The sequence below is a fragment of the Streptococcus sp. 29892 genome (assembly GCF_032594935.1).
GTDB lineage: Bacteria > Bacillota > Bacilli > Lactobacillales > Streptococcaceae > Streptococcus > Streptococcus hyiners.
Map to the genome: position 1 here is coordinate 90,001 of NZ_CP118734.1, position 115,343 is coordinate 205,343.

The 115,343-nt window shown below is 43.0% G+C and carries 111 protein-coding genes, 5 tRNA genes and 1 riboswitch (2 of these 117 only partly in view); of the genes, 92 read left to right on the top strand and 24 right to left on the bottom strand.

Annotated elements, in window-relative coordinates; genetic code table 11:
• From PW220_RS00600 to PW220_RS00650, 11 genes are all read left to right on the top strand, one after another.
• Positions 1 to 21: transfer RNA gene (locus PW220_RS00600), tRNA-Tyr, on the top strand; it begins 60 nt to the left of the window's first position.
• 7 nt (positions 22 to 28) lie between these two features.
• Positions 29 to 99 (top strand) — tRNA-Trp (locus tag PW220_RS00605).
• 7 nt (positions 100 to 106) lie between these two features.
• A tRNA-His gene (locus PW220_RS00610) sits at positions 107 to 179 on the top strand.
• An 11-nt stretch (positions 180 to 190) separates the two neighbouring features.
• Positions 191 to 262, top strand: a tRNA-Gln gene (locus PW220_RS00615).
• A gap of 11 nt (positions 263 to 273) precedes the next feature.
• A tRNA-Leu gene (locus PW220_RS00620) sits at positions 274 to 357 on the top strand.
• Positions 358 to 707: 350 nt separating this feature from the next.
• Positions 708 to 1,151 (top strand): zinc-dependent MarR family transcriptional regulator, encoded by a 444-nt coding sequence (locus PW220_RS00625; protein ID WP_172090733.1) that lies wholly within the window; start codon positions 708 to 710, stop codon positions 1,149 to 1,151.
• A complete protein-coding gene (locus PW220_RS00630; RefSeq protein ID WP_105125257.1) occupies positions 1,152 to 1,856 on the top strand; it encodes a metal ABC transporter ATP-binding protein in 705 nt (234 codons plus the stop codon).
• Entirely contained in the window at positions 1,849 to 2,661 is an 813-nt protein-coding gene (locus PW220_RS00635; protein WP_248055931.1) for a metal ABC transporter permease, read from the top strand. The genes PW220_RS00630 and PW220_RS00635 overlap by 8 nt, the downstream gene beginning before the upstream one ends.
• Before the next feature lie 8 nt (positions 2,662 to 2,669).
• Entirely contained in the window at positions 2,670 to 4,184 is a 1,515-nt protein-coding gene (locus PW220_RS00640; RefSeq protein ID WP_248055932.1) for a zinc ABC transporter substrate-binding protein AdcA, read from the top strand.
• Between the two features lie 105 nt (positions 4,185 to 4,289).
• Positions 4,290 to 4,736, top strand: a complete 447-nt coding sequence (locus PW220_RS00645; RefSeq protein WP_248044521.1) for a CopY/TcrY family copper transport repressor — start codon at positions 4,290 to 4,292, stop codon at positions 4,734 to 4,736.
• Positions 4,733 to 4,942 (top strand): heavy-metal-associated domain-containing protein, encoded by a 210-nt coding sequence (locus PW220_RS00650; RefSeq protein ID WP_172049584.1) that lies wholly within the window; start codon positions 4,733 to 4,735, stop codon positions 4,940 to 4,942. The genes PW220_RS00645 and PW220_RS00650 overlap by 4 nt, the downstream gene beginning before the upstream one ends.
• 32 nt (positions 4,943 to 4,974) lie before the next feature.
• Here PW220_RS00650 and PW220_RS00655 read toward each other — a convergent pair whose 3' ends face one another.
• Both PW220_RS00655 and tyrS read right to left on the bottom strand, forming a co-directional pair.
• The gene (locus tag PW220_RS00655) at positions 4,975 to 5,352 is read right to left on the bottom strand and encodes an HIT family protein (RefSeq protein ID WP_248055933.1); all 378 of its coding nucleotides are present in this window, start codon (positions 5,350 to 5,352) and stop codon (positions 4,975 to 4,977) included.
• 57 nt (positions 5,353 to 5,409) lie between these two features.
• The gene (gene tyrS, locus PW220_RS00660; RefSeq protein ID WP_248055934.1) at positions 5,410 to 6,666 is read right to left on the bottom strand and encodes a tyrosine--tRNA ligase; all 1,257 of its coding nucleotides are present in this window, start codon (positions 6,664 to 6,666) and stop codon (positions 5,410 to 5,412) included.
• A gap of 123 nt (positions 6,667 to 6,789) precedes the next feature.
• Between tyrS and pbp1b the strand changes: the two genes are divergently transcribed.
• The 4 genes from pbp1b (at position 6,790) to PW220_RS00680 (ending at position 17,592) form a co-directional block, all read left to right on the top strand.
• Positions 6,790 to 9,201, top strand: coding sequence for a penicillin-binding protein PBP1B (gene pbp1b / locus PW220_RS00665; RefSeq protein ID WP_248055935.1), 2,412 nt, complete (start codon positions 6,790 to 6,792; stop codon positions 9,199 to 9,201).
• 464 nt (positions 9,202 to 9,665) lie between these two features.
• Positions 9,666 to 13,238 carry a DNA-directed RNA polymerase subunit beta gene (rpoB, locus tag PW220_RS00670; RefSeq protein WP_248055936.1) on the top strand — a complete coding sequence of 1,191 codons (3,573 nt, stop codon included), beginning with the start codon at positions 9,666 to 9,668 and terminating at the stop codon, positions 13,236 to 13,238.
• 176 nt (positions 13,239 to 13,414) lie between these two features.
• Complete coding sequence (gene rpoC, locus PW220_RS00675; protein ID WP_248055937.1) at positions 13,415 to 17,062, top strand: DNA-directed RNA polymerase subunit beta'; 3,648 nt, start codon at positions 13,415 to 13,417, stop codon at positions 17,060 to 17,062.
• Between the two features lie 152 nt (positions 17,063 to 17,214).
• Positions 17,215 to 17,592 carry a DUF1033 family protein gene (locus PW220_RS00680; RefSeq protein ID WP_172049590.1) on the top strand — a complete coding sequence of 126 codons (378 nt, stop codon included), beginning with the start codon at positions 17,215 to 17,217 and terminating at the stop codon, positions 17,590 to 17,592.
• Positions 17,593 to 17,612: 20 nt separating this feature from the next.
• Here the strand turns inward: PW220_RS00680 and PW220_RS00685 are convergent, their stop codons facing one another.
• Entirely contained in the window at positions 17,613 to 18,563 is a 951-nt protein-coding gene (locus PW220_RS00685) for a S66 family peptidase (protein WP_248049579.1), read from the bottom strand.
• Between the two features lie 84 nt (positions 18,564 to 18,647).
• On the opposite strand from PW220_RS00685, the gene comGA reads away from it, so the two are divergent.
• The 21 genes from comGA (at position 18,648) to PW220_RS00790 (ending at position 41,603) form a co-directional block, all read left to right on the top strand.
• Positions 18,648 to 19,607 (top strand): competence type IV pilus ATPase ComGA, encoded by a 960-nt coding sequence (gene comGA / locus PW220_RS00690; protein WP_248055938.1) that lies wholly within the window; start codon positions 18,648 to 18,650, stop codon positions 19,605 to 19,607.
• Positions 19,510 to 20,547, top strand: coding sequence for a competence type IV pilus assembly protein ComGB (comGB, locus tag PW220_RS00695; protein ID WP_316716460.1), 1,038 nt, complete (start codon positions 19,510 to 19,512; stop codon positions 20,545 to 20,547). The genes comGA and comGB overlap by 98 nt, the downstream gene beginning before the upstream one ends.
• 1 nt (position 20,548) lies before the next feature.
• Complete coding sequence (gene comGC / locus PW220_RS00700) at positions 20,549 to 20,830, top strand: competence type IV pilus major pilin ComGC (RefSeq protein WP_105096850.1); 282 nt, start codon at positions 20,549 to 20,551, stop codon at positions 20,828 to 20,830.
• Positions 20,811 to 21,218, top strand: coding sequence for a competence type IV pilus minor pilin ComGD (gene comGD, locus PW220_RS00705; protein WP_248055939.1), 408 nt, complete (start codon positions 20,811 to 20,813; stop codon positions 21,216 to 21,218). The genes comGC and comGD overlap by 20 nt, the downstream gene beginning before the upstream one ends.
• Positions 21,190 to 21,483: a competence type IV pilus minor pilin ComGE gene (comGE, locus tag PW220_RS00710; RefSeq protein WP_105117571.1), complete on the top strand. Its 294-nt coding sequence runs from the start codon at positions 21,190 to 21,192 to the stop codon at positions 21,481 to 21,483. Before comGD ends, comGE begins: the two co-directional genes overlap by 29 nt.
• On the top strand, positions 21,470 to 21,904 hold the full coding sequence (gene comGF / locus PW220_RS00715) for a competence type IV pilus minor pilin ComGF (RefSeq protein ID WP_105117572.1): 435 nt from the start codon (positions 21,470 to 21,472) through the stop codon (positions 21,902 to 21,904). Before comGE ends, comGF begins: the two co-directional genes overlap by 14 nt.
• Complete coding sequence (gene comGG / locus PW220_RS00720; RefSeq protein WP_248055940.1) at positions 21,882 to 22,397, top strand: competence type IV pilus minor pilin ComGG; 516 nt, start codon at positions 21,882 to 21,884, stop codon at positions 22,395 to 22,397. Before comGF ends, comGG begins: the two co-directional genes overlap by 23 nt.
• 238 nt (positions 22,398 to 22,635) lie before the next feature.
• Positions 22,636 to 24,711 carry an autolysin AtlA gene (gene atlA / locus PW220_RS00725; RefSeq protein ID WP_248055941.1) on the top strand — a complete coding sequence of 692 codons (2,076 nt, stop codon included), beginning with the start codon at positions 22,636 to 22,638 and terminating at the stop codon, positions 24,709 to 24,711.
• 253 nt (positions 24,712 to 24,964) lie between these two features.
• Positions 24,965 to 25,768 carry an ABC transporter permease gene (locus tag PW220_RS00730; RefSeq protein ID WP_105117575.1) on the top strand — a complete coding sequence of 268 codons (804 nt, stop codon included), beginning with the start codon at positions 24,965 to 24,967 and terminating at the stop codon, positions 25,766 to 25,768.
• On the top strand, positions 25,768 to 27,006 hold the full coding sequence (locus PW220_RS00735; protein ID WP_248055942.1) for an ABC transporter ATP-binding protein: 1,239 nt from the start codon (positions 25,768 to 25,770) through the stop codon (positions 27,004 to 27,006). The genes PW220_RS00730 and PW220_RS00735 overlap by 1 nt, the downstream gene beginning before the upstream one ends.
• Before the next feature lie 11 nt (positions 27,007 to 27,017).
• Complete coding sequence (locus tag PW220_RS00740; RefSeq protein WP_248055943.1) at positions 27,018 to 28,427, top strand: glycosyltransferase; 1,410 nt, start codon at positions 27,018 to 27,020, stop codon at positions 28,425 to 28,427.
• Positions 28,424 to 30,166 carry a rhamnan synthesis F family protein gene (locus PW220_RS00745; protein ID WP_248055944.1) on the top strand — a complete coding sequence of 581 codons (1,743 nt, stop codon included), beginning with the start codon at positions 28,424 to 28,426 and terminating at the stop codon, positions 30,164 to 30,166. The genes PW220_RS00740 and PW220_RS00745 overlap by 4 nt, the downstream gene beginning before the upstream one ends.
• A 51-nt stretch (positions 30,167 to 30,217) precedes the next feature.
• The gene (locus PW220_RS00750; protein ID WP_248055945.1) at positions 30,218 to 31,987 is read left to right on the top strand and encodes a glycosyltransferase family protein; all 1,770 of its coding nucleotides are present in this window, start codon (positions 30,218 to 30,220) and stop codon (positions 31,985 to 31,987) included.
• Positions 31,988 to 32,437: 450 nt separating this feature from the next.
• Positions 32,438 to 33,721, top strand: a complete 1,284-nt coding sequence (locus tag PW220_RS00755) for an LTA synthase family protein (protein WP_248055946.1) — start codon at positions 32,438 to 32,440, stop codon at positions 33,719 to 33,721.
• A gap of 72 nt (positions 33,722 to 33,793) precedes the next feature.
• Positions 33,794 to 35,098, top strand: a complete 1,305-nt coding sequence (locus PW220_RS00760) for a hypothetical protein (RefSeq protein ID WP_248055947.1) — start codon at positions 33,794 to 33,796, stop codon at positions 35,096 to 35,098.
• A gap of 179 nt (positions 35,099 to 35,277) precedes the next feature.
• Complete coding sequence (locus tag PW220_RS00765; protein WP_248055948.1) at positions 35,278 to 35,520, top strand: Rpn/YhgA-type helix-turn-helix domain-containing protein; 243 nt, start codon at positions 35,278 to 35,280, stop codon at positions 35,518 to 35,520.
• Between the two features lie 427 nt (positions 35,521 to 35,947).
• Positions 35,948 to 37,171, top strand: a complete 1,224-nt coding sequence (locus PW220_RS00770; protein WP_248055949.1) for a hypothetical protein — start codon at positions 35,948 to 35,950, stop codon at positions 37,169 to 37,171.
• Positions 37,172 to 37,293: 122 nt separating this feature from the next.
• Positions 37,294 to 38,247: a class I SAM-dependent methyltransferase gene (locus PW220_RS00775; RefSeq protein ID WP_248055950.1), complete on the top strand. Its 954-nt coding sequence runs from the start codon at positions 37,294 to 37,296 to the stop codon at positions 38,245 to 38,247.
• 49 nt (positions 38,248 to 38,296) lie between these two features.
• Positions 38,297 to 39,484: an acetate kinase gene (locus PW220_RS00780; protein WP_024388903.1), complete on the top strand. Its 1,188-nt coding sequence runs from the start codon at positions 38,297 to 38,299 to the stop codon at positions 39,482 to 39,484.
• A gap of 123 nt (positions 39,485 to 39,607) precedes the next feature.
• Positions 39,608 to 39,697, top strand: a riboswitch (THF riboswitch).
• A 44-nt stretch (positions 39,698 to 39,741) separates the two neighbouring features.
• Complete coding sequence (locus tag PW220_RS00785; protein WP_248055951.1) at positions 39,742 to 40,293, top strand: folate family ECF transporter S component; 552 nt, start codon at positions 39,742 to 39,744, stop codon at positions 40,291 to 40,293.
• 53 nt (positions 40,294 to 40,346) lie between these two features.
• Positions 40,347 to 41,603: a bifunctional folylpolyglutamate synthase/dihydrofolate synthase gene (locus PW220_RS00790; RefSeq protein ID WP_248055952.1), complete on the top strand. Its 1,257-nt coding sequence runs from the start codon at positions 40,347 to 40,349 to the stop codon at positions 41,601 to 41,603.
• 44 nt (positions 41,604 to 41,647) lie between these two features.
• Here the strand turns inward: PW220_RS00790 and pepA are convergent, their stop codons facing one another.
• Positions 41,648 to 42,709, bottom strand: coding sequence for a glutamyl aminopeptidase (gene pepA / locus PW220_RS00795; protein ID WP_248055953.1), 1,062 nt, complete (start codon positions 42,707 to 42,709; stop codon positions 41,648 to 41,650).
• A 449-nt stretch (positions 42,710 to 43,158) separates the two neighbouring features.
• On the opposite strand from pepA, the gene PW220_RS00800 reads away from it, so the two are divergent.
• The 5 genes from PW220_RS00800 (at position 43,159) to PW220_RS00820 (ending at position 45,960) form a co-directional block, all read left to right on the top strand.
• Complete coding sequence (locus PW220_RS00800; protein WP_002940015.1) at positions 43,159 to 43,443, top strand: DUF4651 domain-containing protein; 285 nt, start codon at positions 43,159 to 43,161, stop codon at positions 43,441 to 43,443.
• A complete protein-coding gene (locus PW220_RS00805) occupies positions 43,440 to 43,760 on the top strand; it encodes a thioredoxin family protein (protein WP_248055954.1) in 321 nt (106 codons plus the stop codon). Before PW220_RS00800 ends, PW220_RS00805 begins: the two co-directional genes overlap by 4 nt.
• Positions 43,761 to 44,125: 365 nt before the next feature.
• The gene (locus PW220_RS00810) at positions 44,126 to 45,082 is read left to right on the top strand and encodes a DUF1002 domain-containing protein (protein WP_248055955.1); all 957 of its coding nucleotides are present in this window, start codon (positions 44,126 to 44,128) and stop codon (positions 45,080 to 45,082) included.
• An 18-nt stretch (positions 45,083 to 45,100) separates the two neighbouring features.
• The gene (gene ytpR, locus PW220_RS00815; protein ID WP_248055956.1) at positions 45,101 to 45,724 is read left to right on the top strand and encodes a YtpR family tRNA-binding protein; all 624 of its coding nucleotides are present in this window, start codon (positions 45,101 to 45,103) and stop codon (positions 45,722 to 45,724) included.
• Positions 45,725 to 45,828: 104 nt separating this feature from the next.
• The gene (locus PW220_RS00820) at positions 45,829 to 45,960 is read left to right on the top strand and encodes a hypothetical protein (RefSeq protein WP_316716439.1); all 132 of its coding nucleotides are present in this window, start codon (positions 45,829 to 45,831) and stop codon (positions 45,958 to 45,960) included.
• Here PW220_RS00820 and PW220_RS00825 read toward each other — a convergent pair.
• Entirely contained in the window at positions 45,954 to 46,208 is a 255-nt protein-coding gene (locus PW220_RS00825; RefSeq protein ID WP_248055957.1) for a DUF2785 domain-containing protein, read from the bottom strand. The genes PW220_RS00820 and PW220_RS00825 overlap by 7 nt on opposite strands.
• Before the next feature lie 27 nt (positions 46,209 to 46,235).
• On the bottom strand, positions 46,236 to 46,472 hold the full coding sequence (locus PW220_RS00830) for a hypothetical protein (protein ID WP_248055958.1): 237 nt from the start codon (positions 46,470 to 46,472) through the stop codon (positions 46,236 to 46,238).
• Between the two features lie 54 nt (positions 46,473 to 46,526).
• Here PW220_RS00830 and PW220_RS00835 point away from each other — a divergent pair, with 54 nt between their 5' ends.
• The gene (locus PW220_RS00835) at positions 46,527 to 46,922 is read left to right on the top strand and encodes a single-stranded DNA-binding protein (protein WP_044678997.1); all 396 of its coding nucleotides are present in this window, start codon (positions 46,527 to 46,529) and stop codon (positions 46,920 to 46,922) included.
• 119 nt (positions 46,923 to 47,041) lie between these two features.
• Here the strand turns inward: PW220_RS00835 and PW220_RS00840 are convergent, their stop codons facing one another.
• Complete coding sequence (locus PW220_RS00840) at positions 47,042 to 47,287, bottom strand: hypothetical protein (protein WP_248044479.1); 246 nt, start codon at positions 47,285 to 47,287, stop codon at positions 47,042 to 47,044.
• A 195-nt stretch (positions 47,288 to 47,482) separates the two neighbouring features.
• Between PW220_RS00840 and groES the strand changes: the two genes are divergently transcribed.
• The 6 genes from groES to fusA all read left to right on the top strand — a co-directional run bounded on the left by groES (position 47,483) and on the right by fusA (position 53,437).
• Entirely contained in the window at positions 47,483 to 47,764 is a 282-nt protein-coding gene (groES, locus tag PW220_RS00845; RefSeq protein WP_105110716.1) for a co-chaperone GroES, read from the top strand.
• Positions 47,765 to 47,772: 8 nt separating this feature from the next.
• On the top strand, positions 47,773 to 48,123 hold the full coding sequence (locus PW220_RS00850; protein WP_205033281.1) for a hypothetical protein: 351 nt from the start codon (positions 47,773 to 47,775) through the stop codon (positions 48,121 to 48,123).
• A 40-nt stretch (positions 48,124 to 48,163) separates the two neighbouring features.
• The gene (gene groL, locus PW220_RS00855) at positions 48,164 to 49,786 is read left to right on the top strand and encodes a chaperonin GroEL (RefSeq protein WP_044772870.1); all 1,623 of its coding nucleotides are present in this window, start codon (positions 48,164 to 48,166) and stop codon (positions 49,784 to 49,786) included.
• Between the two features lie 230 nt (positions 49,787 to 50,016).
• The gene (gene rpsL / locus PW220_RS00860; protein ID WP_002940030.1) at positions 50,017 to 50,430 is read left to right on the top strand and encodes a 30S ribosomal protein S12; all 414 of its coding nucleotides are present in this window, start codon (positions 50,017 to 50,019) and stop codon (positions 50,428 to 50,430) included.
• A 16-nt stretch (positions 50,431 to 50,446) separates the two neighbouring features.
• Positions 50,447 to 50,917 (top strand): 30S ribosomal protein S7, encoded by a 471-nt coding sequence (gene rpsG, locus PW220_RS00865; RefSeq protein WP_002940031.1) that lies wholly within the window; start codon positions 50,447 to 50,449, stop codon positions 50,915 to 50,917.
• A gap of 438 nt (positions 50,918 to 51,355) precedes the next feature.
• Positions 51,356 to 53,437, top strand: coding sequence for an elongation factor G (gene fusA, locus PW220_RS00870; RefSeq protein ID WP_029998358.1), 2,082 nt, complete (start codon positions 51,356 to 51,358; stop codon positions 53,435 to 53,437).
• Positions 53,438 to 53,666: 229 nt separating this feature from the next.
• Here fusA and PW220_RS00875 read toward each other — a convergent pair whose 3' ends face one another.
• Positions 53,667 to 54,830, bottom strand: a complete 1,164-nt coding sequence (locus PW220_RS00875) for a glycerophosphodiester phosphodiesterase family protein (RefSeq protein ID WP_248055959.1) — start codon at positions 54,828 to 54,830, stop codon at positions 53,667 to 53,669.
• A 271-nt stretch (positions 54,831 to 55,101) separates the two neighbouring features.
• Between PW220_RS00875 and gap the strand changes: the two genes are divergently transcribed.
• From gap to PW220_RS00930, 11 genes are all read left to right on the top strand, one after another.
• Positions 55,102 to 56,112 carry a type I glyceraldehyde-3-phosphate dehydrogenase gene (gene gap, locus PW220_RS00880; protein ID WP_029176999.1) on the top strand — a complete coding sequence of 337 codons (1,011 nt, stop codon included), beginning with the start codon at positions 55,102 to 55,104 and terminating at the stop codon, positions 56,110 to 56,112.
• A 153-nt stretch (positions 56,113 to 56,265) separates the two neighbouring features.
• Positions 56,266 to 57,387 carry a hypothetical protein gene (locus PW220_RS00885; protein WP_172050864.1) on the top strand — a complete coding sequence of 374 codons (1,122 nt, stop codon included), beginning with the start codon at positions 56,266 to 56,268 and terminating at the stop codon, positions 57,385 to 57,387.
• A 7-nt stretch (positions 57,388 to 57,394) separates the two neighbouring features.
• Complete coding sequence (locus PW220_RS00890) at positions 57,395 to 57,988, top strand: hypothetical protein (RefSeq protein ID WP_248055960.1); 594 nt, start codon at positions 57,395 to 57,397, stop codon at positions 57,986 to 57,988.
• Positions 57,985 to 58,335, top strand: a complete 351-nt coding sequence (locus PW220_RS00895) for a hypothetical protein (protein WP_248055961.1) — start codon at positions 57,985 to 57,987, stop codon at positions 58,333 to 58,335. The genes PW220_RS00890 and PW220_RS00895 overlap by 4 nt, the downstream gene beginning before the upstream one ends.
• A 46-nt stretch (positions 58,336 to 58,381) precedes the next feature.
• Positions 58,382 to 59,068 (top strand): hypothetical protein, encoded by a 687-nt coding sequence (locus tag PW220_RS00900; RefSeq protein WP_248055962.1) that lies wholly within the window; start codon positions 58,382 to 58,384, stop codon positions 59,066 to 59,068.
• An 11-nt stretch (positions 59,069 to 59,079) separates the two neighbouring features.
• Positions 59,080 to 59,217, top strand: a complete 138-nt coding sequence (locus PW220_RS00905; protein ID WP_248044470.1) for a hypothetical protein — start codon at positions 59,080 to 59,082, stop codon at positions 59,215 to 59,217.
• Between the two features lie 177 nt (positions 59,218 to 59,394).
• Positions 59,395 to 60,594 carry a phosphoglycerate kinase gene (locus tag PW220_RS00910; protein ID WP_208562449.1) on the top strand — a complete coding sequence of 400 codons (1,200 nt, stop codon included), beginning with the start codon at positions 59,395 to 59,397 and terminating at the stop codon, positions 60,592 to 60,594.
• 300 nt (positions 60,595 to 60,894) lie between these two features.
• A complete protein-coding gene (locus tag PW220_RS00915; protein ID WP_248032802.1) occupies positions 60,895 to 61,416 on the top strand; it encodes an FUSC family protein in 522 nt (173 codons plus the stop codon).
• A 69-nt stretch (positions 61,417 to 61,485) separates the two neighbouring features.
• Entirely contained in the window at positions 61,486 to 61,857 is a 372-nt protein-coding gene (locus PW220_RS00920) for a MerR family transcriptional regulator (RefSeq protein WP_105117596.1), read from the top strand.
• Between the two features lie 27 nt (positions 61,858 to 61,884).
• On the top strand, positions 61,885 to 63,231 hold the full coding sequence (gene glnA, locus PW220_RS00925) for a type I glutamate--ammonia ligase (protein WP_105116800.1): 1,347 nt from the start codon (positions 61,885 to 61,887) through the stop codon (positions 63,229 to 63,231).
• Between the two features lie 132 nt (positions 63,232 to 63,363).
• Positions 63,364 to 63,756 (top strand): GNAT family N-acetyltransferase, encoded by a 393-nt coding sequence (locus tag PW220_RS00930; protein ID WP_248055963.1) that lies wholly within the window; start codon positions 63,364 to 63,366, stop codon positions 63,754 to 63,756.
• 56 nt (positions 63,757 to 63,812) lie between these two features.
• On the opposite strand, the gene rnjA is transcribed toward PW220_RS00930, so the two are convergent.
• The gene (gene rnjA, locus PW220_RS00935; protein WP_248055964.1) at positions 63,813 to 65,492 is read right to left on the bottom strand and encodes a ribonuclease J1; all 1,680 of its coding nucleotides are present in this window, start codon (positions 65,490 to 65,492) and stop codon (positions 63,813 to 63,815) included.
• 3 nt (positions 65,493 to 65,495) lie between these two features.
• Positions 65,496 to 65,726 carry a DNA-dependent RNA polymerase subunit epsilon gene (locus tag PW220_RS00940; protein WP_248055965.1) on the bottom strand — a complete coding sequence of 77 codons (231 nt, stop codon included), beginning with the start codon at positions 65,724 to 65,726 and terminating at the stop codon, positions 65,496 to 65,498.
• Positions 65,727 to 66,024: 298 nt separating this feature from the next.
• On the opposite strand from PW220_RS00940, the gene PW220_RS00945 reads away from it, so the two are divergent.
• The 10 genes from PW220_RS00945 (at position 66,025) to PW220_RS00990 (ending at position 73,676) form a co-directional block, all read left to right on the top strand.
• Positions 66,025 to 66,915 carry an Rgg/GadR/MutR family transcriptional regulator gene (locus tag PW220_RS00945; protein ID WP_248055966.1) on the top strand — a complete coding sequence of 297 codons (891 nt, stop codon included), beginning with the start codon at positions 66,025 to 66,027 and terminating at the stop codon, positions 66,913 to 66,915.
• A 246-nt stretch (positions 66,916 to 67,161) separates the two neighbouring features.
• Complete coding sequence (locus PW220_RS00950; RefSeq protein WP_248055967.1) at positions 67,162 to 67,563, top strand: DUF6287 domain-containing protein; 402 nt, start codon at positions 67,162 to 67,164, stop codon at positions 67,561 to 67,563.
• Positions 67,564 to 67,790: 227 nt separating this feature from the next.
• A complete protein-coding gene (locus PW220_RS00955; protein ID WP_398582923.1) occupies positions 67,791 to 68,963 on the top strand; it encodes an IS110 family RNA-guided transposase in 1,173 nt (390 codons plus the stop codon).
• An 88-nt stretch (positions 68,964 to 69,051) separates the two neighbouring features.
• Complete coding sequence (locus PW220_RS00960; protein ID WP_248055244.1) at positions 69,052 to 69,294, top strand: DUF6287 domain-containing protein; 243 nt, start codon at positions 69,052 to 69,054, stop codon at positions 69,292 to 69,294.
• Positions 69,295 to 69,395: 101 nt separating this feature from the next.
• Positions 69,396 to 70,079: a tRNA (adenosine(37)-N6)-threonylcarbamoyltransferase complex dimerization subunit type 1 TsaB gene (gene tsaB, locus PW220_RS00965; protein WP_105117601.1), complete on the top strand. Its 684-nt coding sequence runs from the start codon at positions 69,396 to 69,398 to the stop codon at positions 70,077 to 70,079.
• Positions 70,076 to 70,516, top strand: a complete 441-nt coding sequence (gene rimI / locus PW220_RS00970; protein WP_248055246.1) for a ribosomal protein S18-alanine N-acetyltransferase — start codon at positions 70,076 to 70,078, stop codon at positions 70,514 to 70,516. Before tsaB ends, rimI begins: the two co-directional genes overlap by 4 nt.
• Positions 70,506 to 71,513: a tRNA (adenosine(37)-N6)-threonylcarbamoyltransferase complex transferase subunit TsaD gene (gene tsaD / locus PW220_RS00975; protein ID WP_105116804.1), complete on the top strand. Its 1,008-nt coding sequence runs from the start codon at positions 70,506 to 70,508 to the stop codon at positions 71,511 to 71,513. Before rimI ends, tsaD begins: the two co-directional genes overlap by 11 nt.
• A 119-nt stretch (positions 71,514 to 71,632) precedes the next feature.
• Positions 71,633 to 72,334 carry an AzlC family ABC transporter permease gene (locus PW220_RS00980; protein ID WP_248055248.1) on the top strand — a complete coding sequence of 234 codons (702 nt, stop codon included), beginning with the start codon at positions 71,633 to 71,635 and terminating at the stop codon, positions 72,332 to 72,334.
• Positions 72,321 to 72,644: an AzlD domain-containing protein gene (locus PW220_RS00985; RefSeq protein WP_248055250.1), complete on the top strand. Its 324-nt coding sequence runs from the start codon at positions 72,321 to 72,323 to the stop codon at positions 72,642 to 72,644. The genes PW220_RS00980 and PW220_RS00985 overlap by 14 nt, the downstream gene beginning before the upstream one ends.
• A gap of 9 nt (positions 72,645 to 72,653) precedes the next feature.
• Entirely contained in the window at positions 72,654 to 73,676 is a 1,023-nt protein-coding gene (locus tag PW220_RS00990; protein ID WP_248055252.1) for a YeiH family protein, read from the top strand.
• A 138-nt stretch (positions 73,677 to 73,814) separates the two neighbouring features.
• Here PW220_RS00990 and PW220_RS00995 read toward each other — a convergent pair whose 3' ends face one another.
• From PW220_RS00995 to PW220_RS01005, 3 genes are all read right to left on the bottom strand, one after another.
• Positions 73,815 to 75,440 (bottom strand): hypothetical protein, encoded by a 1,626-nt coding sequence (locus PW220_RS00995; RefSeq protein ID WP_105117607.1) that lies wholly within the window; start codon positions 75,438 to 75,440, stop codon positions 73,815 to 73,817.
• 9 nt (positions 75,441 to 75,449) lie between these two features.
• A complete protein-coding gene (locus tag PW220_RS01000; RefSeq protein WP_105117608.1) occupies positions 75,450 to 76,148 on the bottom strand; it encodes an ABC transporter ATP-binding protein in 699 nt (232 codons plus the stop codon).
• A gap of 93 nt (positions 76,149 to 76,241) precedes the next feature.
• Complete coding sequence (locus PW220_RS01005; RefSeq protein WP_105117609.1) at positions 76,242 to 77,414, bottom strand: aminoacetone oxidase; 1,173 nt, start codon at positions 77,412 to 77,414, stop codon at positions 76,242 to 76,244.
• A gap of 162 nt (positions 77,415 to 77,576) precedes the next feature.
• Between PW220_RS01005 and PW220_RS01010 the strand changes: the two genes are divergently transcribed.
• Entirely contained in the window at positions 77,577 to 78,071 is a 495-nt protein-coding gene (locus PW220_RS01010) for a DUF536 domain-containing protein (RefSeq protein WP_105117610.1), read from the top strand.
• A gap of 20 nt (positions 78,072 to 78,091) precedes the next feature.
• Here PW220_RS01010 and PW220_RS01015 read toward each other — a convergent pair whose 3' ends face one another.
• Complete coding sequence (locus PW220_RS01015) at positions 78,092 to 78,640, bottom strand: GNAT family N-acetyltransferase (RefSeq protein ID WP_105117611.1); 549 nt, start codon at positions 78,638 to 78,640, stop codon at positions 78,092 to 78,094.
• Positions 78,641 to 78,719: 79 nt separating this feature from the next.
• Here PW220_RS01015 and PW220_RS01020 point away from each other — a divergent pair, with 79 nt between their 5' ends.
• Positions 78,720 to 80,480: a glycerophosphoryl diester phosphodiesterase membrane domain-containing protein gene (locus PW220_RS01020; RefSeq protein ID WP_248055254.1), complete on the top strand. Its 1,761-nt coding sequence runs from the start codon at positions 78,720 to 78,722 to the stop codon at positions 80,478 to 80,480.
• 43 nt (positions 80,481 to 80,523) lie between these two features.
• Here the strand turns inward: PW220_RS01020 and PW220_RS01025 are convergent, their stop codons facing one another.
• Positions 80,524 to 80,823 carry a YbaB/EbfC family nucleoid-associated protein gene (locus PW220_RS01025; RefSeq protein ID WP_248055256.1) on the bottom strand — a complete coding sequence of 100 codons (300 nt, stop codon included), beginning with the start codon at positions 80,821 to 80,823 and terminating at the stop codon, positions 80,524 to 80,526.
• A gap of 304 nt (positions 80,824 to 81,127) precedes the next feature.
• On the opposite strand from PW220_RS01025, the gene PW220_RS01030 reads away from it, so the two are divergent.
• From PW220_RS01030 to PW220_RS01040, 3 genes are all read left to right on the top strand, one after another.
• The gene (locus tag PW220_RS01030) at positions 81,128 to 81,700 is read left to right on the top strand and encodes a hypothetical protein (RefSeq protein WP_248055257.1); all 573 of its coding nucleotides are present in this window, start codon (positions 81,128 to 81,130) and stop codon (positions 81,698 to 81,700) included.
• 117 nt (positions 81,701 to 81,817) lie between these two features.
• Positions 81,818 to 82,012 (top strand): hypothetical protein, encoded by a 195-nt coding sequence (locus tag PW220_RS01035; RefSeq protein ID WP_172050506.1) that lies wholly within the window; start codon positions 81,818 to 81,820, stop codon positions 82,010 to 82,012.
• A gap of 124 nt (positions 82,013 to 82,136) precedes the next feature.
• Positions 82,137 to 83,306: an SIS domain-containing protein gene (locus PW220_RS01040; RefSeq protein WP_105117622.1), complete on the top strand. Its 1,170-nt coding sequence runs from the start codon at positions 82,137 to 82,139 to the stop codon at positions 83,304 to 83,306.
• A 41-nt stretch (positions 83,307 to 83,347) separates the two neighbouring features.
• Here PW220_RS01040 and PW220_RS01045 read toward each other — a convergent pair whose 3' ends face one another.
• A complete protein-coding gene (locus PW220_RS01045; protein ID WP_248055258.1) occupies positions 83,348 to 85,618 on the bottom strand; it encodes a Xaa-Pro dipeptidyl-peptidase in 2,271 nt (756 codons plus the stop codon).
• A 177-nt stretch (positions 85,619 to 85,795) separates the two neighbouring features.
• On the opposite strand from PW220_RS01045, the gene PW220_RS01050 reads away from it, so the two are divergent.
• The 3 genes from PW220_RS01050 to PW220_RS01060 all read left to right on the top strand — a co-directional run bounded on the left by PW220_RS01050 (position 85,796) and on the right by PW220_RS01060 (position 88,400).
• Positions 85,796 to 86,530, top strand: coding sequence for a CppA family protein (locus tag PW220_RS01050; protein ID WP_248055260.1), 735 nt, complete (start codon positions 85,796 to 85,798; stop codon positions 86,528 to 86,530).
• Entirely contained in the window at positions 86,527 to 87,465 is a 939-nt protein-coding gene (locus PW220_RS01055; protein WP_248055262.1) for a serine hydrolase domain-containing protein, read from the top strand. Before PW220_RS01050 ends, PW220_RS01055 begins: the two co-directional genes overlap by 4 nt.
• Positions 87,466 to 87,599: 134 nt before the next feature.
• Entirely contained in the window at positions 87,600 to 88,400 is an 801-nt protein-coding gene (locus PW220_RS01060; RefSeq protein WP_248055265.1) for a COG3942 and LysM peptidoglycan-binding domain-containing protein, read from the top strand.
• 190 nt (positions 88,401 to 88,590) lie between these two features.
• Here PW220_RS01060 and pflB read toward each other — a convergent pair whose 3' ends face one another.
• Entirely contained in the window at positions 88,591 to 90,936 is a 2,346-nt protein-coding gene (gene pflB / locus PW220_RS01065) for a formate C-acetyltransferase (protein WP_248049639.1), read from the bottom strand.
• 249 nt (positions 90,937 to 91,185) lie between these two features.
• On the opposite strand from pflB, the gene dinB reads away from it, so the two are divergent.
• From dinB to PW220_RS01085, 4 genes are all read left to right on the top strand, one after another.
• A complete protein-coding gene (gene dinB, locus PW220_RS01070) occupies positions 91,186 to 92,280 on the top strand; it encodes a DNA polymerase IV (RefSeq protein WP_248055273.1) in 1,095 nt (364 codons plus the stop codon).
• Positions 92,264 to 92,683 (top strand): Rrf2 family transcriptional regulator, encoded by a 420-nt coding sequence (locus PW220_RS01075; RefSeq protein WP_105124479.1) that lies wholly within the window; start codon positions 92,264 to 92,266, stop codon positions 92,681 to 92,683. The genes dinB and PW220_RS01075 overlap by 17 nt, the downstream gene beginning before the upstream one ends.
• Before the next feature lie 124 nt (positions 92,684 to 92,807).
• Complete coding sequence (locus PW220_RS01080; RefSeq protein ID WP_248055274.1) at positions 92,808 to 93,437, top strand: NAD(P)-dependent oxidoreductase; 630 nt, start codon at positions 92,808 to 92,810, stop codon at positions 93,435 to 93,437.
• 94 nt (positions 93,438 to 93,531) lie between these two features.
• The gene (locus PW220_RS01085; RefSeq protein WP_248055276.1) at positions 93,532 to 94,452 is read left to right on the top strand and encodes a 1-phosphofructokinase family hexose kinase; all 921 of its coding nucleotides are present in this window, start codon (positions 93,532 to 93,534) and stop codon (positions 94,450 to 94,452) included.
• A gap of 135 nt (positions 94,453 to 94,587) precedes the next feature.
• On the opposite strand, the gene PW220_RS01090 is transcribed toward PW220_RS01085, so the two are convergent.
• The 4 genes from PW220_RS01090 to rnhC form a co-directional block, all read right to left on the bottom strand.
• The gene (locus PW220_RS01090; protein ID WP_248055277.1) at positions 94,588 to 95,301 is read right to left on the bottom strand and encodes a hypothetical protein; all 714 of its coding nucleotides are present in this window, start codon (positions 95,299 to 95,301) and stop codon (positions 94,588 to 94,590) included.
• 105 nt (positions 95,302 to 95,406) lie between these two features.
• Positions 95,407 to 97,899, bottom strand: coding sequence for an SF1B family DNA helicase RecD2 (recD2, locus tag PW220_RS01095; protein WP_248055284.1), 2,493 nt, complete (start codon positions 97,897 to 97,899; stop codon positions 95,407 to 95,409).
• Positions 97,900 to 98,263: 364 nt separating this feature from the next.
• Positions 98,264 to 98,878, bottom strand: a complete 615-nt coding sequence (gene lepB / locus PW220_RS01100) for a signal peptidase I (RefSeq protein ID WP_248055285.1) — start codon at positions 98,876 to 98,878, stop codon at positions 98,264 to 98,266.
• Positions 98,879 to 98,887: 9 nt separating this feature from the next.
• Positions 98,888 to 99,778, bottom strand: a complete 891-nt coding sequence (gene rnhC / locus PW220_RS01105) for a ribonuclease HIII (protein WP_248055287.1) — start codon at positions 99,776 to 99,778, stop codon at positions 98,888 to 98,890.
• An 84-nt stretch (positions 99,779 to 99,862) separates the two neighbouring features.
• Here rnhC and PW220_RS01110 point away from each other — a divergent pair, with 84 nt between their 5' ends.
• From PW220_RS01110 to PW220_RS01150, 9 genes are all read left to right on the top strand, one after another.
• Positions 99,863 to 100,846, top strand: a complete 984-nt coding sequence (locus tag PW220_RS01110; protein WP_248055288.1) for a Gfo/Idh/MocA family protein — start codon at positions 99,863 to 99,865, stop codon at positions 100,844 to 100,846.
• A gap of 250 nt (positions 100,847 to 101,096) precedes the next feature.
• Positions 101,097 to 102,341, top strand: coding sequence for a LysM peptidoglycan-binding domain-containing protein (locus PW220_RS01115; RefSeq protein ID WP_459565359.1), 1,245 nt, complete (start codon positions 101,097 to 101,099; stop codon positions 102,339 to 102,341).
• Positions 102,342 to 102,690: 349 nt separating this feature from the next.
• On the top strand, positions 102,691 to 103,761 hold the full coding sequence (locus PW220_RS01120; protein WP_248055291.1) for a hypothetical protein: 1,071 nt from the start codon (positions 102,691 to 102,693) through the stop codon (positions 103,759 to 103,761).
• A gap of 2 nt (positions 103,762 to 103,763) precedes the next feature.
• Entirely contained in the window at positions 103,764 to 104,816 is a 1,053-nt protein-coding gene (locus PW220_RS01125) for an APC family permease (protein WP_248055293.1), read from the top strand.
• On the top strand, positions 104,806 to 105,630 hold the full coding sequence (locus PW220_RS01130; protein ID WP_248055294.1) for a hypothetical protein: 825 nt from the start codon (positions 104,806 to 104,808) through the stop codon (positions 105,628 to 105,630). The genes PW220_RS01125 and PW220_RS01130 overlap by 11 nt, the downstream gene beginning before the upstream one ends.
• The gene (locus tag PW220_RS01135; RefSeq protein ID WP_248055296.1) at positions 105,630 to 106,310 is read left to right on the top strand and encodes a hypothetical protein; all 681 of its coding nucleotides are present in this window, start codon (positions 105,630 to 105,632) and stop codon (positions 106,308 to 106,310) included. Before PW220_RS01130 ends, PW220_RS01135 begins: the two co-directional genes overlap by 1 nt.
• A gap of 14 nt (positions 106,311 to 106,324) precedes the next feature.
• Positions 106,325 to 107,035, top strand: a complete 711-nt coding sequence (locus PW220_RS01140) for a hypothetical protein (RefSeq protein WP_248055302.1) — start codon at positions 106,325 to 106,327, stop codon at positions 107,033 to 107,035.
• A 48-nt stretch (positions 107,036 to 107,083) separates the two neighbouring features.
• Positions 107,084 to 108,049: a helix-turn-helix transcriptional regulator gene (locus PW220_RS01145; protein ID WP_105117649.1), complete on the top strand. Its 966-nt coding sequence runs from the start codon at positions 107,084 to 107,086 to the stop codon at positions 108,047 to 108,049.
• A 74-nt stretch (positions 108,050 to 108,123) separates the two neighbouring features.
• Positions 108,124 to 109,737, top strand: coding sequence for a WG repeat-containing protein (locus PW220_RS01150; protein ID WP_248055303.1), 1,614 nt, complete (start codon positions 108,124 to 108,126; stop codon positions 109,735 to 109,737).
• Positions 109,738 to 109,988: 251 nt separating this feature from the next.
• Here PW220_RS01150 and PW220_RS01155 read toward each other — a convergent pair whose 3' ends face one another.
• The 3 genes from PW220_RS01155 to treP all read right to left on the bottom strand — a co-directional run bounded on the left by PW220_RS01155 (position 109,989) and on the right by treP (position 114,062).
• Positions 109,989 to 110,366, bottom strand: coding sequence for an iron chaperone (locus PW220_RS01155; protein WP_248055305.1), 378 nt, complete (start codon positions 110,364 to 110,366; stop codon positions 109,989 to 109,991).
• 49 nt (positions 110,367 to 110,415) lie between these two features.
• Complete coding sequence (treC, locus tag PW220_RS01160) at positions 110,416 to 112,041, bottom strand: alpha,alpha-phosphotrehalase (protein ID WP_248055312.1); 1,626 nt, start codon at positions 112,039 to 112,041, stop codon at positions 110,416 to 110,418.
• 80 nt (positions 112,042 to 112,121) lie between these two features.
• A complete protein-coding gene (treP, locus tag PW220_RS01165) occupies positions 112,122 to 114,062 on the bottom strand; it encodes a PTS system trehalose-specific EIIBC component (RefSeq protein ID WP_248055315.1) in 1,941 nt (646 codons plus the stop codon).
• Positions 114,063 to 114,470: 408 nt separating this feature from the next.
• Here treP and treR point away from each other — a divergent pair, with 408 nt between their 5' ends.
• Both treR and PW220_RS01175 read left to right on the top strand, forming a co-directional pair.
• Positions 114,471 to 115,184: a trehalose operon repressor gene (gene treR, locus PW220_RS01170; protein ID WP_248055318.1), complete on the top strand. Its 714-nt coding sequence runs from the start codon at positions 114,471 to 114,473 to the stop codon at positions 115,182 to 115,184.
• 55 nt (positions 115,185 to 115,239) lie between these two features.
• Positions 115,240 to 115,343: the 5' end (the start) of a hypothetical protein gene (locus tag PW220_RS01175; protein WP_105117655.1), read on the top strand. The gene runs 208 nt beyond the window's last position; 104 of the gene's 312 nt are visible here — the first part of the coding sequence; the start codon lies at positions 115,240 to 115,242; its stop codon lies off the right edge, out of view.

The window sequence follows — 115,343 nt, forward strand, 5'->3', positions numbered from 1 at the left end:
GTTCGAATCCCTCTCTCTCCATACCTTTACGGGCATAGTTTAAAGGTAGAACTAAGGTCTCCAAAACCTTCAGTGTGGGTTCAATTCCTACTGCCCGTGTTTTATGGCGGGTGTGGTGAAGTGGTTAACACATCAGATTGTGGCTCTGACATTCGGGGGTTCGATTCCCCTCACTCGCCTATTTTAATATTGGGGTATCGCCAAGCGGTAAGGCAAGGGACTTTGACTCCCTCATGCGTTGGTTCGAATCCAGCTACCCCAGTTAAACTATATGCCGGCGTGGCGGAATTGGCAGACGCGCTGGACTCAAAATCCAGTGTCCGCAAGGACGTGCCGGTTCGACCCCGGCCGCCGGTATAGTTGAAAAAGACAAGGTTTCTTAGCCTTGTCTTTTGTTTTGTGCTTTTAATTTTCTTTTTTTAAGGGGCTCTTTGTCAACTGTAGTGAGGAGATGTATGCCCACATTTATAGGTTGTTTTATCTGCCATTAGTTTGATCTGAAAAATTATAGAGTGAAGGGTTTAGTTAGTCAGTAGTAGGGGCTAGAGATATCTATTGTAGGGCTGTTATAAATTATGAGGTGATATATATAGGATTGCATTTGTTATATGTAGTTGAAATTTTGTAAATAATTTTCAAATTTTCCTTGTCTTTTCTTTTTTTCTATGATATACTTAACAAGTTAATTAAAGAGTTAAGGGAATTGTATGAGTCATCTTGCATCACAGATTGAAAAATGTTTACATGAAATTGTTTTAAGCTCTGAGAACCAATTAGAGATTTTAGTTGGTACTTGTCAGAGTTCAGTCAAATTAACAAATACGCAAGAGCATATTTTGATGTTGATTGAAAAGGCTGCCTATACCAATACGGAAATTGCTAAGGAACTGAATGTTAGTCAGGCTGCAATTACCAAAGCAACAAAAGCTTTGGTGACGCAGGGACTTTTGGTTGCTGTAAGGGATACAAAGGATGCCCGTGTTGTGCGTTTTAGTTTGACGGAAGCTGCTAAGCCAATCGCGGCTGAACATGCCCATCATCACGCTCATACTTTGGAGGCTTATGAGCACTTGTTGTCGCGTTACAGTGAGAGTGAACAAGAAGTCATTAGTCGCTTTATGAATGATTTAGTGGAGAAAATTAGAAGATAGATGAGATATATAAGTGTGGAGGATTTATCCTTCTATTATGATAAGGAACCTGTATTGGAACATATCCATTACCACTTGGATAGTGGGGAGTTTGTTACTCTAACCGGTGAAAATGGGGCTGCAAAGACAACCTTGATAAAAGCTACTTTGGGTATATTAAAGCCTAGATTTGGGAAAGTGGCCTTTGCAGAGAAAAGTATAAAAGGGAAGAAGTTGCGCATGGCCTATTTGCCCCAGCAGATTGCGAGTTTTAATGCTGGTTTTCCGAGCACGGTTTATGAATTTGTAAAATCAGGTCGCTATCCACGTCAGGGTTGGTTTCGTCGGCTCACTGGACATGATGAGGAACATATTCGGATTAGTTTGGAAGCAGTAGGTATGTGGGAACACAGGGATAAGAAATTGGGGTCTTTGAGCGGGGGACAGAAACAACGTGCTGTCATTGCCCGAATGTTTGCTTCGGATCCGGATATTTTTATCTTGGATGAACCGACAACGGGAATGGATGCTGGAACCAAGGATGCTTTTTACCAACTCATGCACCACTCGGCTAAAAAGCATGGGAAGGCTGTTTTGATGATTACCCATGATCCTGATGAGTTAAGTCAGTATGCGGATCGCAATATTCATCTGGTGCGAGATCAGCAATCTCCTTGGCGTTGTTTTAACGTCCACGAAGCGGATGAGGAGGTATCCAATGCTTGATTTATCTGTTTTCAACTATGATTTCATGCAAAGGGCCTTTCTAGCCATCATAGCCATGAGCTTGTTTTCACCTGTTCTGGGAGTTTTTCTCATCTTGAGAAGGCAGAGTCTGATGTCGGATACTCTCAGTCACGTTTCTTTAGCTGGTGTGGCTTTTGGTCTGGTCTTGGGGATTTCACCGACACTTTCAACGGTCCTGATTGTCATTGTGGCAGCGGTATTTCTGGAATACCTGCGGACTATTTATAAAAACTTTATGGAAATCGGGACGGCTATTCTCATGTCGACTGGTTTGGCTATTTCGCTGATTGTTATGAATAAGTCAGGCGGGAAGTCGGGATTGAGCCTGGAACAATATTTATTCGGTTCGATTGTGACCATTAGTCAAGAGCAGGTATTTGCCTTATTTGCTATTGCTCTGATTGTTATTGTATTGACCTTGCTGTTTCTACGGCCGATGTATATTTTGACCTTTGATGAAGATACAGCTTTTGTGGATGGCTTACCTGTGCGGGCTATGTCCATTGCTTTTAATGTGGTGACTGGTGTCGCCATTGCTCTGATGATCCCTGCAGCGGGTGCCTTGTTGGTGTCGACCATTATGGTTTTACCGGCCTCCATTGCCCTTCGCTTAGGAAAGAGTTTTAAGGCAGTTATCTTGATTGGTATGCTGGTTGGTTTCTTGGGAATGGTTACGGGCTTGTTGACATCTTACTATGCAGAAACGCCTGCTAGTGCAAGTATTACCTTGATTTTTATCAGTATTTTCTTACTGGTGAATGTGATGCAAAAATTAAAAAAATAGGAGTGTATATGAAAAAAATTGGTTTGTTATTCTTGTCTGCTTCAGCCTTATTGTTAGCTGCTTGTGGCAATAGCACAGCTTCTCAGGAAGATGGCAAGTTGGATATCGTCACGACGTTTTATCCTGTTTACGAATTCACGAAACAGGTAACAGGAGATGAAGCTAATGTAGAGTTGTTGATTAAAGCAGGGACAGAGGTTCATGGTTATGAGCCTTCAGCTAAAGATATTGCCCGTATCCAAGAGGCAGATGCATTCATTTATGAAAATGAAAACATGGAAACTTGGGTCCATGATATTGAAGATTCGGTGGATACAGAGAAAGTAGATGTTATCAGTGCAACGGAGGGAATGTTGCTCTTGCCTGGTGGAGAAGAGGGGCACGAGGAGCATGATCATAGTGAGGAAGGACATAGCCATGCTTATGATCCGCATGTATGGTTGTCCCCAGAACGTGCCATCACACTTGTAGAGAATATCCGTGATAGTTTGATTGCAAATTACCCAGATAAGAAGGCTGTTTTTGAGAAAAATGCTGCTGCCTATATTGAAAAGTTAGAGGCTCTACATTCTCAATACACTGAAACCTTGTCAGTGGCTAAGCAAAAATACTTTGTAACTCAACACACTGCCTTTGCATACTTGGCTTTGGATTATGGCTTGAAACAAGTTTCTATTACAGGTGTTGCTGCGGATGAAGATCCAACTCCGACTCGTTTGGCTGAATTGACTGAATATATCAAGCAATATGGCATTAAGTATATCTATTTTGAAGAAAATGCCTCAAAATCTGTAGCTGAAACACTTGCCAAAGAAACGGGTGTTCAGCTAGATGTTCTCAATCCGCTTGAAAGTTTGACGGATGAGGCGATGAAAAATGGAGAAGATTATATCTCTGTGATGGAGGACAATTTGACTGCGCTTGAGAAGACGACTTCCCAAGCAGGTGTTGAAATCTTACCAGAAGAGGGAGAGGTAACAACCAAAACAGTCTACAATGGTTACTTTGAAGACAGTGCTGTTAAAGATCGCACTCTGTCAGATTATGCTGGCGAATGGCAGTCTGTGTATCCTTACTTGCTAGATGGTACGCTGGACCAAGTTTGGGACTACAAGGCTAAGCTCAAAGGTGGTATGACAGCTGAAGAATACAAGACTTATTACGATACTGGCTACAAGACAGATGTCAATCAGATCAACATCACAGATAACACTATGGAATTTGTAGTGGGTGATAAGAAGCAAAAATTCACTTATAAATATGTAGGTTATAAGATTTTAACTTATAAGAAAGGTAATCGTGGTGTTCGTTTCTTATTTGAAGCGACAGATGCCAATGCCGGAAACTACAAGTATGTGCAGTTTAGCGATCATAATATTGCTCCTGTGAAGACAGGCCACTTCCATATCTTCTTCGGTGGTGAGAGCCAAGAAAAACTCTTTGAAGAAATGGAAAACTGGCCAACTTACTATCCTGTTGGTATGACTGGTTTTGAAATTGCTCAAGAGATGTTAGCTCACTAATACCAGAAGAGAAGGGCCGAGTAAATTGCTTGGCTCTTTTTCTTGACATTTTTTGACTACAAATGTAAACTAATTTTAGAAATACGATTGGTTGGAGGTGAGTTTGTGGAGCAGACGATTTCAGCTGCGGAGTGGCAGGTCATGCGGGTCTTGTGGGCTCGGCCTGGTGCAACTTCGCAGGAAATTATTCAGGCTTTGCAGGAGGGTTTTGACTGGCAGGCAACGACCATTAAGACCCTTTTGGGACGGCTACGGAAGAAAGACTATCTGAGAATGACTAAGAAAACCAGCAAGTACCACTATTATCCTCTCATCAGTGAGGAGGAGCATTTGCAGGGGCAGGTGGAGCTCTTACTGGCTACCATATGTTCCACCAAACAGGGACAGCTGGTCGAAAGCTTGCTAGACACAGGGACATTTTCCAAAAAAAGCCTAGAAAATCTAGCTAGCAAAATCTCGCAGCTTCAAAAGACTGCACCTGAGCGCATCGCCTGTCAATGCTTGGCAGGTCAATGTACCTGTGGACACCATACAAAAGGAGAAAACACATGAAGCAAACCTTGAAATTGAAAAACTTATCCTGTCAGAACTGTGTCAAACACGTGACCAATCACCTCTTGGATTTGGACGGGGTGGAAGAAGTGAAAATTCAGCTGGATCAGCAGTTGGCGGAAGTGGAAACTTCGGTGGCCTATGATTTAGAGCGATACCAAGAGATGCTGGATGATACCATCTATGAAGTAGAAGAGTTGGTGTAAATAAAATAAAAAGCAGCTGTCGGGCTGCTTTTTTATATTGCTTTGAGGAGTTTGTTCAGGTCCAGCTGGGCTTGCGTAAGCCTAATCTGGTCCCAGAAGCCATCTGATTGAAAGCGTGGGATGAGATGAACATGGAAATGGGTACCAGCATCAAACAAGCGATCGTTGCAGGCTGTGGTCACACCGTCAATTGCCAATGTTTGACAGAGTTTTTCAGTCAAAAAGACTTCCACGTCCGATAGTTCATAGCGAACAGCAGAAGGGATTTGGCTGAGCGTGTCATAGTGGTTTTTGCTGATAATCAGTAGATGTCCAGTTTGAATAGGGTCAATATCCCAGACCACCTTAAAATGTTCTGTCTGGTAGAGAATGTCATTTTCGTTGAGTTGGTGGCAAAAAATACAGGTCATAGCTGTTCTCCTATTGATAGAACAAAAGGAAATCACGGTTGATTTCCTTGAAAAATCTTAATAAGTCAACACAGAATATTTCTTCTTACCACGACGGATAACGGTCAACTCGCCGTCGATTTTGTCGCTGTCAGAAAGAGTGTAGTCCAAGTCTTGCACACGCTCACCGTTGACATAAATGGCACCATTTGCTACGTCTTCACGAGCTTGGCGTTTTGAATTGACAATACCAGAGGTAACTAGCAGTTCCACGATGTTAAGGTTGTCTTCAGCCTGTACAGCGTAGTTTGAAACGTTGCTGAGGCCCTGCTTGAGCTCTTTTGCGGACAGGTTTTTGATGTTGCCTGCGAACAATTGCTCGGTGATGTTAAGGGCTTGGTTATAGGCTTCTTCACCGTGGACCAATGTCACGACTTCCTTAGCCAAAATCTTCTGAGCTAAGCGTTCATGACGGGCAGCGTCAAATTGTTTCTCGATTTCAGCAATCTCATCCAATGACAAGAAAGTAAAGATTTTCAAGAAACGAACGGCATCATCGTCCATGACATTGAGCCAGAATTGGTACATTTCATATGGAGAAGTCTTGTCGGCATCCAACCAAACGGCGTTGCCTTCAGACTTACCAAATTTCTTACCTGTTGAGTCAGTGATGAGGGGAACAGTCATCACGTGGCCAGACTTGTCAGCCTTGCGGCGAAGCAATTCAGTACCTGCTGTCATGTTGCCCCACTGGTCAGAACCACCGATTTGTAGGGTCACATTGTGCTTGTCATTAAGCTCGTAGAAGTCATAACCCTGCATGATTTGGTAGGCAAACTCGGTGTAGGAAATCCCTGTTTCAATCCGTTTTTTTACAGAGTCCTTGCTCATCATGTAGTTGACTGTGTAGTATTTACCAACATCACGGAGGAAGTCGATAAAGCTGATGCCTGAGAACCAGTCGTAGTTGTTGACCATTTCAGCCTTATTGTCGCCGTTTTCAAAATCCAAGAAGCGAGAGAGCTGACCTTGGATTTTTGTTACCCAGCCGTCCACGGTGTCTTTGGTTTGCAAGCTGCGCTCCGCATCCTTGAAGGAAGGATCGCCAATCAGACCAGTCGCACCACCAACTAGGGCGTAAGGCTTGTGACCAGCCAACTGCAAACGACGGCTGGTCAAGATGGCAACCAAGTGGCCCAAGTGCAAGCTGTCAGCTGTTGGGTCGTAGCCTGTGTAGTAAGATATTTGTCCTTCTGTCAGTGCTTTTACCAAGGCTTCTTCGTCTGTCGTTTGAAAGACCAAGCCACGTGCTTTTAGTTCTTCAAAAATGTTCATGCGTTTCTCCTTAAATAGAATGTGATAAAAACCACATCTAACCAATAAAAATTCTCCCTTATTATACCATGAAATTGTGGAAAATAAACAAAATTTGGTATAATGGTAAGATAAGGAGTTACTATGACGACTAAATCAGATAAGCAAAAACATAAAGATAAATCAAATGCTCTAGGGCTCGGAGATACGCTTGGCGTTTTCCTTCGCACCTTGAAATTGTTGCTCAATTCCATTGCTGTCTTGTTGTTCCTATTTGTTCTTTTTGGTGCAGGTATAGGAGTTGGTTTTGTTGCGAGTTTGTTTGACAAGGTTGAGGTGCCTAAGACCGAGGAACTGCTGACACAGGTTTCAGAAGTAAGTCGGATTTCCAAAGTAGTCTATTCTGACGGCAGCCTAGTAGCAGAGGTTAATTCGGACTTGCTTCGTGTACCAGTTGGGGCTGGTGATGTATCGGACTACCTCAAGCAAGCAGTTATTGCAACAGAGGATGAAACTTTTGAAAGTCATAACGGAGTTGTGCCAAAAGCTGTTTTGCGTGCGGCACTAGGTTCAGTTGGCTTTGGGTCATCCAGTGGTGGCTCTACTTTGACCCAGCAGCTTATTAAACAGCAGTTGGTCGGAGATGCACCGACTTTTACTCGAAAGGCGAATGAAATTATTTCAGCTTTAGCCCTGGAACGCAATATGACCAAGGAAGAAATTTTAACCATTTATTTGAATGTTTCGCCGTTTGGTCGAAACAATCAAGGTCGAAATATTGCGGGAGCAGAAGCTGCCGCTCAAGGAATTTTTGGCAAACCTGCCAGTGAGTTGACAGTTCCACAGGCAGCCTTTATTGCAGGTCTACCGCAAAGTCCAATTGTCTATTCTCCATATGCTTCCGATGGTACTCGTAAGTCGGATGAGGATATGGTTTACGGTATCGAACGTTATCAAGATGTTCTTTTCAATATGTATCGTGCTTCGTTCTTGACCAAGGAAGAATATGAAACCTATAAGGCTTACGATATTAAGCAGGACTTCATTGCTCCAGCGCCTGTGACAGCTGATACTAAAGATTATCTCTATTATGAGGTGATGGAAGAGGCTCAGCAAGTCATGTTTGACTACTTGGTGAAACGTGATAAGGTTTCTGATAATGACTTGAAGAACGATGCAACAAGGAGTTCCTATGAGGAGTTGGCTAAGCAGGAGCTTAGTCAAGGTGGCTATACCATTAAGAGTACAGTTGATAAGGGTATTTATGATACCATGCAGTCAGTTGTTGCCAATTACGGTTCAGTATTGGATAATGGAAATGTGTACGTTGAAACAGGTAGTGTGCTGATTGACAATTCCACAGGAGCTATTCTAGGTTTCGTTGGTGGTCGGGATTATGCGACTAACCAAAACAACCATGCCTTTGATACCCTGCGTTCGCCTGCTTCGACCATTAAACCTTTATTGGCTTATGGGATCGCTATTGACCAAGGTTTAATCGGTTCAGCAAGTATTTTGTCAGATTATCCAACCAATTTCTCAAGTGGCCAACCAATCATGTATGGAACCAGTCGAGGTTCGGGCATGATGAACTTGCAGACGGCAATTGATAGATCTGTAAACATTTCGGCATTCTGGACTTATAAGATGATTCAAAATGCAGGAGTTGATGCCAAAGCCTACATGGAGAAGATGAACTATCATATTCCTATGTATGATATTGAAAGTGTGCCACTCGGTGGTGGCGTTGAAATTTCGGTTTTGACCAATACCAATGCCTATCAGACCTTAGCTAATGGTGGTGTCTATCACAAACACTATATTGTTGAGAATATTACGGCTGCGGATGGAACGGTTGTTTACCAGCATGAGGCAGCTCCTGTTCAAGTCTATTCCAAGGCCACCGCAAGCATCATGAACCAACTCTTGCGCCAAGTAGTGAATTCGGGCTATACAACGACCTTCAAGAATCGGTTGAGTGGCTTAAATCCTCAGGCAGCAGCTTCGGACTTTGTCGGTAAAACGGGAACAAGTAACGAGGTAAATGACGTCTGGCTCATGTTATCAACTCCAAAAGTAACTCTGGGGACTTGGGCTGGAAATGATGATAACTCAGAAATGTATGTTTGGACAGGCTATCACAACAATTCGCAATATGTCGCTCATATGGTTAATGCGCTCTATAATGTGAATGCAGATATGTTTGCAGGTCGCTTTGAGTTGGATGGTAGCGTGATTGCTTCGAATGTTGTTGCCTCTACAGGTCAACGTGCAGGAGCAACGCAAGTAAACGGACGTCAGGTCATGATTGGTGGTGCGACGACTACTAGTTATTGGGCTAAAAATGGCGCTCCTGTTACGAGCTACAACTTTATGGTCGGTGGTACAGATAGCGATCGGGCACAGGCTTGGAATAGTATTTTTGGTTCGCAAACATCTTCTTCAAATACGAGTCAAGGTACTAGTTCTAGCCGTTCTAGTAGTTCTAGTTCATCATCGGTAAATACGGAAACATCGACTGAAACCTCTACAAGTAGTCAAGATAATAATGATTAACCTTGCTTTTTATTATAAAATGTGATATAATTCTGTAAATAATTTGTCGTGTGTCTTGATTGAAATCTTGTCCAATCAAGACTTGCAGCAGTTAAATCAAACTTTTAAAAGGAAGATTTAGCTGCTCTTTTTGTGTCTATGAGGTCTCTTTTTAAGAAATGTTACTTACTCTTAAAGATTCTAAATATTCAGAAAAAGGATGAATAATGGTCATTTGCTGACTGTATATAATTGAACTCGCCTACAACTCTGTGAAAAAAGATAAACAGCTCCTAGGAGGCTTGCCTCCGTCGTCGTGTTTCCTATTTTTCTTTGAGTTGTTTACGGCTTAGTATCTTTAATTGAACTCGACCTAAAACCTGTGTGAAAAAGATAGAGCTCCTTGTGTCTGGTGACACGGCGTCACTCTCCTATTTTCACTTTGGTTTTCACGGTCTCGTATCTTATTACAAAGGAGAAAACTTTTGGCAGGACATGAAGTTCAGTACGGTAAACACCGTACCCGTCGTAGTTTTTCAAGAATCAAGGAAGTTCTTGATTTACCAAATTTGATTGAAATCCAAACGGATTCATTTAAAGATTTTCTTGACTATGGTTTGAAAGAAGTCTTTGAAGATGTACTTCCGGTTTCGAACTTTACAGAAACCATGGAATTGGAATTTGTGGGTTATGAGTTGAAGCAACCCAAATACACTTTGGAAGAGGCGCGTGCACACGATGCAAACTACTCAGCTCCAATTTATGTAACCTTCCGTCTGGTGAATAAAGAAACTGGCGAGATTAAGACTCAAGAAGTATTCTTCGGTGAGTTTCCAATCATGACTGAAATGGGTACCTTTATCATCAACGGTGCAGAGCGTATCATCGTTTCTCAGTTGGTTCGTTCACCAGGTGTTTATTTCAACGATAAAGTTGATAAGAACGGTAAGGTTGGTTATGGTTCAACGGTAATCCCTAACCGTGGTGCTTGGTTGGAATTGGAAACGGACTCAAAAGATATTGCCTATACTCGTATCGACCGTACGCGTAAAATTCCATTTACAACGCTTGTACGTGCGCTTGGTTTCTCAGGCGATGATGAAATCTTTGATATCTTTGGTGATAGTGAGTTGGTTCGCAACACCATTGAAAAAGATGTTCACAAAAATACGGCAGATTCTCGTACAGATGAAGCTCTCAAGGAAATCTATGAGCGTCTTCGTCCAGGTGAACCAAAGACAGCTGAAAGCTCTCGTAGCCTTTTGACTGCTCGTTTCTTTGACCCACGTCGATATGATTTGGCACCAGTTGGTCGTTACAAGATCAATAAGAAACTCAACCTCCGTACTCGTTTGCTCAACCAAACACTTGCTGAGCATGTCATTAACGGTGAAACAGGCGAAATCGTTTTGGAAGCGGGTACTGTCTTGAGCCGTGATGTGCTTGAAAAAGTAGAAGCACAATTTGATGAACTCAACTTGGTAGAGTATATTCCAAATGATAATGCTGTTCTTCTTGAGCCAGTTCTCTTGCAGAAGTTTAAGATTGTTGCACCAAAAGATCCAGACCGTGTTGTAACAGTTATTGGTAATGCTAATCCGGCGGAAAATGTGCGTATTGTTACACCAGCAGATATCTTGGCTGAGATGAGCTACTTCCTCAACTTGGCGGAGGGTCTTGGTCGCGTAGACGATATCGACCACTTGGGTAACCGTCGTATTCGTGCCGTTGGTGAATTGCTTGCTAACCAAGTCCGTATCGGTTTGACCCGTATGGAGCGTAACTTACGTGAGCGTATGTCTGTTCAAGACAATGAAGTATTGACGCCACAACAAATCATCAATATCCGTCCTGTTACAGCCGCAATCAAAGAATTCTTTGGTTCATCCCAGTTGTCACAGTTCATGGACCAACACAACCCACTTTCTGAGTTGTCGCACAAACGCCGTTTGTCAGCCTTGGGACCTGGTGGTTTGACCCGTGACCGTGCAGGCTATGAAGTTCGAGACGTTCACTACACTCACTATGGTCGTATGTGTCCGATTGAAACGCCTGAAGGACCTAACATCGGTTTGATCAACAACTTGTCTTCTTATGGTCACCTCAACAAGTATGGTTTCATCCAAACACCATACCGCAAGATTGACCGTGCAACTGGTACAGTAACGAACGAAATCGTTTGGTTGACTGCCGATGAAGAAGATGCTTATATCGTGGCTCAATCGACTTCACCACTCGATGAAAACAACCGTTTTGTTGATAAAATCGTTATGGGACGTCACCAAGGTAATAACCAAGAGTTCCCAGCAGATTCAGCAGACTTCATGGACGTTTCTCCTAAGCAGGTAGTTGCCGTTGCGACAGCATGTATTCCTTTCTTGGAAAACGATGACTCCAACCGTGCCCTCATGGGTGCCAACATGCAACGTCAGGCTGTTCCATTGATTGATCCAAAAGCACCTTACGTTGGTACAGGTATGGAATACCAGGCTGCCCATGACTCAGGTGCGGCAGTTATTGCCCAACATGATGGTAAGGTTGTTTACGCAGATGCGGACAAGGTAGAAGTACGTCGTGAAGATGGTTCCTTGGATGTTTACAGCATTCAGAAATTCCGTCGTTCAAACTCAGGTACTGCCTACAACCAACGTACCCTTGTGAAATTGGGTGATGTCGTTGAAAAAGGTGACTTCATCGCAGATGGTCCTTCTATGGAACGTGGGGAAATGGCTCTTGGTCAAAACCCTATCGTTGCCTACATGACTTGGGAAGGTTACAACTTCGAGGATGCGGTTATCATGTCTGAACGCCTAGTGAAAGACGATGTTTATACATCTGTTCACTTGGAAGAATATGAATCAGAAACACGTGATACCAAGTTAGGCCCTGAAGAAATCACACGCGAAATTCCAAACGTTGGTGAAGATGCCCTTCGCAACTTGGACGAAATGGGGATTATCCGTATTGGTGCCGAAGTTAAAGAGGGCGACATTCTTGTTGGTAAAGTCACACCAAAAGGTGAAAAAGATCTTTCTGCTGAAGAGCGCCTCTTGCACGCCATCTTCGGTGACAAGTCACGTGAAGTTCGTGATACCTCTCTTCGTGTACCACACGGTGCCGATGGTGTCGTTCGTGATGTGAAAATCTTTACTCGTGCCAACGGTGATGAATTGCAATCAGGTGTTAACATGTTAGTTCGTGTTTACATCGCTCAAAAACGTAAGATTAAGGTCGGAGATAAGATGGCCGGTCGTCACGGTAACAAGGGTGTCGTTTCACGTATTGTACCTGTTGAGGATATGCCGTATCTTCCAGACGGAACACCAGTTGACATCATGTTGAACCCACTCGGGGTGCCATCACGTATGAACATCGGTCAGGTTATGGAACTTCACTTGGGTATGGCTGCACGTAACCTGGGCATCCATATCGCAACACCAGTTTTCGATGGTGCAAGTTCAGAAGACCTCTGGTCAACTGTTAAAGAAGCAGGTATGGACTCAGATGCCAAGACCATTCTTTACGATGGCCGTACCGGTGAGCCATTTGATAACCGTGTATCTGTCGGTGTCATGTACATGATCAAGCTTCACCACATGGTTGATGATAAACTTCATGCCCGCTCAGTCGGACCATACTCACTCGTTACCCAACAGCCACTCGGAGGTAAGGCTCAGTTTGGTGGTCAGCGTTTCGGTGAGATGGAGGTTTGGGCCCTTGAAGCCTACGGTGCTTCAAACGTCCTTCAAGAAATCTTGACTTACAAGTCAGATGATGTGACAGGCCGTCTGAAAGCCTATGAAGCCATCACCAAAGGTAAACCAATTCCAAAACCAGGTGTTCCAGAATCATTCCGCGTTCTTGTCAAAGAATTGCAATCACTTGGTTTGGATATGCGTGTCCTTGATGAAGATAACAATGAAGTAGAATTGCGTGACCTTGATGAAGGTGAAGATGATGACATCATCCACGTAGATGATCTTGAAAAAGCACGTGCAAAAGCAGCAGCTGACGCAGCGGCAGCCTTTGCAGCGGAAGAAGCGGAAGACAAAGAGTAATTCAAATGGATGGAACAAGTGGTCCAAATCTCAGAACGGAAAGGGATGAGGACCAACGGTCTTCCTCTATTTGCTTGATGAAAGAATAGCTTATCAGCTACTTATTCTGCTGTTTATTGTTCAAGAATTTGAGGTTTGGGAATCCAGCCTCTCACAAGAAAAGAAAGGGATTATTAGTGGTTGACGTAAATCGATTTAAAAGTATGCAAATCACGTTAGCTTCACCAAGTAAGGTTCGTTCATGGTCTTACGGTGAGGTTAAAAAACCTGAAACAATCAATTATCGTACACTCAAACCAGAACGTGATGGACTTTTTGACGAAGTCATCTTTGGTCCAACAAAAGACTGGGAGTGTTCATGTGGTAAATACAAGCGTATCCGTTATAAAGGGATCACTTGTGACCGCTGTGGTGTGGAAGTAACTCGTGCAAAAGTCCGTCGTGAGCGTATGGGACACATTGAGTTGAAAGCACCAATTTCACACATTTGGTATTTCAAAGGTATTCCAAGCCGCATGGGCTTGACCTTGGATATGAGCCCTCGTGCGCTTGAAGAAGTTATTTACTTCGCAGCCTACGTGGTCATTGATCCAAAAGATACAGACCTTGTGCACAAGTCAATCATGACTGAGCGCGAATACCGCGAGCGTTTGCGTGAACATGGATATGGCTCATTTGTTGCTAAAATGGGTGCAGAAGCCATTCAAGACCTCTTGAAGCAAGTTGATCTTCCAAAAGAAATCGCAGCTTTGAAAGAAGAATTGAAAACTGCTACAGGACAAAAACGGATCAAGGCTGTACGTCGTTTGGATGTACTCGATGCCTTCTATAAATCTGGAAATAAACCTGAGTGGATGATTCTTAACATCCTTCCAGTTATTCCACCAGATTTGCGCCCGATGGTTCAGTTGGACGGTGGCCGTTTTGCTGCATCTGACTTGAACGAACTCTACCGCCGCGTTATCAACCGGAACAACCGTTTGGCACGCCTCTTGGAACTGAACGCTCCAGGTATCATCGTACAAAACGAAAAACGGATGCTTCAAGAAGCTGTGGATGCTTTGATTGACAACGGTCGTCGTGGTCGTCCAATTACAGGACCAGGTAGCCGTCCACTTAAATCACTCAGCCACATGCTTAAAGGTAAGCAAGGACGTTTCCGTCAAAACTTGCTTGGTAAGCGTGTTGACTTCTCAGGACGTTCCGTTATCGCCGTTGGTCCAACGCTTAAAATGTACCAATGTGGTGTGCCACGTGAAATGGCGATTGAGCTCTTCAAACCGTTTGTGATGCGTGAAATCGTTGCCCGTGAGATTGCAGGTAACGTGAAAGCAGCTAAACGCTTGATTGAACGTGGAGATGATCGCATTTGGGACATCTTGGAAGAAGTGATTAAAGAACACCCAGTTCTTTTGAACCGCGCACCTACCCTTCACCGTTTGGGTATCCAGGCCTTTGAGCCAGTTCTGATTGACGGTAAAGCCCTTCGTTTGCACCCGCTTGTCTGTGAAGCCTACAACGCCGACTTTGACGGTGACCAGATGGCCATTCACGTTCCATTGTCAGAAGAAGCGCAAGCAGAAGCACGTATCCTTATGCTCGCGGCAGAACACATCCTTAACCCTAAAGATGGTAAACCAGTCGTAACACCATCTCAGGATATGGTTTTGGGTAACTACTACTTGACCATGGAAGATGCAGGTCGTGAAGGCGAAGGTATGGTCTTCAAGGATGCGGATGAGGCTGTTATGGCTTACCGCAATGGCTATGTTCACTTGCATACCCGTGTTGGTATCGCAACGGATAGCTTGCACAAGCCATGGAAAGACAACCAAAAGCACAAGATTATGATGACAACTGTCGGAAAAATCTTGTTTAACGCGATTATGCCTGAAGGACTTCCTTACTTGCAAGAGCCAAACAACGCTAACTTGACAGAAGGAACTCCTGATAAATACTTCTTGGAACCAGGATCAGATATCAAGGCTGCTATTGCAGAATTGCCAATCAACCCACCATTCAAGAAGAAAAATCTTGGTAACATCATCGCTGAAATCTTCAAGCGTTTCCGTACAACTGAAACATCAGCCCTTCTTGACCGTTTGAAAGACTTGGGTTACTATCACTCAACACTTGCTGGTTTGACAGTGGGTATTGCCGATATTCCAGTCATCGACAACAAGGCTGAAATCATTGAAGAATCTCACGAACGTGTCGAACAAATCAAGAAACAATTCCGTCGTGGTATGATTACAGACGATGAGCGTTATGCAGCTGTTACAGATGAGTGGCGTTCAGCTAAGGAAAAATTGGAAAAACGCCTGGTTGAAAAACAAGATCCTAAGAACCCAATCGTTATGATGATGGACTCTGGTGCCCGTGGTAACATCTCCAACTTCTCCCAGTTGGCCGGTATGCGTGGTCTGATGTCAGCTCCGAACGGACGTATCATGGAATTGCCGATCTTGTCTAACTTCCGTGAAGGTCTTTCGGTATTGGAAATGTTCTTCTCAACTCACGGTGCCCGTAAGGGTATGACGGATACGGCTTTGAAGACAGCCGACTCAGGTTATCTGACTCGTCGTTTGGTTGACGTTGCCCAAGACGTTATTATCCGTGAAGACGACTGTGGAACAGACCGTGGTCTTGACATCCGTTCTATCACAGATGGCAAGGAAATGATCGAGCCACTTGAAGAGCGTTTGCAAGGTCGTTACACTAAGAAAACTGTTAAACACCCTGAAACTGGTGCAGTCATCATTGGTCCAAATCAATTGATTACCGAAGACATTGCTCGTGAAATTGTCAATGCCGGTGTTGAACAAGTCACTATCCGTAGCGTATTTACATGTAACACCCGTCACGGTGTCTGCCGTCATTGTTACGGTATCAACTTGGCAACAGGTGATGCAGTTGAAGTGGGTGAAGCAGTTGGTACAATTGCAGCTCAATCAATCGGTGAGCCTGGTACACAGCTTACAATGCGTACCTTCCACACGGGTGGTGTAGCCTCAAACAGCGATATCACGCAGGGTCTTCCTCGTGTCCAAGAGATCTTTGAAGCCCGCAATCCGAAAGGGGAAGCGGTTATCACTGAGATCAAAGGTGAAGTTACAGCCATCGAAGAAGATGCTTCTACTCGTACCAAGAAAGTCTTTGTTAAAGGTAAAACTGGCGAAGGCGAATATGTGGTTCCATTTACAGCCCGTATGAAGGTTGAAGTTGGTGACCAAGTTGCGCGTGGAGCAGCTCTTACCGAAGGTTCTATCCAACCCAAACGCTTGCTGGAAGTCCGTGATGTCTTGGCGGTTGAAACTTACCTTCTTTCTGAGGTTCAAAAAGTTTACCGTAGCCAGGGTGTAGAAATCGGCGACAAGCACATTGAGGTAATGGTTCGTCAGATGCTTCGTAAAGTTCGTGTCATGGATCCAGGTGACACAGATCTTCTCATGGGTACCCTCATGGATATTACCGACTTTACAGATGCCAATGCGGAAGTGGTTATTGCAGGTGGTATTCCGGCAACAGCTCGTCCAGTTCTTATGGGTATCACAAAAGCGTCTCTTGAAACCAACTCATTCTTGTCTGCCGCATCCTTCCAGGAAACAACTCGTGTCCTTACAGATGCTGCTATCCGTGGTAAACGTGATAACCTTCTTGGTCTTAAAGAGAACGTTATTATTGGTAAGATTATCCCAGCAGGTACAGGTATGGCCCGCTACCGTAATCTTGAGCCACAGGCTATTAATGAAGTTGAAATCATTGAAGACACAGTGGCTGAAGAGCTTGCTGCAGAAGCAAATCTTGAAACTGTAAGTGAATAATATTTTATGCACATCTCTAGATTTCTAGAGATGTGTTTTTTGCTATTTGGAAATAAAGCGCATACATAATTTGATCAGTAATTAACAAGCAGAATACTTTCTATACGATTTTATATTCGATATAATGAGTGTGAAAAAGGAAGTGTGTGCTTATGTATCAGGTAATAAAATTATATGGAGATTATGAACCCTGGTGGTTCTTGGATGGTTGGGAAGAAGACATTGTCAGTAAGGATGTCTTTAGTCGTTATGAGGATGCCTATACTGCCTTTCAAAAAGAATGGGTACGTTTGTCAGAAAAATTCCCTAAGAAGCAGAGTAAAAATGGAACCCTGGTGGCTTTTTGGGATGAATCAGACCAGCATTGGTGTGAGGAATGTGATGAGTATTTACAGCGTTATCATTCGCTCATGCTAGTAGAAGCTAAGGAAAATTTACCTGCTGGTTTTGTCAAGTCGCAGACACCCCCTCGTTTGCGTACTTGTAGGCTGAAACAAGACAAATGTATGAACCATGAAGAAAAGGATTGACATTGGAATGTCAATCCTTTTTAGCTGAATCTGATAGAAAATGCTTTGGTGTCGAGCTCCACTTGACCTCCGATTGTGATAGTAAAAAGAGGTTGGGTATGGGCAAAGTCCAAATCGTAGAGAACAGGGATGGTTTTGAGAATCGGGTGCTTGTCCAAAATGGCCAGCAAAATCTCCTCCGTCATCTTGGTTTCCTTAGGAAAACGACCGAAGACAACCGCCTGCGGATTAGGATAGGCTTGTAGCAGGGCAGTCAAGTGACGAGCAATAATCAGATAATCGTCGTCTTCCGCCTCCTCCAAAAAGAGCACATACTTGTCAGGTTTGGGTGCGAACTCGGTTCCAGTCAGCAGATTGAGGGTTGAGATGTTTCCGCCGATGGCAATGCCAGAGGCCTGTCCTGGATTGTAAACTTTCCATTCTGTTGGGTAAAAGGTGCGAGGGGCGTCTGATAGGTACCAAGCGTCGCTAGACCATTCTGTACTGGGACTTAATTTATATGTGTTCTGAGTTACTGCATTTAGCCAAGATTGTGTTTGATAGTCTTGGCCTTGCACCATTTTAAAACTAGAATAGGCTGGCCCCATATAGGTTTGTATGCCTGTCTTGGCGTAGATAGCATTGAGCAGGGCAGTCGTATCTGAATAGCCACAGAAAATCTTCGGATGGCGCGCAATTAGGTCAAAATCCAGATAGGGCAAGAGTTCGTTAGAGTTGAAACCGCCAATGGTTGTCAGAATGGCATCGACCGACTCATCCCCAAAAGCGGCTTCCAAGTCCGCAACACGACTAGCAATCGGAGCCGAATCGAACATATCGTTTTCAAAATAATGTTCTGAGAAAGAGAGTTTGAAGCCCAGGTCTTCCAATTTTTCCTTGGCGGCAAGATTGGCTTCAAAACCACCAATTCTTTCAATAGACGAAGAGGGACTGACTACACGTATGTGGTCGCCTTTTTTTAATTTTTTCATAGGAACCTCCAAGTTTTTTATTATTTTAACAAAAAAGTATGGAAAATCAAGTTTCCTTGCGAATAGATAGGGTGAGGAGGTTTTATGATTCAAGAAAAAGCAAGAAAGTTGATTGAAGAGGCGGTGGCGGATAGGGTCAGTGATATTTATCTGGTTCCTCGTGGTCAGGACTACCAAGTCTACCATCGCATCATGGACGAACGGGAGTTTGTGCACGACTTGGCTGAGGAGGAAGTAACAGCCATCATCAGCCATTTCAAGTTCTTAGCAGGTTTAAATGTCGGTGAAAAACGCCGTAGCCAGCAGGGTTCCTGTGACTATGATTATGGGAACGGCGAGATTTCACTTCGCTTATCAACTGTCGGAGATTATCGTGGCAAGGAAAGTCTGGTTATCCGCCTGCTCTATGACAATGACAAGGAACTCAAGTTCTGGTTTGAGGCGGCTGAGCGGCTTGCAGAAGAAATCAAGGGACGAGGGCTCTACCTTTTTTCGGGTCCAGTCGGCTCTGGTAAGACCACACTTATGTACCATCTTGCCAGGCTGAAATTCCCAGACAAGCAGATTTTGACTATCGAGGATCCTGTCGAAATCAAGCAGGAGGACATGCTGCAACTCCAGCTCAATGAAGCCATCGGAGCCACCTACGACAATCTGATCAAACTGTCCCTCCGTCATCGACCAGACTTGCTCATCATCGGTGAAATTCGGGATGCGGAAACCGCTCGAGCAGTCATTCGAGCCAGCCTGACGGGAGCTACCGTTTTCTCAACAGTCCATGCAAGGTCTATTTCAGGTGTCTACGCCCGTATGTTGGAATTGGGTGTCAGCTCTGAGGAGTTAAACAATGCCCTTCAAGGTATTGCCTATCAACGTTTAATAGGGGGAGGAGGTGTGGTAGATTTTGCAAAGGGAAATTACCAAAACCATTCCGCAGACCAGTGGAATGCGCAAATTGATCGCCTTTTTGCAGCAGGACATATCAGTCTTCGGCAGGCAGAAACAGAAAAAATTACCCTTGGTTCGCCAGCGTACGGTCATTGAACTGTTTAATAATCTCTTTGCCAGTGGTTTTCATCTGGGGGAGATTGTTGATTTCCTCAAACGCAGTCAGCTGCTGGCAGATCCCTATACCCAGGTCTTGTCGGATGGTCTTCTTGCAGGCAAACCCTTTTCAAGTTTGCTGGCGGATTTGCATTTTTCAGATGCGGTGGTCACACAGGTGGCTTTGGCAGAAGTTCATGGCAATACCAGTCTGAGTTTGAGCCATATCCAGTCCTATCTGGAAAATGTCAGCAAGGTTCGTAAAAAGCTGATTGAAGTAGCGACCTATCCAGTTATCTTGCTTGGTTTTCTGCTTTTGATTATGCTTGGCTTGAAAAACTATCTTCTGCCCCAGTTGGAGGAAGGCAACGTAGCGACCGTGCTAATTAACCATCTGCCGACTATCTTTTTATCCCTTTGTGGACTTAGTTTGGTAGCGGTCTTAGCTGGTCTTGTTTGGTTTCGCAAAACCGATAAAATCAAAGTCTTTTCCCGTTTAGTAGCTCTGCCATTTTTCGGAAAACTCATCCAAACCTACCTGACGGCCTATTACGCCAGGGAGTGGGGGAGTTTGATTGGGCAAGGCTTGGACCTGCCGCAGATTGTGGGCCTGATGCAGGAGCAACAATCGCAGCTCTTTCGGGAGATTGGCCAGGACCTGGAGCAGTCGCTTTCCAATGGTCAGAGCTTTCACGAACACATCAAGACCTACGCCTTTTTTAAGCGGGAGTTGAGTTTGATTGTCGAGTACGGTCAGGTCAAGTCCAAATTAGGGAGCGAGTTGACAGTCTATGCAGCTGAGTGTTGGGAGGAATTTTTCTCTCGGGTCAATAGAGCCATGCATCTAATCCAACCGCTGGTCTTTCTCTTTGTGGCCTTAATGGTCGTTCTCATCTACGCAGCCATGTTGCTGCCGATTTATCAAAATATGGAGTTATAAAATGAAAAAATTAATGAAATTGAAAAATAAAGCCTTCACATTGGTGGAAATGTTAGTAGTACTTCTCATTGTTAGTGTGCTTCTGCTCCTATTTGTGCCTAATTTGAGTAAGCAAAAAGAAGCGATTAAGGAGTCAGGAGGTGCAGCGGTTGTTAAGGTTGTAGAAAGCCAGATGGAGCTCTATGAATTAGAGCATGATAAGGAAGCAACGGTGGCAGACTTGCAGGCAGCTGGCTACATCACTGAAAAACAAGCAGAAGAGTATGCTAAGGCGAAAAAATAAGGCCTTCACTCTTCTAGAAAGCTTGCTGACCTTATTTGTCGTTAGTTTTTTAGCCGTTTCTTTGTCGGGAACGGTGCAAACAGCCTTTCAGTCAGTTCAAGAAGAGATTTTCCTCTGGGAATTTGAAGCCATCTATAAAGACAGCCAGAAATTGGCAGCTAGTTCTCACCAGTCAATTAGCTTGACTATCGGCGAACAAGAAGTGACAAATGGTCATCAGGCTGTAGAGGTGCCCAGAAACGTAAAAGTATTGGAAGAGAAGACCATCCAATTTGAAGAAAATGGAGGAAATTCCTCACTGTCTAACATTCGTTTTCGGCTTAGTCAAAAAATAGTCAAGTATCAATTATATATAGGGAGTGGTCGCTATAAGAAAACAGAAGAATAAGGCTTATATCTTGCTAGAAAGTTTAGTTGCCCTTGCGACCCTAGTGACTATTTGTAGCTTGATTTTGACTGCGGTAGATACAGGTCGCAGGCGACAGGCTTGGGAATTGGAACAACAGGAAGTTCTCAATCTAGCACAGATGGCTGTTCAGACCGAGCAAGATAGCCTAGCCTTAAACGGTGTTACAGTTCAGGTTCAACGAACAGTGGATAAGATGATTGTTTTCCACGAGGGAAAGGAGGTTTTATCGGTTGTTAAAAAGTAAAATTCCTGCCTTTACTCTCCTGGAATGCTTGGTAGCCTTAGTCATCCTTTCAGGTAGCCTTTTGGTCTTTGAAGGCTTGTCAAAACTGCTGGTCCAAGAAGCGCATTACCAAAGGCATACCATACAGAAGGAATGGCAGGTCTTTTCTAGCCAGTTGCGGTCGGAGTGGGACCAGGCGGACTTGGTCAAGGTTGAAAATGGCAAGGTCTATGTAGACAAGGCTGGTCAGGCTTTGGCCTTTGGTAAGTCACGGTCGGATGATTTTCGGAAAACAAATGACAGGGGACAGGGCTACCAGCCCATGCTCTATCAGGTGGACAGCGCAGCCATTTCCCAAGAAAACCAGCTGGTGCGCATCGACTTTAGCTTTAAAAACGGGGAGGAGCGGACCTTTATCTATGCTTTTAAAGAAAAAGGTTAGGGCTGGCATCCTGCTCTATGCCCTCTTGATGCTGGCAGTCTTTAGTCTCTTGCTTCAGTTTTATATCCACCGCCAAGAAGCCGAAAGTCGCTTAGTTCAGGTTGCGAGGCAAGAAACGACGGCCTACATCATGGCTCAGATGGTCTTGGACCAAGTCGAAGAGGACTTGCAAGAGCGTCAAGCGGTTGCTAAGGAGGAAGCTAGCCAAACAGATGAAAGGAAGGAAGATGACATAGTCGTTAGCGAGACTGTTGAGAAGAAGGAAGTAAAGGAGGCTCAATCAACTAAAGAAAGTCAAGAAACGATAGAAAAACCAGCTCAAACGAGTGTTAAGAAAAAGGAGGAAGGTAAACTGATAGAAGATAGGGGAACTATGTTATTTCAACAGGGTCAGGCTAGTTATCATGTTCAAAATCAACAAGTGTCAGTGTTGGTAGTATTAAGGGACGGAAGAGAGTATCGCTATCAATTTGGAATGAAAAGCCGAGATTGATTGAATAAAAAGTCTATTGCACCTTGCTTTCTCGCAAAAAGAGATAAAGGATATCTGTAGTCAATCCATACTGTTAGTGTGTGATGCAAGGTATTTTACAACCGCACTTTATCGGTAGTCTTCTATTACCGTTAAAAGTGTGGTTTGTTTTTAGTAAGTTGATTTCAGCGAAAAAGTATTTGAAAACACCTAAGGAAATATGTTATAATGACTTTGAATTCATAATAGGAGATGACGAATGAGAAGCAAATATATAAAAAGTTTAGGACTCGGAGCTACTTGTTTACTAACGATGACTTTACCTGTTGCAGCAAACACTACTGAAACAAGTCAAAGTTCGGCTGTGTCGGAAACACAAGTTTCTACTACAGAGGCGACAAGTTCAGAAGTCTCAACGGTTGCAGAATCGAGTACAAATTCCTCAACTCAGGCTCAGACTGAGACCAGCACAGTTGCAACAGAAGAACCGAGAATTTCATTCCGATCAGTACCGGATACTGAAGAGGGTACTGCTAGTGAAGAAAGTTCAACAACAAGCAGTTCAACCTCAATAACTGCAACTCAGCCAGAGGCTACAACAGTTACACAAGCAACCGTTGAGCAGGCTTTGTATCGTCTCTATCAGCCGGACTTGCGTGTCCACCTGTATACGAAGGATGCAAATGAATATGCTGTTCTAGCAGGTCGTGGTTGGAGACAAGAAGGTGAGGCATGGAGATTTGTTTCAAATCAGGGAGAGCCGGTTTACCGTCTCTATCAACCGGATTTGCGTGTCCATCTGTATACGAAGGATGCCAACGAATATGCTGTCCTAGCAGGTCGTGGTTGGCGACAAGAGGGAGAAGCCTTCCGTTCTCACGGCAATATTCCGGTTTACCGTCTCTATCAACCGGATTTACGTGTCCATCTGTATACGAAGGATGCTAACGAATATGCTGTTCTAGCAGGTCGTGGTTGGCGACAGGAAGGGATTGCCTTCTACGGACTAGGAAGTGCAGGAAGTTCAAGTGCTCCAAACACACCTGCAGCTCCACAAGTTGAAAAGAAACCAACAGGAACTGTAAGTGTTCAGAATAAGAATTCTCAAAACGGGAATTTTGATATCATTGTATCAAACGTTGATAGTCCTTTAGGTGTTAGCAGTGTTCTTGTACCAGTATGGTCAGATGAAAAAGGACAAGATGACTTGGTTTGGTACGAAGCTGCAAGACAGGCAGATGGAAGCTATAAAGTATCTGTCCAATCCAAAAACCATGGCTATAGCACTGGAGTCTATCAGGTTCATTTGTATCTTGTACAAACGGATGGGACAAAAATTGGTGTTTCTCCTTCTACCACAACTACAGTAGAAATAAAGGATACCGTTCCAAAAGCTACGGTTAGAATTGAGAATATTGACAGAACCTATGGTTTCTTTGATGTTCGTATCACAGATTTATATGTTCCTAAAGGTATTGAATCCATCCAGGCATCTGTCTGGGCAGATGTTAGTGGTCAAAATGATGTCCAGCATTATGAAGCGACAAAGCAATCTGATGGAAGTTATCTTGTACCCGTTCGAATCAGTAATCATAACTATGAACAAGGAAATTACAGCATCTCCTTATCCATAACTAGTCAGGGGCAAAAGCATAATGTTGCCCAAGCTAATGCCTCGATTAGTTATACGAAATCAGAGATTCCTAGATTTATCGATGTAAGTAGCCATAATGGAACCTTGTCGGTAGCTGACTACAAAACCTTGGCTGCCAATGGTATTTCAGGTGTTGTCGTTAAACTATCAGAGGCTGTAAGTTATTTAAATCCTTATGCAGAAGGGCAGGTGAAAAATGCCTTAGCTGCAGGTCTCAAGGTTTCTGTTTATCACTATTCGCACTTCACGAGCAAGGAAGAGGCTAAAGCAGAGGCGCAATATTTTGTAGCTGCAGCCAAGAAACTCGGGCTTCCAACAAGTACTCTAATGGTTAATGATATTGAAGAGCATGCCACTCGTAAGAATATCAATGAAAATATGAAGGCTTGGGAAGAAGAGATGCGTCACTTAGGCTATTCAAATCTCATTCACTATACTGGAGCTAGTTGGCTTGATGATAATTCTCTAGGAGTAGTTGGCCCGATTCAAACCAGTCAATTTGGAATGAGTAATTTCTGGGTAGCGCAATATCCATACTCTACTATGACCCCTGCACAAGCAATGTCTATGTCTCTACACGCACGGACAGCAGCATGGCAGTATACATCTAAGGCGGAATTGTTGCCAGGACGTTCCTTCTTTGATGTGAATTTAGATTATACAAATCGATTTACTAAGTAGGAATGATTCCTGATTATATAGCTCCACGGTTTCTGTGATGGATGTTTTCATTATCGGAACTAGTGGAGCTTTTATTGTGTCTATGCATTGCGCTCCCTTACTAGCGACAGTGTTATATTGCAAGCAGCGTTAATTAAGTGTATAATGTAGTGAGTTCGCTTTAGAAAAAACTTGTTCTATAGTGGGAATTGAGATGTATTTTTCTCAGAGGAATAGGATTTTATAGAACTGTTATAATCGAAAGGAAAAAGGTATGGATTTATTTTCCACAAAAAATCGAATTCTTTTAAAAGAATTGATTAAAACAGACTTTAAATTACGCTATCAAGGGTCGGTAATTGGCTATCTTTGGTCAATTCTAAAGCCCTTGATGTTGTTTGCTATTATGTACGTTGTTTTCATTCACTTTCTAAGATTAGGTAGTGACGTTCCGCATTTTCCGGTTGCCTTATTGTTAGGGAATGTTATCTGGTCCTTCTTTTCAGAGGCCACCAATATGGGAATGGTTTCCATTGTTACACGTGGAGACTTATTGAGGAAGTTAAACTTTTCTAAGGAGATTATAGTGCTCTCTTCAGTATTTGGTGCGGCAATCAATTTCTCCATCAATTTATTAGTTGTGTTGATTTTTTCTCTATTTAATGGTGTACAGTTCACATGGACGGTTGTGATGGCTCTCCCTCTATTTGTTGAGCTCTTTTTGTTGGCGACAGGGATTGCTTTGATACTCTCTACCCTCTTTGTTCGTTTTCGTGACTTAGCACAAATTTGGGAAGTGGTGATGCAGGCAGGGATGTATGCAACCCCAATTATCTACTCCCTATCGTTTGTGATGGACCAGAGCGTATTGGCAGCTAAGTTGATGATGCTAAATCCGATGGCTCAAATTATTCAAGATATGCGCTATTTTGTTATCGACAAAGCCAATTTGCCTGTTTGGCAGGTTATTAACAATAAGGTGATTGTGCTGATACCATATCTCATCCCTCTAATCGTCTTTGCAATTGGGGTGACTGTGTTTGGAAAATATTCTAAGAAATTTGCGGAGATTCTCTAATGACAGAAAAAAATATTGCAGTAAAGGTTGATCATGTCAGTAAGTTTTTTAAATTGCCGACAGAAGCTAGTCAGAGTCTGCGTACAACCATGGTCAATCGTTTTAAAGGAATCAAGGGTTACAAAGAGCAGCATGTATTGAAGGATATTTCTTTTGAGGTTGAAAAAGGTGACTTCTTTGGTATTTTGGGGCGAAATGGATCAGGTAAATCAACGCTTTTAAAAATTATTTCACAGATTTATGTTCCAGAACACGGGACAGTGACCGTAAATGGGAAATTGGTTTCTTTTATTGAACTTGGAGTTGGTTTCAATCCTGAATTAACAGGGCGTGAGAATGTGTACCTAAATGGCGCTCTTCTTGGTTTTTCACGTGAAGAAATTGATGCCATGTATGATGATATCGTTGATTTTGCAGAATTACGTGAATTCATGAACCAAAAACTTAAAAACTATTCTAGCGGGATGCAGGTTCGTCTAGCGTTTTCTGTAGCCATCAAGGCCCAAGGAGATGTTCTCATATTGGATGAAGTGTTGGCGGTGGGCGATGAAGCCTTCCAAAGAAAATGTAACGATTATTTCCAAGAACGGAAGAAAAGCGGAAAGACAACCATTCTGGTTACCCATGATATGGGTGCAGTTAAGAAATATTGCAACAAGGCCGTCTTGATTGAACATGGCTTGGTAAAGGCTATTGGAAACCCAGAAAATGTGGCCAATCAATATAGTTTTGACAATACTGTAACAGTTCAACAAGAACATTTAGAGGAAGAAAAAGGCGTAGATTCTGAATCCGCAGAAGCAAAAGAAGTGCAATTGGTTGAGAATTTTAAGTTGGATTTATTAAGTCCAAACCAGATTTCCCCTAAAGATACCATTCATTTTAGAATGGAATATACTGTTTTACAAGATATTGAGACCTATATGGCACTCTCTCTGACAGACATTGACCGCAACATTTGGATTTATAATGATAATTCAATGAACCAACTACAATCAGGGAAAGGCAAAAAAGTAGTAAACTACTCTTGTTCATTGCCTAATGTTAATGATTTGAAACTAAAGTTGGAAGTCACGGTGCGTGATAAAGACGGTAAGATGCTGGCTTTTTCAGATGCGACGCAGACACCGATTATCATGGTGAATCGAACAGATATTGCACCAGATGATATTTCAGCTTTAGATTCAGCAAGTGGTCTCATTCAACGAAATGGTAACTGGACTTTTGAAAATAACTAGATAGAGGATGAATGATGGGACAACCAATAGTATCAATCATTTGCACGGTTTATAATAAGGCTCCGTGGTTAGAGAGGGTTATCGAAGGCTTTCTAGCACAAGAAACAAGCTTTGAAGTTGAAATTATTCTTGTTGATGACTGTTCGACGGATTCGTCCAGAGATATCATTAGATCGTATCAAAACCAATATCCAGAAAAGATTCAAGCGATTTTCCATGAAGAGAACCAGGGAATCTCACGGACATGGGTGTCCGCCTGTCTAAAAGCAAAGGGTAAATACATTGCTCGTTGTGATGGGGATGATTTTTGGTTAGATCCATACAAGCTTCAGAAACAGGTGACCCTACTAGAAGAACACCCAGAAGCCAAGTGGTCCAATACAGATTTTGATATCTATGATGAAAATGGACAGCTGGTGTCCAGAGCAGGTTTTGCTAGTGGAAGTATTCCCTTAGCGGATACCTATGCTAAAATGTTAGCGACTCGTGGGTTTACCATGGCTTCGACTTGGCTTGTAGAGAGAGAATTGATGCTAGAGGTTAATCAGGAACTAGATTTGACCACTGCTGACGATACCTTTAATTTACAGCTCGATTTATTTCAACGAACACAATTGTTGTTCTTGCCAGAAGTTACAGTTGCCTATACGATTAACCAAGGCTCTGACTCGCGACCGGTAGACTTTTCTAAAATAGAGAATCGTTTCCATACCTTGTTGGAGACTCAGAAATTCTATCTAGATAAATATCCATCTAGTCATTATCGAGAAATGCTTGATATTCTTTTAGAACGAAATAACAACTACGAAGTTGTCTTGACAAAAAAAGAACGTGGTCTTGCGCAAGTTGGTATTCAAGAAGTCACTATCTATTTCGACACGGATGGATCTGGATTTTGTCAAGAAAATATCTTACGCTATCCTTTGTTGAAGCAGGATGAGATTCGATTTAGCTTGCCTGATAACTGCCAACGAGTGCGTATTGACCTATCAGAACAACCAAGTTTTTACCGAAATATTTCATTGGTGAGTCAAAAGGAGCGAACAACCCTTCTACCAGCTTACACCAATGGCGTATTGGTTGGAGACATGGTGTTGTTTACACAACAAGATCCGCAATTGATCTATGAAACCTCGTTTTTATATGGTTCAGAATTTACACTAAATTATACTATCTGTGAATTGGATGATCTGCAGTCCCCAGACTATGTTGCTAAGATTTTGGGAGAGCAGCTAGTTGAATTCCGGAAGAAAGCCATAGAGGGAGAGCGATTAGAGCGGCAGCTTCGTGAAAGTGAAGCCCTTATTAGCCGACAACAAAAAGAGATTGAAAATCTTACTATCTCATACCATGCAGTTGTTGGCTCACGACGTTGGATTATTCCAACAAAGATTATCAATTTTTTTAGGAGAAAAAAATGAAGCGTTTGCTTTTGTATGTCCATTTTAATAAATATGGACAGCTTAGTTCCCATGTCCAATATCAATTAGAAGCCATGCGTTCGCTCTTCTCAAAGGTTGTATTTATTAGTAATAGTCCGCTTTCAGAAGAGGACGAAACTGTTCTCAGACAGTCTTTTTTGGTAGATGAAGTTATTCGCCGAGAGAATATTGGCTTTGATTTTGCTGCTTGGCGTGATGGGATGACAAGTATAGGCTTCGAGGAGCTAAAGCACTACGATTCACTGACCCTAATGAATGACACCTGTTTTGGGCCGCTGTGGGATATGTCAGAGCTTTATCAACGGTATGAGGAAGATGAAACGATTGATTTTTGGGGGATGACCAATTTCCGAGAAACCAAACAGTTTCGTGAGCATATTCAGAGCTACTACTTAACCTTTTCAAATAAGGTAGTTCAATCAACAGCCTTTCAAGAATTTTGGAAAAGTGTGCAAAACTTTACAAATGTTCAGGATGTTATTGACCATTATGAAACACAAGTTACGACAAACCTACTTGAAGCAGGTTTTCGTTATCAGACGGTCTTTAATACAGTAGAAGAAGATACTGCAGGAATGCTGCATCCAGATTTTTCTTACTACAATCCGACAGCTATTTTGAAGCATCGGGTACCCTTTATTAAGGTTAAAACCATTGATGGGAACCAACATATAACGCCTTATATTTTAAAAGAGATTGCCGAAAAATCAGATTATCCAGTTGATTTAATCGTGTCACATATGTCCAAAATCAACTACCCTGATTTTAAGTACCTTTTGGCACAAAAATACCTAAAACCAGGTCAAGAGCCTTATTCTAACGACGGAAGAGTAGCTATTCATTTACATGTATTTTATGTAGACCTCTTGCAGGAATTTTTAACAGCTTTCGACTCCTTTAATTTTAGTTACGACTTGTTCATAACCACAGATCAAGAGAATAAGGTAGCTGAGATAGAGGCGATACTATCTGAAAATGGAAGGCAGGCTCAGATTTTTGTAACGGGAAATATTGGTCGCGATGTACTACCTATGTTGAAACTGAAGGAGCAATTGCAGACCTATACCTATGTTGGACATTTCCATACCAAAAAATCCAAAGAAGCAGACTTCTGGGCGGGAGAGTCTTGGCGGAAAGAGTTGATAGCTATGTTGGTAGAACCAGCAAATGATATTCTAGCCAATCTGGAACAACAGTCTGATTTAGGGCTAGTGATTGCAGATATCCCAACCTTTTTCCGTTTTAATAAAATAGTCGATGCCTATAATGAGAATAGGATCGCTCCAGCCATGAATGAGTTGTGGCAGAAAATGGGGATGCAGAAACAGATAGATTTTAATGCTCTTCATACTTTTGTGATGTCCTATGGAACCTATGTGTGGTTTAAATACGATGCCTTACAGTCACTCTTTGATTTAAACCTAACCGATGCAGATGTGCCAGCAGAGCCCTTGCCACAAAATTCTATTCTCCATGCCATCGAACGCTTATTGGTTTATATTGCCTGGGATAAAAACTATGATTTCCGTATTGTTAAAAATCCCATCGAATTAACAGCCTTTATTGATAATAAATTGCTTAATGAGCGGGCGGATGCTCTGCCTCACACCTATGTAAACTTTGATCACATTGGTGGGATTAGAGGCGCCTTAAAATATATTATCATTGGTCCATTACGAGCTATTAAGTATATTATTCGACGTCTGATGACCAAATGATAGAGGAAATCAGTTTGATGAGCAGGATAGTTAAGTGTAAAAAGGTAAGATATGATGAATCGAAACGAATCAAGGCGGGAAAAACTGAATATTTTCTATCAGCACCCTTACGTCACACTGTTTGTTTATGCATTACTGATGACGCTCATTTCCTATATTTCCATCAATACAAACAGTCAAATCTATGATTATCCATTCCATATGGCCAGGATAGTAGGATTGGCGCAATCTATTGCTAATGGAGACCTGTTGCCAAACCTAAACTTTCTGTTTACACATGGTTCTGGTTATGCAGTTCCAATGTTCTATGGTAACGGTATTCTTTACATTCCTGCCCTAGTCTATCTAGTAACGAGAGTAGGGACGGTTGCCTTTGCAAGCTATGCCTTCATCATTATGTGGGCTACAGCAACAACATCCTATTTTTGTCTTTATAAGATGACTCAAAATAAAGCCAAGTCTTTGTTATTTGGTATGACGATGGCTATAGCCTTCCCATATTTTGGTTTTGGCATGAGTGCAATACCTCCTTTGATTGTTCCGCTAATCTATTGTATCTACAAGGTGATCTTTCAGGATAAACTCAATCCTATCCCCCTAGGAATCATTATTGCTCTGATGGTCCAGACTCACATCATCTCAACTCTAGTATTAGCCATCTCTTCGTTCATACTGGTCTTGCTTTCGGTAAACAAATTGACCTTGAAAAAAATCATTTCATTTGTTTTTTCGATTGTGATAGCGGTAGGATTGTCCATTGGTTTTGTGTTACAATTTATAGAACAAAGGCTATCGCAAACCTTCTTTGTGTCTTGGGGATTACGTGATTACCCATTTAAGTCAAAAACCATCTTAGATGCAGGGAATCTTTTTGAGGAGATTACGAACTACTATTTTCCATTAGCTCTGGTCTTTCTAATAATCGGGGGGGGGGTAGTCTATAAATCCTTACCCAAGATTGGTCGTCAGTTGCTGGTGACTTCGACAATCCTATTGGTTGCTACTTCAAATATTTTACCTTGGTACTCGGTATTTCGTTATACCTTTTTAACAGTCTTCCAGTATTCGAATAGACTATCTTACTTCATACCAGCTTTTGTGATTACTGCTCTATTTCTAGCAGAGAAAAAACGATTATACAAAGTAATAGCAGTAGTACAGATAGGCTTTTATCTAGTGACAAATCCCTTGAGCTTTTTACCTAACTTTGCCAACTTCAAAGAAGAATACAATCTAACAGCGACAAATGCTGCTGTGATGAAAGAGCAAAATGAAATGGCAGACAAGGCCTTTCAAAATCCCTTATTGACCACTTATTGGGCCTCAGGGAGCGAATACTTTAATTTAGATATTAACCATAAGCGTGTTCAGAATGGTACAATCAATCAGTTTATCTATGACACAAATCAGGTTACGGTAGAAAACGTACGTCAAGGCTATAACCTTCTTATGTTTGATGTTCAGTTGAATCAAGAAGGAAAAAGTGTAGAGTTGACCTTGCCGAGAATTTGGTATAAGGGCTATGTTGCGGAGTATTCTGCGGGTGCAAAGGGAACACAACCCCAAATAGCTTATGCCCCTTTAACTAGCGAAGAGCTCCAACAATACAAGAAAAAATATAAGCCAAATGTCACCCAGAAAGCATTAAATGACGGTCGTGCAACGATAAGTGTGACGCACAGCGGAACAGTTTCTGTCTTTTATAAAAGGACATTTGCTCAGATAGTTGGATTTACGCTTCAAAGTGCAGCCTGGTTGCTATTGTTCTACCTATACTTGCACTTGACATTAACAAGGTTTGTACGAGAAAATAGTGTTTGAATGATAAAGTGAAAAATGGCAAATGACTATAAACTGTGATGAGGAAGGAATAAATAATGTTAAAACATATCAATAGTGAAATACCTGATAGGAGAAAAAATTGAGATGATCGCTACTTACAAACGGCTAATGAAAGAGTATGCTCTCTATGTCTTATTGAGTAAGTACCTTTTTGCTGTTCTTCTGTCCATAATGAGTTTTAAAAACCACACAGATTGGGCCTATATTCTTGTTACTATTTTTGAAGTTGTTAGCATTGCAACATTCAGTAATCTATTGATAAAAGAAAAAAAGCTTGCAGCCTACATTGTGAACTGCCTACTTTTAATGATTGTCAATGTGCAGAATATTGTCCTGTTTTTTGGTGGAAGTTTCACCACTTTGGTAATGGTGACAAACCTTGAATCCTTAGAATCTTTGTCGGGGCATTTTGCTTCCATAGTGTTCGGAATGATTTGTATACTGATCTTCACATTTTTACCAATCACCTATGTGAAAACAAGAAAAATCAATTGGTCAACAGTCTTATCTAGCTCTCTTCTGCTAGAGTTGATTATCACCTTAATGAGTGGAAACATTTATTCTCCGATTTTTGGAGTATACCAACTAGCAGCTGATTCCTACGAATACCAGCAGGACCTGGCAAAAATTGCCAATGCTCCTAATGTTACGGATTTTTTCTATAAAGGGATTGTGCAGAATGCTCGTCCTAAACCAACCAATTTATCGGCAACTCCTAATGTGGTTCTGATTTTTGTGGAAGGCTTGTCACAAAATATTGTAGAAGATGAACGTAGCATTATGCCGAATCTGAAGAAATTGCAGGATTCATCACTCACTTTTGAAAATTATTACAATCATACCTTTGCTACCTACCGAGGTTTGATTGGTCAATTGTATTCAGGTTATCAACTAGATAATTATGAATCGAATACCTTAACTTCCTTGCAGGGAGTATTGGGAGAAAAGGGGTATCAGACAACCTTTATCAATACTGAGCCGAATAATACTCAGTTTACATCTTATCTAGAATCGTTCAACTTTGATAGTATTGTGAATGAGAACGACCTGGCGAAAGGCCCTAATGGAAGTTTAACAGACCAGGCGGCATTAGAGCTTCTATACGATACGATAGAAGGACAGGTTTCTCAGAAGACACCTTTCTTAACAGCTATCTATACTTACGGTACCCACATGACCTTTAATTCGCCGGATAAGAAATTTGACTCTGGAACAAACATATTATTAAATCGCTTCTATAACTTTGATTACTATTTTAATCAATTTTTAGAAAAATTTAAAAGCAACCCAGTCTTTGATAATACGATTTTGGTCTTTACAACAGACCATGCCACCTTTGCAGATAAGGATTTCATAGCAGCCTATCCGTCTTATAATCGTGAAAACCAAGATGTTGATAGAGTTCCGTTTATAGTCTATCATAAAGGAATCGTGGCAGAGAAAAAGGATGTTGAAGGCAGAAATTCCTTGGATCTGGTACCGACTCTACTAGATTATATGGATATTTCGGTTCCTAACTACTTCTTGGGAGAGTCATTGTTCTACTATAAAGAAAATAATAACTCATATGATACTGTTTTCTTTGACAATACCTATCTATTGAGTACGGATATGGGCAATATTCAGCCCTTGTCTGAAACTAATGAAGGTACGATCAAGGCCCTGCTTCAGAAATACTTTGCAGCCAAACAGCAAAAGCCACAAATTCCATAATCATTGTATGAAGGGGTATTGACAATTGCCCTTTTATATATTAAAATGGCGAAAAAAGCAAGGAGTTATCATATGAAAAAGACCCTGTCCGTCGGAGTGGTTACCGCTCTGTCAGCCCTATCTTTGTTTGCAGGCCAATCTGTTCAAGCAGATCAAACCATTTATCGTTTGTACAACAGGCAGAATGGAGAACACCTATATACAACCGATAAAAATGAAAAAGATGTCTTGTATACCCAGCATGGTTGGGGCTATGAAGGCGAAGCATGGTATGCTCCAGATCCAGGCCAAGGTAGTCCTGTCTATCGCCTTTATAATGCTGGCTTGCAAAACCACTTATATACAACTGATACTAACGAAGTCAAGGTATTGACCAGCAAACATGGTTGGACACTTGATAACAATGGACAGCCGGTATTCTATTCTGGTGGAATTGCGAAAATTTACCGTGTCTATAATCAAGCCTTGCGAGGGCTACATCATTGGACCACTGATGAAAATGAATACACGGTACTACCAAGACATGGTTGGCAACAAGAAGGGGTTAAGTTATATGGAAATCGTGTAGGTGTCCCAATACAAACCCAGTATTACAATCAACCTGCGCAACCGACCAATCCGACTCCATCAACTGGTTCGACCCCAGTAATACCTCCTAAACAAGAAACTAGCCAGTTATCTTCATCTGTTCCATCTGGAGCTGCCACGATCGCAAATACAGAATCAAACCATACCATTGAAGCGGACGTGACCTTGACAGGCTCAGGTACTGGCTACCATGCAAAACTTGTTATGGCCGCACCAGATGCAGCAGTTAGTTTTGGTTTGCAATTTGATACTGCGGCAGTTGCACCATACACAGGTAAAACAGCCTTCTTGATTGAAAATATTGGAAGCAATAATGTAGGTGGACAGTCCTACCATAGAGCAAACTATCTTGCAAATCTCAACACTACCTACCGTTTGATGTTAACCTTGCAGAAAGATGGCAGCTATGTTGGATATGTAAATGGGACGGAGGTTGTCCGTGGTCAGAATGCAGTCTTGGCCAATCGTTCTGACATATACCTTCGAGTTGAAGGAGCAGCACGTAAGACAGGCGATGCTGTAACAGCAAGTTTCAGTTCGATTAAATTGAAGCAAAATGGAACGTACAATGCTTCTAGAAGTTGGGCAGGAACTCCGCAGTTTAATATTTCAAATGGTATAACAACTACTTTAGATGGTGCACAGGTCGGTAATAGCCCTAGCGAAGCTCGTACAATTAGCAATACGGTTGTCTTTACAGGAACACTAACAGGCTTACCTCAACATGCCGATTGGGATACTGCTGGCTATTATGACAAGGTGTCAGGTCTTATCCAGTTTATCAATTAGCAGTCTTTATTAGAGATAGTCAATTGGATCTTGCCTTAAAAGTATCACATATTCCAAAGTCTCATTGATAGGCTTTGGAATTTTTTGCCAATAGAGAATTTAGTCAACAACAGACAGATGTCATCAGCAAGGCCGAGCATTTGCTGGATAGAAATACATGGACAGAGTAGGAAAAGAAGATGATTGATCAACTGGCCTATAGTGCCGCTAATCATTTTGGGGAACTGGAAACTTCTTTCTTACTAGGTAGAAGTCGTGGTAGGGAAGAAGGTCTGCAACAAGGTCTACAACAAGGTTTGTTAGATGGTCAACTCAAGATTGCTCAGCAGATGTTGGCCGAGGGCTTCGCTGTTGATATGATAGTGAGATTGACAGGACTCAGTCAGGAAGAATTGGATGGTTTGAAAGCAGGGATAGAGTAGATGGAGGTGCCGCCTGTATTTCATAGAGTTGATGAGTTTGCAGGCGTGAAGAAAGCCTTCTACATGGTTATTGACAGAGAGGGGCGAAAATGATAGGTCAACGGACCTAAAGTCCTCCACTATTTCGAAGAGTTGGAACCTTTCAATATACTTGCTGGAGACAAGATGGTAAGAAAGTAGTCCTTAAGACGATCTAGGGTTACTTGGTCAGGGCATGCACCTGTTCTTTAGCCCTTCTCTGGTAATCCTACTAGCCGATGGGGATGGATTGGCTGAAGATACAAGTTTACACCTATGGTATTCGAGTCGGTTCAAAAATTTTTAAAAAAAATCTTAAAAAAATACTTGACAAAATGTGCAAGGGTTAGTATAATGATGGTAACGTTCCATGTAGAACGAATATAAATATTTATAGGAGTTTTTTATCATGAAAAAAACACACATCACACTTGCAACGGTTGCAGCTTTGGCAGCAGCTATCGCAGTTGCTCCAGTAGCGAAGGCAGATGTCCCATCTAAGTTGAATGAAGCACGCGGTATTGTCGTATCTAACGAAAGTGCTGCTGCTAAATTGAATGCAGACTTGGCTAAAGCAGTTTATTATGCTCAAAATGGTACACAAAAACGTGCTGCTGCTTTGATCATTTACGATTCAACTAAAGTAGAATTAGCGAATGCAAAAGCGAAAGCAGCTGCTCAAATTACTGCTATTGATGCTGAATATGAAGCAGCTATCAAACCATTTGTTGATGCAGTTAAATTGGAAGAGAAAGCTGTAGCTGATCAATTAGCAATGATTGCGGATGCTGAGAAAACTATTCCAGAATTTGAAAAGAAAATCAATGAATTAAATGTAGTTGCTGGTGTTACTGGCGAATCTAAATCTGCAGAAATTGCTGCATATGAAGCAAATCTTTCAACTCTTAAAGCTGAACTTGCTGACCTTAAAGAAGGTTTGCCATTCAAACAACAAGATCTTAAAGATAAACAAGATCAATTGAATGCTAAAAAAGAATATGAAGCTGCTGTGGCTGCTCAGAAGAAAGAACTTGTTGCTCGTGAGTTGAAAAACTATGAAGATGCAGTTGTTGCAGCTGAATTGGAAGTTAAAGAGTGGACAGAAGCTGTAGCTATTCTTGAAAAAGAAATTGAAACTATCAAGTTAAACCTTGTTAAAGAAGGATTAACAGAAGATCAATTGCGTGCAATTATTGCACAAGCACAAGCAGAAGTTAAAGCTGAGAAAACTGTTTCTTCAACAGCAGTGTACCGTCTCTACAACGAAGGTCTTAAAGTACACCTTTACACAACTGACTTCAACGAGTACAATGTTCTTAATGAACGTGGTTGGAGACAAGAAGGTGTTGCTTTCAACTCAGCAACAGAAGGTACTCCAGTATACCGTCTTTACAATGAAGGTCTTAAAGTACACCTTTACACAACTGACGCAAATGAGTACGCAGTACTTGCAACTCGTGGTTGGAGACAAGAAGGTGTTGCCTTCAACTCAGTTAAAGAAGGTAAACCAGTATACCGTCTTTACAACGAAGGTCTTAAGAAACACCTTTACACAACTGACGCAAACGAGTACGCAGTACTTGCAACTCGTGGTTGGAAACAAGAAGGCGTTGCTTTCAACTCAGCTAACTAATTTGGCTAAATTAGAGAAGGTTCATATGAACCTTCTCTTTTTTGTGTTGAATTTAGGATAGTATGCTAATAGAACTTTCTCTTTTTTGTGCAAAGTCTGTGAAATTTTGATAAGATAGGAGTATGAATTTTGAGAAGATTGAACAGGCTTACGACCTGCTATTAGAAAACGTACAGACCATCCAAAACCAGTTAGGCACCAATATCTATGATGCCATGATTGAGCAAAACGCAGCCTATCTAGCTGGTCAGCACGACACGGATTTGATTGTCCGCAACAATCAAACCTTACACGACTTGCACTTGACCAAGGAAGAATGGCGTCGTGCCTTCCAATTCCTGCTTATCAAGGCCAACCAGACCGAGCCAATGCAGTACAATCACCAGTTTACGCCAGACTCTATCGGCTTTATCCTGTCATTTCTAGTGGATCAGTTGCTGGCTACTCAAAAGGTAACAGTCTTGGAGATTGGCTCGGGGACAGGGAACCTGGCGCAGACCATCCTTAATGCCAGCCAGAAAGACTTGGATTACTTGGGGATTGAAGTAGATGATCTCTTGATTGATTTATCAGCTAGCATGGCAGATGTTATGCAGGCAGAGATTTCTTTTGCCCAGGGCGATGCGGTACGTCCGCAGATTTTGAAGGAAAGCCAAGTCATTCTTGCGGATTTACCAATCGGGTACTATCCAGATGACCAGATTGCCAGTCGCTATCAGGTAGCGAGCCAGACAGAGCATACCTACGCCCACCATCTACTCATGGAACAGTCCCTCAAGTATCTTGAAAAAGATGGGTTTGCGATTATGCTGGCTCCAAATGATCTTTTAACCAGTCCACAGAGCGATTTGTTGAAAGGTTGGTTGCAAGCAGAGGCTAATATCGTTGCCATGATTGCCCTGCCACCAAGTCTTTTTGGCAAAGCAGCCATGGCCAAGTCAATTTTTGTCTTGCAGAAGAAAGCCGCTAGACCGCTAGTACCATTTGTCTATCCCTTGCAGAGTTTGCAAGAACCAGAAGCTATTCAGAAGTTCATGGTCAATTTCAAAAATTGGAAGCAAGAGAATGCAATTTAGGTGAAAATCTGTTATACTAATAAGGAAAACGCTTTTAAAGGGGAATATTATGTCAAAAACAATTGCAATTAACGCTGGTAGCTCAAGTTTAAAATGGCAACTCTACCAAATGCCAGAAGAAACTGTCTTGGCAAAGGGTATTGTTGAGCGTATCGGTTTGAAAGATTCAATTGTCACAGTAAAATTTGGGGATCAAAAAGCTGAACAAGTCTTGGATATTGCGGACCATGTGCAAGCAGTAAAAATCTTGTTGGAAGACTTGCTCAAGCACAATATTATCGCAGATTTCTCAGAAATTACAGGTGTTGGTCACCGTGTGGTAGCTGGTGGTGAAATCTTCAAGGATTCTGTTGTGATTACAGATGAAGTCTTGAAACAGATTGAAGACCTTTCTAGCCTTGCACCGCTCCACAACCCAGCCAATGCTGCAGGAATTAAGGCATTCAAGGATATCTTGCCAGAAGTAACAAGTGTGGCTGTTTTTGATACGGCCTTCCATTCAACAATGCCAGAGGTGGCTTACCGCTACCCAATCCCAAACAAGTACTATGAAGAGCACCAAGTTCGTAAGTACGGAGCGCATGGAACATCTCATTTTTATGTTTCACGCGAGGCAGCAAAAATGTTGAATAAGCCAATCGAGGAAGTGAAAGTTATCACTGCCCACATCGGAAATGGTATTTCGATTTCTGCTATTGATGGTGGTAAATCAGTGGATACTTCAATGGGATTCACACCGCTTGCAGGTCCTATGATGGGCACTCGTTCTGGTGACATTGACCCAGCCATCATCCCTTACTTGATTGAAAATGTAGCTGACTTGAAAGATGCTGCAGATGTAGTCAACGTTTTGAATAAGCAGTCTGGTATTCTTGGTATTGCGGAAGTATCGAGCGATATGCGTGAGGTCGAAGCTGGATTTGAGGCGGGCGAAGCAAAATGTACTCTTGCCTTCAATATGCTTGTCAATCGTCTGCAAAAATTCATCGGTCAATACTTTGCAGTCTTGAACGGTGCTGATGCCCTTGTCTTTACAGCAGGTATTGGTGAGAACTCTACGCTTGTTCGTGAAGCGGTTGTTAACGGTTTGACTTGGTTCGGTATGGAATTGGATCCAGAGAAGAATGTTCGTGGTGCTGAAGGAGATATTTCAACTCCAGAATCTCGCGTTAAAGTCTTGGTTGTTCCAACGGATGAAGAATTGGTTATTGCTCGCGACGTAGAGCGATTGAAATAAGAAAATGTAGAGAGGTCGGTACTAGTTACTGGCCTTTTTTATAGATTTTTAGTTTTCATCAGTGCTAAAAGTTATTGGCTACTCGCTGGTGAGTGTGGTATAATGGACGAGCAAAGAAATTTGCACAGAGTAGGTGGTTTGCGTTAAGTGTATGTGGATGGGATGTTGCCACATAACGAAGCGTCAGCGCGGTAAACCATTGCATCCGCTGTCGAATACATACGACAGCTCCATTTTTTGAAAAAAGGAGCGTTTTTATGGAAAAGAAAATTCCAAAACTAACGGTGCAGCTGTTGGCTGCTGTTGCAGTGACTCTTGCCTTGGTCATGATTGTGGAGAACTATTTTTCTGTTCGTCTTTCTGATACCTTGCAGGTCCAGTTTACCTTTATCCCTAATACTATTTTAGGTGCGATTGCTGGTCCTGTTTGGGCAGCTGTCTTTGCGGCTATTTCAGACCCAGTCTTTGTCTTGTTCAGTGGACAGACCATGCTATTCAGCTTTATCTTGATTGAGGCGGTATCGGCATTTATCTATGGCTGGTTCTTCTATCGAAAACCGCTAGACACCAAGAACAAGGCTGATTGGCTCTATGTTGCAGGGGTTGTTGTCTTGATTCAGGTTGTGATTTCCTTCATCATGACACCGATTGCCCTCCATTTCCATTTTGGAACACCTTGGATTGCCTTGTATAGCAGTCGTTTTATAAAAGCTATTTTTGAAATCCCATTACGCATTGTCGTGACTATGCTTGTCTTACCAAGTTTACAAAAAATACCTGAATTGGCTAGGTTAATGGGCCTTAAATAAGAAACTATCTAGCAACAGGTCATCCCCCTGTTGCTTTTTATAGAGAGGGAAACATGAATTATCAAGAAATTAGGCAGTGGTTGTCTAGTCGCCCGGCCTCTGATTTAGAAAACGGTGTTGCACGTGTCAGCTGGCTCTTGGAACGCTTGGACAATCCCCAACTTCAAGTGCCGACCATTCACTTTGTGGGAACAAATGGTAAGGGATCGACCCTCAATGCCCTGAAGTCCATCTTGCAGGCTTCGGGTTACACGGTTGGTCGCTTTACCTCGCCGTCTATCATTGATTTTCGAGAGCAGATTGTCTTTGAGCAGGAGATGATTTCGGAGGAAGATTTTGCGAGGATTGTGACAGACTTGCAACCCTTGATTGAGGACTTGGACCAGACAGCTGGACTGGATGCCATCTCGGAGTTTGAGATTGTAGTAGTGGCTATGTTCGTCTACTTTGCCTACTACCAGCGTCCCGACATTCTTTTGGTGGAGGCGGGCATGGGCGGTTTGCAGGATGCGACCAATGTCCTTAATCCTCTAGCGGTAGTTTGTCCTTCCATCGGCTTGGACCATCAGGCTTTTTTGGGAGAGACTCATGCTGCCATAGCCCGTCACAAGGTTGCTGTCTTGCGTGAGCGGGTTCCCCTCGTTTATGCGACCGACCAACCAGAAGTGTTGGTAGTATTTGAGGAGCAGGCCCGTCAGCTTCAGAGTCTGACCTATGCGGTGGGGCGGGAGATTATTTTGGAAAATAGCAGAGCAGGTTTTGCGGTTTCAAGCCCCTTCGGTCATATTGAGGATTTAAGGCTACAGATGCAGGGGCGTCACCAGGAGGTCAACGCAGCCTTGGCAGTGACCACAGCTCAGCTCATCAGCCTTCATTTTCCAAAGATTACCAATGAAACCATTAGCCAGGGCTTGTTCCAAGCCATCTGGCCGGGCCGCTTAGAATTGATACAACCAGGGCTCATGATTGACGGAGCCCACAATAATGAAAGTATCGCCGTCCTGACCCAGCTCCTAGAGGAAAAATATGCGGACAGAGATATTGAAATCCTCTTTGCAGCTATCAATACTAAGCCAGTGGACCAGATGTTGTCCCAGCTTAGCAAATTCGGACCTGTTAGCGTGACAACCTTTGACGATTTCCGTGCGGTGCAGCTAGAAGATTATCCGTCAGGTTATGAGCGAGTTCAGAACTATCAGGAGTGGTTGGAGCGGGCGGACTTGGACAATCCCAAAAAACTTTACCTGATTACAGGCTCACTTTACTTTATTACCTATGTGAGGAAGTACATTTTAGAAGAGTTTATATAGAAAAAAGGCTTTGCCGGGCATTCTACCTAGCAAAGTCTTTTGTTTTAATAGTTTTTAATCAAATCAACCGTTGAGCGGTCTAGCTTTTTAACGATAGCTTGCAAGAAGGCTTGGGCCTCTAAGAAGTCATCCATGCTGTAGAGAGTTTGATGTGAATGGATGTAGCGAGCGCAGACACCGATAGTTGTTGATGGAACACCATGATTTTTCAAGTGGGCTGCACCAGCATCTGTTCCACCTTTACCACAGTAGTATTGGAATTTGACACCAGCCTCCTCAGCAGTCGTCAAGAGGAAGTCTTTCATGTTTTTCAACAAGATATGACCTGGATCGTAGAAACGAAGCAGAGTACCGTCACCAATTTTTCCTTGGTCGCCATAAATATCTCCAGCTGGCGAGCAATCAACAGCAAGGAAAATATCTGGATCGAACTTGGTTGTCGAAGCATGAGCTCCACGTAGGCCAACTTCTTCTTGCACATTTGCCCCAGCAATCAACTGATTTGGCAAAGCTTGACCGGATAGGTTTTCCAGTAATTCAGTCACCATAAGGACACCGAAGCGGTTGTCCCAAGCCTTAGAAATAACATTTTTTCCGTTGGCAGTAAGGATAGTTTCATTTTGGGGAACGAGGACATCCCCCGGACGAACACCGAAAGCCCAGGCTTCGTCATAATTGGCAAAACCAGCATCGAAAATAATATCAGCAATGGCAGGCATGCCAGGAGCGTTAGCTCCCCGTGAAAGGTGAGGTGGTACTGAGCCTGAGATGGCTGGAATGGTACGACCGTCCTGCAACTGAAGAGTGAAGGCTTGGCTAGAAACAACCAGAGGATTCCAGCCACCTAGCTCAACAACACGGAAAGTACCGTCTGGCTTGATTTGGCTAATCATAAAGCCGACTTCATCCATATGAGCGGCTACTAGGATACGAGGTGCGTTTTCAACAGCCGTATCCTTGATGCCAAAAATTCCACCTAGTCCATCTGTTTCAATGCGGTCCACATGCGGCGTGATTTTTTGGCGGATATGGTTGCGGACTTGTCCTTCAAATCCAGGTAAGCTTTGCAATTCTGTAACTTCTTTGATTTTTTCAAAAAGAGTCATTCTTCGTCCTCCATGACATGATTACTACTATTTTATCACGAAGAGCTAGACTTGTCTTGAAAATATAGAAAAATATGGGATAGTATTGACAAGAATGTTTGAAAATTGCTAGGATAGAAACGCCCCTCAAAATAGAGAGGAGGTGATTGCTAAGTGTGGGAAGCATTTATCACAGTTTTTCTTGTACCTTTGTTCGTCAGTTTTCTAACAGTTTTGTTTGAAAGATGGCTCAACAATCGTGACAAGTAGGCCCCAGGGGCAAAAGAAAACCCTCAACGCTGGGAACGTTGGGGGTATTTTGATTGCCAAGTGTTGACAAACATTTATCACTGTAAGACCATTCTATCTATTTTTTAGTCTTTTGTCAAGCAGTGAGAGTTTTTCTCAGCTGTCACAAGTCCAATGGCATTTTTGGGAAAAATCCAGAGAAATATGATAAAATAGTCAACATGAAAAAGAAAAAGACAGCCTTGCTAGCAGGCTTATTGGGGGCAGGTGTGCTCACCGCTAGTGCTCAATTTTACCGTAAAATCCAAGAAGACCGTAAAAAAGCACAGGCATTGCAGGAGGTGCGTGACTTTTTCGCTGATTTAGGAGAGATTGCCACGGTCTATGTGGATGAAACAGCCTCAACTCGTGATCAGCTTATTGGCGGGGTTGTGATGGAGGCAGGACAGGTGTTTTTATTTGAAAATACCCAAGGTTCTATTCAGTACAGGGAGGAAGAAAGATGATTTTTCCAACAAATCTTGAAGAAGTGGCTGCCTTGATTGAAGATGGCAAGCCAACTGTTTTTCTATTTGTGACGACTTGGTGTGGAGATTGCCACTATATCAAACCGCATTTGCCAGCTATCGAAGAGGCTTTTCCGGATTTCTGTTTTGTGCAACTGGATCGAGATGACTTTATGCCTTTGGCACAGGAATGGGCTATTTTAGGCATTCCAAGTCTGGTTGTTTTGGAAAATGGGAAGGAAATCGGTCGTTTTGTCGATAAGAATCGCAAGACCAAGGAAGAAATCATGAACTTCTTATCTGGACTGGGTAGGTAAATCGATGCTGGGCTCAAGTCCAGCGCCACTTCTCAGGGTTTGTGTCAACATCTCAGCGCAGTGGTTGATTGGCTTTAACAGTCTGGGGGACTGTTAAAGGTTGGAGATGGGATTTGCAGAGCAAATCTCAGCAATTCGTGTTTTACACTCCAAATCGGACCATTACGACTGTTGCGAACAAAGTTCACTCTATTTCCAACCTCAAAAGGTTCACTGAACCTTTTGAGCTATGCGGGGGTGGGAGTGAAACAGTCTGGGGATAGACTGTTTCAGCTCAACAACTGGAAATAAGGACTTGTTGACGAACTCTTCTATGGATGGTCGAGTTCTTTCCCACTCCCATTTCCCAAAAGAAAGGAAAAAACATGAAGAAATCATTAGGAAAAATCCTGCTAGCACCTGTGGTGCTGGGCTTGAGTTTGAGTTTGGCACCGCTGGCTCAAGCGGAAATCCAGACGGATGTCATCAATGAAAAATGGGGCAAGCCAACACTGGTCTACGGTGGCGGTTTGTCAGATGCGCAGGCGACAGAGGTTAACAATCTATTTGGTATTTCGGATGTCAATAATGTTAGTCGTCAGGTTGTTGTTGGCACGGATATGGACCAATATTTAGGTACATCTGGAGCGGATACAGCCTCCCTCTATTCATCTGTCTTGGTGCAAAAGCAGGACGCTGGCAAAGGGGTTTTAGTGGATATTAAGACGCCACAGAACATCACCTTGATTACCGAAACCCAGTATGCCAATGCGGCTATTACAGCTGGTGCGACAGATGTCTTGATTGACGTTGCGGCACCCATTCAGGTGACGGGAGAGTCCGCTCTGACAGGTGTTTACAAGGCTCTTGCGGCCAATGGTGAAACAGTTGATACCGCTCGAACTGAAGTAGCTCAACAGGAGCTAGAGACAGTCAATGAAGTGGCAACGGCTCACACAGGTGACACTAATTTTGATAGTTCGGCCTTGGATAAGGCAGTAGCAGAAATCAAGACAGCTCTTGCGGATTACAAGCAATCCAATGGTCAGGTGGCTTCTGAGGCTGACATCAACACCATCATCAATGATGTTTTGGCCCAAAACGGTTTGGAAAATGTCATCACAGCAGATGAAATTTCTAAGCTAGTCACATTTGCCAAAGCTTATCAGGAAACCTCTGCTATTGATTCGGCAGAAGTTGCTGCTCAACTCAACCAGTTCAAGCAAGAGGCGGAGCAACAAATTTCAGAAGCCTATAAGAATTTACAAGATTCAGGGATTTTAGAAAAAATCGGTGCCTTCTTTGAAAATCTTTGGAAAGGCTTGACCGGTCTATTTGCATAAAGGAGAAATGAAAAAGAAATGATTTTTACATATAATAAGGAACACGTCGGCGATGTTCTTATGGTGATTGTTGCGGAGGACAAGGGACAGGCTGTCCAGTTTGAACGCAAGGGCAAGGTAGCACGTGTCTTCTTAGCAGAAACGGGTCAAACAGTCGCTTGGAATATCTTTGAAGCATCAAGTTTGGTTGAGCTTGCTGGAAATGGTCAAGTTTTCTTGACAGATGAGCAAGTTGCGACCTTGAATGCTGAATTGGCTAAGGAAGGTTTTACTGAAAGCTTGGTTAACGACAATGCTCCAAAGTTCGTAGTCGGTCAGATTGTGGAACTGGTTCCGCATCCAGATAGCGACCACCTCAATATCTGTCAGGTCAATGTTGGTGACAAAACAGTGCAAATCGTAGCTGGTGCCCCAAATGCTGCCCAAGGCCTGAAAACCATTGTGGCTCTTCCGGGGGCAATGATGCCGAGCGGTAGCCTGATTTTCCCAGGGAAATTGCGCGGTGAAGATAGCTTTGGTATGATGTGTAGCCCACGTGAATTGGCATTACCAAACGCACCACAAGTCCGTGGTATTATCGAATTGGACGACTCCGCAGAAGTCGGAGAGGCCTTTGATCCAGCTAAACATTGGAAGGGATAGAAAAAAGAAGAATTGGTCAATTTTGGCCAATTCTTTTATGCTGGTTCAATTTTTCCTTCAATAGCCTGTTCGATTTCTTCGGTCGATGCTTGATGTGACCTAAGTTGGAAGTAAAGACTAGACAGAAAATGTTGGAGATTGAGCCACCGGAAGTAGTCTACTGGTTCTTGATTTGGAAAGTCCAGCTTGCTAATCCATTCCGTCAGCTCTTGGCTGGTTACTTTTTCATTCAGTAGTAAATATACAGGAATTTGTGCCAGACTTCTTTGCTTTTTTCAGCGGGAAATTGATCATGACAGCTTGCGGCCAGAAGAAAATCTGCTCCGTGGGCAACGGTATGGATCCAACCGAGTTTTTCATCGTAGCCAGACCAGTCATTTTCAATCGCCAAATAATCCAAGGCCTGCTGGAAGAGTAGGTCACGGTCGTTAGTGCTTAAAAATGCATGATAAATAGACTCTGGCTCATTATCGACAGACAGCAACAGACAGTAAAGTAAGCAAGTAAAACTTCACTTTAGTGTGGAACTTTCTAGGGAAAGAGGACTGGTTTCTTGAGAGAATTGTAGCAGCGACTGTGCTTGCTCCCTTGTGACCAAGCCCTCCAAAAAGATGTGGCAAAAACTAGCATAGACCAGTTCGTCGCGTATAGCAGGAACAGGATGACCGATGTTTTCCAGCAACCAAGCCAGTTCGGCATTGGTATATGGTTGGGAGGTCTGTATCTTTTCCATCAAAAATTCTTTCATAATTTTCGCTCCTTTTCAAATCCTTCTACGAATAAATAAGTAGGAGGATATAATATGTATAATAAAACAATTTTAATCGGTCGCTTGACGGCCCAACCTGAACTCACTCAAACACCAACTGGTAAAAATTTGACTCGTGTTACTGTTGCAGTTAATCGACGATTTAAGACAGAAAATGGCGAACGTGAAGCAGATTTTCTTAATGTCATTTTCTGGGGCAAACTGGCGGAGACACTTGTTTCTTATGGCAGCAAGGGCAGTCTGATTTCTATTGACGGTGAGTTGCGAACGCGAAAATACGAAAAAGACGGCAGCAACCACTATGTGACGGAAATCTTGGGCAATACCTTCCAGTTGCTTGAAAGTCGCGCCCAACGTGCCATGCGTGAAAATAACACAGGCGATGACCTAGCTGACTTGGTCTTGGAAGAGGAGGAATTACCGTTTTAAAGCAATATCGGTCCTAAGACCGATGGAGAACGAGAAAAAGTAGGCTATACTATAGTCAATCCTAAATATTTTTCATATCTCCTTAAAAAACGCTGACGAAAGTTGGCGTTTTTTGCTACTTATTTTCTATATTTCCACCATTCTATCAGCATGATAATTAGAGAAAGTAGGAGAACTCCGTAGAAGAAAAAGATGATGTAATGAGGGTGGCTAAAGAAAAATATCCAGATTGCCCAGAGTAGATAGGCGAACATTATTTTGCCCCAAAAACCTAATTTACGCTTTAAAAACCATTCGGCGAAACTTTCGTGAACGGAAAAACGGCTTTCTAGGTAATCTGTTTTTAGCTCTCTAAAAAATTTCATGAATACCCCCTAACTTGTTAAAAATAGTATAGCATAGTTTCACTATAATTAACAGGCTTCGTTTCCTCAGTCCTGCGACGGATTTTAGGAAAAATAAAATAGAATTTTCTTGACTATTTTTGACCAAGTGATACAATAAGAATTGTGAATTAGCACTCGAGATGTCGGAGTGCTAAAAATGAAGGAGGCATTGATATGTTGAAACCATTAGGCGATCGCATCGTTGTAAAAATCGAAGAAAAAGAACAGACAGTAGGGGGCTTTGTCCTTGCAGGAACTAGCCAAGCAGCGACCAAAGAGGCGCAGGTCTTAGCGGTTGGTCAAGGAATTCGCACCTTGAACGGAGAATTGATTGCACCGTCTGTGGCAGTCGGTGACAAGGTCTTGGTCGAGGCCCACGCTGGTCTGGAAGTCAAAGATGGTGAAGAAAAAGTGACTATTGTCCGTGAGGCGGATATTGTAGCAGTGGTTGAGTAAGATAGACTATGAAAGAACAGCTAAGTGAGATTCTTCAGAATTTTTTGCAAGCTAGCACGTCCGGAAGCTGTATAACTGCCTGGGAACAAGGAAACCAGCAGCAAATTTGGTTTCAATTGACGTCAGACAATATGCTAAACTTAGCTCTTCCAATTAAGAAACCTTGGTTTCAATCCTTGGAAACAGTCTTGCCGCCCTTTTTAGATGGTATGACAATTTTGGATTATCGCTCAAAACGATATATTACTTTAGATGTAACAGAACAATCACTAGAGCAAATTTGTGATTATCTTGTGGTCTACTTTGAACACTTTTTTGGGGATAATCTGATATTTTTATGGAAATTGGAAGAAATATAGCACTTTATAATATTTAATTGATACAAAGGATGGAAATAAAATGGCAAAAGAAATTAAATTTGCAGCAGATGCACGCGAGAGCATGGTCCGTGGTGTTGATATTTTGGCTGATACAGTCAAAGTAACCTTGGGTCCAAAAGGTCGCAATGTTGTCTTGGAAAAGGCTTATGGCTCACCACTCATTACAAATGATGGTGTAACCATTGCCAAAGAAATCGAATTGGAAGATCACTTTGAAAATATGGGTGCTAAGTTGGTATCCGAAGTGGCATCAAAAACCAATGACATTGCTGGTGACGGTACAACAACTGCCACTGTTTTGACCCAGGCTATCGTACGTGAAGGATTGAAAAACGTAACTGCAGGTGCCAATCCAATCGGTATCCGTCGTGGGATTGAAGCAGCAGTTGCAACAGCGGTTGAGGCCTTGAAAGCACAAGCAAGTCCTGTATCCAATAAAGCTGAAATTGCTCAAGTAGCAGCCGTGTCTTCACGTTCTGAAAAAGTTGGTGAGTACATTTCAGAAGCTATGGAGCGCGTGGGAACAGACGGTGTTATCACTATTGAAGAATCTCGCGGTATGGAAACTGAGTTGGATGTGGTAGAAGGTATGCAATTCGACCGTGGTTATCTGTCACAATACATGGTAACAGATAATGAAAAAATGGTGGCAGAACTTGAAAATCCATTCATCTTGATTACAGATAAGAAAATTTCTCATATCCAAGACATTTTGCCACTCTTGGAAAGCATTCTTCAGACCAACCGTCCGCTTTTGATTATTGCTGACGATGTGGATGGTGAAGCACTTCCTACCCTTGTTCTCAACAAGATTCGTGGTACATTCAACGTTGTTGCAGTCAAAGCTCCAGGCTTTGGTGACCGTCGTAAAGCTATGTTGGAAGACATTGCTATCTTGACAGGCGGTACAGTCATTACAGAAGACCTTGGTTTGGACTTGAAAGATGCAACCATTGAAGCACTTGGTCAGGCTGCAAAAGTTGTGGTCGACAAAGATGGCACAACCATTGTTGAAGGTGCTGGAAATCCTGAAGCCATTGCTAACCGTGTTGCTGTTATCAAGTCACAAATTGAGGGAACAACTTCAGAATTTGACCGTGAAAAATTGCAAGAGCGTTTGGCTAAATTGTCTGGCGGTGTCGCAGTCATCAAAGTTGGTGCCGCTACTGAGACTGAGTTGAAAGAAATGAAACTCCGTATCGAAGATGCCCTTAATGCAACACGTGCCGCAGTTGAAGAAGGAATCGTTGCTGGTGGTGGTACAGCTCTTGTCAATGTGATTGATAGCGTAGCCAAGCTTGAATTGACCGGTGATGATGAAACAGGACGCAATATTGTCCTGCGCGCCTTGGAAGAACCAGTGCGCCAGATTGCCTATAACGCAGGCTATGAAGGTTCAGTTATCATTGATAAATTGAAGAATTCTGAGCTTGGAACAGGCTTTAATGCTGCGACAGGTGAATGGGTGAATATGATTGAGGCAGGAATTATTGACCCTGTTAAAGTTACTCGTTCTGCTCTTCAAAATGCGGCTTCCGTAGCCAGCTTGATTTTGACGACAGAAGCAGTCGTTGCCAACAAGCCAGAACCAGCCGCTCCAGCTATGCCACAAGGTATGGATGGAATGGGTATGGGCTACTAAGAAATAGCAAATTGACACAGCTACTTGGCTGTGTTTTTTCTTGAAAATTTCAAACATATCTATTTGACAATAGTTTTGAGATGTGGTACTATATTAGACGGTACTTTTTACTTTTGGTCTCTCAAGAGTGTACAGGGACGTGCTGACAAATGTTGCAAAAGTACACACAGATAGGGGTTGTCACCAATGCCCTATCACCAAAAATAAAAAATATATACAGGAGAATGTAGATGCCTACAATTAACCAGTTGGTACGTAAACCACGTAAGTCTAAAGTAGAAAAATCTAAATCACCAGCTTTGAACGTTGGTTACAACAGCCGTAAAAAAGTTCAAACTAACGTTTCATCACCACAAAAACGCGGTGTTGCAACTCGTGTCGGAACAATGACACCTAAAAAACCTAACTCAGCCCTTCGTAAATTCGCTCGTGTACGTTTGAGCAACCTTATCGAAGTTACTGCTTACATCCCAGGTATCGGCCACAACTTGCAAGAGCACAGCGTTGTTCTTCTTCGTGGTGGACGTGTAAAAGACCTTCCAGGGGTACGTTACCATATCGTTCGTGGTGCGCTTGATACTGCAGGTGTTAACGATCGTAAGCAAGGCCGTTCTAAATACGGTACTAAACGTCCAAAAGGCTAAGAAAGGGGAAATATAAATGAGTCGTAAAAATCAAGCGCCTAAGCGCGAAGTATTGCCAGATCCATTGTATAACTCAAAATTGGTAACTCGTTTGATCAACCGTGTTATGTTGGACGGTAAACGTGGTACTGCTGCATCAATCGTTTACGGTGCCTTTGATCAAATCAAAGAAGCAACTGGTAACGATGCACTTGAAGTATTTGAAACAGCAATGGAAAACATCATGCCTGTACTTGAAGTACGTGCACGTCGTGTCGGTGGTTCTAACTACCAAGTTCCAGTTGAAGTTCGTCCAGAGCGTCGTACAACACTTGGTCTTCGTTGGTTGGTAACAATCGCTCGTAACCGTGGTGAGCACACTATGATCGATCGCCTTGCGAAAGAAATCATGGATGCAGCAAACAACACAGGTGCAGCTGTTAAGAAACGTGAAGACACCCATAAAATGGCAGAAGCAAACCGCGCATTCGCACACTTCCGCTGGTAAGAATAAGATACGAGGGCGTCAAGCAACTCCTAGACAAAATAGGGAAGCGAAGCAGATTGCTGTGCAATCAATGAGGTTCATCTTTTTGTCAGTGAGTTGTAGCCCGAGTTCAATTAGGATGTGAGGACGTTAAGAAAATTCAAGGAAAAATAGGAAATCAGACGATGGACCTTAAGGTCCAAGGAAGATTTATCTTTTTTCCAGAATTTTTAGTCCGAACTCAACTAATTAGGATGTGAGGAAGTCAAGTTAGTTCTACATAAATCAATTATGATTATGGTACAAACTTCTCGTTCAATCATCACAAATCGGATTGAGGCTTGCCTCATCCACTTCACACCATTAGTAAGAAATCAAGCGGGTGGGACTTGCCCACTCGCTTTTCTTAAAATATGGTATAATAAAGTATAAAACTAAAATTATAGGAGAACAAACCTCATGGCACGCGAATTTTCATTAGAAAAAACTCGTAATATCGGTATCATGGCGCACGTTGACGCGGGTAAAACAACGACAACTGAGCGTATTCTTTACTACACTGGTAAAATCCACAAAATCGGTGAAACTCACGAAGGTGCATCACAAATGGACTGGATGGAGCAAGAGCAAGAGCGTGGTATCACAATCACATCTGCTGCGACAACAGCTCAATGGAACAACCACCGTGTAAACATCATCGACACACCAGGACACGTGGACTTCACAATCGAAGTACAACGTTCACTTCGCGTTCTTGATGGTGCGGTTACCGTTCTTGACTCACAATCAGGTGTTGAGCCACAAACTGAAACAGTATGGCGTCAAGCAACTGAATACGGTGTTCCACGTATCGTATTTGCCAACAAAATGGACAAAATCGGTGCTGACTTCCTTTACTCAGTAAGCACACTTCATGAGCGTCTTCAAGCAAATGCTCACCCAATTCAATTGCCAATCGGTTCTGAAGATGAGTTCCGTGGTATCATCGACTTGATCAAGATGAAAGCTGAAATCTATACTAACGACCTTGGTACAGATATTCTTGAAGAAGATATTCCGGCTGAATACCTTGAGCAAGCTCAAGAATACCGTGAAAAATTGGTTGAAGCAGTTGCGGAAACTGATGAAGAATTGATGATGAAATACCTTGAAGGTGAAGAAATCACAAACGACGAATTGAAAGCTGCTATCCGTAAAGCAACAATCAACGTTGAATTCTTCCCAGTATTGTGTGGTTCAGCCTTCAAAAACAAAGGTGTTCAATTGATGCTTGATGCGGTTATTGACTACCTTCCAAGCCCAGTTGACATCCCTGCTATCAAAGGTATCAATCCAGATACAGATGCTGAAGAAGAGCGTCATGCTTCTGACGAAGAGCCATTTGCAGCTCTTGCCTTCAAGATCATGACTGACCCATTCGTAGGTCGTTTGACATTCTTCCGTGTCTACTCAGGTGTACTTAACAGTGGTTCATACGTAATGAACACTTCTAAAGGTAAACGTGAGCGTATCGGACGTATCCTTCAAATGCACGCAAACAGCCGTCAAGAAATTGAAACTGTTTACGCTGGTGATATCGCCGCTGCGGTTGGTTTGAAAGATACTACAACTGGTGACTCATTGACAGATGAAAAAGCAAAAGTAATCCTTGAGTCAATCCACGTTCCAGAACCAGTTATCCAATTGATGGTTGAGCCTAAGTCTAAAGCTGACCAAGACAAGATGGGTATCGCCCTTTCTAAATTGGCTGAAGAAGATCCAACATTCCGCGTTGAAACAAACGTTGAAACTGGTGAAACAGTTATCTCAGGTATGGGTGAGTTGCACTTGGATGTCCTTGTTGACCGTATGCGTCGTGAATTCAAGGTTGAAGCGAACGTAGGTGCTCCTCAAGTATCATACCGTGAAACATTCCGTGCTTCTACTCAAGCTCGTGGTTTCTTCAAACGCCAGTCTGGTGGTAAAGGTCAATTCGGTGACGTTTGGATCGAATTCACACCAAACGAAGAAGGTAAAGGTTTCGAGTTCGAGAACGCTATCGTCGGTGGTGTGGTTCCACGTGAATTCATCCCAGCGGTTGAAAAAGGTCTCGTAGAATCTATGGCCAACGGTGTTCTTGCTGGTTACCCAATCGTTGACGTTAAAGCGAAGCTTTACGATGGTTCATACCACGATGTCGACTCATCTGAAACAGCCTTCAAAGTGGCAGCATCTCTTGCCCTTAAAGAAGCAGCTAAATCAGCTCAACCAACTATCCTTGAGCCAATGATGCTTGTAACCATCACTGCACCAGAAGATAACCTTGGTGACGTTATGGGTCACGTTACTGCACGTCGTGGTCGCGTTGACGGTATGGAAGCTCGTGGTAACACACAAATCGTTCGTGCTTATGTACCACTTGCTGAAATGTTCGGTTACGCAACTGTTCTTCGTTCAGCAACACAAGGTCGCGGTACTTTCATGATGGTATTTGACCACTACGAAGATGTACCAAAATCTGTACAAGATGAAATCATCAAGAAAAACGGCGGCAACGCTTAATTGATTGCCCAAGCCTGCTCGAAAGAGTGGGCTTTTTTCATACCTTCTCTCTCTTTCGTCAAGAACAAAATGAAAACCACCAGTTAAACTGGTGGCTGCCAAGGTGTTGCAGTTCACTAAAAATCACCTCCAACAGTCTAGGGCTGAACTGTGGCAAGTGGAAGTCGGACAAACCAAGTGGAAAGTAAATAATCAAGTTGACTTTTTACCATCTCTACTAGATATAAAATCATTGTTCTTGGATGGGGAATATTTTAAAATATTGTAATTGTTCTTGATACAGTTTTGTGTATTTATTGGCTTGTGATAGACCAGATAAAACTGTTTGTGTACGAGTTGGGTAGTCGGTGATGATGCCATCTACTTCTATGGAGTCTGCTTGTTGCACTCCCTCAGGAGCATTGACAGTCCATACGTAGAAAGCTTTTCCCGATTTGCGAATATAATTAAGTAAATCATCAGTGAGTTGATCCAAGGGAACACTATAGCCAGTCAGGTTAGGTAATTCAATTTCCGGAGGTGCGCTCATCAATAAGTAGGTTTCAAATTTTGGAGCATACTTTAGAATAGCGTTTATGAAATGAGGGTCAGCAGACTGAAGCTGATGCCCCTCCTCTTCAAAGCTTGCTTGGTATTTCTTCATAAAATTGTCTACCATTTGGGAACTATCTTGTGCAGAAGTTTTAAAATCAATTAAGAGTTTCTGATTTTGTGCCCTAGCTTCAGTTAGAATTTGGTCAAAACTTGCAATTTTGGCAGAGTAGCCAGCTGCATCTGTTATGATGGTTTCTGTTAAGTTTGCCAAAGTAAGATCATGGGGACGATAGTCTACACCAGCCCAATTGATTAAACTTGCATCGTGAAAAGCAATAAACTCTAGGTCAGCTGTTTCCCAAAGGTCGATTTCGATGTAGTCTGGCTGGCTCTGACTTGCTAACTGCAGTGCTTCAACGGTATTTTCAATAGCGTGGTGGTCGTTTAAAGCGCGATGAGAAATAATAAGTGGCGCTTTTGGGGTATGAAAGGAGGCTTCATATCGGGCTAATAAGAAGACTGGTACAACTGGAAGGAAGATGAAAAGGAGTGAAGAGGGCTTCCACCAAGTAAATTTTTCGTTAAAGAGTATTTTCCACCAGAACCACAAGGTAAGTGTGAGCGCAAGGACTAAACTACTGTAAAGAAAAGCGAAAAATAGGCTATAGTTCATTTGCACATGACTGGGAAAAATATTTGAGATGACTGGCTGGATAGATATGCTGATTGTATTTAATACATACCATAATCCTAAACTTAATAAAGGAGTGAGAATGCTGAGGATGGATTTTTGAAATTTAGACCGATGTTTTCTTTTGGATAAGTGTTTCTGGCGGATTTTTGAGTATTTTGTCGGCATAGGAGTAATAACTTTCTAAAACATTACTTATGATTGTATCAAATTTTATAGGTTTTATCCAATTGCATCAGTAAGTTTTCAGAAATTCCATGCAGTTCCGACAATATTAACAATGAAACTATATGAAATTCTTGCTTTTTTATTGAATAAGTTATATAATAAAAACGTTGAAAAGATGCTTGTAGGCTTACAAGTTAATATTTTCACAAAAGGATTAAAAGGCTTGCCTTTTAAAATAAAGAACTCGATTTTCATAAGGAGGAAATCATTCATGGTAGTTAAAGTTGGTATTAACGGTTTCGGACGTATCGGTCGTCTTGCTTTCCGTCGTATCCAAAACGTAGAAGGTGTTGAAGTTACTCGTATCAACGACCTTACAGACCCAGTAATGCTTGCACACTTGTTGAAATACGACACAACTCAAGGTCGTTTCGACGGTACTGTTGAAGTTAAAGACGGTGGTTTCGAAGTTAACGGTAAATTCGTTAAAGTTTCTGCTGAGCGTGAGCCAGGAAAAATTGACTGGGCTGCTGACGGCGTAGAAATCGTTCTTGAAGCAACTGGTTTCTTCACTTCAAAAACTGCTGCTGAGCAACACATCCACGAAAATGGTGCTAAGAAAGTTGTTATCACTGCTCCTGGTGGTAACGATGTTAAGACTATCGTTTTCAACACTAACCACGATATCCTTGATGGTACTGAAACAGTTATCTCAGGTGCTTCATGTACTACAAACTGTTTGGCACCAATGGCTAAAGCTCTTCACGATGCATTTGGCGTTCAAAAAGGTTTGATGACTACAATCCACGGTTACACTGGTGACCAAATGGTTCTTGACGGACCACACCGTGGTGGTGACCTTCGTCGTGCTCGTGCTGCTGCTGCGAACATCGTTCCTAACTCAACTGGTGCTGCTAAAGCTATCGGCTTGGTAATCCCAGAGTTGAACGGTAAACTTGACGGTGCTGCACAACGTGTTCCAGTTCCAACAGGTTCTGTAACTGAATTGGTTGCAACTCTTAACAAGAAAGTTACTGCTGAAGAAGTAAACGCTGCTATGAAAGCTGCTGCTACTGAATCATACGGCTATACTGAAGACCAAATCGTTTCTTCAGATATCGTAGGTATCTCATTCGGTTCATTGTTCGATGCAACTCAAACTAAAGTTCTTGACGTTGATGGTGAGCAATTGGTTAAAGTTGTTTCATGGTACGACAACGAAATGTCTTATACTGCACAACTTGTTCGTACTCTTGAGTACTTCGCAAAAATCGCTAAATAATCCTTAGTGAAAATCAAAGAGGCTTCGGCCTCTTTTTTCGTACAAATAGAACATATATAACTATGTTTTGCGCGAAAAAAGCTTGTTATACTATGCATAACAAGTATTGACTTACCAGTCAATACTTAACCTAAGAGTAACATGGAGAAAGTTATGAAAAAATTTCTAAACCTACACCCTAAGTTCATTCGCTTTGTTTTCTTACTTGTTGCGGTGCTGACTTGCCTATCATTTGCTTATTCACGATATGAAGATTATCGGTTAACTCCACGTATCAGTGAGGAAGTGAAAAATGCTCCCTTAAAGATTGATACTAGTTCAATTATGTTGGAAGACAATAAGCCCTATCGTTTACCTGAAAATATCGGTGACCTGGTTGGTGTTTATAAAGGGAACGATGACGGGAAGGAAATTCAAGTCAGGGTAAATCCAGATGGAACCTATGAAAAAATTAGTAGGGGTAATAAAACTACAGAGACCTATTTAGATTCGAATGGAGTAATTCGTTTTTCGGAAGGAGAAACGGTTCAATTAGAGATAGGTTATCTGGTAAAAGAGCACGCTTATATTCATTTTTATCTCTATTCTAATGACATTCTTGATGCTGGGACCTTTCTGGGCTTAAAGCTACTCTCAGATGGTTTATATATGGATAGTAGTGGAAACATTGACATCCTAAAGTCTATGTTCCAAAAAATTCGGAGAGAAACGATTTTCCAAAACAATGAAGTTATCCCGCAAGATGTGCTTATGATTGATGAATCGAATGCAACATTTCGGCGTGATTTTTTACTGTTTGATGAGGAAAAATTAGTTAATTATTCACGGTACCACGGAGGTAGCAATAAAGGAGGTTGGAGAGAAAGTTATATTCCAAAATATGAACTTATCAAATCAACAGAAGTTTATGATATTTGGGCTCAACCGATTGAGAAATGGGCAATCGAGGAAGTCTTGATAGAGGAAGTTACCTTATCCGACTTTTTACAAATGTATGGTTCGAGTATTCGGAAAACAGCTAAGGGGCTGTGGCAGATTGCTAATAATAAAGTTACTGATCCGACAGATACAGAGTTGGAGACTTATATCAAAGAAAACGGTCGAGCTTTAACGGATGAGGAATTGGCTCATATAAAGAAAAAGTACGGAGTGGAGTTTGATGTTTCGTTCGGTATTGAGAATAAGGGATATTTTACGACCATAAATGTTTTCGGCTGGTCTGAAGATACTGGTTTTGACGAATTTGGGCTCCTGAAGGAGAATGGGAGGTTTTAGGAAACATATGTTATCAATAGCATCAGATATTGTCACGATTATTGGAGGTCTGACAATCGTAGGAAGTCTTTATCAGTATCTAAAAGCAAAAAGTTTTGAGAAAGAAGTATCTTTTCTGGAAATCCTCGACAGTTTTAATTCTTCTATAGAAGTGATGGAAGAACAACTAGAGGTTCTTGAGGGATGGAATGATTATCCTCTGTCTGAGGATGGTCAAGCGGTATTTGATGAACAATTAAATCAATTACGGAGGCAGGAAAGTCGTTCTCAAAAGAATATGCTCTATTTGGATCTGCTAAAGATACTTATTGCTTATTCAGGTTCAATGCCTTTGCATGATATTTTTGAAAACAATCCATATATTGTTGGAGAATTGGTAAAGTTGCTTGTTCAAAAATCGGAGGCTCTCCTATCTGACTATCATACAGAACAGATAGTCAGATTTCGTAAGTATTGTCTGCAACTATCGGACGACTACCTTTCCATTCATAGAGGCGGTCTGGAGGAAGAGGATGTTATGAGATATAAGGAATTACACTTAGACATCCTCAATGATGTAAAAAGTTCTTTAGAAAAGTATGTAAAGGAGAAAGCATTATGAAAAAGTATTTATCGGCTATAGTATTGGTTTTAGGAACACTTTTCTTAGTTGCTTGTAGCAAGGCAGAGGAGGTCGTGGTTGAAACCATTAACAATGTTGATGGGCGTTATCTAGCTGATGCTTATGGTTTCGAGCTTGACATTGAAATCGATGGCGAAACCATTACAGGTGAGGCTAGTATAGGTATTGTGGATAGTGACATTACTGGCAGTGTAGATTTGCAGGGGCAAGAGATAGATATCGATCTTTCAGATAGCAAATCGATTTCAGGAACCTATGAAAAATTAGAAAATGGAGATTTAGAGGTCGATTTTTCAGGGAAGATGATTGTATTTGAAAAGCAGTAGTAGGAAAATAGATGTGTCGATGAGGAAAAATATACATGCAGTTATCATGGGTTTGCTAATCGTGGCTCTATTATGGTTTGTCTACCAAATTTTCGCTATACAGAAGAAAACGGAACAATACAAAGCCGATGTTGCTACTTTTGTTGGTGCTGTTGAAAACAAGAATTATGGCGAAGCTCTTTCACAACTATCTCGGTTAGAATCGTATTCACTTTCAAACTCTGAACTGATAGAAGCAAAGGAAGTAACTCGCATTTTGAAAGGAGATTTAACTAGTCTAGAAAATCGTCAGAAAGCTTTGAAGCTAGAACCGATGGAATTCCTGACAGGTTATTTCAATGCTCAGTTTACACCAGGTACGACTTATTTAGTTAGTCATGACCGTGATATGATGTTAGAATATGAAACAAAAGCGCCTGAAATTGTTAGAAACTATATAATTGGAAATACTTTCTATGAGTATGATGGTCATGGGGGTATTGATTATGATAAGTTTATCAAAATTTCTGAAGATGGTAATGTTAATTACTTATCTCGTACAGGAAAAATCGGACGGATAAGAGTTTATTTGAATAAAGTTGAAGTATTCTTGCAAAATGTCAATGGTGATGAAATTTATGAGTGGGGAATATGGGATATTGAAAGTAGTGTAATTGATTCTACATTATATACAAGCAGAAATGGCCGGGCGATAGATAGGGTTTATGAGGCTAGTGGCTACACAAAGGAATAGGAGAATAGGATATGATGAAAATAAAATTGGTTTATACTCTACTGATTCTGGCTTTGGGAGTAGCGATAACGACGTATTTTGCTACTCAGGATAAGTATTTTGATTTAATATATTCAAAATATATTCTTCAACAGCTAGGCGTAGAATAGAGAGTACTTCGCAAAAATCGCTAAATAATCCTTAGTGAAAATCAAAGAGGCTTCGGCCTCTTTTTTCTATCATTCGTTCTTTTTGTAGATTTGTGAAAAAACTATCTTTATGAGAGAAAAAATACAGAAAATATGGTACAATGGTAGGGTAAATATAAATTAAGGAGTTCTTATCTAATGGCAAAATTGACTGTTAAAGATGTAGAATTGAAAGGCAAAAAAGTTCTTGTTCGTGTGGACTTCAACGTGCCTTTGAAAGATGGCGTTATCACTAACGATAACCGTATTACAGCAGCTCTTCCAACAATCAAGTATATTCTTGAGCAAGGTGGACGTGCAATTCTTTTCTCTCACCTTGGTCGTGTGAAAGAAGAAGCTGACAAAGAAGGTAAATCATTGGCTCCTGTAGCAGCTGACTTGGCAGCTAAATTGGGTCAAGACGTTGCTTTCATCGCTGGTGCTACTCGTGGTGCTGAATTGGAAGCAGCAATCAACACATTGGAAGATGGACAAGTTCTCCTTGTTGAAAACACTCGTTTCGAAGATGTTGATGGTAAGAAAGAATCTAAAAACGACGAAGAACTTGGTAAATACTGGGCTTCACTTGGTGATGGTATCTTCGTTAACGACGCGTTTGGTACTGCACACCGTGCGCACGCATCAAACGTTGGTATCTCAGCAAACGTAGAAAAAGCAGTAGCTGGTTTCCTTTTGGAAAACGAAATTGCATACATCCAAGAAGCTGTTGAAACTCCAGAGCGTCCATTCGTGGCAATCCTTGGTGGTTCAAAAGTATCTGATAAGATCGGTGTTATCGAAAACCTTCTCGAAAAAGCTGACAAAGTTCTTATCGGTGGTGGTATGACGTACACATTCTACAAAGCTCAAGGTATCGAAATCGGTAACTCACTTGTAGAAGAAGACAAGCTTGATGTGGCAAAAGCACTTCTTGAAAAAGCTAACGGTAAATTGATCTTGCCAGTTGACTCAAAAGAAGCTAACGCATTTGCTGGCTACACTGAAGTTCGCGATACAGAAGGCGAAGCAGTTTCAGAAGGCTTCCTTGGTCTTGATATCGGTCCTAAGTCAATTGCTAAGTTTGACGAAGCTTTGACTGGTGCGAAAACAGTTGTTTGGAACGGACCTATGGGTGTATTTGAAAACCCAGACTTCCAAGCGGGTACAATCGGTGTAATGGATGCTATCGTGAAACAACCAGGCGTGAAATCAATCATCGGTGGTGGTGACTCAGCAGCTGCTGCTATCAACCTTGGCCGTGCAGACAAGTTCTCATGGATCTCAACTGGTGGTGGTGCATCTATGGAACTCCTTGAAGGTAAAGTCCTTCCAGGTCTTGCAGCATTGACTGAAAAGTAAAAACTTACGACGAAAAGAGTTGGATTTCCAGCTCTTTTCTAGTGCATCGCGTAGAGTTTCTACGAAGCTAAGCGAGTTAGAAAGTCTAGCAAGGTGTAAGGCTCTTCCAGGACTTGCGACGGCACGGAGTGCCTAGTGCCATGCCTAGTCTTTCTGGGAAGTGTGACCTAGAAAGACTGGCTAGGTGCAGCATTGACTGAAAAGTAAAAACTTGAGAGAAAAGAGTTGGGTGACCAACTCTTTTCTGCCTTTCTTGGGATAATGACCCCATTTTCCATAAAATCATGTTAGAATAGAGATATGTTTGAAAAATATAAGTTTGATCCCCAAAAATTTCGATTAGGAATGCGGACCTTTAAATCAGGTCTAGCGGTTTTTTTAGTTATTTTGCTTTTTGGTTATCTGGGGTGGGAAGGTATTCAGATTGCAGCCTTGACAACGGTCTTTAGTTTGCGTGAGGACTTTGACCAGAGTGTCCATTTTGGTACCTCTCGTGTTTTAGGCAATTCGATAGGTGGTTTCTACGCCTTGATTTTCTTTTTACTAGATAGGTTATTTTCTGATCAGTTCTGGGTAACTGCGGTCTTTGTGCCTATCTTTGTCATGCTGACTATTATGACTAATGTAGCTATGAATAATAAGGCTGGCATTATCGGTGCGGTGTCGGCTCTGTTGATTATTTCTTTATCAATTCCAGCAGGTGATACCATTCAGTATGTTTTCGTTCGTGTTTTTGAAACCTTTGTCGGTGTTTTTATAGCGATTTTGGTAAATTACGATGTTAATTTGATAAAAAAACGTTTCCAAAAGAAAAGATGTTAGAAGATATAACATAATCGCTTGACCCATGGTCAAAATTCTCCTATAATAGTCTGCAGAAAGGAGTTCATTATGAGAGAAAAAGAGTTCCGTCGTTCCTTGGCCATTTTTCCAATTGGCAGTGTTATGAAATTGACAGACCTAACGGCTCGTCAGATTCGTTACTATGAAGATCATGGCTTGATTAAGCCCGATCGTAATGAGGGCAATCGTCGCTTGTATTCTCTAAATGATATGGATTTGCTTCTTGAAATCAAGGATTTTTTGGACGAGGGTTTGAATATTGCGGCTATTAAGAAGGAATATGCAAACCGTGAAGCAAAAGCTAAGGTCCAAAAACAACAGAAAACCTTGACCGATGAAGATGTACGCCGTATCTTACATGATGAATTCAGTCGTCAAGGACGCTTTTCAAGTCCTAGTTCTATTTTCCGTTCATCGTAATTATTTTTTAAATAGAGGAGAAAAACAATGGCAGTCACAGTAGCGGACATTAAACGCGATATTAAAGAGAAAAACGTTACCTTCCTACGTCTGATGTTTACAGATATCATGGGAGTAATGAAAAACGTAGAAATTCCAGCAACTGATGAGCAGGTGGATAAGGTTTTATCAAACAAGGTGATGTTTGATGGTTCATCAATCGAAGGTTTTGTTCGTATCAATGAATCAGATATGTACCTATATCCAGATTTGAATACCTGGACAATCTTCCCTTGGGGTGATGAGAATGGTTCAGTAGCGGGCTTGATTTGTGATGTTTATACAACAGCAGGCGAGCCATTTGCTGGTGATCCTCGTGGTAACTTGAAAAAAGCCCTTCGTCACATGGAAGAACTTGGATTTTCTTCTTTCAATTTGGGTCCTGAGCCAGAATTCTTCCTCTTCAAGATGGATGAGCAAGGAAATCCAACCCTGGAAGTGAACGATAAGGGTGGATACTTTGACCTTGCTCCGACGGATTTGGCTGATAATACTCGTCGTGAGATCGTTAATGTCTTGACGCAAATGGGCTTTGAAGTAGAAGCTAGTCACCATGAATGTGCTGTTGGTCAGCATGAGATTGATTTCAAATACGATGATGTTTTGAGTGCTTGTGATAAGATTCAGCTCTTCAAGTTGGTTGTTAAAACAATTGCCCGTAAACATGGTATGTATGCAACCTTTATGGCTAAGCCCAAATATGGTATCGCTGGTTCAGGTATGCACTGTAATATGTCACTCTTTGACAAGGATGGCAACAATGCCTTCTTTGACCCAGAAGATCCTCGTGGCATGCAATTGTCAGAAACAGCCTATCACTTCTTGGGTGGTTTGATCAAGCATGCTTACAACTATACTGCTATTACAAACCCAACTGTAAACTCCTACAAGCGTTTGGTTCCAGGTTTTGAAGCTCCTGTTTACATCGCTTGGGCTGGTAAAAACCGTTCTCCATTGGTTCGTGTTCCAGCTTCTCGTGGTATGGGAACTCGTTTGGAATTGCGCTCAGTTGACCCAACTGCTAACCCATATTTAGCAATGGCCGTGCTTTTAGAAGTAGGTCTAGAGGGTGTTGAGAACAAGATTGAGGCACCAGCACCTGTTGAAACAAATATCTATGCAATGTCTGATGAGGAACGCCGTGAAGCTGGTATTACAGACCTACCATCAACTCTTCACAATGCTTTGAAGGCACTTCGTAAGGATGAGGTAGTTCGTGCAGCCCTGGGCGAACATATCTACACTAACTTTGTAGAAGCTAAGAAAATCGAGTGGGCAAGCTACGCAACCTACGTTTCTCAATGGGAAATCGACAACTATTTGGATATGTATTAAAAAAATGGTCCGGTGGACCATTTTTTCACGAGCCGAGAAACTGGAAAGCGAGTAGGACCCCGACGGGTCCTTTGTTCACGGGCTTGAAAAAGACTACCCTTATATAGATAAAAAAAATTGGAGGCGATGTGGATGGATGAATTTGTAAAAGCTGTATTTGATGAACAGTATAGAGCGGTTTTTGGAGAAGGGCAAGACCTTGCTCCTAGTCAGCAGGAAATTGTTTTGGTAGAAGAGGAAGCAGGTCAATTAGTAGCTGTCTTGCAGGCCCAGCAGACCTTGGAAACGATTCATGTAAAGGCTTTGGTGGTTGTCAGACACAAGCAAGGTCAAGGATTGGGGAGGCGTTTGCTGATTCGTTTGGAAAATGAAGCTAGACAAAATGGAGTAAAGAGTATCACACTGTCAACTAAGTCCTATCAGGCTAAGGATTTTTATCTGAAGGCTGGATATTCTATTTATGCTCATCTAACAGATGTGCCGAAAAAAGGAATTTCCAAATATCATTTTATCAAGTGGTTGTAAGGTATTCCTATTGGAAAACAAGTGAAGCCTCGGCAGTTGCCGAGGCTTCTTCTTTCTTAGTGATCAGGCGTTAAAATCATTGGAATGATGATTGGTTCACGCTCTGTTTTTTCGTATAGGAATGGTCGTAGGGCATTGACGATGGCGCCATTGACCGTTTGGATATTGGCATCTTTGTTGCGCATGGCGATGCGGATAGCGTTGAAGAGAACGCGTTGGCTTTCGCGGATCAAGTCACCAGATTCGCGCATATAGATGAAGCCTCGGCTGAGGATATCTGGTCCTGCCAGAATCATCTTGGACTTGAAGTCAACGGTTGCGACAGCAAGGACAACGCCGTCTTCTGAGAGGTCACGGCGGTCTTTGAGGACAGCTGCACCGATTTCACCAATACGGTTTCCATCCACGTAGATGTCTTGGGCATTGAACTTGCCAGCCAATCGCGCAGAATCCTTGGTCAGGGCTAGGACATCGCCGTTTTCCATGATGAAGATGTTGTCTTTTGGTACACCTGTATCCACTGCCAGACTGGCATGGATTTTTTGCATGCGGTATTCGCCATGGACAGGCATGAAGTATTTTGGCTTGATTAGGCGGAGCATGAGTTTTTGTTCTTGCTGGCCACCGTGTCCAGAGGTATGGATGTTGTTAATCTTGCCGTGAATGACGTCAACTCCGGCTTCAATCAAGATATTGATGAGCTTGTTAACACCTGTGGTATTTCCCGGAATAGGACTAGACGAGAAGATGACCGTGTCGCCCGGCTGGAGTTGAACCTGACGATGAGTACCGTGGGCAATGCGAGATAGGGCAGCCATTGGCTCACCCTGGCTACCTGTACAGAGAATCATGATCTCGCTGGCAGGATATTCTTTGATCTCGTTTGGTTCGATAAAGGTGTCTTTTGGAACCTTGATGTAGCCGAGCTCGATACCATTGACGATGGCCTTCTCCATAGAGCGTCCAAAGACAGCAATTTTGCGACCAGTCTTGACTGCAGCGTCAGCCGCCTGTTGCAGACGGAAGATGTTGGAGGCAAAGGAAGCAAAGATGATGCGTCCGTGGATGCCTTCAATCAGTTTCATGATGGACTGACCGACCACTTTTTCCGAGTTGGTAAAGGTTGGAACTTCGGCGTTGGTAGAGTCGGAAAGGAGGCAGAGAACGCCTTCTTCACCCAGGGCTGCCATGCGATGTAAGTCAGCTGGCTCACCAACAGGAGTGAAGTCGAACTTGAAGTCACCGGTACAGACGACTTTTCCTTGTGGGGTATCAATGACAATACCGAGTGGCTCTGGGATAGAGTGGGTGGTGCGGAAGAAGCTGACCTTGAGGTGCTTGAAGGTCAATTCAGTATTGTGGTTGATTTCATACAAGGTTGCATCACGAAGCAGTCCGTGTTCTTCCAGTTTTCCGCGAATAAGGGCGAGGGCCAAAGGACCTGCATAGATTGGGACATTGGCTTGCTTGAGCAAGAAGGGAATGCCTCCGATGTGGTCTTCGTGACCGTGGGTAATAACCAGACCTTTGACACGATCTAGATTTTCAACGATATAGGAGTAGTCAGGGATAACGTAGTCGATACCCAAAAGGTCATCTTCAGGGAACTTGATACCCGCATCGACGATGAGAATTTCATCCTTGTACTCGATACCGTAGGTGTTTTTCCCGATTTCTCCCAAACCACCGATGGCGAAAACGCCAACTTCATGAGGTTTTAGATTGACTGATGACATAAATTAGAACTCCGTAAGTTTGAAATCTGCGTGCTCTTTTTCGTATTCGAGGTGTTTGTCAGAGAGTAGATCAACGAATTCAACGTTGTAGGCTGGGAATTTTGATTCAACCAATTCTTTGACTTTGATGCGACCTTCCAATTCAGAAGCTGCGTCAACTTCTACATAGAGGGCTTGTGTCTGCTCACGGCGTGGGCTAACTTTTGTTTCTTGGTAAAATACTTTATAAATCATGTGTAGTATAGTTCCTTTCTTTTTGACTGGCAACTATGAAAAAAGCCCCAAACAGCTATTCTGCTTGGTATTATCTATTCAATTTTCTCGAGTTGTCAATTTATTCAGTCTAAATGTTACTCTTCATTATACCATAAAATATGCTGATGGTAAAAGGGTTTGGTAGGAAAATGGAAAAGTGTCATGATTTTCAGAAACAAGTAGGGAATAAATGGATAAATGAGCGAAATTGACAAATATATATCTGTATAGTATAATAAATGTGAGCGATATCATCCAGTGAGAAAGGAGGTAATTTATGGATGCAGTACCACAAATAGGATTGGGAGAATTTTACAGGGAACTCCGTCGTTCTCGCTTGGTCAAGCAAAAGGATGTTGTCGGTGGAGACTTTACAGCAGCTCAATTGTCACGCTTTGAGTCTGGAAAATCTATGTTGGCAGCGGATAAGTTGATTGTGGCTGTCGAAGGTATCAACATGACCATGGAGGAATTCACCTACAAATATCATGGCTACAAGGAAGCGCCCCATATTGAGCTAGCAAATCTGATTTCAGATTTGTATTACCGACAGGATAGGGATGGGCTAGAGGCTTTGTTGGAGTCAGACCTCTTGAATGCTGAGGGAAATCTCTATGCTAGGTTAAATGGAATTGTCATCAAGGTGGCGCTGGCTGCCTTAGATGGTCAATCTGATTTTGACGATGAGGATAGAGAGTTTCTCTCAGATTATCTCTTTGCCATTGAGGAGTGGACCAGTTTTGAGTTGTATTTGTTTTTGAATGCGCAAATGTTGTTGAATGACGAATTGATTATTGTTTTGATTTTAGAATTAAAAAACAAATCTCATCATTATCGGAATTTGAGAAAAAATAAACAATATTTAAAAGAAATTCTGATAAACTCAATAACTGAAATGATAGAACGTGGGCGGTATGTTTATGCCGAACAATTACTATGTGATCTAGAATCAATCTCTGAAGTTTGTGATGCATTAGAACATATTTTTATTAACTATTTTAGGTTATGTTTGAAGTTCCTTCGAACAGAAGGAACGGAAACGAGTAAAAAGAAAATAGAGGCCTTTATAGCCTCTGTTGGGGTGGTTACAAATGAGAAGTTAGTTTCTCTGCTGGAACGACACTATAGACGGCAGTGTCTTCGTTTGGAGTGTGTTCTTGAGGAGTAGGACGTATAATAATTGGAATTACGATTAAAGTACAGATAATCAGTGAGACTATTTTATGGTTCATAGTTTCGTATCTCGTTTTTGATTTTATTATAACTAATTTTTATTGTATTTTGATTAACTTGAAAATATGTAATTTTATAAAAATAATCTTGTAAATTTGTAAGTTGACTCGATGGTAGATGTATATCTGATAAAATTGGAATATGGAAAATGTTTTAAAATAAAAATAGGAGGTACAATACCATGAAAAAAATATTTGTTTCAATACTGTGCTGTACTTGTATCCTAACAGCCTGTACTAAAGTACAAGAAAGTGTAAATACAGGTACGAGTCAATCTAGTCAGACTAGTGCTAGTCAGCAGAAATCAACTGGGACTAGCGAAACTAAGCAAAGTGGGCAGTCGGCATCATCAAGCACTAATACAAATTCGAGCACCTCAACGACTACCGAAAGTAGCTCTCAAATGGCAGCAAGTTCAGAGGAACAAGTGGCTTCTAGCAATAGCGAAATTAAGGAAACAGAACTTCAAACAGCAACGGACACTGGCCAGACTACTGTTTCAAGTAGAACTACAATTGATATTGATGCCATTTCTAATGGAGATTATTCCAGTGTTGCAGGGACTTGGGCAATACATCCATGATGGCTCCGCCCTCACCCACAGAATAATGAAAACGAACATAAAGCCCTCACTAGGTGTATAATCTTAGTGAGGGCTTTGTGGTTGACGACTTAATGATTCTAATAATCGAGGGCAAAACTGATCCACTCTACTGACGAGCACCCCAAAATATGCGATAGGCATGAGTATAAAAATACGACAAAAATTCGGTAGATAAGCTCTCTAATTTTTAGAAGGAGGGAATTATCATGGATGTTCTCTATCAATCTTGTGCAGGTATTGATGTCCATCAAGCCAATATCGTTGTCTGTATCCTACACGGACCACTCACCTCAACTCGTCCAAAGCGTGAGATGGCTACGTTTGATACAACGACTAAAGGCCTACGTGCTTGCCACGATTTTCTCAGTCAATTTCATGTGGAAGCTGTTGGTATGGAAAGTACAGGTGTTTATTGGCGACCTGTCTGGCATGCTCTATGTGATGACTTCAAGTTGATACTCGCTCAACCAGCCCACATGAAGGTTATTCCAGGTCAGAAAACCGACAAGAAGGATGCTCACTGGATTGCCAAATTAACACGAATTGGTCTGCTTCCTCGGAGTTTCGTTCCCGATGAAACCATTCAAGAATTGAGGGAGTTGACCAGACAACGAAAACATTATGTGGAAAGTCGCAATCGAGAAACAAACCGTATCCATAAAATTCTTCAATCAGGTGGTATCAAGCTAACAACCTATATCGAAGATATAATGGGACTATCTGGTCGCAATCTCCTTCAGCTACTGGTTGATGGGACGCCTATCACACCTCGCATTGTCCATCAATCAGTTTACACCAGCTTGAAGAAGAAAGTGCCGCAGCTTCTGGAAGCCTTGGATGGCTATTTTTCTGACCATCATCGCTTCATGTTAAAGCAATCCTTAGAGATTTATGATTTTTATCAGAAGCAGATTGAGTTGTTGGAAGAGCGAATTAATGTTTATCTATCACAATATGAAAACCATGTAGAAATATTGGATTCCATCCCAGGCATTGATGTCATTACAGCTTCTGTTATCATTTCTGAGGTTGGTGTTGACATGAGTCAGTTTCCCACTGCTGGACATTTAGCTTCTTGGGCTGGACTTTGTCCAGGTAATAATGAGAGTGCTGGTAAAAAACGAAGTACTAAGATTCGACACGGAAATTCTTATTTGAAGAAATGTTTATGCCAAGCCGCTTTTGCTGTCAAAAAACAAAAAGGAAGTCCTTTAGCAGACCGATTTTATCAGATTCAAAGTCGGCGTGGTTCACAAAAAGCAACAATTGCACTCGCACATCAATTATTAAAAATAGCTTATATCCTCTTACAAGAGCAGATAACGTATCCTGAATTTTTAGCACAGAAAAAGACTACTAGGGACGAGCTAGTAGCCTAACATAAAAAATTTTTTCACTTTGATTATATCATAGGGAGGGAGTTTTTGCATTCTTTTGAGTTTTCGTATAAATAGTCGTGGAGAAGTATTGATCATAGAAAATGATGGGAAGGCTCGTTTTTCAGAATCCACAGAAGATTCTATTCTCAGTGTTCAATCAATAAAAAACCAAGTTATCCATGCGGACATTGCTACTGGTCCATACTCCGCAGCTATGAAGATTATTCCAGCTGGAGAGGAAGATCCGTACTATGCAACTGTGGAGAACGTAGACCGTATTGCTATCGGTCATAGTATAGATATGTATGAATATCCTTTTTACCGCCAATAACCTATTTACAAACCTCCTCATCGTAGGAGGTTTTTGATTATTTGAAAAAAACTTCAATATAGCTTACAATAGGGAGTAGCATTGTACAGAAAGAGAAAATTATGAAAATCCTAGCTTTAGATAGCTCTAACCAAGCCTTGTCGGTGGCCTTGGTGGAGGACGGTCGTTTGCAGGCGGAAACCCTGCTGGCCGTTAAGAAAAATCATAGCATCAGCCTCATGCCTGTGGTCGATTTTTTGGTGGCACAGGTGGGCTGGACGCCCAAAGACCTGAATCGGATTGTGGTCGCTCAGGGGCCTGGCTCCTACACGGGTCTGCGGGTGGCGGTGGCGACTGCCAAGACCCTGGCCTACACCCTCAAGATTGACTTGGTGGGGCTATCCAGTCTTCAGTCCCTGGTTCCGCCAAGCCTGACGGGTCTGGTGGTGCCCCTCATCGATGCCCGCCGTAACTGCGTCTATGCAGGTGTTTATGAAAATGGCAGAGCAGTCGAGGCAGACCGCTACTGGTCTTTTGAAGACTTGCTTTCTAGCCTGGCTGGCAAGGAAAATATCACCTTTGTCGGAGAAGTAGAAAACTTTATGGAGCAAATCGAACAAGCTCTGCCGACTGCTCAGTATCAAGCCAGTCTGCCGTCTGCCTATCAATTGGCGGTAATTGGTCAAGACTTGCCAGCAGTAGATGTCACCAGCTTTGAGCCCAACTATCTCAAGCGAGTCGAGGCAGAGGAGAACTGGCTCAAGGATAACAAAGCTGGCTCAGAAAGTTATATCAAACGTGTATGATAGAGATTAAACACTACGATGGTCAGGCAAATCTGGCAGAGGCTGTTTTGGCAGTTATGCAGTCAGTCTATGAGCAATCTCCATGGACTCTGGAGCAGATTGCCTCCAGTATGGCTGGTCAGGACGAAGACTATTATCTGGCCTATGAGGGTCAGGAATTAGTTGGATTTTTGGCTGTTCAGACGGTGCTGGATGAGATGGAAATCTTGCAGATTGCTGTCAGGGCTGATTTTCAGAGGTTGGGAATCGCCAGTCAACTGATGGCTGCTGTGATGGACTGGGATGGGGACATCTTCCTCGAAGTGAGGGAGTCCAACAGTGCAGCTCAGGCCCTCTATACACGCCAGCATTTTACCAAAATAGGAAAACGAAAAGACTACTACCGCTATCCTGTCGAGGACGCGGTGATGATGAAGAGAGAACGTGATGAAAGATAGATTGATTTTGGCGATTGAGACCTCCTGTGACGAGACCTCGGTGGCTGTTTTGCGAAATGAGGCGGAGCTTTTATCCAACGTCATTGCCAGCCAGATTGCCAGCCACCAGCGGTTTGGTGGGGTGGTGCCCGAGGTGGCCAGCCGTCACCATGTGGAAGTGATTACGGCCTGTATCGAGGAGGCCTTGTTGGAGGCGGAAGTGACGGCAGAGGACTTGACGGCTGTGGCGGTGACCTATGGGCCTGGCTTGGTCGGTGCCTTGCTAGTTGGGATTTCGGCTGCCAAGGCCTTTGCCTGGGCTAACGGTCTGCCGCTCATTCCTGTCAATCACATGGCAGGGCATTTGATGGCGGCGCGTGCGGTTAAGGAATTGGAGTTTCCGCTCTTGGCCCTTTTGGTCAGCGGTGGGCACACGGAGTTGGTCTATGTGTCAGAGGCGGGTGACTACAAGATTGTCGGTGAAACGCGAGATGATGCGGTCGGCGAGGCCTATGACAAGGTGGGACGGGTTATGGGTCTGCCCTATCCAGCTGGTCGTGTCATCGATGAGTTGGCACATGAGGGACAGGACATTTATGATTTCCCTCGGGCTATGATCAAGGAAGATAACTTAGAGTTTTCTTTCTCAGGACTCAAATCTGCCTTTATCAACCTCTACCACAATGCCCAGCAGAAAGGGGAAACCTTGTCCAATGCAGACCTGTCAGCCTCTTTCCAAGCCTGTGTCATGGACATTCTTATGGCTAAGACCAAGAAGGCCTTGGAGCAATACCCTGTCAAGACCTTGGTCGTGGCGGGCGGTGTGGCAGCTAATCAGGGCTTACGAGAGCGATTGGCTGCTGAAATCACCGATGTGGAGGTTATCATTCCCCCGCTTCGCCTCTGCGGTGACAATGCAGGCATGATTGCCTTGGCAGCAGTCAGTGAATACAACAAGGAAAACTTTGCTGGCTGGGATTTAAATGCCAAGCCAAGTTTGGCTTTTGAGAATTTGTAAGAAGGAAACAGCTGGATTTTGATGCCCAGCTTTTTCTAATGATGTACCAATTTGTTATTGACGAGGGAGAGATTGTCTCCTATACTAGAATGATATAAATTGATATCAAAGGAGAGAAGATGAAAGTACAGGATTTTCGTGAGGGCTTGCGGGATGCCATTCCCACAGCTCTGGGCTATGCCAGTATCGGCCTAGCCTGCGGTGTAGTTTCGGTCAATTCAGGCATTTCTGCGGTGGAAATGGGGCTGATGAGCCTCTTGGTTTATGCTGGAAGTGCTCAGTTTGTTATCTGTGCTATGATTTTGGTTGGGGCACCCTTGTTGTCGATTGCGGTGACGGTTTTCTTTGTCAATCTGCGAAATTTTCTCATGTGCCTGCACACGACGACCATTTTCCAGGGCAACAGTTTGGGCTCCAATATCCTGATTGGCTCTTTTGTGACGGACGAGTCCTATGCGGTTCTCTTGCGGAAACACATTGAGGAAAAGCAGATTGCCCCTAGCTGGATGTACGGCAACAACTTTGCTGGTTATGCTTCTTGGGTTATCTTTACCACTCTTGGCAATCTCATCGGCGGTTTGATTCCAAATCCTGAGCAATTTGGCTTGGATTTTGCCTTGGTGGCTATGTTTGTCGGCATTTTCTCAGGTCAGTTGGAGGCTATGGCTCGGACCATTCCTTTGAAAAAAATCGGCCTGATTCTGCTAGCGGTTGGTCTGGCCTATGTCGGTCTGTCTGTGCTGGTGTCGTCCTATGTGGCGGTGCTTCTGGCGACGATTTTGGGTTGTTTTGTGGGGGAGATGATTGATGATAAAAACTAGTATTCTACTGATTATTCTGGCGGCGGCCCTAGTGACTTGGGTGCCACGCGTCCTGCCTTTTGTACTGACGCAGAACAAATCCCTGCCTCCAAAGTTGGTGAAATTTCTCAGTTTTCTCCCCATCACCATTATCTTTGCCCTGACCCTGTCTAGCATCATGGACGAAGAAGTGGGCACACTCCCCAGTCTTCTCCCTGTCGAAAGTCTGGCCCTTATTCCGACCTTTTTGGTGGTCCTGAGGACCAAAAATATCCTCCTCGCAGTAGTGGTTGGTGTCTTGACGACAGCTGCTCTCCGCTTGATTTTCTAGGAGGGGCTTATGGTTAAGGAAAATGCCAGAGGTGTGGTACTTTGTCTTGTCTTGGCTTTGGTGGGACAGTGGTTAGGTGGCTTGTTTCCATTGGTGGGTGGGCCTGTTTTTGCCCTTCTGATTGGGATGAGCCTGCATTCCTACATTTTAAGGAAAAATGCTTTTCAGCCAGGCTTGACCTTTACCTCTAAGAAGATTTTGCAGTATGCGGTGATTTGCTTGGGATTTGGATTAAACTTATCTGCGGTCCTGGCAGTCGGTCGCCAATCACTTCCGATTATTCTGTCAACAATTAGTTTTGCCTTGTTTTTGGCATTTCTGCTGTGGAAATGGTTGCCTATTTCATCTCATCTGGCGACATTGATTGGCGTAGGGACCTCTATCTGTGGCGGCTCTGCCATTGCGGCGACAGCTCCCATTATCCAGGCGGATGATGAGGATGTGGCACAAGCGATCTCGGTCATCTTTCTCTTTAATGTCTTGGCAGCTTTGGTCTTTCCGACCCTGGCAACCTGGCTTGGGTTTTCGACAGATTCGGGTCAGGCCTTTGGGATGTTCGCCGGAACGGCGGTCAATGACACCTCGTCGGTCACCGCGACAGCAGCCACCTGGGATAGCCTTTACGGACTGGGCAGTCAGACCTTGGACACGGCAGTGACGGTTAAGTTGACGCGTACCCTGGCCATTATTCCCATTACGACGGTTTTGGCGATTTGGCAAGCTCGAGGAAAGGGAGTTCAGGCAGATAAGAAGTCGCTCCTGACAGGTTTTCCGACTTTTATCCTCTATTTTATCCTAGCCAGTTTGGTGACAAGTCTTGCAGGTCACTTTGGGCTGGGAAGGGACCTATTTGCTCCACTCAAAACCCTGTCCAAGTTTCTCATTTGCATGGCCATGACAGCCATTGGCTTGCGGACTAATGTGTTGGCCCTGGTAAAAAATGGTAGAGTTGCTCTTCTGGTCGGACTTGCTTGTTGGATGGGAGTGACCCTGTTAACACTGGTTTGGCAGGCGATCTTGGGAATTTGGTAAATATAGTCTTTTAGTTTACTTTTAGTACTAGGCAACGAGCCGCTGGCATAACTAAGGTTAGGCAAGGCGAGTTAACGAAGTAATAAAAGAGAAACTAAATGACGAGAAAACAGCCTTCTCTTGCGAGAGGCTGCTTTTTTATGCCTTCAATCTAAAAGTCTGCGGAGCTTTTTTCAATAAAATCCAGTAACCGATGCTGACATAGGCAATCATAGCCAGGGAAATGAGTAGGATGTACAAGTGACTGCCTAGATCTAGCTGGGTGTTGATGTAGGCCACCCAATAGAGGGCTCCACTGAGAAATTTATAGACTGGGTTGACAACCTCCATATCCTTTGTAAAGGGCTGGAGGATGTAGTAGATAAAAAGGTCGTGGAAGGAGAAGAGAGCTGTCAAGCTCAATAAAAGCAGAGCAGTTAGGAGATAGGTTTCAATAGGCAGCTGCACTCTAGTAAAGATGATGAGGGCCAATAGTAGAGACCCAGAGAAGGCAGCATTTAATTTTACAGTTTGCAGAAAACGATAATGAAAGCCTGTAATAATGGTCTTTGCTTCGCGGTAAAATGGATAGTGGAGCATGGAAATGTCGCAGTTAACAAAGACCATCTGTGCGACAGCCTTGCCCATGGAGGCCACATACATGACCATGAAAGCAAATGGAAGTCCCTCGATGTAGTTGGCATTGCTTATCTCTATATCCTCTTTTGAAAACCAACGGATTCCTTCAAGAAAGAGGACAATAGCCAAAAGACACCCCAAGCGGAAGAGTAATTTTTTAGTGAGGATGGAGCGGTAGCGGTCAAATAGCAGAGCGTTTAAGTAGGTCATGCCAGACAGGTGGGACAGGTCTTTTCCAGTTTCCATATTGAGTTTTGCCTGCATCTGCAAACCCTGACGAGTATATTCATTGCCCTTGGTCATCTCAACAATTTTCTTGTCCAACTGCAAGGACTGGTCCATGCAATAGGAAAGATAGTCAAGGTGGTTGGTTTGTCTTTTCAAATAATGGTAGCCAAACCAAATCAGAAATGGTTGGACAAGCAGGATAGGGACCAGCATGCCTAAGGAGAGCTGATGACGGAAGACAATCGCCAGAACATATAACACAAGAACAAACGCGACCCATAGCCAAGCATGCCAAGAATTGCGACGGGTTAAAATACGATGTTCAAAGAACCAACGATTGAGAGCATGACCAGTCAGGTGACCTGCTAGTACGGTCATCAGACCGACAGGAAATACCAGCCATTGATTTGTCATTAGGCAAAAAATAACTAGGGCTGGAAGATAGTAAATGGTAGTCAGGATAGGTTCGATAAAGAGTTGACTTTGCAAAAAGGTAGATTGTGATAGACCGAAGTTCTGCATAAATTCTCTATCTGCTTTCGAGATAACTGGGTCTAAGCCCTTCCCCAAACGATAGTTTAGTCCGACAAACAAAAACCAGAACACAAAGCCTAGAAACCAAGTCCCTGGAAGAATATTCCAAAAGGTCAATTCCTCACTGGCCAATACATTCATCCAGAAAGAAGCATGATAGAAATGAAAAACCAACCAGAAGCACTTGGTCAGAAAGCGACTGGGGATGGAGAGGATGTGCAGGATCAAAAAGAGACCAGACTTAAAACTGTAAGACTTGAAAATACTCTCTGGAATGCTCTTTCCAACAAGTGGCAGTTTCCGTAGATAGTAGAAGAATCCGTTGACGGAGCGATGGAGGGCATACTTTTCCCGATACCAAAAATAACGTAGAATGGTTTTCATAAGCTCCTCCTAATCTGCTGTCAGCAGCTGAACAATCTCCTGTTCAAAGTCAGGATCATGGAGTTTGTCGCTTGAAACAGCCTGCAATTCCTGGTGATGAAGCAAAACAATCTCATCACAGAGGTCTTGTGCTAATTGGAGAATGTGGGTGGAAAAGATAATGACGGAATCTTTTTTGGCTTCCCGAATTAACTGCTTAAACTCGTGGGCAGCCACAGGGTCAAAGGAAGTCAGGGGCTCATCTAATAGCAGGACAGGTGGCTGGACAATCAAGGAAAGGAGCAACTGGACCTTGTTCTGCATACCGTGGGAAAAATCCTTGAGCAGGCGATGCTGGTCTTCTTCTCCGATACCGACCAAGTTTAGCCATTCTTCTGGATTACGAGGAGATTTGAGTTTATCCTTGTGAATGTCCATATAGAAACGGACAAATTCAAAGGCGGTCATAAAAGCAGGCAGTTGTGGGTAGGTCTGGGTAAAACCGATGTCCGTATTATCGTAGTCAAGAGTTTCTTCCCCTTCTACAAACTGGATACTGCCACTGTCTAAGGTCAGATTTCGGGCAATGCAGTTAAACAAGGTTGTCTTACCAGCCCCGTTGCGTCCTAGCAAGCCGTAAATCTTGCCTTGTTCAAATTGAAAGCTGGTATCCTCCAGAATAATCTTGTGGTCAAATTTTTTAGAAATAGAAGAAAGTTTCAGTTGCATAGCCAATCTCTTTTTGTTATATTGTTATATCTTTATCATACAACAATAAATAAAAAAATTCAAGCAAATTTTTGCTTGAATGTGATGTAAAAACTAGTAATGCAAGCTCCCTGCCACCCAGCCAGTTGCTAAACAGTAGGTAATGTTAAAGCCACCGGTGTGGGCGTTGATATCCAAGACCTCTCCTGCAAAGTGGAGGCCAGGGACTTTCTTACTTTCCAAGGTTTTGGGATTGATTTCCTTGAGGTCAACGCCACCCTTGGTCACAAAGGACTTGGCTAGGGACATCTTGCCTGTAATCTTGATAGGTAGGGCTTTGAGGAGGGTGACCAGATCAGCCAGATCTTTTTTTGGAACTTGTTTGACCTTGCAGTCGTAGTTTTCAGCGAAAAAGTCTGCTAGGCGGTCTGGCATGAGTTCGCCAAGGGCATTCTTGACGGATTTTTCCCTGTTGGCTTCTAAATGCTCAAACAAATCTTGTTCAGAATGGGTCGGCAGAGCATCGAGAAATGCGATTTCGCCGCCTTTGACAAAACTGGACAAGCGAAGGGCAGCGGGTCCCGACAGGCCAAAGTGGGTGAAGAGCAGGTCGTGGGTGATGACGTGCTTGCCGTAGGTCAGAGTGACGTCGTCCAGGGAAATGCCTTGGAGCTTCTTGTGGGGGAAGTCGGTCAGAACGGGGCTTTCAGCGGCCTCAATCTCCGTGACTTCTAGCTTGAAGTGGCGGGCAATGTCGTGACCAAAGCCAGTCGAGCCAGTGGAAGGATAGGTCTTGCCGCCAGTGGTGACAATCAGCTGGGGAGCTGTAAAGGTCTCCTCGCTGGTCTTGACATGGAAGAGGTCATCAATCTTGCGGACGGAAACCACTTCAGTCCCTGTACGGATGTCCACGCCATTTTCCAGCATCTTCATCTCCAGGCACTTGATAATGGTCTGGGAACGGTCGGTGGTCGGAAAGACACGGCCGTGGTCCTCGACCTTGAGCTTGACCCCATTTTCCTGAAAGAAATTCATGATGTCGTGGTTGTCAAACTGGGAGAAGACGCTGTAAAGAAAGCGGCCATTTCCAGGAATGCCAGCCAGTAGGTCTTCCAAGGTGCCGTTGTTGGTCACATTGCAACGTCCGCCACCTGTGCCAGACAGTTTCTTGCCCAAACGCTTGTTTTTTTCGAGGAGCAGGGTCTTCTTGCCGTAAAAACTGGAAGAAATAGCGGCCATCATGCCAGCAGGCCCCGCTCCGATAATAATGGTATCTACTGTGTTCATGTCCTTATTGTACCACAAAATAGCAGAGGTGGCTGTGAGTAATTTCTCAAAAGATAAACCATGAATTTTTAGGTGAAAATTCCCCATAATTTGACAGAACATAGGCTTTGTGATAATATTTTAATGATACAAACTATGAGAAATCTAAGTACCGAGGATATTATGGGAATCGAAAAAACAGTCAGCGAATTAGCTGAGATTTTGGGAGTGAGCCGTCAGGCCATGAATAATCGCGTCAAGTCGCTTCCAGAAGAATTTGTAGATAAAAATGACAAGGGTGTAACGGTAGTCAATCGTGCAGGTTTGATTGAGCTAGAAAAAATCTATAAGACAACTATTTTTGAAGATGAGCCGATTAGCGATGAGGTGAAGCACCGTGAAATGATGGAAATCTTGGTGGATGAGAAAAACTCTGAGATTATCCGTCTATACAGTCAACTAAAGGCCAAGGACAAGCAACTGGCTGAAAAGGATGAACAGTTGCGGGTCAAGGATATCCAGATTGCTGAGAAGGACAAGCAACTTGACCAGCAGCAGCAACTAACTCTCAAAGCCATGGCAGACAAGGATGTCCTCAAGCTAGAATTGGAAGAGGTTAAGGCACAAGCAGAAGGAGTACAAACCAAAGGCTTCTTTGCTCGTTTATTTGGAAGATAGATAAGTAAAAAATCAAGCTCTTAGGAACTTGATTTTTTCTTATGCTCTAGCCATTCGTCTCTTAACATCCCATATTTGATAGAATCATGATAGTGCCCTTGCCAGTACCGAACCTTGCGGATGTGGGCTTCTTTGGTCATGCCTAATTTTTCTGCGGTTCTCATCATACCCTTGTTGCCAGACCAGGTAGTGAGCCCGATGTGTTCTAACTCTGCAAATTGCTGGAAAATGGTATCAATCCAGAGTTGGAGAGCAGCTGTGCCATATCCTTTGCCCCAGACCTTGTCGTCATAGATTTCAATCCCGATTTCGAGCCAGCGTGTTGGCTGGCACTCCCAGTAATAGCTCACAAAGCCGATAGGCTGCTGGTCCACCAGGATTGCTCTGACACAATCTTTTTGTAGCCACTGGTAAAGTTCCAATGCTTGAAACTCTTCAAAAGTGGCGCAGGCTTGGTAGTCATCAAAATAGGGGGCCGCAAACTCCTTCCAGCGAGGTGCGGCTTGACGGTGGCCAACTTTCCAAAGTGTATGCAAATATTCTTCAGTCATTGGTGAAATCCTAATCATGAGAACCTCCTTTATTTTTCTAGTCTAGCATATTTACGACACCCTTGCAATTCCTTGTAGAATATGGGAAACTAGGTATATGAAAAAGATACGACGAACATTCCAGAAAGTGTATTACAATTTAGATAAGATTTTACTGCTCTTTTTTACCCTCTTTTCCGTGATGGAGTTTATTTGGATACCGCTAAATTCCTGGGTTTCCGAAGGATTGTTGGCCATGACAGGTCATGCTTATCTTTCTCCGACAAATTTTTTCTCCGTTCTCTCTGAAAATATCTTGGTGACAGGCCTCTTTATTCTTTTATTCCTCGTCAATCTAGCTATTGCCTACTTGGAACTTGCTCTGCTATTTTCCGGAGTAGGCCAGCTCCTAGACCAGAGGGTTAAGCATTTCCCGGATTATGTGAGGGATATGAGGGACAGTATGCTGGATATTATCAGACATAGCAGTGTGCCCAAGGTGCTGTTTCTCCTCTTTTATTCGGTTATTCTTCTGCCCTTTCTTCGACGGATTTTAAATATCTACTATTTCAATAAGATTGTGGTTCCCCAGTTCTTGATTGACCATTTTTCCAATACTTTGTGGCTGGCAGTCTTGATTTTCCTCTCTTTTATACTCTTCTTTTGGTTGGCAGCTCGCTTCATGTACGCCCTGCCAAAGATTTATTTTGAACACAGGAGCGTCAAAGAATCCATCGCTTATTCATGGGAGAGGACAAGGGGTTGGCAACAGGTCCGTTCCATGGGTAAATTATTCTGGCTGGTGACCCTTCCAGTCTTTCTGTTCTCAATCGGCGGCACCTTACTTTACGAACTGCAATTAGTAGTCGAAAAAATAGCTCCTCAGCTGTCATTTCTCCTAGCCGTCTTTTGCTATATTCTCCTCAAATTGCTCTACTACGGTGTTGTTTCCCTCTTCATGATTGGTTTTATCAGCTATGTGACGGGAAAGAAGCTACCTTCTTACCGACGGAAACGGCTCTGTCACCGCCTCCGACTGACCATCTTGGCAGTGTCTAGTCTGGTTTTTGGTATGCAGGGCAGTCTGGCCCTCCACTATCCCTTTGATAGCCTACCGCTGACCATTTCCCATCGCGGGGTGGACGCTGGAAATGCTGTGCAGAACTCAATTGAGGCTCTGGAAGAAACCTCTCAGCTCCAGCCAGACTACATTGAGATGGACATTCAGGAAACCAAGGACGGTCAGTTTGTGGTCATGCATGATACAGACTTGATGGCTTTGACGGGAAATCCCGGAGGTACACATGATTATAGCCTAGCAGAGATGACTACCATGACTGCATCCGAAAATGGCATGACAGCTCCAGTCCCTTCTTTTGATACTTATCTTGATAGGGCGGATGCCTTAGGGCAAAAATTATTGGTGGAAATCAAAGTGACCAAGCAGGATTCACCAGAATTGACCAAGAATTTTCTGAAAAAATACGGACAACGTTTGTTAGCCAAGGGGCATCAAATTCAATCTCTGGATTACAAAACGATTATAGAAGTCAAAGAGTACAGTAAAAAGCTGGTATCATTCTTCATCCTCCCTTTCAACTCCATTTATCCCACGACAGTAGCAGATGGCTACACCATGGAATATACATCCTTGGATCAAAACTTTATCTTAAAGTCATGGATTAAGGGAAAATCTGTTTATGCTTGGACAGCCAATGATGAGGAAACTATGACAAAGATGGTCATGTTGCAGGTGGATGGTATCATAACGGACAATATGACGGAATTGAAAGCCTTGCTGGAAGATGTTAAGGTTCACCGCAGATATGCTGACCTCTTTTTCCTACAATTTCAATCCTTACTCTATCATTTTGAATAAGCAAAAAACGCGAGGGCCTAGCCCAATCGCGTCTTTTTCTGTCTTAAAATGGTAATTTACCAGCAAAGGCACCCAATTTTTTCTTAGTGGCATCGTCAATTTTTGAAAGAGCATCATTGACTGCTTGGACAGTCATGTCCTGCAAGGTTTCAAGGTCGTCAGCATCCACCACCTCAGGCTTGAAGTCGATAGAAACCAACTTTTTATCGCCAGTAAAAGTAGCAGTGACCAAGTCCTGCACAGAGTTACCAGTAAATTGAGTAGCTGCCAATTCAGCCTGGCTCTGCTCCATTTGCTTTTGAAGCTTCTGAGCCTGTTTCATCATTTGTTGCATGTTCATCATAATAGATATTCTCCTTAAAAAATCTTACGGATTTATTATAACACTAAAAAAGGAAATTTGGGAAGGTGAGTTTGTTTTATTGTTCTGTTCCCCTCACTCCGACACGCTTAGACTTGGGCTTCTCTCCATGTAGAAAGAAAAAATGTTTTTTCTTTCTATTTGTACTTCTGGTGTTCATCTCTTTTGTTATTATGATTGTATCAATAAGGGTTAGAAAGGAATAGCGATATTTCTATCTAACTCTCACATTTGAAAATTGATGTATCGGTAAAAATGGTTTAAGTTTATAAAGAGAGGTAAAGAAATGGGAACGTATCCACGTAGTCACGGAAGTGTCACAATTACAAGTCCTTCTATTGATGTATTTACAGAGATTCTAACTACTGTAGATAGATTTCGAGAGATTGAAACGAAGAGTGACAGTATTTCTCAAAATTATCTATATATCTTTGATGAATCGAAGAATCCGGAACAGATCTGTGAACGTGCTGATTCCGTTTCGGTAACATGTGATTTTAACCGAACTGGTCGCAGAGACTTTAAGGAAATGATTAAAACGTTGATTTACAGGCTTCAGAAGATCAATCCAGCTTTAAAAGAATATTCCTTTAGTTTGTCATTTGATTATTTCGAAGATGAGTGGCCATACTTTGAAGGTTATTTAGAAGCTACTATCGAAATGAGCTACAGTGTTCAGTCAGGTGAGGTAACACATAATTCCATAAAAGAAATATATCACGAAGAAGATGGTGAATGGTTCCATGGCTTTGACGTTCCAATAGAATATTGTTCTGATGACGAAGAAGTTGTTGAGTGGTCTCTTGACTTGGAAGACACAATAGAATATTGTTCTGATGATGAAGAAGTTGCTGAATGATCCTATGACTTTTATGATCCCATGGTAGATTGTTCTGATGACGTAGTTTTTCTAGAGGCATATACTTTATTGAAAGTTAGTGTTGTGAGTATATATTTGTCAAAAAAGGAGAAAAGTATGATTTATGATACAGTAGATAAAATTTATAGTAAGATTGCAGAATACGCACGCAGGCCAGAGGGAGGAGTGCATCGATTATTGTTGATACATGCCCCGAAGGAACGTTTTCAAAAGATTGCCGACCTAGCTCCGGAAGGTGATGAGGAACTAAAAAGAATATTGGCGGAAAATGGGATACATTTAAGAGATTGATAGTGAGTGGGTTGTAAGGCTAGTTTTTAATTACATATATCAATCTATTTTAATTTGACTTTGTAAGCACTTTCTTGTATAATAAAAGAAAAACTGGTTATAACCAGAAAAACAAGGAGGAGCTATGTTCCGTTTAGCAAAAGAAGAATTAGAAAAATTGGGGGCCCATATCACAGCTACTGAGATTTACCAACAGCCTGGCTTGTGGAAAGAGGCTCATCAACTCTATCTTGACCAGCTTGAGAAGATTGAAGTATTTCTGAAAGCCATCCAGGACAAGCATGATTTTGTTCATGTTATTTTTACGGGTGCTGGAACTTCAGACTTTGTTGGTCAAAGCATTGCCAATTATCTCAATCAAGTCAATGATTTGAAGCACATCCGTTTTTCTGCCATTGGTACGGTTGAATTGGTTGGTCGTCCACATGACTATTTACAGGCAGATGTGCCAACTATTTTGGTATCCTTTGCCCGTTCAGGTAATTCACCAGAAAGTGTGGCAGCAGTAGAAGTTGCCAAGCAATTGGTTGATCAGCTTTACCAAGTGACTATTACCTGTGCACCAGAGGGCAAATTGGCTCTGGCAGCCGAAGGGGATGCGGACAATCTCTTGCTCTTACAGCCTGCGGGTTCAAACGATAAGGGCTTTGCCATGACAGGCTCATACAGCTGTATGTCCTTGACTGCTCTGCTTGTCTTCTCACCAGCTAGCCAAGAAGAAAAAGCCGCGTGGGTCGATACTATTGCCCGTCTGGGTCAAGATGTCTTGGACCGTGAGGATTATGTACAAGAGCTTGTTGATTTAGACTTTGAACGAGTGATTTACCTTGGTTCGGGTGGCTTCTATGGGGTAGCCCACGAAGCACAGCTCAAGATTTTGGAGCTGACAGCAGGTAAGATTGCGACCATGTATGAGTCACCACTCGGTTTCCGTCATGGACCAAAATCCTTCATCAACGACAAGACTTTGATTTTCCTTCTTGCATCAAATGATGCTTACACACGCCAGTACGATGTGGACTTGCTCAATGAAGTCCATGGTGATGGCATAGCAGAGCGGATTGTTGCCTTGTCGGCTGATAAACTAGCAGGTACAGAGGCAGCTAACTTTGTCTTGGCAGAAGGCGGAGCAGACCTGCCAGATGTCTTCCTGACCTTCCCTTACATCATCTTTGCCCAAACAGTATCAATTATGGCAGCTATCAAGTGTAAGAACTTACCAGATACACCATCCCCAACAGGCACCGTAAACCGTGTGGTGCAGGGTGTAATTATTCATCCTTTGGAAAAATAGGCAGTTAAAAACGAGTTGCAGGTGCAGCTCGTTTTCGCGTGTTATAGGCTTGGGATGTGGATAGCCGAATGGTCCAAATCAATCGAAATAGTCCAGTTACTATTGTCCCGAATAGTGCATTCAAAGTCTGTCGTGTAGAGAATGAGCTCCAAGACATCACCTTTTTTCAGCTGATAAATGGTTGGTTGCAGCTTCCAGGTCAGATCCATCCACTGGTCTGGCACCACTTCCTCAACAGTCATTAGGTCGGTGCGGTTCTGCAGGTTCATAAAGCCCTTGGTCACCAAGCGTTGCGGCATCTCCACATAAGGCAACTCCACCAGATTTTCTTGGGCATGGTAGCGGCCGTTGTCCAGACTTAATCGTGTTTTCGGCGTTGGGATTGGGGCTAGGCGTTTTTTATTTCCCTTGTCCAATAGCTGAGCAGATAAGAGGCCTTTTGCCACACTAGAAGCGACACGGAGTTTCAGCGTGACCTGTCCGTTGAGCAGGAGGTCCTCCGTCACAGGCAGCTCCATGCTGACTTGGTTGGCCTTACCTGAATAGAGGTCTTGGTGGAAGGCAGGGTAGGATTTGCCGTAGCGGTCAAAATCTTCTTGGGCATAGAGATTGGAAATGGTCTGGCTTCCCGTTCCCAGTGGCAAGACAGCTTCGTTTTCACCGCCAAAGGTGTCCAAGGTCGTCCAAGTTTGCTCACCGCTATTGTCCTGCCAGATAACCGTTGGCAGTTGGTAGTTATTCTCGTAGCCCAGCAGTTTCTGACTGAGCAGGGCGTTCATGGACTCGCGGAAGTCGATGGATTGCCAGTTGTTCATATACACGTGGGCACCGTTGTGGAAGAAGAGGTGCTTCTTAATCTGGCTTGGCAGGGCATGGAACATATTCCAGACGTGGATTGGCTTGACATTCCAGTCCTGTGAGCCGTGGGTAAAGATCACCTCGCACTTGATCTTATCAGCCTGGAGCAGATAATTGCGGTCCTGCCAGTATTGGTTGTAGTCACCGCTGGTGCGGTCCAGGGAAGCACGTTCTGCCGCCAGTCCTTTTTCGTAGGCTTCTTTGCTACGGAGGAAGTCCCCTGCTTGCAGACTTTTCGAGTAGGTCAGGGCGGTCAAGCTATCCAAGTCCTCTCCTGGATAGCCGCCTGGGCTGGTTACCAGACCGTTTTCACGGTAGTAGTCATACCAAGAGGAAATCCCTGCTTCTGCGATGATGACCTCCAATCCGTCCACGCCAGTTGTTGCCAAGGCATTGGACATGGTACCGAGGTAAGACAGTCCTGTCGTCGCCACCTTACCATTGGCCCAATCAGCCTTGACCTCTAACGAGCGAGTGTGGTCTGTGTAGGCCTTGGTGCGACCGTTCAGCCAGTCAATCACCGCTTTATAGCCTTCTACCTGCTGGTAGTCGCCAGATGTCATGTAGCCCGTCGAACCTAGAGTTCCAACTCCAGAAACATGGAGGCTGGCAAAGCCGCGAGCGAGGAAGTAGTCATTGAGAGAGTAAGAAGTGATGTGGCCCAGTTTTTCGGTGGCAAGGCTGACGGGTAGCTCTCGCAAGTCCAAGTCTAGTTTTGTGATGCTGGTCTGCTTGACCTCAATGGTGCCAGCTGGTTTTTCCGCCAACTCCCCTTCCATCTTGTGCAGGGCCTTGTCGCTAGCTACATCGTTAACCCCTTGATGATAGGGACTGTTGGTAATCACCGCAGGGATTTTCCCGTCAAACTGCGGACGGAGAATGGAAACTTTGACAATATCAGTCTGGCCAGTCCCAGCCGTATCGACAGGTGTTTCGACATAAACCACCTCGCGAATGAGGTTTTTGGTTGAAAAAGTTGCCAGTGACTTACCGTTGAAGAAGCGGTAGTGGTTATCTTCTGGAATCAGGTCGTCACTGACCAGCTGGTCAATCAAGGTGTTTCCAGACTTGGTGCGGGTAGCGAGCAGTTGATAGAGGTTGTCGATGATGTCCCCATAGACAATGGGAAACTGGCTGGTCTTGCGAAATTCCTCCACATCTGTATAATCCACACCAGGCACAAAGCCCAGCAACTGAAAGGCGACTTGATAGAAAATCTGGTCAGTCAGCTCACGGTCAGACTGGAAGAAGGTCAGCAAGTCTGTATTCCAGTCTGCAATCATGTTGGACAGGGCAAAGTCAGTATTGGCTGTTAAAAAATGGCACTTTCTGACAAAGATTTCCAGATTTTTTTTCGGACTGTGGTCGCTCTGCAATGCAAAACCAAGTTTGTTTAGCTCTTCTAGAGATCCTGTTACATCATTTTTTATAAAAGAAAACTGATTAAAACGCATAGCTTTTCCTCTTTTTTACTTAGTAGTCTGTACTTATTATAGCTGATAAGGGGTGCTTTGTCTAAGATTTGTTGAAGCATCAGTATATCTATGTAGAAAATGACAGTATAATTAGTTGTAAAATAGTGATTTTTTTTATACAATATTCTAGTATTTATTGAGGAGAGAATAGCTATCGTGTTGAGAAAAAATGATGTGATTGTGCCTGTATTGCGTGTCAATAATCGTGGTATCAATCAAGCCTTCCTAGAAGATCAACTAGGAATGAAAGTGAAATTAGAAGACGGTCCTTTTGCTGATTTTGGCGATAGAACCAGTTCTGCAACAAAATTGGTTTTGATGGAGTCGCCAGGTAATCGCACTCGGGCTGTCAAGGGACTAAAAAAATTAAATAAAATCGTGGTTAAGGTAGAGCAGGCTAGTGACATTGAAGCCTTGCTAGCTCGAGGCACAGTGTTTGCCAAGCTCTATAAAGGAAAAGCTGGTTTTGGCTTTGAAGCTCTTTCTCCAGAGGGAGATAGCTTCCTGCTCCATGCAGAACAGTCTATCGAGGATTTGACGGCTATTCTTCCGCCAGTACACTTTCCTGCTCAAGCTGATTTTTCAGGTCTGACTGCTTTTGCGGTGGAAGCTGTCTGGATCAATAGTCCACAAGCCAGCGTTAGTCAAGATTTCTATGAAACAATCTTACCTGATCAAGACTTTTTGCATTTTGTTGGGGCGGAAGGTGAAGATCTAGTAACCCCTGCGGATCAGGTTTGGGACTTGGACAGTTTGCGTTTTCCTGTCGAGCAGGATTTTGACTGGGCAAACTTGGAAAGTCAGTTGGAAGGTCCCTTCTTTAAAGACAAAAAAGAAACCTTTATCCAAACGGTTGACCCAAGTGGTATTGAATTGTGGTTTGAAAAATGAGACAAGCGATTTTAGACAAGATTTCAGAGCAGATTGTAGCAGGAGTTTATCCTGGTGCCAGTCTGGCTCTTTTTTCTAGGGGACAGTGGCAGGAGTATTATCTGGGGACTCAAGATGGTCAGACGCCAGTAGAGGCGGGTTTGACCTATGATTTGGCCTCCGTATCCAAGGTGGTTGGTGTAGGCACTCTTGCGACTTTTTTGGTCAATAGCGGAGCTTTGGAGCTAGATAGGACCTTGCAGTCTTACTATCCTGCTTTTCAGAATAGTCAGGTGACCATTCGGCAATTATTGACCCATACTAGTGGCATTGATCCTTTTATTCCCAATCGGGATAGTCTGGATGCAGACCAATTAAAAGAAGCGATATTGAAGATAAGGGTGACGGAGAACAAGGACTTTTTCTATACTGATATCAATTTTCTCCTGTTTGGCTTTTTGTTGGAGGAACTAGGTGGAGCTTGTCTGGACCAGCTAATCAGTCAAGGCGTTCTAGAGCCCTTTGGCATGTCCCAAACCTCCTTTGGACCAGTCAGTCAGGCGGTGCCGACGGTGCGTGAGGTAAAAGCAGGTGTGGTGCACGATCCCAAGGCGCGTGTCTTGGGTGTCCATGCGGGTAGTGCGGGTCTCTTTTCGACGGTCAGAGATTTGGAAATCTTTTTGGAGCGCTATTTGACCGAGGATTTTGCGGCAGGATTGACCCAGGATTATGGCTTTGACGACAAGCGCAAGCGGTCGTTGGCCTGGGATAAAAAGGGGGACTGGTTGTCCCATACGGGCTATACAGGGACCTTTATCATGTACAATCGTCCCTTGCAACAGGCGGCTATTTTCCTCTCCAATCGTACCTTTGAAAAGGATGAGCGGGCTCAGTGGAAGCTGGATCGAAACCAGGTTATGGCTCTGATTCGTCAGGTTTTGGAGGATGAGTGTTAGACAGAAGGTTTACCAACTACCAAAATAGTTTGAGGGTTGAAGTTAGAGAAGAAACCGTTAGCAATTTGTAATCAATTTGACATTTTTTACGGTGAAAATATTGGTAAAATGAGAATATGTATTGGAGGTGTAAAATGAAAAAGTATATTTGTCAGTCGGCCTTGTTGTTGGCAGGTTTTGTGACTACTGTTATGGGTGTCTATAGTGTTCAAGCAGACAGTCATATTGTGGTAGAAGGCGATTCCCTTTACTCAATCGCAGACCAGTATGGCGTCGATCCCAATCAACTAGCAGAAACCAATGGATTGGACATTCTAGGCCTAATCACACCAGGACAAGTTTTAGAATTGCCAGGTCAAGCCTATGTCGAAGAATTTGAAGAAGCTGGTGCAGGTCAGTCTGACTATGTTGTTCAAGAGGGGGATTCCCTTTATGGTATTGCAGATGCTTTTTCATTGGACATTTACGATTTATTAGCGCAAAATCAATTGACCCTCGAAACGACTTTGCATCCTGGTCAAATTTTGAAGTTGACAGAAACAATATGGGGTCAGGCTGTCGATACAAGTAGCGATAGCTACTATCTACCTGGTTATGAATATGAGCCTGGTATCAACTATCCTGTTGGTCAATGTACATGGGGTGTACAAAAAGTTGCTCCGTGGGCAGGCGACTGGTGGGGTGATGCAGCTACTTGGGGAGCCAATGCGGCGCGTGATGGTTTCCGCACAGGAACAACGCCAGAAGTCGGTGCTATTATTTCCTGGAATGACGGTGCTCTAGGGCACGTTGCCTATGTGACAGCTGTTAATGAAGAAGGGCAAATCCAAGTTCTTGAAGCCAATTACCGTGGGCAACAATGGGTGGATAATTTCCGTGGTTGGTTCAATCCAACGGATACAGCTGGTGAAATTACCTATATTTACAATAACTAAGATAATAAACTATCCCCTCTCGAATTCGATTTCGGGAGGGGATTTTGGGTATAGGATAGAGAGGTGAGTAAACCATGTCCGTTGGGGCTATCCTTCCGTAAATCATCTAGCCATCCTTCCACAATGTGTGGGAGGATTTTCTGATACAGCAAAAAGGACCTGCAATGCAAGTCCTTTTGTGTTTGCTTGATTAAGCTTGACCTGAAACTTCGGAAGCGTGGTCGTCCATTGAAAGAACTTCGTGGAAGACGCGTTGTGTCAATTCAGTTTTTTGTTCTTTAGTGAGGTATTTAGTGTTTACGCAGTATCCAGAGATACGAACGATAACATCTTCACCAGCCATGATTTTCTCGTAAACGTCGTTCAAGTCCATAACGTTCAAGTTAACGTGCTGACCACCTTGCTCGAAGTATCCGTCAAGGATAGTCACTAAGTTAGTGACTTGCTCATCGAAGGTCTTACCAAGTGCTTTTGGAGAAACTTGAGTTGTCAATGAGATACCGTCGTTGGCATGGTTGAAGTTGAGCTTAGAAAGGGTGTTCAAGTTTTGCAACCAACCACCACGAGATTTAGAAGTTGGGTTAGCACCTGGTGGGAAGAATTCCACTTTAGAAGTGTTAACTGAGCCATCTTCATTGAGGAATACACCACGGTGTACAGGTGAGTTACCAGTTTGTTTAGAGTAGGCAACGTTTGAAGTGATAGTCAAGATAGATACCGCAGCTTCTGCATTCTTGTAGAGTTTCTTGTTAGCAAGACGAGTATAGAATGCTTCCATGAGCCATTTCGCGATATCATCTACACGGTCATCATCTTCACCATAGCGTGGGAAGTCACCAGTTACTTCGTAGTCGTAGATGAAGCCATCTTCGTCACGAATTGGTTTAACTTGTGCATACTTGATAGCTGACAAGGAGTCAACAGTATTTGCGAAACCACAGATACCGAAGCCCATATTTGCACGAAGGTGAGTTGGCAAGAAGGCCATTTGAACTGCTTCGTAGTTGTACTTGTCTGTCATGAAGTGGATAATATTCATGGCATCAACATAAGTATCTGTCAACCAGTCAAGGGCTTTCTCAAAGTTTGCGATAACTTGGTCGTAGTCAAAGATTTCAGAAGTGTTTGGTTCAACGCCGTCAAATACTTTGTAGTCTTTGTGGACATCATCATAACCGTTGTTCCAGCTTGAAAGAAGGGCTTTCAATACGTTTACACGCGCACCGAAGTACTGGATGTTGTGGCGTTTGTCTTCGCTTTCTGGGTCGAGTGGTGACACACAGCAAGAGATACAGCTCATTTCACCATAACCGTCTTTAGCCATTGTTGTTACACCTTCATATTGGATAGAAGAGTGCTTGTGGCTCATTGCCATACAGTAGCGACGGAAAGCGTATGGAAGCTGGTCAGACCAAAGAACTGTCAAGTTTGGTTCTGGAGAGTTACCGATGTTGTCAAGTGTGTTCAAGAAACGGTAGTCCATCTTAGTAACACGGTGACGGCCATCGTTACCCATACCTGCCATAGATGTTGTCAAGAATGTTGGGTCACCAGAGTAGATTTCGTCGAAGGCTTTTGTACGAGCGAATTTCACTGTACGAAGTTTCAATACGAAGTCATCAACAAATTCTTGGATTTCTGATTCAGTAAATGTACCGCGAGCCAAGTCACGTTCAGCGTAGATGTCAAGAACGATAGGTACACGCCCAAGAGAAGTTGCCGCACCGTTGATAACACGGCAGACTGCCATGAAGGCGATGTTTGTCCATTGGATAGCTTCTTTTGTGTTCATCGCAGGTTTGCGAACATCAACACCGTACAAGTCACCCAAGCGAACAACTTGTTGCAAGGCTTGGTACTGCATGTTGATTTCTTCGCGAAGACGGATTGACTCTTCGTCGATTTCAGTGATGGCATTCCAGTCAGCTACTTTTTCTTCCATCAAGTAGTCAGCTCCGTAAAGGGCCAAACGAGCATACATACCGATGATACGGCCACGTGAGTAAGCATCTGGAAGACCAGAAACGTGGTGTGAGTGGCGAGCACGGCGGATGTCAGCTGTGTAGGCACGGAAGATACCGTCGTTTACAGTTGTAGCGTGTTTTGTATAGATTTCATGGATAAGTGGGTCTGGAGTATAGCCGTTTTCGATAAGCGTTGTTTCAGCCATACGGATACCACCACGTGGCATGAAGTTGAGTTTGAAGAGCTCATCGTTTTGGATACCGAAAATCAGCTCGTTGTCTTTATCAATGAAACCAGCTGGGATGTCAGCAATAGAGGTCGCACGATCCACGTCCATTGGGAAGCGTGTGTCTTCGTAGCCAGCTTTTGTTTCTTCGATGATTTTCTTGATGTGAAGCGAACGCTCAGTTGGTCCTGCAAGGAAACTTTCATCTCCATCATAAGGAGTGTAGTTAGCTTGTACAAAGCGGGTAATACTAGCCTTTTCTTGCCAGTCTACACCTTTGAAGCCTTCCCAGGCTTGAGCGAAAATGTCTTCAGTAACATTTTTAGTTTTCACTTTTGTTGACATGAGGGTTCTCCTTTGAGATAGTTTTGTTTTTCACATATTTTAGTATATCATATGTAAGCACTTTCCACAAGATAAAAATAGTTGAAAACATACTGAAATAATTTTCATTTTATATGTAAAAAAGTAGAAAAGATAAAATTACTTTTCATAGCTCAAACTTGAACGAAGGGAGACGCTTATTTTCGAGGCGTGAAAGATTTGTAAAAATAATGTATAATGTGTTACATACAAAAGCAGAAAGGAGTATCCATGTTAATTTTTCCCCTAATCAATGATTTATCTCGAAAAATTATTCATGTAGACATGGATGCATTTTTTGCTGCTATCGAGGTCAGGGACAATCCGACTTTGAAAGGGAAGCCAGTTATTATTGGTGCAGATCCGCGACTGTCTGGCGGTCGTGGAGTGGTATCTACCTGTAGCTATGAGGCGCGTGCCTTTGGCATTCATTCGGCCATGTCCTCCAAGGAGGCCTATGAACGCTGTCCGCAAGCCGTCTTCATTTCTGGAAATTATGAAAAATACCAGGAAGTGGGGCGACAGGTCAGGGAGATTTTTCACCGCTATACCGACTTGGTGGAACCCATGTCCATTGACGAGGCCTATCTGGATGTGACAGAAAACAAGCTGGGTTTAAGCTCGGCAGTCAAAATTGCCAAACTCATCCAATACGACATCTGGAATGAACTGCATCTGACAGCTTCTGCAGGGGTTTCCTACAATAAATTCCTGGCTAAAATTGCCTCGGATATGGAAAAACCGCATGGTCTGACCCTGATTTTGCCAGAGGATGCTGTTGGAGTACTAGCCTCTTTGCCTGTTGAAAAATTTCACGGTGTCGGCAAGAAAACGGTTGAACGTCTGCATGAGATGGGAGTTTCTACTGGTCAGGATTTGCTAGACGTGCCAGAAATGGTCTTAATTGACCGTTTTGGTCGCTTTGGTTATGATTTGTATCGGAAAGCTAGAGGCATTTCAAATAGTCCCGTCAAAACCAATCGGGTGCGAAAGTCTATCGGTAAGGAAAGGACCTATCGCAAGCTCCTCTATCGTGATGAAGATGTCTTGAAAGAGCTAGTCAGCCTCTGTCAACGGGTGGCCGTTAGCTTGGAACGAAATGAGAAACAAGGGCGCACCATTGTCCTGAAAATCCGCTATGGAGATTTTTCAACCCTGACCAAGCGACATAGTTTGGGAGAAGCGACCAATCAAGTTCAAGTAATAGAGAAAGAAATCCGTCAGCTTTTTGAAGAAGTTGGACAGGCTGAGAAAGGTGTTCGCTTGTTAGGAGTGACTGTTACCAATTTTATGGAAGGAGAAAGTAGAATTGCAAATTTCGAGTAGATTTACCATTGCTAGTCATATCTTGGTCTTGCTAGCCTTGGAGGGAGAAAAGGAAAAACAGACCAGTACCAGCATTGCAGGCAGTGTAGGGGTTAATCCAGTCATCATCCGCAATATCCTGGCTCAGTTGAAAGAGGCTGGCTTGGTTCAGGTGGCGCGTGGTGTAGGTGGCGCACGTTTGGCCCAAGCTCCAGACAAAATTACCCTCCTCCATATCTATCAGGCTGTAGAGTTATTTGGAGAAAAAGGGAAACTTTTTGGCTTTCATGAGCAACCCAATCCTGCCTGTCAGGTCGGCCGCTCTATCCATCCCCTGCTAGATAGCCGTTTGGAAAATGCCCAGTCGGCTCTGGAAAAAGAATTGGGACAAACAACCATTGCTGATTTATTGGCAGAATTATAGATATTCAATCATCCTCGTGATGATTTTTTTAAACTTTTAAGTTGTAATCATTGACATTACAACGAATATGGTATAGACTGAGTATTGTAAACAAAAACGTTACAACAAAAGTGAGGTAATCAATATGAAAATCGCCATTATTGCAGCAAACGGTCAAGCAGGTCAAGCAATTGCCAAAGAGGCAGTTGAACGTGGTCATCAGGTGACAGCCGTTGTCCGCTCTGAAAACAAGAGCGCAGCCCAGGAAGTCATCCAAAAAGATGCTTTTGCACTTAGCAAGGAAGACTTGGCGGGCTTTGATGTGGTTGTCAACGCCTTTGGTGCTTGGACACCAGAAACGCTACCAGATCACAGCCGTCTAGCTAGCCACTTGACAGACTTGCTTGCAGGCACCTCTACTCGCCTCTTGGTTGTCGGTGGTGCAGGTAGCCTCTATCTAGACCAGAGCCAAACAAGCATGCTCAAGGATGCCCCAGACTTCCCAGCGGACTACCTACCAGTCGCTGAGGCTATGGGCGCAGGTCTTGACATCTACCGTCAGGCAACAGCGGTCAACTGGACCTATATCAGCCCAGCAGCTGATTTTGATGCAGAAGGCCAAAAAGCAGGTGCTTATACCCTTGCTGGCGAGGTTTTCCAGGTCAATGCCCAAGGTGAAAGCTATATTAGTTATGTAGACTATGCAGTGGCCTTAGTAGATATTGCCGAAAAAGGTGGCTACCAGCAAGAACGCATTTCGGTTTTTGCATCATAAAATAGAAGTAAAGATAGTTCCCATCGTGGAATTATCTTTTTTATTTTTGGTTTATATAGTATAATAATATGTATAAAACAAAAAGGAGTTCCCTATGATTCACTTGATTTGTCCCAATCCAGCCCTAGACCGTACGCTTCTTGTGGAGAAGATTGAAAAGAACATTCCCCTACGTCCGTCAGAAGTCAGAGATTATCCAGGTGGTAAGAGTTTTAACGTGGCTTATGCCCTTCGAGAAAATGGAGTGACAGACTACACGATCCATACCATTTTAGGTGGACAGATCGGTCGCTACATTCAAGACCTTAATGTCCAAAAGGGAAATCAATTGCAGGTCGTTGAAAATGATCAGAACACAAGAACCTGCAATATTTACGTGGAAACCAGCACAGGCGATGTTGTGCTGTTCTATGAAAAAGGCTTTGAACTGACAGCGGACCTGCTTGACCAATTTACCCAGCAGATAGAAAATAGCCTAGAGGCTGGCGATATCCTAGTCTTTTCAGGCAGTCTGATGAAGGGCATGCCTGAAAACTACATTCAGCAGTTTATTGAAAAATACCCAGAGGTTTTGACCATAGTGGACACCAGTGGACCAGCTTTACGTGCTGCTTATCAAGCCCGTCCAGCCTTGATCAAAATCAATAATGAAGAGCTCAAGGACATCTATCCAGATTTAGATGAGGAAAGTCCAGAGGATATTTTGCGGATACTAAAAGAAGTCACGCCGCATGAAAATATTATCATTACCATGGGGGGCAAGGGTAGTCTGGCAAAAATTGGGCAACGGTTTTTCCGTATCCAGTCGCCAAAGAAAGAAACACGCAATCCCATTGCAGCAGGGGATTTCTACTTGGGTTTGCTAGTCAAGGGCATCAGCCAAGGGCAAGACCCAGAAATCTTCTTGAAAGAGGCAGCAGCCTTTGCGACTGCCAACTGTCTTAACTACTTCCCAGAAGTCGAAGCAGAGCAATTTGCAGAGATAGCGGGTAAAGTTGTTCTAGAAGAGGTGTAATACATATTCATCTATCAGCATTTATTTTTTGATATTTTCAAAAACGATGCTTTTAGTGAGTTTTGGTGTGATAATGCAAAAAAGCAAATAGCAACTCGTGCTATTTGCTTTTTAATAAGTGCTAGATACAATATGTTACTCTACCTTATCCAAGGTTACATGTACATGAGGTTCTGATACCAGGTCGTAAACGGCTTCTACAGATGGGTCAAAAGGATTTCCCCACATAATGACCTTGTATTGTCCGTCCTCTAGGATAAAACCTGGTGCAATACGTCCGCCGAGGCCAGTTACTCCTGGAAGAAGGGCGGAGCCTTCGCCATCAGCTCCACGGATTAGGTAGTGGTTTGGAGCATATTCGACTAGGTCTGTAATTTGAGCTGTGTAGGTCTGGATGAGGTGTTCTCCTTCCTCATCTTCACTAAGTCGAAAATCTTCATAAGTAGTAAAGGTGCCGTCTGCGCTGATAGTTACTTCAACATTGCGCGCTTGCTGGCTACTTCCTTGCCATTTTCCAACTAGGTCGTCGGGGATATTAGTAGCTGGCAAAGTTAGTAGCTGAGTGTGAGTTGTTTCGGTACTTAGGACACTTTCTTGGGCTTGAGAGCTTTGGCTATCTTGATTTTCCTGACTTCCCTCAGTTTGTTGGCTTGTATCTGTCGAAGAGCTAGTTTCACTTGTTTTTTCCACAGAGCTAGAACTGTTAGCAGTGCTTGTCTGCTTGGTGCTTGCTTGGGTCGTTTTACTGGTGGTTGCTTCTGTCTGGCTTTCTTGTTTTTTTGCTGAACAAGCTGTCAATAGACAGGTTACAGAAAGCAACAATACTGAGTAGTTGAATATCTTTTTCATTTGTTCTTACCTCCGCTTATAAACAGAGTATAACAAATAAAAACAAGCTTGTCAACACAAAATTGTAATATTTGTAACATTTTTGTAACAAAAGAAATGTTTTTGTTACTTGTTTTTGAAAAATTCCTCTATATCTGCCTCTTGGATGCCAATCATGGGGTCGATGGTTAGTAGGTTGTCTACAGTTAAAATGTATTCTGTGGGTTGGAAATTTGTTTTTTCTGGCTGGTCTAAATCAAGAAGGGAGAGTTGTTGGTTGTTTTCTTTGACTACTTCAGCCTGTTTTTTCCTGTCTGGCTGAGTAGGGGGCTGGGTTTGTGTAGTTGCAGCTGTTTTGCTTTCGTCTTTTTCAGTCAAAGCTTCCTTGCTGTTCTGCTCTGCCATTTCCCCTTGGAAACGTGGGACCAGGTAGGTTTTTCGGAGGGTGCCGGCGTTTTTGACGGCGTAGTCGAAGGCGGAGATTTCGCCCAGGAGGATGAGCTTGCTCTTGGAGCGGGTGATGGCTGTGTAGACCAGGTTGCGCTGGAGCATACGGTGGCTGGTTCGGGTGATGGGAAGAATGACGACCTGGAACTCGCTGCCTTGGGACTTGTGGATGGACATGGCATAGGCTAGGGTAATTTTGTACCATTCGTTACGGGGATAGGTTACCTCGCTGCCGTCGAAGTTGATGGTGATTTCATCCTGCTTGGAGTCGGTGTACTTGGCCGGTAGGAGGTCGGTAATATAGCCCAAGTCGCCATTGAAGACATTGGCTTCGGCGTCGTTGACTAGATGAATGACCCGGTCGCCTTGGCGGAAGGCTTGTTCGTTATGGAGGAATTCTAACTCTCCCTCTTCCAGTGGATTGAGCAGGGCCTGGGTCATGGTGTTGAGCTGGTCGATGCCTGCGGCACCACGGTACATGGGAGCAAGGATTTGTACTTCGTTGGCAGGAATGCCCGACTTGATGGCTGCGCCGACAATGCGCTCAATCAGGGCTGGAATTTGTTCATTCTGGGCTTCAAAATAGGAGCGGTCAGCCTTTTTCTCACGGAAATCGCTAGGTAGAGCCCCCTGTCGAATTTGGCTGGCAAGTGTAACGATGGTCGAATCGTCTGACTGGCGGTAAATACGTTCTAGAGTAATGCTGGGTAGCTTGTCAATTTTCAATAGGTCAGCTAGGACTTGACCGGGACTGACAGATGGCAATTGCTCGGCATCGCCGACAATGAGAACCTGGGTCTGGGATGAAATGTTCTGGAAGAGTTGATTGGCCAACCAAGTATCGACCATAGAAAACTCGTCTACGATGATGAAGTCGGCTTCGAGGTAATCATCTCGGTAGGATTCTTCCTGTCCTTCGACAAGCCCCAGATGGCGGTGGATGGTGGCAGAAGGCAACCCTGTCAATTCATTCATCCGTCTGGCTGCTCGTCCAGTTGGAGCGGCTAGGAGGACTGGGCATTCTTCTCGGTTGCGAGTCAAGTCAATCTTATGTAAGATGGCATAGACTGCAATAATGCCGTTGATGACGGTTGTTTTGCCTGTACCAGGTCCACCAGTTAGGATAAAAAGCGGATTGGTAATGGCTTGGACGATGGCTTCTTTTTGAATGTTATCGTAGGTCAGGGAAGACATACCTTCCAGCTCTGCTATGGCAGCCTCTACGTCTGCGCGTGGGAAGGGTTTGAAGCCATTTTTTCCCATCAGGCGGGTCAGGTTTTTATGGATACCATGTTCGGCAAAGTAGAGGCTGTTGTCGAAAATCTTGGTACCTTCTTGTTGAACCTTGCCATCTTCTATCAGCCCTGTCAATTCTTGGGCAACAGCAGCAGGGTCTAGTTCGGTATGGCGGGATTTTTCCAGCAGTTCAAGGGTAGCTTCTAGTAAATCTCTGGCCTCCACATAGGTATCACCTGTTTCCATAGAGCGATGAATGAGGCTAAAGAGCATACCAGCCCGAAAACGCTGGGGAGAGTCACTGGCAATTCCTAGGTTTTCCGCAATCCTATCGGCAATGGTAAAGCCAAGTCCCTGTACATCTTCGACCAGTTGATAGGGATTTTCCTCGATAATCTGAAGTGTTTTTTCCTTGTACTGGTCTTGGATTTGAAAGGCTAGCTTATTAGGAATACCGTATTCAGCTAGTTTGGCTAGTATCAGCTCCGTTCCATAATTGAGGCGGAGTTTTTCGATAAAGGCTTGCCTATTTTTGCTGGATAGACCAGAAATTTGGGTCAGTTTTTCAGGCTCAGCTAAAATCTTATCAATAGTATCATCGCCATAGAGCTCAACAATTTTCTCGGCTGTTTTTCGACCAATTCCCTTGAAATGGTCGCTGGAGAAATACTTAACCAGACCAGCAGAAGTGGGCTTGCTGCGTTCGTAGCGCGTGATTTGCAGCTGCTGACCGTATTTGGGATGGGTGACTAGATTGCCATAAAAGCGATAATCCTCCCCCTCAATGACATCGGCAATGGTGCCTGTTATAATGATGTCATAATCGTCATAGTCGGCGTCTGTTTCCTCAATTTCGAGGAGCAGGATTTTGTAAAAATTACTAGGATTTTCAAAAATGATCCGGTCAATGGTGCCGGTAAAATAAACTTCGTTCATAGAGAATATTTCCTAAAATAGTGAAAAAAGAAGTTTGGAACAGTGCTCCAAACTTGTTTGTGTTATACTCAATGAAAATCAAAAATAGCCTAGGAAACGAAGCTGATGATAGACCTCTGTTACTGTCTTGTTTCAAGGTAACAGGCTGAGGCTGGGCAAAAAGCTCAACCTCGCTTCTCAGGGTTCGTGTCAACATCTCAGCGCAGTGGTTGATTGGCAGATTTGTTCGTGTTTTACACTCCAAATCTGACCTAATCAACTGTGCGGGGGCGGGAAGACGAACTCTTTTTTGACCAGTCGAGTTCTTTCCCGCTCCCACTCATCAAGGCTCTTGACAACGGATAGTTTTGATTTTCGAAGAGTATTAATCAACAGTTCCAATTCGATTGAAAGGCCACATGCGGAAGACAACTTCTCCCTTGATACTGTCGCGCGCGAAAGTTCCTACGCTACGGCTATCTAAAGATACTAGGCGGTCATCACCTAAGAGATAGTATTGTCCTTCTGGTACTGTAAGGCTGAAATCAACAGAACCATTGGCATCCTGTGTAAAGGCTTGGGCAGTTTGGGCAACGGCTTGGAATTGTTTGTTGTAAGCATATTCTTCTTGCAATTTGTCCTTTTGAAAGGCTGCTAAGTATTCATCAAGATAGGGTTCATCCACTTCCTGCTCGTTGATATAGAGGACATCGTTTGCATAGCGAATGGTATCGCCTGGCATGCCGATAACTCGTTTGACAATGAGTTTTTCCTTGCCATCGCTATCTATTTCGCTGGCCACGACAATATCAAAACGATCTATGGATGTGGTTTTGAACATTACTAACTTTTCTTGGTGTTGGAGAGTAGGATCCATAGAATGACCATCAACGGATACAGGGTCCCACAAGAAGTAGCGACTAGCAACGAGAGCGATCATAAAGAGAATGAGTGTCCCCCATTCAGCTAAGAAGGCTATGAAGCCTCGTCTTTTTCCCATATTTATTCCTCATTTCAATAATTTTTGTGCTTTTTGCGTATTGGCAAAGTGGAGCTTGGCAGTTTGGTTTAGGCCTGCCAGACCATATTCTTTTAAGATGCTGGCTGCGACATGGTCGGATTTGCTTCCAGCTCCGGAAGGTAGGTTTCTGCCTACCAGTTGACCAAGCTGGGTAAGGTTCTCTAAAAACATACTTCTTGCAATGATAGAAGATACTGCTACAGCCAGGTACTTGCCCTCAGCCTTTTCTTCCAAGGTCACTGGATTAGCAAATTGATTGGCTTCTTTCTTTAGGTATTTTTGATAATTTTGGCTAGAAGTAAAGGCATCAATGACAATCTTCTCAGGCTGGGTTCCCTTTTGTAGGAGCAGGAAAATAGCCTGATTGTGTAGGGCGACCTTGACAGACACCGCATTGTAGCCCTGCTCGATGACCTCATTGTATTTTTTGGGGGTCAATAGCAGAGCTTGGTGGGGGATTTTCTCTTTTAAGAGAGGAGCGATTTGGCAGATTTTTTTGTCTGTCATTTTTTTGGAATCATCCACGCCAAGCGACTTGAGAAAGGCATGGTCTTCTGGGCGGACAAAACTAGCAACGACTGCCAAACCACCAAAATAAGACCCATTTCCTACTTCATCCGTACCAATCATGGGCAGGTCTTGACCAGGACTGGTTGTCAGTTCAGATCTTTCTGGCTCATAACCCCAGAGCCTTGCTTCCTGCTCTGCCATTTCCCCTTGGAAAACGACCTTGCCTGAAGTATAGATGGACAAGCTAGCACCAGCTAGTTTGAAAAATGCTTCTATATAAGGATTTTTGCTAGCCTGTCGATAGCGGTCGTAGTGGGCTAGCATGGCCTGTTTTTGCTGGGTTGATGGCTTTAGGACAAGAGTATTCATGTTTTTATTGTATCATAAATGCGGGTTAGAGTGTGCAGAAAAGGGTGGTTTTTACTATAATAGGAGGAGAAAGTGAGGTAGACAATGAAAGATCAAGTACAGTACAAGTGGGCGACTTTGGGGACAGGTGTCATTGCCAATGAATTGGTTCAGGCCTTGCAGGCTATGGGTGGCAATCTTTATTCGGTAGCCAACCGCACCTATGATAAGGGTGCGGAGTTTGCGAAAAAATATGGCATCGAGAAAGTTTATCGAGAAATCGATGAGGTATTTGAGGATCCTGAAGTAGACATTATCTATATTTCTACGCCTCACAATACCCATATCCATTATTTGAGAAAGGCCTTGAAGGCTGGGAAACATGTCCTCTGTGAAAAGTCTATTACGCTTAATTCAGAAGAATTGGTAGAAGCTATTCAATTAGCTGAGGCAAATCAGGTTATCCTGGCAGAAGCCATGACCATTTTCCACATGCCAATCTATCGTCAGTTGAGCGAAGTGGTTGCCAGTGGCAAGCTGGGAGAGTTGAAGATGATTCAGATGAACTTTGGTAGCTACAAGGAATATGACATGACCAACCGCTTTTTCAATAAGAACTTGGCAGGAGGTGCTCTTTTAGATATCGGTGTCTATGCTCTTTCCTTTGTCCGTTGGTTTATGACAGAAAAGCCAAGTCAGGTCCTATCCCAGGTTAAACTAGCTCCGACAGGTGTGGACGAGCAGGTAGGTATTTTGCTCAGCAATGATGCAGGAGAGATGGCAACCATTGCATTGACCCTTCATGCCAAACAGCCAAAACGGGGGACAATTGCCTATGACAGAGGTTATATTGAACTCTATGAGTATCCTCGTGGCCAAAAAGCAGTCATTACCTATACCGAGGACGGTAATCAAGAAGTCATTGAGGCAGGCCAAACTACCGAGGCCCTCTCTTATGAAGTGACGGATATGGAAAAAGCAGTCGCAGGACTTGAAAATACCATGCATCTAGCCTACACCCAAGATGTAATGGACATTATGACCCAACTCCGCAAAGAATGGGGCTTGGTCTATCCGGAGGAAGTTTAGGAAGCTCCTTGAACTCTATTTGGGAGCTTTAGGTAGATTTTTGGATGGCTTTCTTTAGTCAATAATGTGACAGAACTGTAACAAATATATGGGTTTTGTGACAGAAAAAAAGTAATATTACGTAAGGGCTACAGTTTATTTAAAAGCTCTGTAAGTGCTTGTATTTCAAATCGGATTCGTATATGATAGGATTATCAAATCAGAAAAGGAATAGAAGATGAAACGTAAAAGAGTTACAAAACCAAAGCATATGCGTCGTAAGAGAAAAACATCCCTTTTGCAAACAAATAAAAAAATGATGTACGCGTCAACCTTGGCCCTTTCACTTTTCACAACTGGTATGGTTAGTCCACAAGTTCTCGCATTGGAGTGGACACCACGAACTGTTGAAGAAATCATTACTGAAATTACTAACAATGAAGGTCAGTTGACTTATACGGTTAAGTATGGTGATACCCTTAGTGCTATCGCTTCAGCTATGAATGTTGATATGCATTTGTTGGCTAAAATCAATCAGATTACAGATATTAACTTGATTTTCCCAGATACAGTTTTGACAGCTACTCTTGATCAAAACAATCAAGTTACCCAGATTGAAATTGAAACACCAAGCCAGGAAAATCCAGCAGAAACTGTTCAAGCAACTGTGGATGTGACAGCTAATCAGGCGACTATTGAAAATACAGTTGTAAACTTGGCTGAAGTTCCTGTAGTAGCCCCAGTCGCTCCAGCAGTAGAAACTCCAGCCGAGGCAACAGCACCCGTTGAGCCAGCAGTAGAAGCTCCAGCCGAGGCGACAGCCCCTGTTGAGCCAGCAGTAGAAGCTCCAGCCGAGGTAACAGCGCCCGTTGAGCCAGCAGTAGAAGCTCCAGCCGAGGCAACAGCCCCTGTTGAGCCAGCGGTAGAAGTTCCAGCCGAGGTAACAGCCCCTGTTGAGCCAGCAGTAGAAACTCCAGCCGAGGTAACAGCCCCTGTTGAGCCAGCGGCAGCAGAAGCTCAAGCGACGGCGGAAGCTCAAGCGGCAGCAGAAGCCCAAGCGGCGGCGGAAGCTCAAGCAGCGGCGGAAGCCCAAGCGGCAGCAGAAGCTCAAGCAGCAGCAGAAGCCCAAGCAGCAGCGGCAGCTCAAACTCAGGCAGCAACTAGCTCTTACGATGTAGGCTTGCAACCACAGGTCGCAGCCTTCCGTGCAGAAGTAGCTAATGCCTTCGGTATTACTTCTTTCTCAGGTTACCGTCCTGGTGATTCTGGCGACCATGGTAAGGGATTGGCAATTGACTTCATGGTACCACAAAGTTCAGCATTAGGTGACCAGGTGGCAGAGTATGCTATTGCTAATATGGGTGCGAAAAACATTTCTTATATCATCTGGAAACAACGTTTCTATGCGCCATTTGACAGTATCTACGGTCCAGCTTACACTTGGAACTTGATGCCAGACCGCGGAAGCATTACAGAAAACCACTACGACCACGTACACGTGTCATTTAATCCATAAGACAAATAGTAAAACTCATCCTTTAGAGGATGAGTTTTTTTGCGTATTCTTATTGGATAAAAGGGGAATGTTTTTATTGAATAGCTGTCATAAAATAAGGAAAAAACAATCTTATCACAAGAGCAATAGCTGTAAATCCAAAAAAGACGAATGTTTATCAAATATATTGACAAAATATACGGGGCGGGGGGCTATAATGGAAGTGGCATAGACAAATAGGGTAAACTAGAATAAAAAACTTGACCACGAGAACAAGAATTTTCCTTGTGGGTAAAATACTACCCATAGTATTTGCTATGCTATAGACAGAAGCATAGGATATATGCAAATACATTTTAAGGAGTTATATATGTTAAAAGGAATTCAGTCTATTGGCAATCTTGCTTTGTTTTTTCTGAAGATAGTTATTCTGATTGTTTGTTGGGATGTTTTTAACATTAGTCTATCCAATCCAAGCAAATTAGCTAATTTTATTGTAGTGGGAATAGTGGTCTTGCTTTTCGGCAGTGGCAAAATGAACGATCTACGGCAATCGACCTTTTATAAGGAGATTTATCTAAAATTATTTGCTATGGTAGCGGTCGTCCTTTTTCTGTTCATTCCAACAGTCTATTCTCTGTTTCGTGTCGAAAGTTTGCTGCAGGAGAATGGGTTCTTTCGGGTAATTGGAGGATTTATTTCTATAATTGCTTTACTAATTTTTGTATGCATCGGAATTGTTCTACCTTTTTGGCTCATCTATCGTGCGGCAATTTTTATCGCTGGAACAGATCGTTCTGGTTATATGCAGGTGCCAAAATTTTTTAAGCATCAGCCTAAGAAGATAAGGCTATTTATTCTTAATAAGACACCAAGATTTGATCGCCTAGCTATCGTCTGTGGTATTTTTTTAAGTATTGTCTATCTTCAAGCAGGGTCGGTCCCTTTACCAGCCTTTCTATCTTTTTTAAAGGTTGGGACCTATATTCACCCTCTGGTTCTCGTGTTCTTGTATAAGATGATTTCGATTCGTTTTAATTACAGTATGCATAATTTTTCTTATCATCTCTTTGACCCAGCTTCGCCCGTATTTCCACATCTGAAGCCAGGTTTTTATGAGGAACTTTTCAAGGTCAAGTCATCAGGCGGCTCTACTGTCCAACAGAAGTGGGAAGAAGATAGGCGGTATAATGCAGAAATTAGATACCACTGGGCGACAGTCGTTCCTGTCCAACTTCCCTTCATTACTCTTTCTTTGTATTGGACTATGGATGAGGAAGGGAAAAATTGGAAAATTTACAAACCAGAGCAATACCTAACAGGTCCTCGCTCTGGCAAGGTAATGACTGAGGCGGAAAGACGAGCGACATCCTTGAAGCCACTAACTGAACCAAGTCTTATCAAACCAGTCGCAAAACAACCAGACATTAGAAGGAAATAGCTATGGGGAAGAAATTTGAATTTATATTGCGGATAGTCTTGTTCGGAGTGGGTGTTTTTGTGGTTCGCAACACGCTTGCATCCCTGTGGCCCTTTACCTTTATCAATGTGATGTTTTGGCTCTATACTGGGATACTGTTTGCGCGGCTTTTCTTTCCAGACTTTTATGCCCGCTACCGTTCCCATCTCCATCTACTCCCTATTCTTTATTTTGTCTATTCGATTTGGTGGATTATGGAGTTGACGACAGACTATGCTTTTCAAGGGACAATTGTCATCTTTATTCTCCTCGTTCTTTGGTATCGTAAATCAACCTTCAGGGAAAAAGAGCAGGCACTGAAAGATGAAAAAGAACGTGCCAAGAGGATGGAGCAGAGAAAGACGGAAGAGGCACTGGCCGTGCGCCATGCCTTTCAAGAGGGGATTATCGTGAGAGATGGTTTCTACAATCCTCAATTGGATGATTTAGAAGCCTTCGCTAAGCAGACGATTATGAAATTCACGATAGATACTGCTGAAAATCCAGACAAGACAGTTATCACCTATCGTCGTTCCAATCGGTGGTTGCATGAATTTGACATTGACGATATGCCCTATGATCATATCAAGATTTATCATGATGGGGAGGTTCATCAGGTTTTGGCTCGCTTCCGTAAACAGTCTGCTAAACGTTTTAAGCGTGACAAGGAGCTAGGGCTGGGAGATTATCATAGACGGTCTTTGCGGCCGTGGATCCGTCCAGTAGATGCTGGGCAGTATGATAGGACTCATATTATTCCTATTGGTTACCATGGTTTTGAAGCTGATCCACGCCTGGTTATTGGTTGGTCTAGTGAGCAAAATAGAAATCAGTTTCCAGAGTGGGAAAAACTGCTTGCTTCTATCAATCAAGTCGAGGACATTATTTGGTACACGGAGATAAGAAAAACGAAATACGGCGCAAAGTGGACCTATGTGTTGACGGACAAGAATGGTCGTGCCTTGCAACGGGGTGAATTTGTCATGGGAACGGAAGAGAAGCCTGTGACCTTTGAATGGGGGACCTATGAACAATAAAAAAGGCTGTCTGCTTATTCTAGCAACTATCTTTGTTTTATATAAGATTATTCTGCCAAGTAAGGTGCTGACGGGCTTACTTGGTCTGGCTATCATGGCAGGTCTTGTTTATTTTGTGAAAAAAGAATACTTCACCAATCGGACCGCAAACTTTTATCATTCAGGAAGTGAAATAAAGCCACACATTCGGAAGAAAATTGTGACACGGAAGACCTATTCGCCTGACTATGATCGTCTGGAGGCTTTTGAACAACAGGATGTACTCTATGTGACCAGTGGAGAACCTTTTGGTTCCTCGGTTGTCATTGAGTACAGAAGATTGCCTCAAGAAGTTGCTCCTGAAGATTTTTCAGATATACCTAAGGATACTATCTTGGTTCATCATTCGGAGGACAAGCATCAGTTGATTGCATTCTTTGGTAAGAGTTCTTTTCACAGGGTTCCATTTGACTACTACCGTGGGGATGATTATCCTTTAGAGAAGATGTGGGTGCGACCCTATGGACCTGTTTTTCAAAGATGGATGTTAATTCCCTTTACTTTTCACGGTTTGGAAGCCGATCCTCGTCTATTCATAGCTGTTGAGGGGATGACAGAAAGAATCTTTGATACCTATAAAGAAGCTATGTATGATATTGGTCTTTTAAATAGGGACCAGGATACCTGTATTTTCATTGACATCAATCGCTTTGACACTGGCATGGGTATCCTGTATCAGGTCTTGGACAAGGAACAATCCATCATCTATACCCAAAACTTTTTCCTTCCTGGAAACTATACTTTTGAAAGCTTAGAAAATGGAGTAAGTGTCTAATGTTTCATATCAATTATCAAGGAAAAGTGGCAAAATGTGGTGGTCTTTTTCGAAAATGTGAAGTAGAAACCAGTCCTCATTTTGAAACCAAGGCAGAAGGGGAAGCCTATTTGGAAAAATGGGAGGACAATCGCCGGAGGTATCCAAGTTTACAATATAGCTCGCTCGTAGAGCCGTGTTTTAAGGGGCATGGACCGGGAAATCTGTTAAATATAGAAGGCAGTTCAGAGTATCTTCATGTGTTCTTGAATAGTGAGGAGCTTGAGGAAGCTATTTTGGAATTTTTATTCCAAGAGTATGAAAATGGAGCCTTACCAATGACTGTTCTGGGACCCGCGGCTGATTTTACGGAAGATCCTCAGTTAATAAAAATGGTGGAGCAATTTTATGCTTGTGATGGGGATTATTGGATAGCGGGTGGACCAAGTCCTGCCCCAGGGATGAGCATTGATAAGATACTGCCACTTTTGGTAGAACGCTTGTATGCAAAATATAGCATTATTGAATTCTTTGCTTGGCTAGGATACGAAGTCTATCATACAGGAGAATTTATTGGGATTGGTTATTTCAGATGTGGTTATTCGGACTTCTTAGTCGCAAGGGAGAATGAAGCATGGGAAGAAGAGATAGCCTACTTATTTGAAGAAGATGATGACTATGACTATGAGTTGGAAGAATAAAGGAGGATTGGAAGATGGTGCTATATCATTACTCATCGAGAACGGGTATGGTGGAGGAATGCACTGCTAGAACAGTGGAACATTGTGAGTTTAGTGCTTATTCGCATTCAGAGAATTTTTCTTGGGTGGAGAAGTATCGTCAGGATGAAAATAAGGCTAGGAAGGAGGCGATTGATAATACAGAACGGCTCTTGAAAAGGGATTATTTGTTTGCAACTTTTTCTGATCGCTTATTGTGGTCAGATACAGGGGTTAAGGACTGGTCGCGAGTAACCATACGAGCAATGGAAGTCGCTAAAGTAGACAGTGACATTATTCAGTGGTTAAAAAGCAAACCCTTCTGTCTTTTCCATCGTTCTCAATCAGGGATAGCCTCTTTTCTCAACTCACAAAATGGTCTGAAAGATGTTGCTAAGGTGATGGAATCTCTATTCTATACTAATATGGGGTCTGATTTAGGAACCCAGACCATGTTAGACCGCTGGCAATTAAGAAAACACTGTTCAAATGACGGGGCGGCTACAAATTTTCATAAGCCAGTTCTCAACCACCATATCACCAGCATAGATAACTATAGTCTAGCAAACGTTTGGTTGGAATATATCCGAGAAAAGAAAAAGCGTGGGGAATTGCGTGAATTTATCTACGGAATGGAAGTATTTTATGCGATTGTACTGCCAACCGGTCAAAGTCGCCCAGAGGAAAGTTATTGGACTTGCAAATAGTAGTAAAATTTTTTAGAATAGAGAAAAATAACAATTGGCGGTTGAGATATGAAAGATAAATTGTTGCTGGCGATCTATATCTTAGAGATATTAAAAAAATATTCCAGCCCCCAAACCAGGCTCACACAAGCGCAGATTATGAAGCGTTTAGACACTGACTATACCATTTCGATTACCAGAAAGACTCTTTCCAACTATCTGGTGAGATTAAAAGAAGAGGGATATATTGAAGGTCAACGGGGTGTCTATATTCGCCGGGATTTTTCTGATAATGAATTAAAATACCTGATTGATAGTATCCTCTATGCTAAACATATGCCGGATGAACAGGCTGTCACCTTGATTGAAAAATTAAGGAATCTATCTCCTAGCCGTGTTAAAAACCGGGCCAAACACATTAGCTATCTGTCCTCCATGAACCATACTGATAATATGTGCCTGGATCAAGTTGTTGAAGGTTTGGAGGAAGCTATTGAGAAGAATAGAAAGGTTCAAATTACGACCTGTCGTTACAATCTGTCGGGGAAATTAGTGGATACAGGCACTAGTATCATCAGTCCCTATTACATTGTTTCTTCCATGTCTCGCTACTATGTGATTTGTTATGACGACTGTCGGGGGCAATATCTGGAGAACCGCCGTCTGGATCGGATTACTCAGGTTGAGGTCCTCTCAGAACCACGACGTAAGTTGGATGAAAGTGCTAGTATGAGGGATCGGTTCCATCTTGGTCAGTACATGAAAGAGCATCTCTATATGTTTTCTGGTCCGACTGGCAAAGTTCGGCTTGCCTTCAAAGAACAATTAGTGGGGATTGTAATTGACTGGTTTGGCAAGGATTTTCGCTTCGTGAAACAAGAGGGAGATATAGTGACCGTTGATCTTATCTGTAATGAAGATGCCTTTTATCACTGGGCTCTGCAATACGGGGAACATTTTGAAATAATAGCTCCCGACCATCTCCGGAAGAGAATGAAAGAAGGTTTAGAAAAAATATTAAAAAAATACCAATAGAAGTTGATAATGTGTAATATTCTACCCATAACATTTTATATAATAGTCCCATAAATAAGAAAAGAGGTACTATGATGTCACTATTATTATTGAAAAAGAATGGTTTGTTTGGTTTGATGACAGTAGATGGAACAATGATTTTTCCACCACTTTATTCCGAAATATCCGAATATTCTAATGGTCTGATTGCAGTCAGAAAAGACAAGCTCTGGGGTTACTTAGATGAAGAAGGTCAGCTGGCAATTCCTTTCCAATTTACAGAGGCTAAGAAATTCTCAGCCAAGGGGGCAGCGCCTGTTAAATTTAATCACTCACCTAGTTCGTGGGGAATTATTGATCGGACAGGTAAGCAACTCAATAAGAAATTGAACTTTGATCAGGGTTACCATGCGATTTCAGAATTCTCGGAAGAAGGATTAGCCATAGCTCAGCACTATCAAACCTATTGCTTGCTTGGGGAAGATGGACGGATTGTAAACAACCAATTCTATGCTAGTATTCATAAATTAGATTTGAGCAATACCTATCTAATTCGTGAGTTGAGTTCCTACATAGCTGTCAATGAAGATATGGATGTTATTTTTAGGTCGGAAAAGCACTATGATGAAATTTCCTCTATGTCCCATGGGATGCGGCAGGTAGTTATGGATGACTTGGTTGGCTATGTAGATGAAACAGGCCGAGAAGTCATTCCTTGTCAGTACCAATTGGCTTATGAATTTGCGGAGAATGGTCTGGCTCCTGTCCAGTTCGACAATGGTTTGTTTGGTTACATCAATAAAGAGAATGATCTTGTCATAGAACCTCAGTTTGACGATGCCTCTATTTTTGAAAATGGTTTGGCTCCTGTTACAAAAGATGGCAAGACCTGGTTTATCAATGAAAAGGGCGAGGCTGTCTTTGGGATGACCTTTGCGGCTGCCTCTCATTTTGCGGGTGGTTTGTCAAATGTGACCTTGCATACTGGTCAAACTGCTTTTGTAAATACCTCTGGTCAAATCGTTTTCTACTATCCATCCGAATGGGAAGTGGAAAAGTTTACAAGTAAGGACATCACAACCTTCAAGGTTGGGGATGAAGTAGGTATCATCAATAAGCAGGGAGATGTTGTTGTATCAGCTTGTTGCGAGAGTTTGAAGGTGAGTGAGTTTGGTAATCTGCATCCCTATAAACAAAATGGGCTCTGGGGTTATATTGATGGTGAAGGGAATATTGTCTTTAAAAATCAATTTTTACGAGCCAGCACCTTTGGGGCAAATGGTTTAGCTAGTGTCCAAATTGAACGAGCAGTGGCTGTAGAAGACCAAGTAATAGAAGAAGATGGTGATGAGATCATTATTGAGATGGATGAAGAGAAATCAATCTTTTGGAATATTATCAACGAAGATGGTCACATCTTGTTCCAGTCAGAAGATTTAGACTTCCTCTCAGGATTTGGTTCAAGCCCTTATGCCTACTGTGTAGAAGATGGCAAGTATTACTTTATCAATGCAGAAGGGGTTCGATTTGGTAAGGGAGATGAGTTTATGTCGACATTCTGTGACGGCGAAGCGATCGCTGTGCAATCAGGTTATCACAAGCATTTGGATGCATTTGGACAGGAGCTAAATCTGGATAAGTTTGGTCTGGTTCGCTTGTCGGAGGATTTTGAATTGATGGTTGATCTTGATTTTGAAAAGGAGAATTAACATGAAAACATTTATTACGGAACTGGTGGCACTAAAAAATACTGATTGGGTACAGCACCAAGTGCTCAATCAGTCTACTCCTAATATGTGATCCATTAGGGCATTACAAACGATGGATAATCAAAAAAACAGCTATCTCCCCCCTGGGATAGCTGTTTCTGTAATATAATTATAACAGTATTTCTTGAAAAATAGCTAAAAATACTACGATTTTTTTGAAGTTATTTTCCAGGCAGATTTTCATTCGTTTCTTATCTCCAGAACTTATCATAGCCTTTCTTCTCGTCCATGTTATAGGCGATGATATTGCGGAGAAGGTCCCAGTTGACTTCTTGGTCTTCCTTGATTTTGAAGAGGTTGGAGGTTGCTTCGTAGCCTGCTTCCTTGATGTCCTTGGCAAAGGTTTCCATAGTGACCGTTTCAGGTGCAATGGAAATGTGAGCCTTGGCAGTAGAGAAACCAATGATAAAGGTTCCGTCCATGATAAACATGGGCTGGTTCCATTTGATTTCTGTGGTTAGACTTGGAAATTCTTGCTGGATTTGGGTGAAGATTCTTGCCAGTTTGTCCTTCAAGACAGGATTGTTGACCTTGTTCAAAAATTCTTGGAGCATAATGTTCCTTTCCATTTTTTATTTCATTCTATCACAAAAGAGGAGCGGGCTCCTCTTTTCTTGCTTATTTCACTATAATCGCTAAAGCTTGATAAGGTTTCAAGCTAATTTTTTTACCGAGTTTGCTGTCAGGATAGTTGCTGATGAGGACTTGACCGTGGGCATAGTCGTCTGCCAGGTCTAGTTCAACCTCTTCTGCGAAGAAATTGTTGAGGACCAACAGTTTTTTGTCATTTAGCAAGCGTTCAAAGGCATAGACTTTCTGGCTGTCCTTATAGGCTGCCTTGTAGTCCCCTTCTGAAATCAGAGGGAGTTCTTTCCGCAGGCGAATGAGTTCTTGGTAGAAGGTGAAGATTGGACCTGTTTTTTCCTGCTCAACGTTAATGGTTGGGTAGGATTTGCCAGCCTTTAGCCAAGGAGTTCCTGTTGAGAAGCCTGCATTGTCAGAAGCATCCCATTGCATCGGAGTGCGGGAATTGTCACGGGACTTGGCCTGGATAATCTTGAAGGCCTGTTCAGGTGCGTGACCTTGGTCCAAGAGCATCTGATAGGCATTGATAGATTCCACATCGACGTAGTCGTCCATGCTGTCGTAATCGGGGTCAATCATGCCGATTTCCTCGCCCATGTAGATGTAAGGCGTACCGCGTGACAGGTGGATAGAGGCTGCTAGCATGGTTGCTCCTTCATTGCGGAAACTTTCCACATCAACAAAGCGGTTGAGGGCACGAGGCTGGTCGTGGTTGTTGTAGAAAAGAGCGTTCCAGCCATTTCCGATGGACATTTCTTCCCCCCAAGTGTGGAAGAGGCGTTTAAGTTCCTCAAAGTTGAAGTCCATAATGGTCCATTTTTGACCGTCCTTGTAGTCCACTTTCAAGTGGTGGAAGTTGAAGGCCATGGACAATTCTTCCCGCTCAGGAGCTGTGTAGAGAATGCAGTTCTCAATGGTGGTGGCAGACATTTCCCCGACGGTCATGAAGCCTTTTTCTGCTCCAAAAGTAGCATTGTTCATCATCTTGAGGTAGTCGTGGGTGATTGGGCGGTCGGTGTAAGCAGGCTTACCGTCATTGATTGGGCAGTCTTCGAGGACTTCGTCCTTACCAATCAGGTTAATGACATCGAAGCGGAAGCCTTTGACACCCTTGTCTTTCCAGAAGTTGACCACTTTGAAGAGTTCCTCGCGGACATGAGGATTTCGCCAGTTGAGGTCGGCTTGGGTCACGTCAAAGAGGTGGAGGTAGTATTTCCCAGTATCTCCAAAAGGAGCCCAGGCATTGCCACCAAATTTAGACACCCAGTCAGTTGGCTGGTCACGCAGGATAAAGAAATCCTGGTAGTATTCGTCGCCTGCTAGGGCTTTTTGGAACCATTCGTGGTCGGTTGAGCAGTGGTTGAGGACCATGTCCAGCATGAATTCAATACCCAGCTCTTTACCGACTGTCACCATTTCTTCAAAGTCAGCCATGGTGCCGAAATCAGGATTGACAGCTGTATAATCAGAAATATCATAACCGTTGTCCCGTTGCGGACTTGGGTAGAAAGGATTGAGCCAGATCATGTCAATGCCTAATTCCTTTAGATAAGGAAGTTTTTCAATAATTCCTCGTAAATCCCCGACACCATTTCCTGTCGTGTCCTTATATGATTTGGGGTAGATTTGATAAACAACCTTCCGTTTGTCTATTGTCATTTTGCTCTCTCTTTCTTGAATTGTCTTGGTTGATAAAGCAATGATAGGAGGTGCAAGTTACCCTGCGCCCTCCTAGTACATTAATTCTTTTTAGCGGTTAGGATAGCTTGTCCACGTTCTACTGAACGAGGAAGTTCTCCAAGAACCTCTGTATTGAAATCAGTTTGATTTGTTACGATGACAGGTGTTTCTGTTACCAGACCGGCAGCCTGGATAACATCGATGTCAAAGCTAATCAATTTGTCACCTGCTTTAACCTTGTCACCTTGTTTGACATGGGCTGTAAAGCCTTTTCCTTCCAAGCTGACAGTATCCATGCCGATGTGCATTAGTAATTCCAGACCATTTGCAGCAGTGATACCAACTGCATGGTTGGTTGGGAAGAGTACAGATACTTCACCATCAACAGGTGCTACCAGAAGACCTTCACTCGGATTGATTAGGACACCTTGTCCCATGACACCTGATGCGAATACAGGGTCAGTTGCCTGTGATAATTCTTTTGCTTGACCAGTTAGGGGGCTGATCAAATCAGATTTTTCTCCTGAGGAAACGCTTGGAGTTACGCTTTTTACTTCTTCAGGAGCCTCATCCTTTTTTGCAAATAGTCCTGCACGTTTGAAAACAACTGTCAAAATCATTGGAACTACAATTGCTACCAACATAGTGAGGGCAAATACTCCCCAGTATTCAGCCTTGATAGACAAGATACCTGGAAGACCACCGATACCGATAGAAGCAGCTTGGATGTTAAAGGTTACAGATAATAGACCAGCAATACTTGAACCGATCATAGCCGCTACGAATGGGTAAACGTATTTGACGTTGACACCAAAGAGGGCTGGTTCAGTGATACCAAGGTAGGCAGAAATGGTTGCTGGAAGCGAAATTTGTGCCTCTTTTTCATTCTTACGGTTCATGAGGAAGTAGGCAAATACTGCTGAACCTTGAGCGATGTTTGAAAGTGCGATCATTGGCCATAGACCAGTACCACCAGCATCTGCAATCAATTGGGTATCGATGGCGTTGGTCATGTGGTGAAGACCAGTGATAACGAATGGCGCATAAAGGGCACCAAATACAGCACCGAAGAGCCATTTTACAGGACCAGTTAGACCAGCCAATACAATAGTTGACATCCATTGACCGATAGTCCAACCAAGAGGACCAAGGACAGTATGAGCTAAGATAAGTGCTGGCAGAAGGGAGAGGAATGGTACGAAAATCATCGATACCACTTCAGGAACAACCTTGCGCCAGAAGATTTCTAGGTAAGAAAGGGCCAAACCTGCCAAGAGGGCTGGGATAACCTGTGCTTGGTAACCGATACGAGCGATTGAGAAGAAGCCGAAGTTCCAAGACCAGTCGCTAGCGATGGTTGCAGCATCTGTACCAGGTACTGCGTAAGCGTTGAGCAATTGTGGAGAAACCAAACAGATACCGAGGACGATACCGAGGATCTGAGATGTACCCATCTTACGAGATACAGACCAAGTGATACCTACTGGTAGGTAGTGGAAGATGGCTTCACCTGGCAACCAGAGGAAGTGGTTGACACCGTTCCAGAATGGTGATACTTCAACGATTGTCTTCCCATTCAAAGCAGACCATTGTACGCCTTCCAATACGTTACGGAAACCAAGGATCAAACCGCCGACGATAAGGGCTGGGATGATCGGCGTGAAGATTTCTGCCAACATAGTCATCACGCGTTGGATGGCATTTTGGTTGCTTTTAGCTGCTGACTTGGCTGCTTCTTTCGATACACCTTCGATACCAGATACGGCTGTGAAGTCGTTGTAGAAAAGAGGGACATCGTTACCGATGATAACTTGGAACTGACCAGCATTGGTGAAGGTTCCTTTTACGGTTGGAAGGTCTTCGATGACTTTGACATTTGCTTTTTTGTCATCTGCAAGAACAAAACGCATCCGTGTCGCACAGTGAGAAACTGCTGTGACATTGTCTTTGCCGCCAATAGCGTCCAAGAGCTGTTTGGCTTCTTTTTCAAATTTTCCCATATATTATTCCTTCTAGGCACAATTGGGCTAGTGCCGTTCCCATATTTTTTAGTCATTTAGCTTCTCTCTTGGTACTTTGCTAACTCGCTTTGCCGTACTCTATGAGGGTTACATTTTATCAGCAGTATGATTTTTAACCTTCAATAGTCGCTGCTCTGACTGTTGGAGCAGCCAGTAGCTAGTTGCTTAGTACCAAAAGTAAACTAAAAGACTTTGTTTTCCGATTTATCATGTTTTAGAGGGACACAACAAATTGGATATACGAAATTTGTACGGACAAATTTCGTTTGTGCTATTATTGTATCCGATTTCAAAAAATAATGCAAGCCCTTTTACTTAAATTTTTTAAAATTTTGTTATAATAGTGATGTTGTATGATAGAAAGCAGTCAATATATGGGGTTAAAAAATGAAAAAATACCAAGAAATTTATCATGATTTAAAGGAAAAAATCCGTACAAATCTATATCCTGCAGAAACGTCCTTACCGACCGAACAACAATTGCAGGAAATCTATGGGGTTAGTCGGGACACGGTACGCAAGGCCTTGGCTATGTTGACAGAAGGAGGGCTCATCCAAAAGGTTCAGGGACGTGGTTCCATGGTCTTGAAGCAAGAGATCTTGAATTTTCCTGTTTCTGGCTTAACCTCCTATCAGGAATTGACCAACTCTCTTCAATTGTCTAGTCAGACACAGGTTGTCAGTCTAGAACAGGTGACGGTCAACAGCAGTCTGGCTAGTTTGACAGGTTTTGAACCCTATAGCAAGGTCTGGAAAGTTGTCCGTACACGTTCTATTGATGGGAAGGTTTCTGTAGTGGATACGGACTATTTGGCTGAGGAGTTGGTTCCTGAGTTGACTTTTGAGATTGCGGAGAAGTCCATCTATGAATACCTAGAAGGTCAGTTGGGCTTGGATATCGCCTATGCGCAAAAGGAAATTACGGTGGAGCCTACCAGTCGGGAAGAACGTGATTTGATGCAGTGCCAGGATGATTATTTGGTTCTCATCAAGTCCCGGGTCTATCTGGGGGATACAAGACAGTTCCAATATACAGAAAGCAAGCATAAGATTGATAAATTCCGATTTGTAGATTTTGCACGCAGAAAACATTCTTTGTAGGATATGGATTAGCAAAATCATCTATTTTATTGTATAATGGTAAGCGAGGTGTTTTATGGCAAACTTAAATCGATATAAATTTACATTTGGTGAGAAGCAATTAACCTTAACGACAGAACATGATAATCTCTTCATGGAAGAAATTGAGCGTGTTGCAAC

Bases quoted from the DNA above. Each gene is read 5' to 3' on its own strand.
- PW220_RS01130 (WP_248055294.1), top strand. From the start codon at position 104,806: ATGAACAATAAAAAAGGCTGTCTGCTTATTCTAGCAACTATCTTTGTT.
- PW220_RS00785 (WP_248055951.1), top strand. From the start codon at position 39,742: ATGGAAAAGAAAATTCCAAAACTAACGGTGCAGCTGTTGGCTGCTGTT.
- PW220_RS00850 (WP_205033281.1), top strand. From the start codon at position 47,773: ATGAAAGAACAGCTAAGTGAGATTCTTCAGAATTTTTTGCAAGCTAGC.
- PW220_RS00800 (WP_002940015.1), top strand. From the start codon at position 43,159: ATGAAAAAGAAAAAGACAGCCTTGCTAGCAGGCTTATTGGGGGCAGGT.
- PW220_RS01010 (WP_105117610.1), top strand. From the start codon at position 77,577: ATGGGAATCGAAAAAACAGTCAGCGAATTAGCTGAGATTTTGGGAGTG.
- PW220_RS00835 (WP_044678997.1), top strand. From the start codon at position 46,527: ATGTATAATAAAACAATTTTAATCGGTCGCTTGACGGCCCAACCTGAA.
- PW220_RS01060 (WP_248055265.1), top strand. From the start codon at position 87,600: ATGAAAAAGTATATTTGTCAGTCGGCCTTGTTGTTGGCAGGTTTTGTG.
- fusA (WP_029998358.1), top strand. From the start codon at position 51,356: ATGGCACGCGAATTTTCATTAGAAAAAACTCGTAATATCGGTATCATG.
- rnjA (WP_248055964.1), bottom strand. From the start codon at position 65,492: ATGTCATCAGTCAATCTAAAACCTCATGAAGTTGGCGTTTTCGCCATC.
- PW220_RS01125 (WP_248055293.1), top strand. From the start codon at position 103,764: ATGGGGAAGAAATTTGAATTTATATTGCGGATAGTCTTGTTCGGAGTG.
- PW220_RS01120 (WP_248055291.1), top strand. From the start codon at position 102,691: ATGTTAAAAGGAATTCAGTCTATTGGCAATCTTGCTTTGTTTTTTCTG.
- PW220_RS01020 (WP_248055254.1), top strand. From the start codon at position 78,720: ATGAAAAAGATACGACGAACATTCCAGAAAGTGTATTACAATTTAGAT.
- treP (WP_248055315.1), bottom strand. From the start codon at position 114,062: ATGGGAAAATTTGAAAAAGAAGCCAAACAGCTCTTGGACGCTATTGGC.
- PW220_RS00810 (WP_248055955.1), top strand. From the start codon at position 44,126: ATGAAGAAATCATTAGGAAAAATCCTGCTAGCACCTGTGGTGCTGGGC.
- gap (WP_029176999.1), top strand. From the start codon at position 55,102: ATGGTAGTTAAAGTTGGTATTAACGGTTTCGGACGTATCGGTCGTCTT.
- comGC (WP_105096850.1), top strand. From the start codon at position 20,549: ATGAAAAAATTAATGAAATTGAAAAATAAAGCCTTCACATTGGTGGAA.
- PW220_RS00980 (WP_248055248.1), top strand. From the start codon at position 71,633: ATGAAAGTACAGGATTTTCGTGAGGGCTTGCGGGATGCCATTCCCACA.
- PW220_RS01150 (WP_248055303.1), top strand. From the start codon at position 108,124: ATGTCACTATTATTATTGAAAAAGAATGGTTTGTTTGGTTTGATGACA.
- ytpR (WP_248055956.1), top strand. From the start codon at position 45,101: ATGATTTTTACATATAATAAGGAACACGTCGGCGATGTTCTTATGGTG.
- groL (WP_044772870.1), top strand. From the start codon at position 48,164: ATGGCAAAAGAAATTAAATTTGCAGCAGATGCACGCGAGAGCATGGTC.
- PW220_RS00890 (WP_248055960.1), top strand. From the start codon at position 57,395: ATGTTATCAATAGCATCAGATATTGTCACGATTATTGGAGGTCTGACA.
- PW220_RS00995 (WP_105117607.1), bottom strand. From the start codon at position 75,440: ATGAAAACCATTCTACGTTATTTTTGGTATCGGGAAAAGTATGCCCTC.
- atlA (WP_248055941.1), top strand. From the start codon at position 22,636: ATGAGAAGCAAATATATAAAAAGTTTAGGACTCGGAGCTACTTGTTTA.
- PW220_RS01080 (WP_248055274.1), top strand. From the start codon at position 92,808: ATGAAAATCGCCATTATTGCAGCAAACGGTCAAGCAGGTCAAGCAATT.
- rpsL (WP_002940030.1), top strand. From the start codon at position 50,017: ATGCCTACAATTAACCAGTTGGTACGTAAACCACGTAAGTCTAAAGTA.
- pepA (WP_248055953.1), bottom strand. From the start codon at position 42,709: ATGACTCTTTTTGAAAAAATCAAAGAAGTTACAGAATTGCAAAGCTTA.
- PW220_RS00930 (WP_248055963.1), top strand. From the start codon at position 63,364: ATGGATGAATTTGTAAAAGCTGTATTTGATGAACAGTATAGAGCGGTT.
- PW220_RS00760 (WP_248055947.1), top strand. From the start codon at position 33,794: ATGAAAAAGACCCTGTCCGTCGGAGTGGTTACCGCTCTGTCAGCCCTA.
- PW220_RS00735 (WP_248055942.1), top strand. From the start codon at position 25,768: ATGACAGAAAAAAATATTGCAGTAAAGGTTGATCATGTCAGTAAGTTT.
- PW220_RS00790 (WP_248055952.1), top strand. From the start codon at position 40,347: ATGAATTATCAAGAAATTAGGCAGTGGTTGTCTAGTCGCCCGGCCTCT.
- tsaB (WP_105117601.1), top strand. From the start codon at position 69,396: ATGAAAATCCTAGCTTTAGATAGCTCTAACCAAGCCTTGTCGGTGGCC.
- rimI (WP_248055246.1), top strand. From the start codon at position 70,076: ATGATAGAGATTAAACACTACGATGGTCAGGCAAATCTGGCAGAGGCT.
- PW220_RS01000 (WP_105117608.1), bottom strand. From the start codon at position 76,148: ATGCAACTGAAACTTTCTTCTATTTCTAAAAAATTTGACCACAAGATT.
- PW220_RS00955 (WP_398582923.1), top strand. From the start codon at position 67,791: ATGGATGTTCTCTATCAATCTTGTGCAGGTATTGATGTCCATCAAGCC.
- PW220_RS01135 (WP_248055296.1), top strand. From the start codon at position 105,630: ATGTTTCATATCAATTATCAAGGAAAAGTGGCAAAATGTGGTGGTCTT.
- PW220_RS00985 (WP_248055250.1), top strand. From the start codon at position 72,321: ATGATAAAAACTAGTATTCTACTGATTATTCTGGCGGCGGCCCTAGTG.
- lepB (WP_248055285.1), bottom strand. From the start codon at position 98,878: ATGGGAAAAAGACGAGGCTTCATAGCCTTCTTAGCTGAATGGGGGACA.
- PW220_RS00750 (WP_248055945.1), top strand. From the start codon at position 30,218: ATGATGAATCGAAACGAATCAAGGCGGGAAAAACTGAATATTTTCTAT.
- PW220_RS00755 (WP_248055946.1), top strand. From the start codon at position 32,438: ATGATTTGTATACTGATCTTCACATTTTTACCAATCACCTATGTGAAA.
- PW220_RS00635 (WP_248055931.1), top strand. From the start codon at position 1,849: ATGCTTGATTTATCTGTTTTCAACTATGATTTCATGCAAAGGGCCTTT.
- PW220_RS01005 (WP_105117609.1), bottom strand. From the start codon at position 77,414: ATGAACACAGTAGATACCATTATTATCGGAGCGGGGCCTGCTGGCATG.
- PW220_RS00885 (WP_172050864.1), top strand. From the start codon at position 56,266: ATGAAAAAATTTCTAAACCTACACCCTAAGTTCATTCGCTTTGTTTTC.
- PW220_RS00830 (WP_248055958.1), bottom strand. From the start codon at position 46,472: ATGAAAGAATTTTTGATGGAAAAGATACAGACCTCCCAACCATATACC.
- comGD (WP_248055939.1), top strand. From the start codon at position 20,811: ATGCTAAGGCGAAAAAATAAGGCCTTCACTCTTCTAGAAAGCTTGCTG.
- PW220_RS00770 (WP_248055949.1), top strand. From the start codon at position 35,948: ATGAAAAAAACACACATCACACTTGCAACGGTTGCAGCTTTGGCAGCA.
- PW220_RS00950 (WP_248055967.1), top strand. From the start codon at position 67,162: ATGAAAAAAATATTTGTTTCAATACTGTGCTGTACTTGTATCCTAACA.
- PW220_RS00625 (WP_172090733.1), top strand. From the start codon at position 708: ATGAGTCATCTTGCATCACAGATTGAAAAATGTTTACATGAAATTGTT.
- PW220_RS01115 (WP_459565359.1), top strand. From the start codon at position 101,097: ATGCGTCGTAAGAGAAAAACATCCCTTTTGCAAACAAATAAAAAAATG.
- PW220_RS01110 (WP_248055288.1), top strand. From the start codon at position 99,863: ATGAAAGATCAAGTACAGTACAAGTGGGCGACTTTGGGGACAGGTGTC.
- PW220_RS00910 (WP_208562449.1), top strand. From the start codon at position 59,395: ATGGCAAAATTGACTGTTAAAGATGTAGAATTGAAAGGCAAAAAAGTT.
- PW220_RS01040 (WP_105117622.1), top strand. From the start codon at position 82,137: ATGTTCCGTTTAGCAAAAGAAGAATTAGAAAAATTGGGGGCCCATATC.
- dinB (WP_248055273.1), top strand. From the start codon at position 91,186: ATGTTAATTTTTCCCCTAATCAATGATTTATCTCGAAAAATTATTCAT.
- PW220_RS00640 (WP_248055932.1), top strand. From the start codon at position 2,670: ATGAAAAAAATTGGTTTGTTATTCTTGTCTGCTTCAGCCTTATTGTTA.
- PW220_RS00940 (WP_248055965.1), bottom strand. From the start codon at position 65,726: ATGATTTATAAAGTATTTTACCAAGAAACAAAAGTTAGCCCACGCCGT.
- PW220_RS01155 (WP_248055305.1), bottom strand. From the start codon at position 110,366: ATGGAAAGGAACATTATGCTCCAAGAATTTTTGAACAAGGTCAACAAT.
- treR (WP_248055318.1), top strand. From the start codon at position 114,471: ATGAAAAAATACCAAGAAATTTATCATGATTTAAAGGAAAAAATCCGT.
- PW220_RS01140 (WP_248055302.1), top strand. From the start codon at position 106,325: ATGGTGCTATATCATTACTCATCGAGAACGGGTATGGTGGAGGAATGC.
- PW220_RS00805 (WP_248055954.1), top strand. From the start codon at position 43,440: ATGATTTTTCCAACAAATCTTGAAGAAGTGGCTGCCTTGATTGAAGAT.
- PW220_RS00630 (WP_105125257.1), top strand. From the start codon at position 1,152: ATGAGATATATAAGTGTGGAGGATTTATCCTTCTATTATGATAAGGAA.
- PW220_RS00730 (WP_105117575.1), top strand. From the start codon at position 24,965: ATGGATTTATTTTCCACAAAAAATCGAATTCTTTTAAAAGAATTGATT.
- PW220_RS01145 (WP_105117649.1), top strand. From the start codon at position 107,084: ATGAAAGATAAATTGTTGCTGGCGATCTATATCTTAGAGATATTAAAA.
- PW220_RS00650 (WP_172049584.1), top strand. From the start codon at position 4,733: ATGAAGCAAACCTTGAAATTGAAAAACTTATCCTGTCAGAACTGTGTC.
- PW220_RS00990 (WP_248055252.1), top strand. From the start codon at position 72,654: ATGGTTAAGGAAAATGCCAGAGGTGTGGTACTTTGTCTTGTCTTGGCT.
- PW220_RS00655 (WP_248055933.1), bottom strand. From the start codon at position 5,352: ATGACCTGTATTTTTTGCCACCAACTCAACGAAAATGACATTCTCTAC.
- rpsG (WP_002940031.1), top strand. From the start codon at position 50,447: ATGAGTCGTAAAAATCAAGCGCCTAAGCGCGAAGTATTGCCAGATCCA.
- PW220_RS00685 (WP_248049579.1), bottom strand. From the start codon at position 18,563: ATGAAAAAATTAAAAAAAGGCGACCACATACGTGTAGTCAGTCCCTCT.
- treC (WP_248055312.1), bottom strand. From the start codon at position 112,041: ATGACAATAGACAAACGGAAGGTTGTTTATCAAATCTACCCCAAATCA.
- PW220_RS00875 (WP_248055959.1), bottom strand. From the start codon at position 54,830: ATGCCGACAAAATACTCAAAAATCCGCCAGAAACACTTATCCAAAAGA.
- PW220_RS00905 (WP_248044470.1), top strand. From the start codon at position 59,080: ATGATGAAAATAAAATTGGTTTATACTCTACTGATTCTGGCTTTGGGA.
- comGA (WP_248055938.1), top strand. From the start codon at position 18,648: ATGATTCAAGAAAAAGCAAGAAAGTTGATTGAAGAGGCGGTGGCGGAT.
- PW220_RS01015 (WP_105117611.1), bottom strand. From the start codon at position 78,640: ATGATTAGGATTTCACCAATGACTGAAGAATATTTGCATACACTTTGG.
- recD2 (WP_248055284.1), bottom strand. From the start codon at position 97,899: ATGAACGAAGTTTATTTTACCGGCACCATTGACCGGATCATTTTTGAA.
- PW220_RS00740 (WP_248055943.1), top strand. From the start codon at position 27,018: ATGATGGGACAACCAATAGTATCAATCATTTGCACGGTTTATAATAAG.
- tyrS (WP_248055934.1), bottom strand. From the start codon at position 6,666: ATGAACATTTTTGAAGAACTAAAAGCACGTGGCTTGGTCTTTCAAACG.
- PW220_RS01045 (WP_248055258.1), bottom strand. From the start codon at position 85,618: ATGCGTTTTAATCAGTTTTCTTTTATAAAAAATGATGTAACAGGATCT.
- PW220_RS00895 (WP_248055961.1), top strand. From the start codon at position 57,985: ATGAAAAAGTATTTATCGGCTATAGTATTGGTTTTAGGAACACTTTTC.
- PW220_RS01085 (WP_248055276.1), top strand. From the start codon at position 93,532: ATGATTCACTTGATTTGTCCCAATCCAGCCCTAGACCGTACGCTTCTT.
- PW220_RS01030 (WP_248055257.1), top strand. From the start codon at position 81,128: ATGGGAACGTATCCACGTAGTCACGGAAGTGTCACAATTACAAGTCCT.
- PW220_RS01055 (WP_248055262.1), top strand. From the start codon at position 86,527: ATGAGACAAGCGATTTTAGACAAGATTTCAGAGCAGATTGTAGCAGGA.
- PW220_RS01035 (WP_172050506.1), top strand. From the start codon at position 81,818: ATGATTTATGATACAGTAGATAAAATTTATAGTAAGATTGCAGAATAC.
- PW220_RS00920 (WP_105117596.1), top strand. From the start codon at position 61,486: ATGAGAGAAAAAGAGTTCCGTCGTTCCTTGGCCATTTTTCCAATTGGC.
- PW220_RS00900 (WP_248055962.1), top strand. From the start codon at position 58,382: ATGGGTTTGCTAATCGTGGCTCTATTATGGTTTGTCTACCAAATTTTC.
- PW220_RS00680 (WP_172049590.1), top strand. From the start codon at position 17,215: ATGTATCAGGTAATAAAATTATATGGAGATTATGAACCCTGGTGGTTC.
- comGG (WP_248055940.1), top strand. From the start codon at position 21,882: ATGCTTTTAAAGAAAAAGGTTAGGGCTGGCATCCTGCTCTATGCCCTC.
- PW220_RS00945 (WP_248055966.1), top strand. From the start codon at position 66,025: ATGGATGCAGTACCACAAATAGGATTGGGAGAATTTTACAGGGAACTC.
- tsaD (WP_105116804.1), top strand. From the start codon at position 70,506: ATGAAAGATAGATTGATTTTGGCGATTGAGACCTCCTGTGACGAGACC.
- rnhC (WP_248055287.1), bottom strand. From the start codon at position 99,778: ATGAATACTCTTGTCCTAAAGCCATCAACCCAGCAAAAACAGGCCATG.
- pflB (WP_248049639.1), bottom strand. From the start codon at position 90,936: ATGTCAACAAAAGTGAAAACTAAAAATGTTACTGAAGACATTTTCGCT.
- comGB (WP_316716460.1), top strand. From the start codon at position 19,510: ATGCGCAAATTGATCGCCTTTTTGCAGCAGGACATATCAGTCTTCGGC.
- PW220_RS00765 (WP_248055948.1), top strand. From the start codon at position 35,278: ATGATTGATCAACTGGCCTATAGTGCCGCTAATCATTTTGGGGAACTG.
- PW220_RS00745 (WP_248055944.1), top strand. From the start codon at position 28,424: ATGAAGCGTTTGCTTTTGTATGTCCATTTTAATAAATATGGACAGCTT.
- PW220_RS01090 (WP_248055277.1), bottom strand. From the start codon at position 95,301: ATGAAAAAGATATTCAACTACTCAGTATTGTTGCTTTCTGTAACCTGT.
- PW220_RS01025 (WP_248055256.1), bottom strand. From the start codon at position 80,823: ATGATGAACATGCAACAAATGATGAAACAGGCTCAGAAGCTTCAAAAG.
- pbp1b (WP_248055935.1), top strand. From the start codon at position 6,790: ATGACGACTAAATCAGATAAGCAAAAACATAAAGATAAATCAAATGCT.
- PW220_RS00775 (WP_248055950.1), top strand. From the start codon at position 37,294: ATGAATTTTGAGAAGATTGAACAGGCTTACGACCTGCTATTAGAAAAC.
- groES (WP_105110716.1), top strand. From the start codon at position 47,483: ATGTTGAAACCATTAGGCGATCGCATCGTTGTAAAAATCGAAGAAAAA.
- PW220_RS00840 (WP_248044479.1), bottom strand. From the start codon at position 47,287: ATGAAATTTTTTAGAGAGCTAAAAACAGATTACCTAGAAAGCCGTTTT.
- glnA (WP_105116800.1), top strand. From the start codon at position 61,885: ATGGCAGTCACAGTAGCGGACATTAAACGCGATATTAAAGAGAAAAAC.
- PW220_RS00915 (WP_248032802.1), top strand. From the start codon at position 60,895: ATGTTTGAAAAATATAAGTTTGATCCCCAAAAATTTCGATTAGGAATG.
- PW220_RS00780 (WP_024388903.1), top strand. From the start codon at position 38,297: ATGTCAAAAACAATTGCAATTAACGCTGGTAGCTCAAGTTTAAAATGG.